Genomic DNA, 115,343 nt, shown 5'->3' on the forward strand with positions numbered 1-115,343 from the left:
ATCTACTCATGTTTTTTATCCTCTATTACTTCGCTAAAAGTTAGAGTTCAATTAACATGAGTAGATATTCAGGCAAAGCCTAATTGATGATAACCACCTACTGAAGTAGGTGGTTTAGGGCTGAAAATAAAAAAGCCCATCAGAGATGGGCTTTCAAATAGCTTTTACGCTAACAATTAACCTAGCACAGCAATCAGCACACCAGCGGCGACAGCCGAACCAAGTACGCCCGCCACATTGGGTCCCATAGCGTGCATTAACAAGAAGTTATGTTGGTTAGACTCTAGCCCAACTTTATTAACCACCCTTGCGGCCATGGGCACAGCAGAGACACCTGCAGCACCTATTAGTGGGTTTATCTTACCTCCTGATAGCTTACACATCAGCTTAGCCATCAGTACACCAGTCGCAGTACCAATAGCAAATGCAACCGCGCCAAGAAGCAAGATCCCTAAGGTCTCAATCTGCAAAAACTTATCCGCCGACAACTTTGAGCCCACCGCTAAACCTAGGAAGATGGTAACGATATTGATCAACTCATTTTGAGCCGTATTCGATAATCTATCCACCACACCGGATTCACGCATCAGATTTCCAAGACAGAACATCCCCACTAGAGGCGTCGCTGCAGGCAGAAACAGAATAGTCAAGCCCAGTACCATAAGCGGAAAGATAATCTTCTCCTTCTTGCTCACTTCCCTTAGCTGCTCCATCTTTATCTGACGCTCAGCCTCAGTAGTAAAGAGTTTCATAATTGGAGGCTGAATAAGAGGAACCAGCGCCATATAGGAGTACGCAGCCACTGCAATAGCTCCAAGCAGATCTGGGGCAAGCTTGGAAGCAAGGAAGATAGCTGTAGGTCCATCTGCACCACCTATGATGGCGATAGCACCCGCATCTTTCATACTAAAATCAAAACCCGGCACAAAATTTAGCGCCACTGCACCGATTAAGGTTGCAAAGATACCAAATTGAGCTGCCGCCCCTAAGAGTAACATTTTAGGGTTAGCTATCAGGGCTCCAAAGTCGGTCAAAGCACCAACCCCCATAAAGATCAACAGGGGAAATATGCCCGTTTCGATACCCACATGATAGGCAAAATAGAGTAAGCCGCCCTCATCGGTAAAACCACCGTTTGGAATATTCGCTAAGATAGCACCAAAACCGATAGGCAAAAGTAACAGAGGCTCGAAACGCTTTACTATTGCTAAGTAAAGCAGTAGTGCGCCAACCCCCATCATAAATAACTGACCACCAGTAAAATTAGCAATACCGGACTCAGACCAAAATGCAATTAACCCGTCCATCTAAACTCCTATGCTAGACCTAGCAGTTGATGGCCTACGGCGACAGAGTCACCCTCTTTAACCCAAATTTTACTGATCACACCGTCAATCTCAGCACGCACTTCGGTCTCCATCTTCATCGCTTCTAAGATGATAACCACATCGCCTTGGCGAACGGTATCACCCGGGGAAACATTCACTTTAAAGATATTGCCTGAAAGTGGCGCGTTCATCTCAAGCTTGATTTCACCACTTTGTTCTGGTGCTGTCGCTGCAGGCGTAAAGGGGACCACATTCTCAGCCGAGCTGATTTGACTAATTTCGCCCCCCTGCGACACCTCAACAACAAAGCTTTGCCCTTGAACATTCACCGTATAAGTTTCAGGTTCTCGCTCCTGTTTGGCTACTTGCTGAGTGCCTGCGACTTGTGCGGCCAACTTAGCAGCCAGCTCAGGTTTAGGCTCAAAGGCATCTGGATTATTTCTGTTTTTAATGAACTTCAAACCAATTTGTGGAAACAGAGCGTAGGTCAACACATCATCGATAAGCTCGCTCGCCAACGCCAAACTCTCTTCGGCTGCTTTTGACTTAAGCTCATCTGTTAACCTTTCCAGTTCAGGTGATAGCAGATCGGCAGGGCGACAAGTGATCGCTTCAGCGCCATTAAGTACCTTAGCTTGCAGTGCTTCATCAACAGGTGCTGGTGTCGCGCCATACTCACCTTTGAGTACCCCTTCGGTCTCTTTAGTCATCGACTTGTAACGCTCACCAGTCAATACATTGATGACAGCTTGCGTTCCAACTATCTGAGATGTTGGCGTCACTAAGGGAAGGAAACCAAGATCTTCACGTACTCTAGGGATCTCCTCTAACACTTTATCTAGCTTGTCAGCAGCGCCCTGCTCTTTTAACTGGCTCTCCATATTGGTCAGCATACCGCCTGGCACCTGAGCACGAAGAATGCGGGAATCAATGCCCTTGAGCTCCCCCTCAAATTGAGCGTACTTCTTGCGCACATCTCTAAAGTAGGCAGAGATCTCTTCGAGCAGAGCCATATCATAACCGGTTGCTCTATCAGTCCCTTCAACCATAGCAACGAGTGTCTCTGTTGCGCTGTGACCATAGGTTTGGCTCATGGAGGAGATGGCGGTATCTAGCACATCAATTCCGGCCTCTATCGCCTTCTGGTAGGTTGCAGTACTCAACCCTGTGGTGGCATGACAATGCATAGAGACCACAAGGTCAGTTTGAGATTTGATCTGACTGATCATGTCAAAAGCATCAAAAGGCTTAAGAAGACCCGCCATATCCTTAATACATAAAGAGTTACAGCCCATATCTTCAAGGCGCTTGGCCATATCGACCCAGGTATCCAGATTATGTACAGGGCTTGTTGTGTAGGAGATGGTTCCCTGAGCATGACCGCCCACTTCAACCACAGACTTAACAGCAGTCTCAAGGTTGCGAACATCATTCATCGCATCGAAAACACGAAATACATCAACACCATTAGTATGAGCACGCTCAACAAACTTATGAACAAGATCATCAGCATAGTGACGGTAGCCTAACAGGTTCTGTCCACGTAAAAGCATCTGCTGAGGAGTATTAGGCATCACCTTTTTCAACTCACGGATCCGCTCCCATGGATCTTCGCCTAAGTAACGAATACAGGAATCGAATGTGGCTCCTCCCCATGACTCCAAAGACCAGAAACCAACTTTATCCAGTAGTGGTGCGATAGGCAGCATATCTTCAGTGCGAAGACGCGTGGCCAGTATTGATTGGTGTGCATCTCTTAGGACGACATCGGTTAACGCAAGTGGCTTACTCATAGAAAATCCCTACTGCTTTATTATGCTTTAGCGCGATATTGCTCAATGGCGGCGGTGATAACAGCAACCATTTTGGGATCAACTCCCTGATTTTGTGTCGCTGATCCGTTTTCAACTGGTGCTTTAGGCGTAATAGGCAGAGGAGCAAATCTCCACGCCACCAACTTAACGCCTAAAATAAGTACCGTTAAAAAAACAAACACTAACCCCATACCCAATAGCATGATGCCAAACGATTCAACAATTTGTTCTGATATCGAGTTCATACCATCCTCTTTATTAGCCCAGAGCATAGGAGAGATAGAAAGCATCCCCACAGACTCCAGTACTCTATCAACTAGGGCTCACAGCCTAGAAAATAACTTTTTATTCATTTTTGATAATATAACCAGTCATCCTGACAGTCTTGTTTGTTAGCATCAGAGCCGAACATAAGCTCTCTCTGACTGAAAACAATAACTAATCTATAACAAAATAGCGAATGCGTTGTAAATTGGTCATACCAAAATAGTCAAAAGTATCGCTAGATGAATAAGGAATTAATAAAATATAGCCCAATAAATTAAGAAAACACCAATCCCCTAACGCAATATGATAATTCCTATGCAGAAAGTCGTAGCTAAAGATATGTGAAAATCAAAAATGGAAGCTATGATAATAGTGAAGTGAAATTTTATGCAGTTTATAGAGAGGACGTTCAACCTTTTATTCGATCTAAGCAAAAGAAACGCCCAGATAAAATAGAATCAAGTCCACTCAGAGGCCAGATCCAACTCAGTACCTTGTACCGAGCTTGAATATAAGTGTTCCAGACACAAAAAAGCCCACTGATTTCTCAATGGGCTTGATTGATGGCGGAGAGGGAGGGATTCGAACCCTCGATGGGATTTAAAGCCCATACTCCCTTAGCAGGGGAGCGCCTTCGGCCACTCGGCCACCTCTCCTAATCTTATTCATAAAATGAATAATGGTGCGCGTGGGAGGATTCGAACCTCCGACCGCCTGGTTCGTAGCCAGGTACTCTATCCAGCTGAGCTACACGCGCAAATCTATCTTCTGCTTACCGATAAAGATAAACCTATTTCGAGTTAACGATAAACACGAAACAAAATATGGTGCGGATGGGAGGATTCGAACCTCCGACCGCCTGGTTCGTAGCCAGGTACTCTATCCAGCTGAGCTACATCCGCACAAGTCTACAACCTTTTTAGTAAGTATGGTGCGCGTGGGAGGATTCGAACCTCCGACCGCCTGGTTCGTAGCCAGGTACTCTATCCAGCTGAGCTACACGCGCAAATCTCTTACTTGACTGAAGCTAACACTAGAAACGATCCAGTGTATAACTCTTGTCATCTCTATTTTTAGTATGGTGCGGATGGGAGGATTCGAACCTCCGACCGCCTGGTTCGTAGCCAGGTACTCTATCCAGCTGAGCTACATCCGCATCGAAAACTAAAAATATCTCGCCCAAATCACATTATAAAACGATTTAGCTTTATAACCTAGGGCGACAAAAAAACCCGCTGATGATATCAACGGGCTTGATTGATGGCGGAGAGGGAGGGATTCGAACCCTCGATGGGATTTAAAGCCCATACTCCCTTAGCAGGGGAGCGCCTTCGGCCACTCGGCCACCTCTCCTAATCTCGTCTTATTCAATAAAGAATAATGGTGCGCGTGGGAGGATTCGAACCTCCGACCGCCTGGTTCGTAGCCAGGTACTCTATCCAGCTGAGCTACACGCGCAATTTACTTTTACTTATCAGTAAAGATAAGTAAGCTCCGAGTTAACACTCAACTCGAAACAAAAATCATGGTGCGGATGGGAGGATTCGAACCTCCGACCGCCTGGTTCGTAGCCAGGTACTCTATCCAGCTGAGCTACATCCGCACATATAAAACATCACATGAACATTAATATTGAATGGTGCGGATGGGAGGATTCGAACCTCCGACCGCCTGGTTCGTAGCCAGGTACTCTATCCAGCTGAGCTACATCCGCAACGCGTTTCAATATATCCGTTCTCTTACAAAATGGTGCGGATGGGAGGATTCGAACCTCCGACCGCCTGGTTCGTAGCCAGGTACTCTATCCAGCTGAGCTACATCCGCATCGTATTTGTAAGTAAGAAATGGCGGAGAGGGAGGGATTCGAACCCTCGATGGGATTTAAAGCCCATACTCCCTTAGCAGGGGAGCGCCTTCGGCCACTCGGCCACCTCTCCGTTTCTTGGCGCACATATTACTGTTTGAAGAAAATAAGTCAAACCATTTCTTATAAAGGATTTCTGTTTGGAGTGTTTTTAGTCAGATCAAACAAATAATGCACGTCTTCAATATATAAGGGCTAATCTTTATCCATAATAGATGGAGGATAAAGCCAAATTCTCTTATAGCAAAAAACAAAAAAGCCAGTTAATAACTGGCTTCTCTATAAATTCATGTTTAAAGGCTGCAATAAACTAAAAATTGCCACCTTCTGAAGAGTTCCCAGCTTTCTCAGACTGAATACGTTGATAAATCTCTTCACGATGTACCGAAACTTCTTTAGGTGCATTAACACCTATACGCACTTGATTACCCTTGACGCCTAATACGGTGACAGTTACTTCATCACCAATCATCAGTGTTTCACCAACACGACGAGTCAATATCAGCATTAGTTTACTCCTTTAGTTCTAAACTCTGCTTTATACGGCACTAATCCGTTATATGCTTATTATAAGGTTAGCTTAGTACAAATTAATAGTACTCAAGCTCAAAACCACCATTTAAATACAGCTTATTTAACTATAAACCGCAATATGAGCTTACTACACTAGCCTTACACTCAAAATGAGTTGGAATCAGTAGATGATACTACAATCTACAACAGCCTTAACCTAGCACTAAAAATGAAAATCCCCAAGGACAAAGCATTAACCGCGGCAGATTAAGACAAAAAACAGACAAACCACAACAATAAAACTCCAAAATGAAACGCAAAAAACACATGAGTAACCAGATATGATACGACTATCAGTGTATCTGTCCGAACTATCTACAATTAAGCGTTTGTGATTTGAAGCACAAAAAAAGCGCTTTAGTTAAAGCGCTTTTTAGAGACAGTGCATTTAGCCTAAGCTAAACGCTCCTCAAGCCAAGGTAAAACTTGCTCTAAGGCACCATCTAACTTTTCTGGCTCTGTTCCGCCAGCCTGAGCCATATCTGGACGTCCGCCACCTTTACCACCCACTTGAGCAGCAATTGAAGCGACTAGTTCACCCGCTTTTACTTTAGCGGTAAGATCTTTAGTCACACCAACAATAAGGTTTACTTTGGCTTCACCAGCAATAGCAAGCACAACGATACCTGAGCCTAACTTCTGCTTAAGTTCATCTTGCAACCCTCGAAGAGCACCAGCATCAACGCCTTCAAGCTTCTTAATCAGAACCTTAGCACCATTAATCTGCTTAGCTTCACCAGCTAGATCAGCACTAGTGGCTGCCGCAAGCTTATCTTTGAGTTGAGACAACTCTTTTTCAAGTAACTTAGTGCGATCTAATTGAGCCTTTAGCTTAGTCACAACTGAGCTGCTATCTGCTTTAAGCAAGGCTGCCGCCTTATCTAACTCAGCTTTCTGAGCTGCCACATAAGCCATAGCTGCCGCTCCAGTGACCGCCTCAATACGACGAACACCTGCAGCAATACCACCTTCTGAGGTGATCTTAAACAAGCCTATGTCACCAGTTCGGCCAACATGAGTACCACCACACAGCTCGATTGAGAAATCACCCATGGTGACCACGCGAACTTCATCTGTGTACTTCTCACCAAACAGTGCCATTGCACCGCGCTCTTTGGCTTGCTCCATATCCATCACTTCAGCGGATAGTTTATGGTTGCGACGAATTTGAGTATTGACAAGATCTTCAACCGCTTTCAGCTCTTCAGGTTTTACACCTTCAAAATGAGAAAAGTCAAAACGTAACCTTTCTGCATCAACCAAAGAGCCTTTCTGAGTCACATGCGTACCTAAGAGTTGGCGCAATGCAGCATGCAACAAGTGAGTCACTGAGTGGTTTAACTCAGTGCGGTGACGAAGCTTCTTATCAACAATCGCCTCGAGTGTATCACCCACGCAGATGCTGCCTGAATTAACCGTTCCCTGATGTCCAACGGCTTGACCATACTTTTGTGTGTCTTTAACGTCAAACTCAACGCCTTTAGCTGTCAGTAGGCCTTTATCACCACACTGTCCGCCTGACTCACCATAAAATGGTGTGCTATCGAGAACGATAACCGCCTCTTCACCAGCATTTAAGCTATCTGTTGACTCGCCAGCTTTATAGATAGCGGTAACTTTGCCCTGTGCAGTGAGTTCGGTATAACCAGAAAAGTGAGTCTCTTCATCAATTTTAAGAGAATCATTGTAATCAGTGTCGAACTGGCCTGCCGCTTGAGCACGGCTTCTCTGCTCGGCCATAGCAACTTCAAAACCTGCCTCATCAACAGTGATCTCGCGCTCACGGCAAACATCAGCAGTTAAATCAACAGGGAAACCATACGTATCATAAAGTTTAAATGCTGTCTCACCGTCAAGTACATCACCTTCAAGCTCATTAAGCGCGCCATCAAGAATGCCTAAACCACGCTCAAGTGTACGAGCAAACTGCTCCTCTTCCGCTTTCAATGATTTCTCAACAATAGCTTGTGTCTCAACCAGTCCCTTAGCTGCATCTCCCATCACCTCAATCAGTGTTGGTACCAGCTTATAGAAGAAGGAGCTTGTTGCGCCTAACTTGTTACCATGACGGACTGCACGGCGAATGATGCGACGAAGCACATAGCCTCGACCTTCATTTGATGGCATAACACCATCTGCAATTAAAAACGCACATGAGCGGATATGATCAGAGATAACCCGCAAGGATTTGTTTTCTAAATCGGTAACCCCTAAGATCTCAGCCGTTTTCTTGATCAACGCCTGGAAGATATCTATTTCATAGTTAGAGTGAACTCCCTGCATAATCGCGGCAATACGCTCAATCCCCATACCGGTATCAACAGAGGGCTTTGGCAGCGGTAACATCTCGCCACTAGCTTGGCGGTTGTACTGCATAAATACGATATTCCAGATCTCAATAAAACGATCGCCATCCTCTTCAGGCGTACCAGGACGACCGCCCCAGATATGGTCGCCATGATCATAGAAGATCTCAGAACAGGGACCACAAGGACCTGTATCACCCATCTGCCAGAAGTTATCAGAGGCATATGGAGCCCCTTTATTATCGCCGATACGGATCAAACTCTCAGCTGGGACTCCAATCTCTTTAGTCCAGATATCAAAAGCTTCATCATCAGTTTCATAGATGGTGACACACAGACGCTCTTTAGGAAGCTTTAACTCTTGGGTCAGAAAGTTCCATGCAAAGCTGATTGCTTCACGCTTAAAGTAATCACCGAAGCTAAAATTACCTAACATTTCGAAAAAGGTATGGTGACGAGCGGTATAACCCACATTATCCAGATCATTGTGCTTACCACCAGCGCGCACACAACGCTGAGAAGAGGTAGCTCGTGTATAACTACGTTTATCTTCCCCTAGAAACACATCTTTAAACTGGTTCATACCTGCGTTAGTAAACAGCAAGGTTGGATCATTTACAGGTACCAGTGAACTACTGTCCACAACCTGATGACCGTTAGTGCGGAAATACTCCAAGAAAGCACTTCTTAGCGCTGCAGTGGTTTGATACATGAAATCATCCTGAATTAATTAAGCTAACAGTGAATATAACATTCACCGACATACTATTTAGCCGGACATTATAATCAGTCTAAAGGATAACAACCAGAGATTTAGCAGCGGAAAAGTCGGAAAGAGCCGAAATTTAGAGGAAGCGCTAAGCTAGCAGAGGGAAACTGAGTCACAGCCGATAAAACAGTTTAGAGATTATGCCAATCGGTATAATAATCGCGGTGGCAAGATACCACCGCGAGATAGTGAGTCGCAAATGCACTTCTGAGCAATGATGGAAACTGTTAAGCTCAGTTCTTAGTTATAAGTGTTTAGAATATTTCGCCTGTTTCAAGATCAACATTCTCATCACCCACTTCAGACTCAACTGCAGGCTCAACAGAGGCAAGCAACATGCCACGTAGTGCTGTATCAATCTCCTCTGCAATCGCTGGGTTATCAAGCAGGAACTTACCCGCATTTGCACGACCTTGGCCTATCTTATCGCCTTTATAGCTGTACCAAGCACCGGCTTTTTCGACCAGCTTATGAGCTACGCCTAAGTCAACCAACTCACCTGTACGATTAATACCTTGACCATATAGGATCTGGAATTCAGCCTGCTTAAATGGTGCAGCAATCTTATTCTTGACCACTTTCACGCGGGTCTCGTTACCAACAACCTCATCACGCTCTTTGATGGCACCAGTACGGCGGATATCAAGACGAACAGAAGCATAAAACTTCAGTGCGTTACCACCTGTAGTGGTTTCAGGGTTACCAAACATAACACCAATCTTCATACGGATCTGGTTAATAAAGATAAGCATGGTATTGGTTTGTTTTAGGTTACCAGCAAGCTTTCGCATCGCTTGACTCATCATACGAGCCGCTAGACCCATGTGAGAATCACCAATCTCGCCTTCAATTTCCGCTTTTGGTGTTAAGGCAGCAACCGAATCGACAACGATAACATCAACAGCACCAGAGCGAGTTAACGCATCACAGATCTCTAACGCTTGCTCACCTGTATCAGGCTGTGAACAAAGTAGGTTATCGATATCCACACCTAACTTTTTAGCATAGATAGGGTCTAGTGCATGCTCTGCATCGATAAAAGCACACACCTTACCTTCACGTTGAGCGGCAGCAATAAGCTCAAGAGTTAGGGTAGTTTTACCTGAAGATTCTGGGCCATAGATCTCAACGATACGTCCCATTGGAAGACCGCCAGCGCCTAAGGCAACATCTAAAGAGAGTGAACCAGTAGAGATAGTTTCAACATCCATTGAGCGGTTTTCGCCCAGCTTCATAATAGAGCCTTTACCGAACTGCTTTTCGATCTGGCCTAAAACGGCGTTAAGTGCTTTCTCTTTGTTCGCGTCTATCTTCATTCCTGTATCCTCAGAGTCACAGCGGTTGCGCTGATTAAAATCTTGTGATGACTCCAGCGTCTATCAAAAAGTGCGTAAAAGGAGTCTCAATATGCAAACTAGTATACTGTATAGTCATACAGTATCAAGTACTGTGGAAGAATATTTTTCTTCACTCCAGATCACTGGATAATAAGTACTTATTTCCACAGATATTATTCATTCTGATTTTTTATCACGATTAAAAGCTTAATAATGAGAAAAATATTGTTAATATTGCCGCCAACCAGTAAAGGTCGATTTAGATAAATGCGGCCAGTTTAATACGTCATAAAAGAGACGAGCAGTAGATGAAAGCGATCGACAGCCAAGATTTAGAAAAACATACTCCTATGATGCGTCAGTATTTGACGTTAAAAGCCGAAAATCCAGATGTACTTCTTTTCTACCGTATGGGCGATTTCTATGAGCTTTTTTACGATGATGCCAAGAAGGCATCTGAGCTATTAGGGATCTCGCTTACAGCAAGGGGCAAGAGTGGTGGCGACCCTATTCCCATGGCTGGTCTTCCCTACCATGCCGTAGAAGGCTACTTGGCAAAGCTGGTTCAACTGCGCGTTTCGGTTGCTATCTGTGAACAAGTTGGCGATCCTGCCACATCTAAAGGTCCAGTTGAGCGCAAGGTGGTTCGACTCGTCACACCAGGTACACTCACCGATGAAGCGCTACTGCAGGAGAGACAAGATAATCTACTTGCAGCCGTTTATCATGGTAAAAAAGGCTTCGGCTATGCCACATTAGATATCAGTTCAGGGCGATTTGTCATTGCTGAGCTTGAGTCCTGTGAAGCACTAGAAGCAGAGCTTCAACGTACCAGTCCAGCAGAACTTCTCTACAGTGAAGACTTCTCTGAGATGAGCCTTATTTCAGCATTTGAAGGCACCCGCCGCCGCCCTGAGTGGGAGTTTGATTTCGACACCAGTCAAAAGCTTCTGCTTGATCAATTTGGCACCAAAGATCTTCAAGGTTTTGGGCTAGATGGTGCTCGGTTATCTCTTCAAGCTGCGGGTTGTCTCATGCAGTACGTAAAAGACACTCAACGCACGGCGCTCCCTCATATCAACTCAATAGTCAGGTTTAATCAAGGTGATAGCATCATCCTAGATGCCGCAACCAGACGTAACCTAGAGCTAACGATGAACCTTCAAGGAGGTCACTCCAATACGCTTGCCACTGTGCTCGATAACACAACGACTCCGATGGGAAGTCGTATGTTACAAAGATGGATCCACGAGCCACTACGTGATCGCCAGCGTATCGAAGCGCGTCAAAGCGCCCTCGAAGAGATATTGGAAAATGGTCTCTATGATGAGTTACACCCTCTATTAAAGTCACTGGGTGATGTTGAGCGGATAACCGCGAGGCTTGCATTAAGAAATGCACGTCCCAGAGACTTCTCTCGCCTTAAGCATGCCTTAGCGATACTGCCTGAGATCCAACAAATACTGGCCAGATGCCAATCGGCTCACCTTCAATCTTTAGCTAGAATTATCAGCGAGTTCCCAGAGGAGTTAGCATTACTTGATAGTGCCATCGTCGATAATCCTCCTATGCTTATCCGTGATGGTGGGGTGTTAAAGCCTGGCTACAATGCTGAATTGGATCAATGGCGCGACCTAAGCCAAGGCGCAACAGACTACTTAGCTGAGCTTGAGGCAAGAGAGAAAGAGGCCACTGGTATCTCGACGCTAAAAGTCGGTTACAATCGTGTACACGGTTACTATATTGAGGTCAGTCGGAGAGAATCTGATCTTGTACCTTTGAGTTACCAGCGCAGACAGACACTGAAAAATACTGAGCGTTATATTGTCGCAGAGCTAAAAGAGCACGAAGAGAAAGTACTCTCCAGCCAAGGCAAAGCCCTAGCCCTTGAGAAGCAACTATGGGAACAACTGTTCGATCTTATCTTGCCCCAGCTCCATGAATTGCAACTTTTCGCCCAAGGTGCAGCAGAGCTGGATGTACTTGCAAATTTTGCAGAGCGAGCCGACACGCTCAACTATCAAAGACCCGTGCTAACCGATATCCCAGGTATTCAGATAGAGTCTGGCCGACACCCAGTGATTGAGCAGGTGAGTCAAACTCCATTCATTGCCAATCCAGTGACCTTAAGTCCTGCGAGAAAGATGTTGATAGTGACAGGTCCGAATATGGGCGGTAAATCGACCTATATGAGACAAGTGGCTTTAATCACCTTGATGGCACATATAGGCTGTTATGTTCCAGCTCAAAGCGCGACTATCGGCCCAGTTGATCGCATATTCACTCGTATAGGCGCCGCAGATGATCTCGCCTCCGGTCGCTCAACCTTTATGGTCGAGATGACTGAAACCGCCAATATACTTCACAATGCGACCCCAAAGAGTCTAGTACTGATGGATGAGATCGGTCGAGGCACATCGACTTACGACGGTCTCTCTCTAGCCTGGTCTGCAGCGGAATATTTAGCGCAGAAAATTGAAGCCATGACACTGTTCGCCACACACTATTTTGAACTGACTCAACTGCCAGAACTAATATCAAATGTGGCGAATGTACACTTAGATGCAATTGAACACGGTGACACAATCGTCTTTATGCATGCAGTGCAAGATGGCGCGGCTAGCAAGAGTTACGGACTTCAAGTTGCGGCACTTGCAGGAGTGCCTAACCCAGTCATTTTGGCGGCAAAACACAAGCTACACCATCTGGAGAGCCGTGATAGTCACAATACACAGCAGACTGACTCAAGTGGTGTACAGCAAAGTATGGTATTTCCAGATCCCATTAGATCACCTCTTGAGGAGGCGATGGAATCAATCCGGCCAGATGAGCTTAGCCCTAAACAGGCTTTGGATATCTTGTATAGATTAAAGGATTTAAGTTAAATCTCATCATTCATCTAAATATCAGGCATTAAAAAGCGCACATAACGTGCGCTTTTTATCTCTTATTTGGCGTTGTAAGAATAGATGTCACCACATTTGTTTAGTCGATGAACATTGCCAATTAAAGCAAAGCTTTAATTAACGCCAAATAATCATACCTACCTCTAAGGAAAGAGACTCTCAAATGCGTGAGGTAGACGTAATAAGCTATTAAATTTTAAAAATAGCCTCTACAGATAAGCCCTGAGCACTAAGCAGATCTTTAAGTCTTTTCAAAGCTTCTACTTGAATTTGACGTACTCGCTCTCTGGTTAATCCAATCTCTTTACCTACATTTTCCAGTGTAGAAGGCTCATACCCCAACAAACCAAAACGGCGCGCTAACACCTCTCTTTGCTTGGTGTTGAGCTCATCTAGCCATTTAACCACTGATTTGGACATATCCTCATCCTGAACCTTATAATCAGGACCGACATTATCATCATCAGCTAACACATCGAGAAGTGCCTTGTCGTTATCACCGCCAAGAGGTGTATCCACAGAGGTGATCCTCTCATTGAGCTTCAGCATACGACTAACATCTGCACTAGGAAGATCTAGCTTTTCAGCGATCTCTTCAGCTGTGGGCTCATGATCTAGTTTATGTGCCAACTCTCTTGCCGTACGAAGATATACATTCAGCTCTTTCACTACATGTATAGGAAGTCGAATGGTACGAGTTTGATTCATGATGGCACGTTCTATGGTCTGGCGGATCCACCAAGTGGCATAGGTAGAAAATCTAAATCCTCTTTCAGGATCAAATTTCTCAACGGCTCTAATAAGACCTAGATTTCCCTCTTCAATCAAATCAAGCAGAGCAAGACCACGATTGTTATAACGACGGGCAATTTTAACGACAAGTCTTAGGTTACTTTCGATCATGCGGTTTCGGGATTTATCACAACCTTTTAAAGCTTTACGTGAAAAATACACCTCCTCCTCCGCACTGAGTAGGGGGGAAAAACCAATTTCGCTCAGATAGAGCTGAGTTGCATCTAAGTTTTTTTGTAAATCATCCTGAACCTGATTTTCAAGTTCGGCGCTTTCTGTTTTCGCTGTTGTTGATTCGATATCGGACTCATTCTTAGCTAAGTCCACTAACGGCTCCGCTACTGCGGTATTTGCTTTACGACCCATAAAATGATCTCCCAAATTTTGCTCAATTTGATTACTGCACGTTAATATCCTCCAATTGCCAAAACGGCCCTAAACCATCATTGTTTAGGTAAGTATTTCAGTGGGTTAACAGATTTACCATGGTGACGAATCTCAAAATGTAACATGATCCGATCTGTACCTGTATTACCCATTTTCGCTAATGTTTGCCCTATTGTGACAAACTGTTTCTCTTTGACTAAGATGCTGTCGGCATGGGCATAGGCACTAAGGTAGTCGTCGCTATGTTTAACTATGACTAAATTACCATACCCTCGAAGTGCACTTCCCGCGTATACAACTCGCCCATCGGCTGCGGCTTTTATTATGTCACCTCGGTTTCCAGCTATCTTTATTCCTTTATTTCCCTGCTCTTTGGCAGAGAAAGTACCAATTAACTTCCCTTTTACCGGCCATAACCATCGAGTCACTTTTGTTGGCAACTCTGATTTCGGCCTGTGGACAACACTGTTAACATCATGTTGACCAGTTGTTACAGGATACGCAGACTTTTGTTGCTGATCAAGTGGTTTTTTTGGCGGTGGAGCTTTAGTGTTTTTAGCTACAACAACAGGCTTAACCTCTTGTTTAACTTTAGGTTTAGTAGATTCAGGTACAACTTTATGACTATTTTTTGACGGGGTTTTAGTCAAACTTGTATTTGTAACATTTGATGTCACATTTAGATTTAACTTCTGTCCAGGAAAGATGGTATAGGGCTTCTTCAGCTTGTTTTTATTAGCTAAATCCAAAAAATCGTTATCTGAAGCCCAAGCAATTGAGTAGAGTGTGTCACCTTGCTTTACGTAATAAAAATCTAATTTTAATGCACCTTTATTATAAGCTGTCTTCACTGGTGTAGTTACACTGGCGACAGGAGCAGGCCTTTCGGACTGAAAACTACAGCCAACATTGAAAAAACAAACCATACAGATAATTCGAGCATGCCAGCTCATAGTCATTTCAGCAAACAAAGAAATCTCCTAATTCAATCACTCATTAAGACAAGTCTCAATGCCAAGAACTCAAAATTAGTTCAGCTATCTTATTGAAGCTCTGAAACGAGCATCATGAGATAGCTTGGGTATATAACTTAAGCAAGCTCACCATTAACTAAAGGTACAAAACGAACAATCTCAACAACTTCAGAACTGAACTGTTCACCCTGGCGTACCACTTTCAATAACTGTTGTGAGGTATCCCCAACAGGGATAATTAGAACACCGTTATCAACAAGCTGACCTAGCAGCGCTTCAGGTACCGTTGCCGCAGCAGCTGTAACCATGATGGCATCAAAGGGACCTTTATTAGGCCAGCCTTTCCAACCATCGCCATACTTAAATGAAATATTGTGAAGATCTAAACGCTTTAACCTCTGTCTCGCCTGGATCTGCAAAGACTTAATTCGCTCAACAGTGCATAGCTCAGGAGAAAGCTGCGCCAAAATTGCCGCTTGATAACCAGAGCCCGTTCCAATCTCAAGTACTTTTTTAGGCTTATGCTCCAGCAACAACTCCGTCATTCTGGCGACAATATAGGGCTGTGAGATAGTTTGACCCATTCCAATAGGTAAAGCTGTATTCTCATAAGCCTTATGCCCCAGAGCTGCATCGAGAAAGAGCTCTCTAGGGGTATTAGCAACCGCCTGTAAAACGGATTCATCCCTGATCCCTGCGTCACGCAAGCTTTTTGCTAAATTCAGTGCTGCAGTTGTCGCGACCCTGCTCATAGTTTATCTATCCACTCTTTCATTGATGTTATTTGATTGAAAGCCGTGAGATCCACAGTCAGTGGAGTCACGGAAACGTAACCATTAGTGACAGCATGGAAATCCGTGCCCTCGCTCGCATCTTGCTCTTCACCCGGAGGGCCTAACCAAAATATATCTCGCCCGGCTGGATCTTGTGTTTTAAGCATACCAGCCGCTTTATGCCTAGCCCCAAGGCGCGTAACTTTAATACCTTTTATCTGCTCTATGGGTAAGTCAGGCACATTAATATTCAAAATTTGATCTTGAGCGATAGGACTCACTAGCAAACCTTTAATTATCTTGCTGGTAAAATAAGCTGCACTGTCATAATGCTTAAGCTTAGAGCCAACAAGAGAGACTGCGATTGCCGGCAACCCCAAAAAGCGCCCCTCCATTGCCGCAGCAACAGTACCTGAATAAAGGGTATCATCCCCCATATTAGCGCCAGCATTAATACCAGACACCACCATATCAGGTTCATCCGTATACAACTCACGAATCGCTAAATGAACACAATCAGTTGGGGTGCCACTTACAGACACATAGCCATTACTCAAGGTATTAATTCGCAAGGGGTTAGTCAAGGTTAAAGAGTTGCTTGCCCCTGAGCAGTTACGATCGGGTCCCACTGTCATAACATCATAGGAACTTGCTAACGCATTGGTTAGTGCCACTATTCCAGGTGCGGTGACCCCATCGTCGTTACTTACGAGAATTTTTATCATCGACTTGCCAATCTCTATTTTACTTTACTTGATAAATCTAGTTTAGGACTCAGCAGGCGCTTTCCTTGCCTGCTGACGCTCCCGAAACTCCCTCTCTTTGACATCTTCATAGTCAAAAAGCTCCCTAAGCACAGAGGTGGCATAGCAACCTGCTGGAAGAGCAAACTTAATCAATAAAGTATCATCACCCTCTTGCTCATAGCTCAAATGTTGTGGCTCAGATAGCAAAGTACGTCGCTCTTGGGTTAACCCAGCATGTTCAAGACCATCTCTATCGGTTTCAAACTCGGCTAATGCTTTTGCTTCAAATTCAGCTGCATCACCTTGAGATAATGCAGCACCTCTTCCCCACAAAGGAGCCGATAGCTGAATATCTTTCTCATCGAGACGCTTTATCGTCGCATCATCCCACTGCTCAGCAGTAAAGTAGCTTTTAGTTCCAGCAAGCATGACACAATCGCCAGCGAGTTTACTCAGGCCATGTTCGGCTAATCTTGCTGACACAGAAATATTGAACAGGTAAGATCGAACAGCCGACAGGTAGATGCTGCGTTTCTTTCTGTCTTTCACTTTTCTTCCGGTCAGCATCTGGCGACCGAAAACAAGATTTTTACCGTCATGACCGAAACGCTGCTCACCAAAATAGTTAGGCACACCTGTCTGTTTAATCAACTCAAGCCGTGCAATAACCTCATTCATTTTGGTCACATTACGAAGCGTTAGGGTAAACCGATTTCCCGCCAGAGCCCCTATTCGCAGTTTTTTACTGTGGCGACTACTAGAGAGAACCGTTAATTGGTCACTATTAAGACTTGCCCAGTCTGGCGTCTCCTTACCAGGGATCCGCACACCAAACCACTGCTCCGTGATGGCGTTTTTATCCTTCTGCCCAGCATAGGTCACCTCTTTAGGATGAACATGTGCAAAGCCTGATAGAAGAGTCGCAACATCATTGGTATTGAGCCCCTCTTTACGGATATGAAGCAGATGATGCTCCCCTTCACCCGTGGGTACAAAAGGCAATATCTCCTGAACCTGAAAATCGCTATTGTGAGTACGAAGATCTGCTTTAGAGGTAGGCTTACCGTGTAAATAATGAAGTTCAATCATGATGACTCTGTTCTCTCAATCGGCCTTACCGATCTAAATATATGTATGACTCATCTCAAAGAGTATGAGTAAAACCTGTTATGCCTTTGTCAGTAAGATAACCGCTTCCACAGCGATCCCCTCTTTACGACCAGTAAAGCCAAGCTTTTCGGTCGTCGTCGCTTTAACATTGATATTATCCAAAGCAGTCTCAAAATCACGACTCAACACTTCGCGTATGGCTTGAATATGGGGTGCCATCTTAGGTGCTTGTGCAATAATGGTTACGTCTAGGTTTCCAATCACAAACCCTTTATCTTTTGCCAGTTGGTAACAGTGACGCAGTAAATGACGACTGTCAGCGCCCTTGAAATCGTCATCGGTATCTGGAAAGTGCTTGCCAATATCACCCAAGGCTACCGCGCCTAATACGGCATCAGAGATTGCATGCAGTACAACATCACCGTCTGAATGCGCGATTAATCCTGTTTCATATGGCACATTTACACCACCTAACAATAGTGGTGAATCCCCACCAAACTTATGCACATCAAACCCATGACCAATACGTATATTCATGTTAAATCCTGTTACCGAGAGTAAAAAGCCGTTAGCTGAAATCGATTATAAACATTGAGAGACAAGACCCCTTTTTAAAGCTCCTCAGCCAAAAATAGCTTAGCCAGTTTAAGATCATCAGGATGGGTGATCTTAATATTCTTTACATTACCTAATACTAACCCTGGAGCAGTTCCTGCCCACTCCATAGCCGAAGCTTCATCTGTAACTGTCGCCCCCAGCCTAAGTGCCGATGCCAAGTTATCTCGCAGCGCAGAGCCTAAAAAAAGTTGAGGCGTCAAAGCGTGCCATAGCAGCTCCCTACATACGGTTTGCACTATAGTGCCACCTGTGTTGCTGCGTTTCATGGTATCTCTAACTGGCGCAGCTAGAATTGCGCCTTGGGGAAACTGTACGCGAGAAGCAAGCAGTTTATCGATATCCTCATGGCTCAAACATGGACGTGCAGCATCATGCACTAAAGCCCAGACATTATCTTCGATTTCACTTAGACAAGCTAACACTGAATCCGCTCGCTCACCGCCACCAACCACTGTGCGCAACTTAGGATGAGATGACTGGGGCAAGGTATGAAACAGCGTATCTTCTGGGTGCAGTGCCACTATCACAGTGTCTATCTTAGGGTGAGTCAAAAGTACTGTTAATGTGATATCTAAAATAGGTACGCCGTTAATCTCCAGATACTGCTTTGGGATCTCAGAGCCCATACGGCTGCCGATACCAGCCGCCGGCACAAGAGCAACGACCTTATCTTGGGGATCATTCATAATTGAGAGCTCATACTTAATAAAAGGTAAAATTAATGATTTGAGAGCTGGCTAGTACGCTTATCGCCGACAACACGGAAAAAGGTCTCGCCTTTCTTAACCATACCAAGCTCATTTCGAGCTCGCTCCTCTAACGCCTCTGTGCCACTACGAAGATCGATTATCTCCTCTCTTAAAACTTGATTTCTAGCGATCAACTTTGCATTGCTCGCCTCTTGAAGAGAGATCTGCTCTCGCAGCTGAAACGATTCCGGCAGGCTGTTTACTCCTAACCAAAGCTGGTATTGAAGCATGCCTAGCAGTGACACTAAGAGGAGCAGGATACGTCGCATTGTAATTAAAAAACCCGTCAGTGAAAATTCGACAATATTTTAGCGATAGTAACAAAAAAGGCCACCAAATGGTGACCTTTTCAAGCTTAGCAGTAATTTTATCCCTTTTAACCTACTACCTAACTAAACAGATAAGCAGGTCAACAAAAAATTATTATGCTTGGCCTTTAATTTCACTACGACCACGGTACGGCGCTTTCTCACCTAGCTGCTCTTCGATACGAAGCAGTTGATTGTACTTAGCAACGCGATCAGAGCGGCACAGTGAACCCGTCTTAATTTGACCAGCAGAGGTAGCAACAGCAAGATCAGCAATCGTCGCATCTTCAGTCTCACCACTACGATGAGAGATAACTACGGTATAACCCGCTTCTTTAGCCATGCGAATCGCTGCAAGCGTCTCAGTCAAAGAACCGATTTGGTTAAACTTGATCAAGATTGAGTTAGCGATATTGTTGTCGATACCGCGCTTTAAGATCTTAGTGTTAGTCACGAATAGATCGTCACCAACAAGTTGGATCTTGTCACCCATAATTTGAGTCTGGTAAGCCCAACCTTCCCAATCTGACTCATCCAAACCATCTTCGATTGAAGCGATTGGATACTCTTCAGTCAATGACTTAAGAAAATCTGAGAAGCCGTTTGCAGAGAAGACTTTGCCTTCACCTGTTAGGTCATACTGACCATCTTTGTAGAACTCAGAAGCCGCACAGTCAAGAGCAAGAGTCACATCTTCACCTAGCTTGTAACCCGCTTTCTCTACAGCAACCTTGATCATGGCAAGTGCATCAGCGTTTGACGCTAGATTAGGTGCAAAACCACCTTCGTCACCCACAGATGTGCTCAAACCTTTCTCTTGAAGTACTTTCTTCAGGCTGTGGAAGATCTCTGCGCCAACGCGTAGAGCTTCACGGAACGTCTTAGCACCAACAGGTTGTACCATAAACTCTTGGATATCAACGTTGTTATCAGCGTGCTCGCCACCATTTAGGATATTCATCATAGGAACAGGCATAGAGAACTGACCAGGAGTTCCATTTAGCTCTGCGATATGTGCATATAAAGGCATACCTTTAAATGCAGCAGCTGCTTTAGCCGCAGCAAGAGAAACGGCAAGGATCGCGTTAGCGCCTAGCTTATCTTTGTTCTCTGTACCATCAAGGTCAATCATCAACTGATCAAGCTCAGCTTGAGCCGTTGCATCTTTACCCATTAAAGCATCACGGATTGGACCATTGATGTTAGCAACAGCAGTCAACACACCTTTACCCATGTAGCGAGCTTTATCGCCATCACGCAGCTCTAGTGCTTCACGGCTACCAGTAGATGCACCAGACGGTGCAGCAGCCATACCGTTAAATCCACCTTCTAAGTGAACTTCAGCTTCTACAGTTGGGTTACCACGTGAATCCATGATCTCACGACCAATGACATTAATAATTTTAGCCATAATTCCCTCGGTTTAAGTTTAAAAATGAAAAATAAAATTTGTTCACCAAAATCGACATAACCAAAGCAACTCCTAAAGCTTCACTTTCTTGAAAGAGAGCGATCTCACTGCGTAGCAACACAGCTGACAATATGACTTTAGGATATCTACTCCATAGACAAAAAAGCCGCTCCCTAAAATAGGAAGCGGCTGAGTATTTGGTATTAGCCTAAATCGCGTTTCTGATACGCGGCGGCTGCAGCAACAAACCCGACAAACAGTGGCTGTCCATCACGGGGAGTTGATGTAAATTCTGGGTGGAATTGACCTGCAACAAACCAAGGGTGGTTCGGCAGCTCAATCATCTCGACAAGTTGACGGTCTGAAGACAGACCACTAAATACTAGGCCAGCTTTCTCAAGACGATCTTTATAATTGTTGTTAACTTCATAACGGTGACGATGACGCTCAACACAGGTGTTAGCTTGGTAAGCTGCTGCGGCTTTAGTGCCCTCTTCAAGATGACATAGCTGTGCGCCTAGACGCATAGTGCCACCAAGATCTGAGCTTTCATGACGCTGCTCAACATTACCATCTTCATTTAGCCATTCGGTAATCAGACCGACGACTGGATGCGGCGTCTCTTTTTGGAACTCAGTTGAGTGAGCCCCTTCAAGGCCTGCAACATGACGAGCAAACTCAATCAATGCCACCTGCATACCTAAACAGATGCCGAAATAGGGAAGATTGTTTTCACGGGCATACTTAGCCGCAAAGATTTTACCTTCAACACCACGCTCACCGAAACCACCAGGTACCAAGATACCATCTAGGCCTTGAAGCACCTCTTCACCCTTAGCTTCAACAGTTTGGGAATCGATATACTTGATATTAACCGAAACGCGGTTAAATAAGCCGGCGTGCTTAAGCGCTTCATTGACAGACTTGTACGCATCAGGCAGTTCAATGTATTTACCAACCATACCGATAGTCACATCACCAGTTGGGTTAGCTTCTTGGTAGATAACCTGCTCCCACTCATGAAGATCGGCTTCTTTACATTCAATACCAAAACGCTTAGTCACTAGCTCATCTAAGCCTTGAGCTTTAAGCAGTGCTGGGATCTTGTAGATGCTATCAACATCTTTAAGTGAGATAACCGCGCGCTCTTCTACATTACAGAAGAGTGAAATTTTAGCTTTTTCATTTGCAGGGATAGCACGATCACCACGACAAACCAGTACATCAGGTGCGATACCGATGGAGCGAAGCTCTTTGACTGAGTGTTGTGTCGGTTTCGTTTTCACTTCACCTGCAGCGCCAAGGAATGGCACTAGAGTCAGATGCATAAACAGAGTGCGCTCGCGGCCCAGCTCAACACCTAGTTGACGAATTGATTCCAAAAATGGCAGAGACTCAATATCACCAACGGTTCCGCCAATCTCAACGATTGCCACATCATGCCCTTCACCGCCATCAAGCACTTTCTCTTTAATCGCATTGGTAATGTGTGGGATCACCTGAATAGTGGCACCTAAGTAGTCACCACGACGCTCTTTGCGAAGTACTTCAGAGTAGATACGACCAGTCGTAAAGTTATTACGACGGTTCATCTTGGTACGAATAAAACGCTCATAGTGACCTAAATCAAGATCGGTTTCTGCGCCATCCTCTGTCACAAACACTTCACCGTGTTGTGTCGGGCTCATCGTTCCCGGATCCAAGTTAATATATGGATCCAGCTTCATAATGGTTACATTTAGGCCACGGGCCTCTAAAATTGCTGCTAACGATGCTGCTGCAATGCCTTTACCTAGTGATGAAACCACGCCACCAGTAACGAAGATATACCTTGTAGTCATTATGAACCTGAGAAAATGAGTTGGAAATATGTGCTTGCAATTAAGCACTAGGACGGGGCGATATTATACCAAAGCCCTAGCGATTCGACAAACAAGATTATTATAAAATTTTTTACTGAAGTGGCTATTCTCGTAATTTTACTTCATCCCAGTATTGATCTAGCTCATCTAAAGTGTGTTCTTCCATCGGCTTTTCAGCTTTATTTGCCATCGACTCAACCCCTCTAAAGCGGCGCTCAAATTTTCTGTTTGCCCCCCGTAATGCCTGCTCAGGCTCAACACCCAGATGTCGTGCAAGGTTTACCACCGCAAACAGCAGATCTCCCATCTCATCCTGAACCTTATCAGGATTCACTTTTTCTTGCTCAACCTCATGTATTACTTCATCTATCTCTTCATGGATCTTATCCACTACAGGTCCAAGTTCAGCCCAATCAAAGCCAACACGAGCGACCCGTTTTTGAATTTTTATCGAGCGAGATAACGCGGGTAGCCCCACAGGAATATTATCTAAAATAGAGTGCAGATCCCTCTCGCTACGTTCTTTAGCCTTAATCTGCTCCCAGTTCTCTTTGACCTCGTCGCTACTCACACCTTTAAGCGTTCCAAAGACATGGGGGTGACGTGAAGTAAGTTTATTACAGATTTTCTCTACCACATCGGCAAAATCAAACAGCCCCTGCTCTTTACCTAATTGGCAATAAAAGACCACCTGAAACAGCAGATCTCCCAGCTCATCGGGAAGCTCATCAATAGCCATTCTCTCAATGGTATCAGCCACTTCATAGGCTTCCTCAAGGGTAAATGGCACTATTGTTTCAAAGCGTTGCGCTATATCCCACGGACATCCAGTTTGAGGATCTCTCAACTTAGCCATAATATCGAGCAGAGGTTGAATATCATTGTTGTGCATAGCGACACCTTCAAATTTCTTTCAAAACATAAAAATGACGACCTGAGTCGCCATTTTCTCTCTATCTATAATCAGTCATAACAAGGTGCAATTAAAGCCTTCTGGCTTCACTCACCCCTTCCACTTGGGTAATTTTAGATATTACTCGTGAAAGTCCATCTAAATTATACAGCTCAAGTTCCAGCTCAATCGCCGCGGTCTGAGTCTTAACATCCGATGAGGAACTCATCGCCATCACATGTGACTTTTCAGCCGCCAGTACTGAAGTGAGATCTCTAAGAAGCCCTGAACGGTCATTGGCGATAACTCGTAAACGTATCTTATAGCCACCTGAGTAATGCTCCCCCCAGACCACATCGACCGTCCGCTCTGGGTGAACTCGCATCAACTCTTTAACTTGCTCACAATCGGCGCGATGCACAGAGATCCCTCGACCTTTAGTGATAAAACCAAAGATCTCATCACCAGGCACAGGCTGACAACAACGCGCAATATGGCTCATCAAATTACCGACGCCATTGACCTCAACCTGACCTTTACCCTCTTTTTTGGCTTTAATGCCACTCTTCTTAACCAGATCTTCAACAGCGGCTTCATCGTCAACCTGATTAATGCGCATCTGGCTCTGAACATGATTAACCACTTGGTTAAGGCGTACATCACCACCGCCAATACTGGCAAGCAGATCATCCATACTCACAAGGTTAAAGCGTTCAACTGCGCTTTGAGCATCTTTTAGCTTAAGTCCAGCTCTTGCCAGTTCAGACTCCAACATCTCTTTACCGGCAACAATATTTTTATCTCTATCTTGCTGTTTAAACCAGTGCTGTATTTTAGAGCGAGCGCGAGAGGTGCGGATATAGCCTAAATTAGGATTTAGCCAATCACGCTTGGGATTAGGATGCTTTGAGGTGATGATCTCAACGCGTTCACCAGTTTCCACTTGGTAGGTAAAAGGCACAATACGGCCATCAACCTTAGCACCGATACACTTATGTCCCACATGGGAGTGAATATAGTAGGCAAAATCGAGCACGCTAGACCCAGATGGCAGATCGACCACTTCACCACTTGGCGTAAAGACATACACTCTGTCTTCAAATACCTGACTGCGCACCTCTTCAACTAAGTTGCCACTTTCAGCCACATCTTCCTGCCACTGAAGGATCTTGCGTAGCCAGTTTATCTTCTCTTCGTAGCCACTTTGTTTACCACCACCTGCGCCCTCTTTATATTTCCAGTGGGCGGCGACACCTAACTCAGCATCTTCATGCATCTGCTCGGTTCGGATCTGGATCTCGACGGTCTTCCCTTCGGGTCCAACAACTATGGTATGGATAGATTGGTAGCCATTTGGTTTAGGATTTGCGACGTAATCATCAAACTCACGTGGGATATGATGCCAAAGGGTGTGAACCACCCCAAGGGCACCATAGCAGTCCTGCAACCTATCGGTCACGATCCGCACAGCGCGAACATCAAATAACTCATCGAACTTAAGATCTTTGCCCTTCATCTTCTTCCAGATGCTGTAGATATGCTTAGGGCGGCCATAGACCTTGGCCCTTATCTGATCTTTATCTAATCTGGCCTGAAGCTGCGCAACAAAATCATCAATAAAGGTTTCGCGATCCAAACGCTTACCATCTAGCTGCTTGGCTATCTCTTTATAGGTCTCCGGGTGTAGGTAGCGAAAAGAGATATCCTCAAGCTCCCATTTAAGTTGACCTATACCTAACCGGTTAGCGAGAGGCGCGTAGATATCAGCAATCTCACGGGCTAGCAGTACCCGCGTCTCCTCATCGGCATTTTTCACTTCACGTAGCAGACAGATCCGCTCGGCAAGTTTGATGACCACGGCGCGCACATCTTCCACCATCGCCAGCAACATACGCCTGATATTATCTATTTTCACATCACTGGTGCGAGAGTCATTATCCACCTTAAGAGCGCCGATGGCATTCATGGTTTCAACACTCATGACCAAGCGGCTTAACTCAGTGCCAAATCGCTCTTCAAGGTCCTCTTGAGAGATGATGCCAGCTTCAAACACCACAAACAGAACCGATGCCTGCAGGGTTTCGATATCCATATTCAGTGGCGCCAAGATCTCTATCATCTCTCTGGCACGTTGGAGCTGCATACTATTATCCTGCTGGCTCCCACTCACCATGGTATCGATTCGACAGAGCAGTTCGAGCAGAGTTTGAGCCTCATCAGTATCACTAATGTAGCGGTTAACCCACTCCTCTAGTTGAAAATTAGGATCACTAAAGTGCGCTTCTCGAACTGATACCATCTCAATTTCGTCCTTAACTTTGAATCAAAATATGTGCTACAAAAATCCTGCAGCACAAATCAATAATATAGCTATCTTCAGCATTGAGCTGTCATTGTCAATTAACAAAGGCTGAATATCACTTGTTTAGCTAAATTTTCATCATATTAGCTTAATTGAAGCTGAAATTAACTCAACTCAAACAGTGCCATAGCTTCAATGTGATGTGTTTGAGGAAACATATCGACTAAGCCTAGTTTTTTTAGCTTATAACCATGCTTTAGCAAAGGTTCACTGTCTCTGGCTAGGCTCGAGGGATCGCAAGAAACATAAACGATTGATTTAGGTTTCATCTTCTTTAACCATTGCAAACTCTCAAACGCCCCTGCCCTTGCAGGATCGAGCAGTAACTTATCCACTTTACCTAGCCAAGGCTCTTTAGAGAGATCAGCACTTAAGTCGGTATGAAAGAAGGTCACATCAGACAAATCGCTCTGCTTAGCATTGATTCTCGCCTGCGCCACCATCTCAGGGACACCTTCAACACCGATCACTTCAGCGCCCGATTTGGCAAGAGGTAAACTGAAATTTCCAACACCACAGAAAAGATCTAGCACTCGCTCATCGGCTTTTACATCCAGCCATTGAACCGCCTGCTCAACCATAGCTTTGTTTATCTCACCATTGACTTGAACAAAGTTCCCCGGTGTAAAGCTCAGTTTAATCTCATGGTTTAATGTGTAAAAAGGTAACTCTTTTGGCCCTTTAATGACCGAAAGCTCCCCTTCATTGCCCTGAACAATCAGGTTGACCTTATGCTCCTGTGCAAAAGAGAGCAGCTTCTCTTTGTCCTTATCCGAGAGCTCTTTAGTCACTCTCACCACCACAAACTGACCATTATCCACATCAATAAGCTCTACATGCCCCAATGCTCTTTTTCCGGCCAGTTGATTTAATAACTTAGACAAAGGTGAAATTAACTCAGACAGAGATTTGGCTAACACTGTGCAAGAGGAGATATCAATCACCTCTTTACTCGACTGAGCTCTAAAGCCTAATGTGGTTCTCTTTGTTTCTTGATGGTAAAAAGTGGCTAAACGAGCACGGCGACGATAATGCCATTGTTCGCCTATAATAGCCGGAACCAAAGCCTCAGCTTCAGTGTGACTTAATTTTGCCATTAAACTGACTAATGCAGACTCTTTATGAAGCCGTTGCTTCTCAAGGGCAAGATGCTGAAGATCGCAGCCACCGCATTGATGATAATGGGCACATTTGGGCTCAACACGGTCGATAGAGTGAGTCTCAAGATTCAATAACTTCGCTCTGGAGTGCCGTTTTTTCTGCTCAGTCAGCTGAACCATGGCTTTTTCCCCAGGTAATACACCGGGAATAAACACAACTTTGCCATTATGTTGAGCAATGCCTGCCCCCAAATGATCCAACCGGGTGACTTGGAGTGATACTTTTGCCGAAAGTTGCTTTGAACTGTTTGGTTTTGCTTTAAAAAACTGTGCCATTTAGGCCTCTAAATCAATAATAATACTGGCCAAGACTGCCTGACTTCTGGCAGTCTAGTGTTAACTGTGTCAAGAACCGAGTAGATCAGCGAACCTAATGAATAAAGCCGACAACATGACCAAATATAGCCTGAGATCATGGGTGCTTGTATTGGCGTTAGCTCCAACTATCCTCGTTGGGATCTTATTAGGCAGCTATTTTACCATAAATCGTTTCTATGAACTCGAAGAAACACTCATTGAGCAGGGTGGAAATATCATCGAGCCACTCGCTATTGCCGCCGAGATAGGTCTCGAGAAGCAAGATTTTGAAACAACGAAAAAATTGATCACCGCAGCCCAACTCAATAAATCCTCTCTGGTTCAGTTTATTGCCATTTTCGACACTGAAAATCGCGTTATCGTCACCTCTCATCACTATAAAGATCATGAGCTTATGCGCTATGATCAACCATTAAGTAGTCTAATGAGGACTGAGCTTGAACAGGTGGGTGACAGCTTGATTCTGCGTAGCCCTATCTTCTCATCAGATCATGAACTTAAACTGACAAACTTCGATGACAGAGACTCCCAGCAACTCTCAGCCGCTAAGCTGGGTTATATTGCGATACTGGTCAATAAAGAGAATTCACTTCTTGAACAACATAGAGCTGCCGTTGCGGCCTTTATAATTGTCCTAATTGGGGTGCAACTTAATTTACTCTTTACCTTTCGTCTGGTTAAAAATGTGACCCAACCTATTACGGAGATGGTAAGGGTCGTAGCAAAAATTCGTGAAGGTAAACTGGACACTCGAGTCGATGGAAATCTTATTGGTGAGCTTGATCTGCTTAAACGCGGTATTAATGCCATGGCAAGCTCGCTCTCTGAATACCATGATGAGATGCAACAAAATATCGACCAAGCAACCTCAGATCTGAGGGAGACACTGGAACAGATCGAGATCCAAAACGTCGAGCTGGATTTAGCGAAAAAACGAGCCCTTGAGGCCAGCCGGATAAAATCTGAGTTTTTAGCCAACATGTCCCACGAGCTTAGAACGCCACTTAATGGTGTCATCGGATTCGCCAAGCAGCTACTGAAAACGCCCTTGCATACGAGTCAACAGGACTACATCAACACCATAGAGAAGAGTGCAACTAACCTTCTTGAGATAATTAATGACATCTTAGATTTCTCTAAATTAGAGGCGGGAAAGCTGGTATTAGAGAACTTGCCTTTCGCCCTACGCGAACTGGTTGGTGACACAGTAACTATACTGTCAAACAGTGCCCGAGAGAAAGATATTGAGCTCGTTATCGACATAGATCAATCTATCCCCGAAGCCCTGTGCGGCGATCCTATGCGAATAGGTCAGATCCTAACAAACTTAATAGGTAATGCTATCAAGTTCACCGATAGCGGTAGTGTTCACTTAAGTCTAAAACTCACAGATGGCACCAAAGATAAGGTAAACATCAGGTGTGAAATAACAGATACAGGGATTGGTATAGCCCCTCAACAGCAGGAGATACTTTTTCAAGCCTTTGGCCAAGCCGACTCCTCGATTTCACGTCGCTTTGGCGGTACTGGACTGGGTTTAATTATCACTAAGCGTCTGGTTAACCGTATGGGGGGCCAGATTGGGTGTAACTCTAAAGCCAATGAAGGTTCAACATTCTGGTTTACCCTTCCATTAGAAACCAGCCAATACCCAGTAGGTCACTTCCTCACACCTGAGAAACTACTCAACAGATCAATATTACTGGTAGAGCCAAGAGAGTTGTCCAACAAGGCACTACTCAAACAGTTTCAGCACTGGGGGATGAAAACAACCAATATTGGCTCAATGGGCCAACTTGCAGAGTGCTCGCTATCTGGTTCAAAAAAATATGACTATGCCGTCGTGAGCTGCAAGGCGCTTAACCCTGATGAGGACTCTACTGAACAGTTAAAGTCGATTAAAGAGTTATCTCAATTTGTCCTCTACCTTGTGTGTACGAATGAGCAAGACACTCACGCCATATTTGATACCGTGGATAAAATATTACTGGCTCCAGTCAATGAAAAAGTTTTAGCTGAAACACTTATCGATCCGAAACCCGATACAAGCAGTCCCCATCAATTAGAGGAGCATACCCAAGTTGAGCCTATAGCCAGAGAAAACCTCAACGTATTAGCGGTCGATGATAACCCTGCAAACCTCAAGTTAATCGATACCCTGTTAAAAGAGCTAGTGAGTCAAGTCACTGTGATAGACAATGGTCAGGGAGCGGTGAATATCGCCCAGGAGCGCAGTTTCGATCTCATCTTCATGGATATTCAGATGCCAGGCACAGATGGAATTAGCGCCACTAAACAGATTAGGCAGCACTCGCTTAACCGTAACACACCGATTATTGCAGTAACCGCGCATGCGATTGCAGAAGAGCGAGAGATGATCCAACAAAGCGGCATGGATGGTTATCTGCCTAAACCTATCGATGAAGCGGCGTTAAAGAGCGTGATCAATCGCTGGAAGACGCGCCCTAAGTTTACTCATTTCGATCCATTTACCCTTAACTGGGAACTGTGCCTCACACAAGCCAATCAGAAGCCAGATCTGGCACTGGATATGCTCAAGATGTTAGTGGCATCGCTGCCTGAAACCACAGATCAAATAAAACAGGCATTGGAGGAGTTTAATCAAGAATCTATGCTCGCTTCAGTGCATAAACTCCATGGCGCATGCTGTTATTGTGGCGTACCTACCACACAAAAGCTTTGTCAGGAGATAGAATCAAGTTTGAAACGCGGCTCGGCCGTTGCCGATGTCGAACCAGAAATACTAGAGTTACTTGACGAGCTAACTAAGGTAGAATCAGCCGCAAATCAAGTGATATCACAGTTATCAACGGATGTAATAGATGACAACCAAACTAGGCTTCTTTAAGCGTGTAAAAGCATTAGATTTCCAACAGAAAAAAGTATTTGCAATAGCCCTATGTCAGCGCATGTTGCCCAACTACCAACTTTTCTCTGAGGTCTGCGAATTTGGTGATCCTCAGGTATTAGACACAGTGCTAAATCTGTTGTGGCAATCCAGTTATGATTCAAAATTAAAACTCAATATCGATATCTACTTAGAAAGGTTGGAGCTAAACACCCCTGACCCGGCTAATTTTGATGTATATGGTGTCTACCCTGCGATGGATGCAACCACCGCATTAATCGCCCTTTTAAGTGCACTTCAAAGCAAAATTGAGGAAGATATTGTCAACATCAGTAAACTGTCATCGAGTACAGTGGCAAACTATATTGAAGCCATCTCAGATGTTGAGCTCGACGAAGAAGCGTTCGACGATTTTATCTTCAATCATGAAGTGATGCTCGACGAGAAGGCGCTGCAAGAGAACCTGCTAACCCTTATTGAAGACAACCCTAAACTCAATGCTGAGTTTATAAAATCCCTGCGCAAAGAGATTGTCGATGCAGGCGTATCTAACATAGGTGTAGGAATGCAGGAAGGCTAACCTTTCTGTTTAATTATGCGTAAGTTAATTTATCAAGGTTTTATTTTAACGAACAACAGGGGATTAACTGATAGCTGGTCACTATCAATTGGTGGACAAACTCGAACAGGTTCACTGTTTGAGCTAAGAAGGCAGATCAATTTCTATTGTGAATTGGGTGTGTTACCGCCTAACAGAAATACGATTCAGACTAAGGTTAATGCTACGCCGCTAAAGCAGCGCACCTCATCTCGTCGTAATACAACGAAATAACTCTAGGCTGAGCCAACTCCTGCTCAGCCTAATTTCTTATGGCCATTGATATAAATAATAAGTAGGTCATAGTTCCTGCTCCCTCAGTTATGGTATTTTAACTGAGTATCACGCCAATCTGGAATTGCTTTTAATGTCACCAATCTTAACTCCCCTGTTCGCAGTACTCGCCATGATGTTATTAGGCTCCTTGGTACAAAAACTCAAGATCCTACCAATTGACACGGATCTGGTGCTAAACCAGTACGTCTACTACGTGGCATTTCCGGCCATCATGTTGATCGCACTGGCAGAGACCCCAATCCACGAGATACTACAGTGGGGCTTTATCGCTGGATACAGCTTAGCAATGCTACTAACCTATCTATTGGTGGTTTTGGTTTCACACATCACCAATAAGGGACGAGCAGATCTGGCGGCTCTTAGGGCATTAAATACCACATTCGGTAATACAGCATTTATCGGGATCCCTCTCCTATCTATGCTTTTTCCTGAGCAACAAAGCGCGCTTACCGCAGCAGCCATTGCCAGTTTGCTCTCCGTTATCGTTTTTGCTTTGGTGCTAGTCTCAATTGAGCTTTACCAGGAAAAAGGCGACAAAAAGAGAGAGAAAAAACAGTCACCCTTGCTGATTATCTCGCTCTCCTTAGTACAGAATCCAGTAGTCATTGGCAGTGCTATTGGTGTATTTCTATCCGCCATAGAGCTTAAACTGTTCGAGCCTCTCTCCATCATGCTAAGAGATATAGGTATGACATCCAGTCCCTGCGCGCTCTTTGCTATCGGTATGGTGCTTGTAAAAGCGAGCGGCAACCATGAAATCAGCCACCAGAAGCCAAAATGGCTCGACTTAATTGCCGAGTTGAGCTGGATAAACCTAGCGAAATTGTTCATTCAGCCTGCGCTGGCCTATATTTTATTATCAGCGTTTGGAATTGAGGGTGACTACTTCGTTATGGGAGTCCTGCTAGCAGCCCTTCCGACCGCAGCTAGCGTCTACCTACTTGCCGAACGATATCAAATTAAGGTGATGGTGAGTGCCCAAGCCATTATGTTAGGAACACTGTTAAGCATTATAACCTTGCCCTTAATACAAAGTTTTTTGCATTAGAACTCGCTGAACAATTACTTGATAATCAAAGTGTTTAAAGCGTATGCTCCGTTAGTATAAGGTTAATTTTCACACAAGGCTTTACTGTATATAAAATCAGTATATACTGTTCATAAACACAGTGCCCAAAGTGAAGGGGTCTCATCATGCTTTGCCAACTCAGCATTAATAATTTTGCCATTGTTCGATTTCTCGAATTGGATTTTAAACCTGGAATGACCAGCATTACAGGTGAAACAGGTGCAGGTAAATCTATTGCAATTGACGCCTTGGGGCTCTGTCTTGGCAATCGTGCCGATGCCAGTACTGTTCGCCCCGGTGCATCGAAAGCTGAAGTCAGTGCAAGGTTTTCATTAGGTGATGTCCCCTTAGCAAAGCGTTGGCTTGAAGATAATGATCTCGAGTTAGATCAAGAGTGTATTTTAAGGCGAACCATCAACAGTGATGGGCGCTCAAGGGCTTACATAAACGGTAACCCTGTCCCGCTTATTCAACTTAAAAGCTTAGGACAGCTATTAATTGGCATCCATGGTCAGCATGCTCATCACGCTATGCTGAAGAGTGAGCACCAGCTAACTCTATTAGACAGTTATGCTAATCACAGATTACTACTCGAAGCCGTCTCTTCTGGCTACCAACGCTGCAGATTAATTGAGAAAGAGCTTAAGGCACTACAGCAAACTCAGCATGAACGTATCGCACGTAAGCAGTTACTCCAATATCAAGTTGAGGAGCTCAATGAGTTTGCCCTCAATGAGGGTGAATTTGAGGAGATTGAAGCTGAGCACAAGAAACTTGCCAATGGTACGGCCCTTATTCAGGCCTGTAAAAGTGAACTCTACATACTGCAAGAGAATGAACAGGGCAGCGTTGAATCACTGATAAATGCTGGTATCACTCAAGCTCAAGAGCTCGAAAGCTACGATCCTGCTCTTAAAAACATAGTCAGTATGCTTAATGATGCACTTATCCAAATTCAGGAAAGCAGCAGTGAAATAGAACGTTATTTAGATAAATTAGAGCTAGATCCTGAGTATTTTGAGCAGCTTGAACAGAGACTCTCTAAATTGATGCAGCTTTCGCGTAAACATCAGGTACTTCCTTGTGCCCTCTATGAGCATCACCAGGAGTTATTAGCAGAGCTTAACTCACTAGATTCAGATGAGGACGCACTCACTCAGTTGGAGGAGCAAGTCAATGCCAGCAGAGAGAGCTACCTTGCGCACGCTAAAAAGCTTAGCCAAAGCCGAAGTCGATACGCCAAAGAGTTAGATAAAAAGGTCACTCAATCGATTCATGAACTCAGTATGCCAAAGGGCAAGTTCTGTATCGCTGTCACCTTCAATGAGGAGCAGATATCACCTAATGGTTGCGACAGCATAGAGTTTCAGGTCTCAACAAACCCAGGCCAACCGATGCAAGCCATCTCTAAGGTTGCATCTGGTGGTGAGCTCTCACGTATCGGACTTGGCATTCAGGTTATTACGGCGAAAAAAGTATCAACACCGACACTGATTTTTGACGAAGTTGATGTGGGGATTTCAGGTCCAACCGCCGCAGTTGTAGGCCGTATGCTTCGCTCCCTTGGAGACTCGACTCAAGTATTTTGTGTGACTCACCTACCCCAGGTTGCGGGTAACGGTCACCAACATATGTTCGTTAACAAGCACAGTAAAGCGGGTAAAACGGAAACCTCTATGGTCTCTTTAGATAAGCTCCAGCGTATCGAAGAGTTAGCAAGATTACTTGGCGGCGATGTGATCACCAGCAATACCCTAGCCAACGCCAAAGAGTTACTTCAGGGCTAACCTCAATATTATACCGTTCGGTATTAATCACATCTTAGTGGGCATCATCGATGCCTGCTTTTATCTGCTATTCAACTAACTTTTCCTTTATGCCCCAACCTTAAGTAAATATTCGAAATAGAGTGATCTATGCTCTATATTTTAGCCATATGCTAATACAACAGTAAAAAGGCAAAGGATATGAATTATTTACTGAAAAGCCTACTCGCGCTTCTATTATTCGGTCTATTTCCCAGCCAAAGCCATGGAGAGGTCAGCTATTTCGGCTATATCGCAGCCACCACAGATCATAGAGCCTATGGTGTATCACTGACACAAAGCGATCCTGCCATGCAGTTACATGCAGGACTAGCGACGGAAAATGGTTTCTATGTCGGCACCTTTATCTCAACATTTAATTTTATCGATGACGCTAGCCCCTATGAAGCGGGAGAGAACCTTGAAACAGATCTCTACGCTGGCTACCGCTTTGGGTTAAACGAGGAGCTTGTCCTATCTGTTACCCTCTATCAATATCTTATTCAGGGTACTGACAGAGGGATAAGTCTAGACTTTACCGAGCTCATGATTGACCTACACAGCCCCTATGGTCAATTCTCCTTTAGCCATACGCTAAACGATATATTAGGAGATCTAAGCCAAGACAGCGCTTATCGAGTTGAATATAACAAGTCCCTTGCTTTATGGGACACAGCTCTCTCTCTGGACATTCAACTGGGCCATTGGAATACAAAAGATGCCTTAGGTGAAGCCTATCTCTATTATAACCTCGGCATCAGTGCCCCAATCGGACCAGTCATGGCATGTATTGCCTACAATGGCACCGATAGCTCGGGAGAGACTCTGTTTGGCGATATCGCAGAAGGAACCTATTACGCCAAATTAACCTGGGCATTCTAATCACTGTATAGATTTCAATCGCCAGCTTTAATCGTTATCTTATGTAAACTCTCACTGGGCAACAGAGCGGTACTCTTTTGCTTGGCATAATCATCAAAACCACTACGATAATAATCAGATAAAGGATGGCCCGATTGCCCTCCAGGAACCATCATCACAGCCTGCTCCTCTAAACCTGGCTGAACAATAAAACGTTGAGATGCACCAAATGATCCTCGTTGAACCGCAGGCATAAAGGAGTCGCCATAACCAGCTATTTTGGGCATATCTAAAAAGCGGCTTAGTAGAGGAGTTTGCCGGCTAAAAGGGTGCTTTATCTCCAATTGATTAATCTTTCCCCATTGCAGATCTGCAAATTCACCCTCTTCACTATGCTTAGCGAGCAAACCTGTAACCGATGCTTGGTAGCTAGAGATGATAAACTCATCCCAACTACTGTATTGAGCAGGAAGCCAACTCTCTGGCTGCTCAGTGATAATTTGCCAAATTGCAGGCTCTAAATAACGCTTCACAACAGATAAACTTAACTCTATCTCATTCAACTCAGTTTCAAGTGGGGCAAAAACCGAATCTATTAGCTGAGCTCTAAACCCTCTCACCAATGTATACCCTACAGAATCGGCACAAGCACACTTCTGCCAGTCTCTTAGCAGCTGAATATCTTTAGCAAAACGCTTAGGTTGAGTAGCCAGTAGTGTGATCAGGTATTGGTGCCATGAACTTAAAAAACGTGCTTCATTATCCAGTTGAAGCTTTAAGAACGACGCCTCTGTGAAACTTGTCGATTCAAACAGCCTATCTCTTATCTGCTGAGCCCTAGCCCCCAACGCATAACCACCATCACCAAATCGCTTAGCCGCTTTTGACGACATAACTCTGGAGTTTGCAGACCATAACCGTTGAGATTCTGGATTATAAACTTGAGGCAAAACAGCTTCATCTTCCATCCAAGCGTTAATTTGAAACCTGTTGGCCTTTTGAGCGGTATTACTGGGGTTAGTGCGCGAAGGAACAGCGCCGGCAGGCGTCCAGCCAGCGTTACCATCACTGTCCACCAACATGATATTTTGCACCGGAATACCAAAACGAGTGGCCAAGGTTAGCCCCTGCTTAACACTATCAGCTGTTTCCAACTCCATAAGCTCCATATCCACCGCGTAATCGCGATGAGCAACCCAAGAGAGGCCATAAGCCTGCTTGTTAACCCGCTTAACGGGCCCAAACCTTGAAAGCTCGATAGTGTACTCAATACTGCTGTCTGGTAATGCGATTGTCTCAACCTCTGTTGAGATCTTATCCGCTGGCGTTAACTCTACCCAATCTGCGGTATCGATATAAGCGTTAGTAAATCCCCATGCAAGCAGACCGTTTGTCCCCACAACAATAGCTGGCGCGCCAGGCAGAGAAACACCTGTCACTTGCACCTTCTCTCCCTTGTTAGCTGCGGTGTTTATGTAATTCAGTTGCGCTCTATACCAGATAATGGGCGCAGCCAGTGATAGGTGCATATCATCAGATAACATCCCCTTGCCACTTTGAGTTAACTCCCCTGTCACAGCCCAGTTATTACTGCCTATATCCAGAGGCTCCTTAATATCTGTCATCTTTGCCGCAAGCAGGCTTGAAGGTGATAATCTTGGTACTGCGACTGACTCAGTAGGAAGTAAGCTGCCATCAAGCGCTGCCTGATAGGGGCTATTTTGTATGATGAAAGCCAACATCTCTTGACCATGTAGCTTCTCTATCTGAGTTAACACCATATCTCTTGTTGGTGTCCTCCCTTGGAGATCCAGATACATACTATAGATAACCAGCAGGCTATCAGCAGGAACCCATGGCTTAGGTTTTGTCCCTGTAGCAAGATACTCAAATGAAGCGAGATGTTGCTCAGCAAGGGCATCGTTAACCCCATTTGCATAGGTCTGTAGCATCATCTTTTCGGTTATCGGTAGATTAGCCACTATTCTCTCAGCGCGTTTTCTGAACTGATGGAAGCGGCGCTTTTTATCCAAAGGAAGTGCTTTCTCTCCAAAAATCTCAGACAGCTCACCTGCCGCATTACGCCTTAACAAGTCCATCTGAAAAAACCTGTCCTGTCCATGAGCAAAACCTAAACCATAAGTCACATCTTTACGGCTCTGACCTGAGATAACAGCCGTGCCTAAACGGTCGCGCTCCAGTGTTATATCTTTAGAGATGTGAGCACTAAACAACTCGCCAGAAAGTCGAGGTAAACTCAAATTCATGGCGAAGTAGATGCCACAAGAGAGGATGAAAACCAGTGATAATGTACCGATAAGGAATATTTTTATTATTTTATACATTAACTAACACCATGATTTATGAGCTTTTACATCATGATATATCAAGTTAGTGAAATGTTATATTTCTAACCAAAATATTCCTATATGTGGTTTATATAATAGGTGGGAAATAATTTTACATGCATTGAGCCAATGCGCCTTTCTTGGTTGCCGCCATCACGCAACCACGTTCACTATCTGATGCAGCCTTGCAATCAGCCATCATGGTTTTACCATCAGGAGCCATACTACCAAGCACTTTTTGTGCGTGCTTGACCACCTCTGAACATTTTTCAACAGGCACAGGATCATAGTTGCTGCATCCGCTAAGTGACAGTAATGATACTGCCATTAATATTAATGCCACTCTACCCGCACCATTTCGGTTATCAGAACTAGACATATTTCATCCTCAAGCTTCTTCTCATTGATACTAAAAGACTAGATGAGATCTATAACTTCTGCCTTTTCTAGCAAAGCCTAATACCAATTTATGGCCTCCCAACCTTCAGTCAGCCTAATCTTGACTTAAAGATGATTAAACGTAAGCTAAATACAACTTATTCAATTCAATTAGAACGATGGCTAAACCCAATAAGAAAGGCCCTACACGAACTGTCGATATCTTCTGCGTTAAGTGTAAAACTCAACTATTTAAATATCGTAAAGGGGGAAAAGGCGCACTAGTAAAATGTTTCAAGGAGCGGATAGTAGAAGATCACACACAAACACCCTGTATCTGCCCAGGCTGTGGACAAGAGTTTGCCCGAGATACACTAGTAAGAGGAACCCCTTCACTAAAGATGATTGGCGGTAAAGTCAGCTTTAGATAACAAGAGGTTTAAACAATTCCTCACTCAAGCTTAATTTAAGCTAGTTCATCAACACCTTGCCACTATCCTTACCTTTAAAACATCAAACAATCTCACTTGAGCTAACGGCTATGAATAAGGTCTGTTTTACAGAGCAAATGAATATTTCTCGTTGAAACAGTTAAAAATGAAAATTCCGCTTGCGATAAATGGCTTCATGGAGAATACTTTTACAGGGGACCAGACCAATGAAATCTGATTTAAAATAGTGCATTAGGTTAGAAGTTTGTACTTCCATCTCGCCATGCACAGCAGAAGGATCACTATGCGATATATTATTCTGTTAGCTAGCACTTTAGCTATGGTCTCTCCTATCTCACATGCAACAGAGATCCTGCGAATATTTACCTGGGATGGCTACATCACCCCCCAAGATCTCACCGCAATTAATCAGCAACTCAAAGCTCACGACTACAATATTGAAGCTCAAGTCATTAGCCCGCTTGCATCCGGTCCTGAGCAGATGTTTGATGTTATCCGCTCCGGCAAATGTGATATCTCATTTCTGACTCTTAATTACATCAAGATGCAGGAGGAGAAAACCGCCAAGCTTCTTCAGGTAATTGACACCCAGTCTCCCAGAATGCCTAACTACAAGAACCTAAAAGCTGAGCTAACTACGCTTCCCATGGGAATTGTTAAGCAAGGTAGTGTCTATATCCCCTTTGGAGGTGGAGCCTATGGTATATGGGCTAATATGAATAAGTTAACGATAGATGAGTTACCAGTATCGGTAAAAGATCTCTGGGATGATAAATGGAAAGGTAAACTCTCTCTGGCCAAAGGACAGATCCAGCCAAATATCGCACTAGTCATGCTCGCTATGGACAAGCCCCCTTTCTATATTAACGACCTCATCAACTCAGGTAATAGACGACAAGCGATGCAGTTTGTTGCAGATGAAGCGCAGCTGCAAACTAACCTTTTATATCAACAGGTTCACTCATTTTGGGATGGGACTCCTAGCTATGATCAGGAGCTACTATTAACCTCAAGCTATGGTGTTGAGATTGCGAATAAAAATGCTGAGGGTGGTCAATGGCAATATGTTCAATTCGAAGAGGGTAGCACTGTTTGGCTAGATACCATCAACTTCGCTAAACATCTAAGTGGAGCAAAGCTCGAAGCTGCCGAAATCGTCGCTAACTACTTTATCGGAAGGTCCGTTCAAAATCGGCTCGTCAATGAATTAGGCATGGTATCGGTTAGTAATCTTGTCGAAAACAACCCATTACTCGATAACAATCCAGACTTTTTTTCCAAGCAGATGTTCTGGCAACCTTATGACAAAACCGCCGACAACATCATGGACCTCATGTCAGATGCTGCGATGACACAAGTTATTCCATAACGCTTAAAAACCTACAGATCACATTCAAAACTGAGCCAAAAACTTTGACAGTAGGATAAAAACAGAACAAAATTCTCGGTTTGACATTAGTAGGTTTAATTATGTGCCAGATATTTTCACAGCAGCCCATAGAGCACTACCAATACATAACTCGAGCAATCCGTATTGATGGGCATGCCACCAGTGTCAAACTCGAACTCAGCTTCTGGGAGATACTGGAACAGATAGCAAACAATCAAGAGATGTCTGTGCCAAAATTTATCAGCAATATCTATAAAGAATCGATGGTACACAATGGTGGCGTCACCAACCTAGCCTCAATACTTCGCTGTTCATGTCTTATCTACCTAAAACAATCAACAGCCGTGTAGCGACAAAAATTCACTATTCATCTCCTGTCGTACTCCAGTACTACCAAGCAATAGGGCGACAGGAATATGCTAGCTCCTTTTTAAAGAGGAGCTCAAGTGAATATCCATACAAGCAAACTGATCCATACCATGATCCGAGTCAGAGATCTGGAGACCTCCATCGCCTTTTACCAAGCAGCACTTGGACTTGAGATAAAGGAACAGTTTATTTTCGACGAATTCACCTTAACTTACCTAGGTAACCAGACAACTGATTTCGAACTCGAACTCACCTATAACCATGACACTGACAATGACTATAGCCATGGCAGCGGCTATGGACATATAGCCGTGAGTGTCGAAGATATTGAGGAGAGCTTCCACGGGCTCACCTTATTAGATATGAAACCCACCAATATTAAACATCTCAATCATAAAAACACCCATCTCGCGAGTTTCTTTTTTATCCAAGATCCCGATGGATACAAAATCGAATTTCTTCAACGCAGCAAAAGATACCGTTAATCTAAACAGGAGCCGTAATGATAAATCTAATTGCCACATTCCAAGCAAAAACAGGAAAAGAGACCGAGTTAAAACGCTTACTGTTAGCCATGCTAGCCCCAAGCCGTAATGAGCCAGGCTCAGTGAGCTACAAGCTATTTAATGTTCAGGATGACTCAGCCACATTTATCTTCCAGGAGTCATTTACCAATCAAGCTGCCTTCGAGGAACATTGTCAACAGCCATATTTCACTCAACTATTAACACAACTTGATGGGCTACTCGAACATGAACCAGAGATAAAGTTTTTAGAACTGTTAGACATTTAGTGGCTATAAATTAACTTTTATTGGCCTTCAAAAAACAAGCCGAAATCCCCTTGTTAAATTAATGGAACATAAGTATTAAAAATAAATACATCATAAATAAATCTAATATAACCAAGGTGTTGATTTAAGTGAATTTGATACAACATCAAAAATGGTAAAACTGAATATTAAATAAATTAGAGATTAAACTTAATCAACAAAGCTTGAATGGATAAACCAAAAGGATAAAATACATTGTCCAAACGATGTTATACGTTTAAAAATGTGGCATTAAAATCCCCACTAATATTAACCAATTTGAAAGGAGTTAGTATGAAATATCCATTTTCATTACTTACATTGATATTCATGGCGATATTAACAGGGTGTACATCAACGGCCGAAAATGCACCCGTTGATAATTACATCACTCATGATGGCAACCTTGCCATCATCTGGAAAGATCCCAATCAGTATACAGATATAGAATCAACCATCTGGCTACAATCTAAATTTACCCCCTACCTGTTTACAGAGCTGACAGAGGAGTTAGGCAAACAGGTTAACCCTGTACTAGGAAAAGATCAGAAACTAGACATTATGGTCACCAATCTTGATTTGGCTGGCGATGTTCAACCCACCTTTGGTGCCTCAGCAGATGATATCAGGGTTGTATCCGAGCTCTACCCACCAAAAATCAATTTCGATTACAGCTTAAGTCAAAATGGGAAAGTGATTAAATCTGGCTCAGAGAAACTGCAAAACATGAGTTTCTTATTTGGTATTCAACCAATTACGAGTCAACCTTTTGCATATGAATCAGATCTATTAAAGAAATGGTTTAAAAAAGAGATAAAGCCCGACTTGATTAAAAGATAAAGTAATATCGAGGTGGCTAAAATAGCACCTCGAAACATTAAGTAAAAATAAAAACGGTATCTATAATAACTTTATTAACTATTCTTTTCCCCTAATCCAATACCCACCTCTTTCATATAATTAAGCAATGAAATAGCATCTGTGTTGCTTTGATTTGCTAAGCCGTTTACCACGCCGAGTTGATCTGCTGGTTTTCTGTGTTGACCTAACTTTTGCTTTCCCTGCATCTGAGTGATATTGATTTTAAAGCCTATCACTCCCTTCGCTAACCTATCTCGATGCTCATCAGTAAGAGTCTCACCAGTGAGCAGCAGCTCAGGCTCATAAGCCATCACCGTTTCATCTAATATCTTAATGGTGTCATCAGCAGGTAACAGCTCCATCTCTCCATGGATATGCACTGCGCCATAGTTCCAAGTTGGTACCGCTGGCGATGAGGCATACCAGCTCGGTGATATGTAACTGTGAGGCCCTTGAAGAATAACCATCACAGTGCAGCCATCTTGTGTAGCCAAATGTAGGTTAGTTCTAGAGAAATGCCCATATAGCGTACCAAGCTCCCCTTCGGATCTTTTCAGCAAAAATGGTAGGTGATTAGCCTCAAGTTGTTCAGAGATAATGGCCCCAAAACTAAAAGTCTCAATAAACTGATGAATAAGCTCGTGGCTTCCCATCTTCATTGTTTTAGGTATGTGCATTAATTGACCCTACTGTTTGCTCCATTTTCCCCTGTAGAGCTGATTTCACCTGCGGCCAATCTTGCTCAATAATGCTGTAAAGGGCGGTGTTTCTATAGCTGCCACCGGGCAAAATTCTACTATTACGTAATATCCCCTCGAACTCGGCCCCGATACGTAGAATGGCGCTGCGAGACTGTTGGTTTTTTTCATGGGTTCTAATCTCTACTCTGATGGCATCCAATACTTCAAACGCATGTTGCAAGAGTAAATATTTTGCTTGAGTATTCACATGACTACGCTGAAATTCTGGTGTGATAAAGGTATGGCCTATCTCTATATTCCTATCATCGCGCCTAATTGAGCAATACCGAGTACTGCCTATCACCTTTTGGCTTTGCTTATCGATGATCACAAAGGGAACTTGGTTACCTAACTCCTGCTCTACCAGCACTTTTTCAATCCAAGCAGCTGTCATCTCAAGGCTTGTACAAGGGTTAGGCACTACCCATTGCCACAGTTTTTCATGATTGCCAGCAAGCTGAAAAGCCTCTACATCTTCTCTAGTTAATGGTCTTAGTTGGATATCCTTAGATTCCAATGTTATGGGCTTAGGAGTAAAACGGGTTGATGTGTGCAAGTGAGCTCTCCGATTCAAATTGATATGGTGATTCTTGCAGCATCTGGTATAAATAATAGGCCCAGATATTAAAATCTAACTATACCAGAGATGAAAACACTGACCCTGACGTTAACCCAACCAGCTAAACCAAAGTTTTTGCAGATCGCCAGAGCCATAAGCTTCGCTATAAAGCAGGGACAAGTTAACGCTAAAGAGCCACTTCCTTCTGCTCGTCAACTTGCTGCTGAACTGCAAACCAATCGCCATACCATCATGGCAGCTTACCAAGAGTTGATCGCCCAAGGCTGGGTGCAATCAATAGAGCGCCAAGGCTATAGGGTTGTTGAATCAATTCCAGTGGAATCCAGTCGTCATGCTAAAGAGAGCTTAAAGTGCGAACAAAATAAATTTATATGGCAGACAAACCTTGCAACTTTTGAACTCGATAACAGCAAGCCAGCTCATGAGTATGCTTACAACTTTGCAGGAGGGAATCCTGATATCTCCGCTTTTCCTTTCCATGAGCTTAAGCCTTATATGAGCGATAGCCTCACTCGCCCACGTCTTAATCACCTGTCATACGGTAATAATCGAGGAGATGACCAGTTTATCTCTCAACTTGCTACCTACTTAAGACGAGCCCGCTCAATCACAAATAAGGAGATCATTACCGTTAACGGATCACAGGAGGCGCTGTATTTGCTTTCTCAGGTGCTATTAAAACCCGGTTCTAAAGTTGCTGTGGAGTCTCTAGGCTACCAGCCTGCATGGAATGCTTTTACTACTGCCGGAGCAGAGTTAATAGCCATCAAACAGCACCCAAAAGGGATAGATATTGAGCACTTAACCCTATTAGTTAAGCAGCAAAAAATCTCACTTATCTATCTAACCCCACTACATCAATACCCCACCACTGTGACTCTGCCAATCCATGAAAGGGTGAAAATTTATCAGCTCGCCGCGAAATACCAGATAGCCATCGTTGAAGATGATTATGATCATGAGTTTCACTACTCAAGTCAGCCCTTAGCACCTTTAGCTGCAGACGATCCACAAGGGCTAGTTATCTACCTGTCAACATTCTCAAAAATTATGTTTCCCGGCTGCCGTATTGGCTATATGGCGGTCGATAAATCATTAGCACCAGCACTTATCAACTATCGAAGTGTGATGAATCATAAGCCCAATGTGTTAATGCAAGATGCCATCGGACGTTGGATGAAGGAGGGATCCTTTGAAAGACATTTGCGGCGCACCACTAAACTATACCAACAAAGACGCAATAACTTAGTCTCCCAGTTAGAAAAGTACCAAGCACAAGGGCTAGATATTAGCTTCACCATCCCCGCAGGCGGCATGGCCATCTGGTTAGATGTGAAAAAAAATGCCAAAGAGCTTGAGAGGTTTGCTTTAGCCCATGATATCTACCTAGTCTCTGAGTCGGGTTTTCATTTAGATAAAGAGAATGATGAAAATCGCTATATTCGTCTTGGCTTTGCAGGGATGAAACCGGAAAAGATGAACCGGGGATTGGCCATACTGTTCAATTATTTTAACCAGTGATATCTACTGCTTATCAAAGCCTGCAGTACCCCTTTTAAATTAAGAGGTACTGACTTACCTACTTTGCGTTAACTCACTTCCCATTAAATAGGTCTATGGCACTGCGTGTCATCGCTCGTACACCAGTGCTAATGGCAAGAGGATAATCTGGCGCAAATTGGCTGGAATGCAATGAAGGCAAGCTAACTCCGCTATCAAGGCTAGCGTCATATTTAGCAGGCTCTACCGTACCTAACCAAAACAGGGTAATAGGTACCGCCTCAGTAGTACGGCCATAAAGACCAAAATCTTCACCCGCCATCACAGGATCTGCATTAACAACATTTACTTTGCCAACCTCTAACTCAATACTCGCCTTCACCTTGGCCGCCAGCTCAGGGTTATTGTAGGTTGACGGAACGGTCTCATCATTATGAACCTGCACAAGGGGCATAAGTTCATCTGGCAAACCAGCACTCACAGCGATCCCCTTAGTTAATCGCTCAATTGCCGCAATCTGTTGCAAGCGAACTTCTGGATTGTAAGAGCGCAGAGTCAGCTGTAACTTCACCTCATTAGAGATAATATTATGTTTCGAGCCACCATGAATAGAACCAACGGTCACGACATTAGGCTCAAGTGGGGAGATCTCTCGACTTGGAATTGTTTGCAGCGCCAGCACGGTGCGAGCAGCAAGCACAACAGGATCAACTGTTAAGTGAGGATAAGCACCGTGCCCCCCCTTCCCTTTAATGGTGATATCTACCGAGTCGACATTGGCCAGAGCATAACCTGATACAACCGCAACCTTACCTGCAGGAATAGAGGCGCTGACATGCAGCCCTAGCACCTTTTCAGGTGTGGGAAACTGTTTAAACAATCCCTGTTTGAGCATCGCCTTGGCCCCACCACCAACCTCTTCTGCTGGTTGAGCCACCATCATCAAGGTGCCCTTCCAGCTCTCTTTTTGTTTAACTAACTGCTCTGCTGCACCAATCATGCTGGTCATATGGATATCATGACCACAACCATGCATCACGCCAACAGTTTTACCCGCTGCATCTGTTGTGGTCACGGTCGATGCGTAAGACTTACCCGTCTCCTCAATAATGGGCAATCCATCAGTATCGGCGCGGATCATCACCACAGGGCCCTCACCGTTTTTTAAAATCCCAACTACACCATAGCCACCATAATTATCAGTCACCTCAAAACCCAGCTTAGATAGCTCCTTAGCCATACGCTGACCAGTGGCCTTTTCTTGATAGGAGAGCTCAGGATTTTGATGCAGATGTAGATAAAGCTTCTCAAGCTTAGGCATGGCTTGCGCTACTGAATCGCTCAGCTCCAGAGCTTGCACAGAAAAGATGCTCGACAAGCTAGTAGTAACGCCAAGAGTCAATGCTAGTGCAATGGTATTTTTAGTTAGTCTCATCGGGTATCTTCTTATTTTAAATGGTGGTTTTATCGATTAAGACTAACCTAGCACAGCAGCAATAGTTTGTTTATTTTTAAATCACGAAAAATATCTCCGCACTTAAAGAGAGCATAAAAAAACGCAGCACGATGGCTGCGTTTATCTATATGCTCTCCAATATGAGAGCTAACAAGATTGTCACTTATAACTGATAACTGAAGGTCAGCTTGGCATTACGCTCTTCACCTGGCATGCCACCGAGAAACATCGCTTTATTGTAATAACTTTCATTGAGCAAGTTATTGACGTTAAGCTGCAGCTTCCAGCTATCGGCCTGATAACTTACCGCCGTATCCATCACTGTATAACTAGGCACATAACCATCAGGAATACCGAATGAACTTGAGTTCGTACTGCGCTCATCGACATATTTGGCCCCTAAGCTAATGTTTAAAGGGCTTGCCAACGAAAACCACTCTGCACCATAGGTTACCCAGGCACTGGCAGTCACATAGGGAACACCTTTTTGACGAGTATCAAAGCTGCTTCTAGTTGGATCTTTTTTATCTCTGGCATCTTGATACACACCATTTAGATTCACAGACCATTGATCATTAAGGTGAGCATTCATATCCAACTCAACACCCGATGTCTCCTCACTGCCATCATTGAAATACTGTGACACGCTTGGCCCAGAGACCCCATCCTCATAATCTGGATTTGTATACCTCAAATTGGTTCGTGAACTTTTAAAGAACACCAAGGAGGTCAACATCTGATCATCAAAAGCCTTATAACGCACGCCCAGATCATCACTCACCGACTCAGAATCTGGCCTATCACTATCACCTCCCGTTACACTGCCTAAAATACTGTAAGCCGTGCGGCCTTTTGAGTGATTAACAAAAAAGGAGAGATTATCGGTCGGCATATAGGTCACACCTAAGTTATAGGTGATGCCATTATCGGTGGTATCTTGCTCAGGAGTAGGCTCAGCTGCGCTAGCGCGATAACGAGCATCTACACCTAAATGCTCATAACTTTGTTTAATTTCATTAAATGCCACACCAACACGAGTGGTGAAGCCATATCCAAAGTAGCCCACATGTTGCAAGCCGACACCCCAAGCATTAACCGTCTTGTTGTAATTACTGGTAAGCAGAGGATCGTAATCTTCAAAGCTGCCAGTTCCCCAATTAGGGTTACGAATATCGTAGATGTAGGGGTGGATACCTTGGTAGATAACATCACCCGCTTTGTTCTTAATCACCTTATCGGCATCATAGATAGAGTGTTGCTTAAAGCGAATACTGCGGTCTTCAAAGTTCGCATTGACCAACAACTCATTTTCAATTCCACCAAGCTCAAAATCATATCTTAGGTCGGCGAAATACTGCCAAGAGGTCTCATCGGCTTCAACTTTACGGTACTCCTGACGACGCGCAGCAAAGGGATGGAGCACCCCATTTTCAACCAGTGGCGCACGTGGGTCTGCATTAATGCTTCCTCTTCGATTCCAATACACATAGTTGTAAGCACCTGTCTGGCGGGCAAACCCAGAGGTGTAATCCCGAAACTGGAGCTGCTGATTTAGGAAAAGATTATCGTTAAAGTAGATATTATGAGTCAGCTTAAACCTAAGTTCCTCACCCTCATTATCTTTTGCGATAGGAGAGATAATGCCCGCCTTACCAAACGCGTAAGGAGTTAAACCATCACCAGCGGCGAGGGAGTTTGCTAACTCTTGACGTTGCGCCTCTGTCAGCACAATCCCCTTACCATTAGGGTCGTTTATTAAATCCTCCCAGCCAACTTGGTCTGCGGATTTACCATCTACCGAGGCGGAATTATAGATACGTATCGGATGACCGATGGAATCCACTGCGATAGCATCTTTAATATAGGAGGCCGACAACATCAGATCCTGAGAGTCATCAATCACATACTTAAGTGAGGTATAGACCTCATCCCTGTCTGTGCCTATATCTCGATATCCATCGCTGCGGGCAGTTTTAGCGACAACTCGGTAAGCCAAGTTATCGGTTAAGCCGCCAGTACTGTCAATTGACAGAGCGTAGGTATCCCACTGGCCTAGCTCAACACCAATCTCATTTTGAGATTCAAATTCTGGCTTCTTCTCGATAAGGTTAATGACACCTCCGGCGCTTCCCATACCGTATAACCCCGTTGCAGGCCCCTTTAGCACCTCAATAGACTCAACATTAGTTAACGAACGAGTAGGATTAAAGGTGTTACCTAAACCTGCACCGCCATACATGCCATCAAACGTGTAGTTAGCCCCCAAACCACGGATAACTAAGTTATCGCCAATGCCATAGTTATTACCAGCTTGAGTAACCCCACTGATATTGCGCACCAGATCCTGCAGGCTATCAGCGCCTTGTGCCTTAATGAGCTCCTCATCGACGATAACCACCGCTGCAGGAGTCTCCATTAAAGACATATCTGATTTAGTCGCTAGGCCTGAATTCATAACCACTTGATTCTGTCTTCCATAGACAGTGATATGTTCTACATCCTTGTTTTTCAGCTCTTTAGCTTGAGATCCAGAAGGTTCAGAGTACTTGTTTTCAACCATATCAGCAGCAAAAAGACTCCCTGATAAAAAGCTGGATGCGCATGCGACAGCAAGTAGTGAAAAACGAAATTGTTGCATTAGTTAATATCCCCCATAAGTATTACGGCGAGATGATAACGATTATCATTAACATTGCAATAGCTGTTTCACTGACTGATACAAAGTTGAGCAATTTGTATTATTTTTTATGATGTTATAAAAAAACTTACAAAGTAAATATTTAGTAAAGAGTATCAGACACAAAAAAGGCGTATAAACGCCTTTTTATACCAATCAGTATTAGAGGAATGAGATATAATTAGAATTGGTAATTAATACCCAGATAGAGATTAGCAAGTTCTGAATCAATAATGTCATCGGACGTATCATGCTCAAGATCGGTTAATATCATCTCATAGCCAAGACGTATATTCACATTGTCGGTTATCGCCATATTAAAGCCAGCCCCCCACATCCAACCAGTCGCAGAGTAATCATCGATACCTGCCGACACATCAGTGCTTGCAACCCCTATTTTAATAAACATGGAATAAGTTGGACTAAAAAAGTGGTTCAGTTTTGCAGCCAGTGTGACAGATCTCGCCTTAACATCTCCCTCATCGGCTAAGTTGGCCGTTGTAAAGAAGGTGCTCTCAATGGCCAGATCTTTGCCAAAGCTATAACCAGCATAGCCGCCGTAACTGGCAGCAGACTCATTAAACTCATTGGCTTCGAGCTCACCATAACCACCCATTGCGCCAATATAGTAACCTTGAATGTCTGGAGCCGCTGTTACTGGTGTCGCTAGAAATAGCATCAATAGCGCACTTCCCGTCATAAGTACTTTTTTCATCTCCCCCTCCCTGAAACTCTTCCTATATCTTATTATTACTATTGAATTATCTACTAAAACTTAGCCTACCAGAAAAGAGGACGATAACAACTACGTAACAAGCATATATTTTATTGGGCAGTTTAGGATATGGCTAGCGTGGCAGGAGTGACGGGTATTGTCGGCAAAAACTAACCAAATTTTCGGTTAAACGAGCATAAAGATCTTCCTCAATGTAAGGCAGCTCTTCATTATAAACTCTACTGTCTAACTCTGTCGGCAGGATAAAATTCCCAAGACGGTGCAGGTCGCTCTCTATCTGGCTCTTGGTTTTCTCATCAAAGAAGGCCGACATGGGTGAGGTATCACCTAGATAGCTCTCTTTTAAATAGGCTAAAATATCATCGAAGCTCTTATCCCAGTTTAAATTCGAATTATTTTGCGCTTCCCAGGCTAGCAACTCGATACAGCGCATCACCTCTCCCTGCGCACTAGCAGCCCTGCCACTTTTAGGTACTAAATTCTCCCAGATCCACAACGCCGTATCTTGAGTATTACCAATAATTCTAACTTGCTCTACTTCACGCATATTGTCGACAGTCATAATCAAAAAGGTCATTAACTAAAATCGTTAAGTATATTACCTTCAAATAAGCATAAACCAAAGCCGACAGAGGTCGGCTTTGGAAGATAGGCTTAGACTAATATCATTAGGGCTAATGCTTAGTCGATAAGCCTCTTAATCTAGCTAACAGAGCTAAGCCAACTAGTACCATAAAAGAGAGCGAGCCACCACCATGGCCTTCACTACTGCTATTGCCATTATCAATATAATCTCTATCGCTACTCTCAAGTGGCAATGCATAAAGGCTGTCAAAATTATCAGAGCTGACCGTCGCAACTATGTCTGTATAACCCACTTCATAGAGATCGATTAACACATCATAATAATCAGCTGAATAACCTGAATTAAGAGTTGTTAACACTTCAAAATCATCCTCAGTCGAATCCCCCACAATGGTGAAAATATCTGTGGTGTAATAGTGCTCCCAAGGCCCGCCGTTGCGGCTCAAATACATCTCGGCGTAAACCTCTGCATGCTCATTCTGATAAGCACCATATACATCGGCATCGAAGGTGACACTAAAGGTTTGGTAGAAACCATCATAATCATTATCTTCAAACAAACGGCTGCTGGCATCATAGATGGCAAACTCGTTATAGATAGGATTAGCAAATGCCGCTGGTACATTAGCTTGGGAGTCTCCTTTTACCTTTTTTGGCTGGTATTTTACTGGAATTAACCCTTTTTTATGGGCGCTTATCATCTCTTGTCGAGTTTTAGGTTTCACTCCAGTTGACTGATTATTTTCAGCATTTAAACGCAACTGGTTTAACTGAGTTTGATCAAGCTCCGCCAGTGAACCGATACGTCCCGAATCCACAGTGGTTACCTCAGCACTGCTTAACTCTCGGCCAATAGAGCTGTTTACCTTATCGACAGTAAATCCATCAACATCAAGCTCTGTGGCACTCACCTGTCCTGCCGCCATGGTTAACCCCACCACTAGGCTCAAGGATTGCAGTGTCTTACCCATCTGTGTTGTCAAAATTGCTTGTGTTTCCTGTTTCATATCCTAAGCCTCATCTAATCTTGGTTGTTGAGGTCATTAGAGACGATTTAATGTGAACAGAAGCTGAACGTTGAAAATTAAGCAATTTATCCAACTTGCCTCACTAAGCACATTCAGCCTATGTTCATCTCAACCAGATAAGCTTAGAGAGGTCATGCTTGTACTACATTTAATAAACAAGTACTTAGAAACAAATTAGAGAGTTTCTTAATAGTGTGGGATCTTTTACACTAAGACATCGACTAGTTGTATTGGCTAGTACAAGTTAACTCTCCTATAGGCGGGCACACTGAATGAAGTTAGGCTCTATTTTGATACTCACAGCAACATTAACCACAGCTTCTCTGGTTCCACAAGCCGGGCAGGCGAAGAGTGCGTATCAAATCATGACGACAAGCGCCATGACCATGGCGGGTCAATCGTCTAGACAGGCTAAGAGCCAACTCAGAGTAAAAAGCAAAGATCAAGCTATCCAATTGGTGAAACGTCAATACCGAGGCAAGGTACTTAAGGCTCAATCAAGTCGAGTCAATGGTAATCCGGGCTATCGGATAAAGATGTTATCAAACCAAGGGGTGGTTTTTTATGTTTCTGTGGATGCCAAAACTGGCAGTGTTCGTCGAAATTAATATTCATAGTAATTAACTTAGGGAGGAGACATAGATGAGAATACTCTTAGTCGAAGATGATATTGAGCTACAAACTAACCTGAAGCAACACCTCCTTGACGCTAACTATACCGTCGATGTGGCCTGTGACGGTGAAATAGGCCTCTTCCAAGGTTGTGAATATCGCTATGACGCTGGGATCATTGATGTGGGCCTGCCAAAGATGGATGGTATCGCACTTATCACCACACTCAGAGAGAAAGAGATAGATTTCCCCATTCTTATCTTAACTGCTCGTGACAGTTGGCAAGATAAAGTAGAGGGACTCGATGCGGGCGCCGATGATTACCTGACTAAACCATTTCATCCCGAGGAGTTAGTCGCCAGACTCAAGGCGCTGATCCGCCGCTCTGCAGGCAAAGCAAGCCCCTTGATACACAACGGCCCTTTTAGCATCAACACTAGCAGTTTAGAGGTAAAAAGGGGCGAACAGCTTATCACTTTAAGTGGTTCAGAATATAAGTTATTTGAGTACTTTATGCTCCATCCTGGTGAAGTAAAATCCAAGACGGTACTCACCGAACATATCTATGATCAGGACTTTGACCTCGACTCCAATGTCATTGAGGTCTTTATCAGGCGGTTACGTAAAAAGCTCGATCCTGATAATCAATATGGGCTTATTGAAACGCTACGTGGTCAAGGCTACCGCCTAGCTACACTGACCACTGACAAAGCCTCAAAATAACGAGTTAATATGAAAAGCCAGCTGGCAATGACTCCAAGCAAACCTTCCCCCCTTAACTCGCTTAAGGCTAGGCTTATCGTCAGCGCCCTCTTGCTGATCCTCATTCTGATGCCCTTAATAGGCTTCACTCTCAACGATGCCTTTAAACAGCAGGTAAAAACAGCAGCCAAGAGTGAACTAAGCGCCTATATCTACTCAGTTTTAGCGGTTACTGAGGTTGAAAACAACCAACTGCAGATGCCAGAACTTTTATTAGAAAATCAATTTAATGTGATTCAGTCTGGCCTCTACGCCTTAATCTCTACTCCTAAGGGGGACAAAACCAGCAGCAATAAAGTCACTAAAGAGTGGAAACAAGTTTGGCACTCAGACTCCTTCTTAGGAATAGATGAGCCAACAAACCTCCCTCAACCGGCGATAGGTCAAAGTGAGTTTGCCCAGATAACCCTAGCGGGGAGACCTCATATTATCTACAGCCTCAGTGTCAGCTTCGAGCAGGAGGGGGGGAGCTTTCCTATCACGCTGCATATCATTAAAGATCAAGCCGATTTTCAACTTCAGATAGATAAATTTAACCAGACACTATGGAGCTGGCTACTTCTTCTCATGGCACTGCTGGCAGTAGCACAGCTCACTTGGCTCCTATGGACATTAAAGCCTTTAGCCAAATTTAAGCAGGAGCTACAAGATGTCGAAAATGGTAAAACCATGCAGCTCAGCACAGATTACCCTAATGAGTTACAAGCGGTGGCCTATCAGCTCAATACCTTGCTCATTACCGAGCAAAATCAGCGCAAGCGTTATCGCAACGCCCTATCGGATCTTGCCCACAGCTTGAAAACTCCCCTAGCGGTTATTCAGAGTCAAAAAGGGCTGGACAGTACATCTGTCGAGCAGGTCTCAAATATTAATCGCATTATAGGCCACCAGCTCAAACGCGCTCAATCTGCCGCAGGCTCATCCTGGCATTTAGGCGTCAAACTTGCGCCCATCTCCGATAAACTCATCCGCATATTGGGTAAGATCTATCGCGAGCCTGAGCTAAAACTCAGCAGCAATGTCGACAAGGACGCCATCTTCAGAGGCGATGAAGCCGACCTCACAGAGATATTAGGTAACCTGCTAGATAACGCCTGCAAAGCAGCAAAAGAGCAGGTCATGTTAGATATCTCCCTCTCACAACAGGAGTTAAGCATCAGCGTAGAGGATGACGGCCCAGGCGTGAGTGCTGAGCAGCAGAGTAAAATCTTTGAAAGAGGAACTCGCGCAGACTCCTACGAACAGGGACACGGGATCGGCTTAGCTATCGTTCGAGATCTCCTCGACAGCTATAACGGCAAGCTTGTTATTTCCCGCTCTGAAACGTTAGGGGGAGCCAGATTCTGCATCACCTTTAACCAAAAAAGCTAACTTTCAATCCTATTTTACCCTTCAGCTTATGTTCATCTTCAGCTCTTTATAATGACTTTAACGTCACAAATGGAACTGGAGAGCCTATGAATACGCTCAAATCAAGACTACAGAGTTCAAGATTTACCACGTTTATCAGCTACCTGATTTTACTCATTGCCAGTTCAATCCCAGTAGCCAATGCGCAAGCAGTTGAGGAGCAAGTACAGTTCAGTGAAGCTGAACTGGAGCAGATGTTAGCCCCTATTGCCCTCTACCCAGACAGCTTGTTGACCCATATTTTAATTGCAGCGACCTACCCATTAGAGCTAGTTCAGGCTAATCGGCTGGTGAATAAAAACAAACTCCTGCCCACAGCGCAATTGATGGAGAAAGCCCAGAAAAAAGATTGGGATCCCAGTGTCACCGCCCTGCTGGCCTTTCCCAATGTGTTAGAGAAACTAAGTAGTGACTTGAGCTGGACACAAGATCTTGGCGACGCCTTCTTACAAGATGAAACCCAGATGCTTGCCAGCATTCAATCATTGAGGGCCCAAGCTGACGAAGCCAATAGCTTGGCGGATATGGAGAATATGTCAGTCACTCGAGTCAATAAGCAGATAGTGATTGAGCCTGTACAGAAAGAGTTTGTCTATGTGCCCTATTATGATCCGCGTACCGTCTATGGACATTGGCGCTGGTATAACTACCCTCCTGTATATTGGGCTCCCTATCCCTATTATGTAGGTCGTCCCCATGGTCATTTTTACTGGAATAGCGGCGTACATATCAGCTTTAATTTCTTTTTCAGTGCATTCCATTGGAGTAATCACAGAGTCGTGGTGATCGATCACCGTCATTCACACCACTACAGACACAGAGGTCGTATTGTCACCAGTCATGGCTCGCAAAAGTGGCACCACAAACCACACCACAGACGGGGGGTCGCTTATCGCAGTACCCATGTAAAACAGCGCTATAACAGCCATAGACCCAGCATAGCTCACAGCAAGCAGTTACGTCATGCGGAACGTAACTCACTGGCATATAATAGAAAACATAACAGTCGTCACGACAAGACACTTAAGCAATACAACAAACAGGTCAAGCAACACAGAGAGCAGAGATTTGCTAGTAAGCTACATAATAGCCATAAGCCAGTTAAGGGCCATAGGCCAATTAAGAGCCATCAGCCGGTTAAGAGTCCTCAACGAGTTAATAATCCTCAACGAGTTAAGAGCCACCAACCAGTTAGAAACCATAAGCCTAGTCATTACGACAGAAAAGAGAGGTATAACACAGCCAGTACACATAACAGGGTAAGATCTCAGTTAAAATCAAGGGAGAATACGCAAAGAGAGGTGAAGAAAAGCCAAACTCAAAGGAGTATTCATCAGCCTAGAAATCAGCAAGCTCAACGCAGTATGGACAAACAACAAAGACAGAGCTCGCAGCGGATGAGGGCTCAACAACCTAAGCAGGCTAGACAGTCAACACAGAGGGCTCAGAAGAGTACTCAACAAAGAGTCCACCGAAATACTCAGCAAAGATCACAACATAAAGGACAAGGACAGAGACAAAATAGAAGTAGGGATTAACGCATCCCTATTCGTTAACTGGGAGGCTTAATAACAAACCCTTTCTCAATACCACTTTTAAAGCCCACTGATCCATATAAAGAGTGGGCTTTTTTTAAGTGCTCACCAGAGAGTAACATCACTTTACAGCAGTTTTCCTCCCAAGCCATGGATATTGCAAACTCTAATACTTGTCGGCTTAACCCCTGTCTGCGAAATTTTTCTGAGGTAATAACATGCTCGATAATTGCAAATGGCCTTGCCCCATTTGCAATACTAAGATTGAGGTTTAATGAACAAGTTGACGCAAGCTCACCATCAATATCGGCGACAATAATAAAGGTAAGTGGATCGTCAATAATCTCCGACCACTTCTCTTTGGCAAAATTAACCTCTAAATCTGGGTCTAACGGCCTAAGCTCCCTGTAGAGTTTAAGCACACTAGCTAGATCATTAGACCTTGCAACTCTAATCATACTCACTCTCTAACAAAATGATTTTTGATTCATCCTCAATAAGGCGATCAAAGATAACAAAAGGCTTATCTTCACCACCAATTTGAGTGACCACACTGCCTTTAGGTAATTGAGCATATAAAGAGACCTCAGAAGAGCTCAGCTCATATCGCATAACTCTTGGCCCCTCATCTGCAAAAACAACATAATAGAGCCACTGCTCTGTAAGCATTAAGCCTCGAGGAATTGATGCAACATTAAGAGACAAGAGATCGACAATTCGCTTAGTTTCAGACAAAGCATTTGTCCGCATCAACAGTCCATTAGACATATCAACGTAAATAAGCCCATTGCCATCAGTGGGTTCTTTGACAAACCCACCTGCATTGACAACAAGCTTAGTTAATTTCCCATCGGATAAATCAATCACTGCAAGCGTGTACTGCTTTTGTTCTAACACACTAACATAGATGGCTCCAGTACGATTAGACCACTCGAGCAGATGAGTGTTCACTGGCACTTGATAGCTCATAAGAGGTTGCTGAGACTCGATATCCAAGATAGTTAACTCACTAAAAGCATCTCTCTTATTTAAAAACGCTAATTGCGTATTATCTTGCGACAATAGCGGCTGGCCTAAACTATTGGCCTTTAACCTTGTCATCTGCTGAGATTCATTGGCTTTATGCTGCCAAATTTCAAATGAACCAGAGCGATTAGATACTGAGAAAAATGACTTTGTCTCTGGGGAGTAGATGGCATTAATATCAATAGCATCGCTATTTAACATTTGCGGATAATCAGTCAACCCATACTGGTCTACATTAATGTTACGATGCCAATTCTTATAAACTAAATTAAATGTACCGTCATTGGCAGATGAGAGTTGAGATTGATACTCACTGGAGTGGTTATCAATAACCTGTTCTAACTCCTTACTATCGAGAGCCATTGACCATATCGCAAACCTCCCATCTCGTTTGCCTGAGATCCAAAGCTGATTAGTGCTCACAGGTTCAACACTCAGTATCGAATGAAACTCACTATTAAGTTGCTCTACCACTCCATCAGCCAAATGATACTGATTCAAAACCGTGTAACCATTTGATGTTGAAGTAACAAAAAAAACACTGCGACCATCTAAACTGTATTTTGGCATTCTGTGCATGCCATCAGACAGCTCCATATACAAAGGCTCTGGTTTATCGAAATAAAGTAAAGCTAACCTCTGACTTTTCCCCTCAGTGACATTTAAGACAATATCTTGCTCTAAGGGTGAGATATCAAATGAAGTGATCTCCACACCTCTAGAAAACAAAACCTGTTTTTCCCTACTCTCTATATTGTCCTGAATAAGCTGACAATCTCGCTTGATACACTTTATATAGTAAATATACTTGCCACTCGCCCCCCATAGAGGAAAACGGTAAATAGCATCTTGTTCAGTTAACGCAACTTTTTTATTGGTCTGCAGATCCATCAAAAAAATCTGATTAAACCTATTCTCTGGAAAGGACTGAACAAATAAAACATTCTTTTGGGAAGGACTTAAAGCAGGCATTTCCACTTGGCTATCTGAATGACTTAATAAGGTTGACCGAAACCTATGAACCTGACTATCAGAGTCATATCTTGTTAGGAAAAAGCTCACTACAACTACAGTCAAGATTACTGCGACTGAGAGCGTCACAAATAGAGACCATTTAAAAAATGGCTTAGATTCAGAACTCTCAACCAAGCACTCAACATTTCCCTCATCAACTGACTTTTGTTCAAGAGGATAGATAAAGCAATAGCCTTTGCGGGCAATGGTTTCGATGAACTGGGGGGACTGAGCCGAATCATTGAGAATTTTTCGCAACTCAAAGATAGCTCGGGTGATCACATCGAGTCCAACCACAGTGTCAGGCCACAGAGATTGGGCAATAAATTCGCGACTCACAACTTGACCTTGATGTCGCAGAAGAAAACATAAAACTTGCATAATTTTGGGCTCTATTTTTATCGATTGCCCATCTATTTCAAGCTTATTGTGCGCAGGAAATACTAAACAGTTTGCAAATTGAAATGTCATAGCGCGAGCCAAGCCTTATATAATACTATGTTTTTATTAAACAAATTAAACCATCATCTCCCCATAATTGTTAAATCATTGTACGTTAACTGGATTTAACTTACAAAACTCTCTACACACCACACCTTGCAAATGGAATCTTTATGGGAATCGATAAAATACTACTAACCACCTCAGTTGTCACTTTAGCTACCCTGTTTGTGCCTCAAGCTAAAGCCGACATTATTACCCTAAACATTGAGGGCGAAGGAAGTGTTAATGCAACAGAAGCCAACATTACCTGTAACGAGAACTGTGTCATTGAAAACGACCTAGCAGAGAATACACTAGTCGCCAGTCCTTCGGAAAACTGGGAGTTCACGGGATGGACTGGGCAACAGTGTGATGCAGGTAATGAGGTATTCATTAATAAGCAATCATCCAGACTAAGTGCTGTATCAGGAGGCGCTAAAACATTAAGAAGCGCAGATATCAATGGTGATGGCAAAGAGGATCTCGCTGCCATTAGTCTATTTAACGGTAAAGTCATTACATTAACAAACGATGGCTCAGGAACATTTACGGAAAAAACTGTCGAAGGAGGCTTAAGTTACCCATCCTCACTGGATTTTTATGATTGGGACTATGATGGTGATCAAGATCTGATTGTTTCGGTATATGGTCAATCCAAGCTTAAACTGTATAGCAATGATGGCAATGGCGATTTCAGCTTTAACCGTGATATCTTAATTGAAGATACTAAGCCCTACGCAATTACTATCACTGACATCAATGATGACCAACAAGCAGATTTAATTGTGTCATCATTTTCAGCCGATATCTCAGGCGATCTATTTCAGTTAGTGACAAGTATTAAATCCCCTAAAACATCGCTATTTACACTCCAAGATGGGGAGTTTGTACTTGAAAAAACACTTTCAGATAATGCTGCTATCACCTTAGATATCAGCAAAAGTGTCGATTCAAATGAGTTCTTAGTTATCGCAGCAGAGATTGTGACAGGAGAAACTGTTCTGTATAAAACAGATGAATCCTCCACGACCAGAACCGTGGTCGATACCCGCCCCGCAAGTTATGGCGCAGCTTTTGGTGATATTGATAACAACGGTACAGTTGACATATTGGCAGCCTACTACCGCCCTTCAGTGCTTGGGCTCTACTATAACAAGGGGGATAATACCTTTACAGATATGCAAGCTATAACAAAGCCAAGTGAAGGGGTTACCGCGGCAGTGATTGCAGACTTAAACAGTGATGGCTATCAAGATGTCGCAACAGGTGAGTTTAATAATCAAAGGTTTTATTACTTTGCAACTAACAGCTACAAAGACTGCATAGTAAAACAGGGAGGCGATATCTCTCTTACTGCTCAATTTGCTCAAATCTCAAATCCAACACCACCAAGTACACCAGCCCCCGAGGAGGATAGCTCTTCAGGTGGCGGAGCTTTATCTTGGTATTCACTGCTGTGTGCACTCATCATCGCATTAGGTTTAGCCAACTCTAGACAAGCAAGAGTACAAAATAAGATCTAAAACTTTAAAGGACTAACAGAGCCTATTAACCACTCAGCCCCAGTCTACTTAGTTTTTAGCAAACAGGGGCTGAGCTTCTACTTAGTTTTTAGCTGACCATTAGTACTAGCTTACTTGCTTAAAGTTTTCATCAGAAAATAGCGCCCAGGGCTGCCAGAGAATTCAGGGATCTCTCCTGCGATCTTAAAACCTAACTTCTGATAGAAGAGTGGCGCTTGAATTGACAAAGTATCCACTTGGGAGACTCTGCACCCTCGCCCTATGGCTTGGACTTCGGCTGATTCCATCAGCTTCCGGCCAAGCCCAGTACCTCGATACCTCTTATCAACCCACACCACCTCAATTAAAAAATTACCGTAAATGGTGCGCCCTGATACGCCGCCGATTAACTCGCCATTATCATAAGCAGCGACAGATAGTGGTTGAGTGGCTTCACCCCCTATCTGATCATGGAGATGTTGCCGTACTCCCTCGACCAGCACATTCACCAAATCAGGAGCCTCTTCATTAATCACTTGAAACTTCATTTACGCTCCTTGGCTTACGCAACTCAATTGACCTGGCTTTAATTGAGTAGAGATGAATTGACTAGGCCAGACATCAGCCAGAGGCTCAAAACCCTCAGGGGGCGTTGCAGAAGCACGCCAATAAGTGCGCCCATCATCGGTGCGTTTAAGCAGTTTATGATTACAAAGCTCACGACGAATTAAAGAAAAATCTTTAAAGTCGAGATAATCGACTAAAATTTCATTCACTTGCCGCTCACTATAGCTCTGTTGGTACTGAAATCGGCACCAGAAAAACCACAAACTCAGCTGCTGAATTGCGTATTTTGCAGGCCACCCCTGCATTACGTAATCAGCACTCATAAAGGGTTTTAATTTCTTAGGGATAGGAACCGATAATTGAGGTTGCGAAGAGGATAGCAGCTCTTCATGCTGCTGACGCAACTGCTGGAAGTTTTGCAGGCCCGAGGCCTTAGCTAAGATGTTTAGCATCTCGACATGGCTAGGAAACGACTCATGTTGCTGCAACTGTTTACGCAAAGATTTAGCCAACGCCGAGATATCGTCGCAGCTAAAGGGGATCAGATTTTTTGACATAAGATTTACCCGTTTTATGGGTGCCAAGCAGATGAACACAAACGTGTTCATGGGTCAGTGATCGCCATTCCAAACAAGGCACACAAAAAATTAGGTAGCCTGATACCTTAAATTTGATATCTATATAGGGATTCTCAGCAGGTTTAGCGCTGCACTAAAAAGAGCAGTGGCGATGCCTAGGTGGTCTGCCGACCTTAGGTATTATCTTAACGGGGTTAAGATAAATTGCAACAATCAGTTAAGAGACTTGCCTGATAGCAAGTTTCAAATATCTTTTAGATTGGGTTCATTAGGCTGCATTGGTATTTGGTTCGTTTCCTAAATACCATAACTAAGCTAATGTTTACTGCCTGCAGCAAGCTTTAGTGTAAACACTTCAGTGACACGCTATGAATATGTCCCTTTACGCTCTGCGACATCATCCTTGATGTCGAAGGTCACAGCCGCGTTCACACCTGATTGTTTATCTCTTCGATTGAACTTACTGGTTGTAGCGCATTTTTGGACTGGAATTAGTTAGTGCTTAGGCTCTGAATTATTCGATTCACATTATCATTACTAATGATTATCTTAAGAAAGCGGGTTTATGTTCACTAAGAGATGGATCACTGTTCACTCTCGAAACAAGAAGCTACCCAGAGATTTTATCTAAATGAACCGCCCTGTGCGGAGCCGCATGCAGAGTGGTGCGGGAGCTGGAGCTGGAGGTTAGATACCTCCGGCTACCCGATTACATATTTTACTTGATAGTTATGTACTCTAGTCGACAGTATTCACCATGTGGAAATTTAACTGAATCGTCAATAGTAACCAATACCTCTTTACCTGACATTTTCGCAGCTAGAATTATTGAGATAGCAGTTTCGTTACCTTTGGGTACAGAGATAGCAAGCTGACCTCCATACTTGTGACAGCTAGGAATTTTATCTGGGCTTACCAAACCAAACCAAACCAAAGGTGTCCCCTCCATGAAGCAGCTAAAGTACTTGAGGACTCATGATACCGAATCTGCCCTATTGTTGCTGATATATCAAACCTTGCTGAATTAACAGCTCCAGAAATAGTAAGCATAAATAATAAAAGTGTAATTTTGAATTTCATATTCTATCCGATTGGTGGTATGTAACGAGCCTGTAGAATTCTCGTTCTTGATTGATTTTTAATACCATACAAGGACAGTATCGAAGTTTCTATGGCTATTCAATTTTTCACTTAGCAGTATTCTTTGATGGGCTTTTAGCGGAGATTTCAGTTTAAGTTAACCTAAGTGCTTTTATGGGGCTCTTATAGGTTTTTAGCCGCTGATTTGGATGGCGAAAAGGCTATCAGCCTTAATGCATCCTACTTTGTAGCTTCTCTATATTACGGACTAAGCTGCACATCTACCATTGTGCATTCACCTTAGTTTGACCTCATCAAAAGATAGGACTGGCATAACTTATAGACTATTCAAAACCCTCTCATATTAGCTTTTATATAGCCAAAGCTTTACGTGTTAGCGATTTACTCAGATAAGTCAAAATCGAAGAGAAAAATTAGTCAGTGCTGATGCGGCTGTGACGTGTCACAGAAGTAACTGCACATAAGCACGTTGCAAGCGATAGATCACAATGAAAGGCAGATCTTCAAAAAACTCACCAATATCAAAAATATAAATGAACCAAACCAGAAGATGTAATCAGACTTCATTCGAAGACTAGCTAACTTTGGGGCAAAAACTAGTCACGAAACCCTACCAAGTAAAGCCAAATCGAAGAGATACTCTTGCTTAAAATCAGCAAGTGTAGGTGCGGCTGTGGCCGTTGACAGCATGGACGCTGTCGTCGAGCTCTGAGGACCCCCCCTGATGATTATTAGACAAATTAAATGAATAGGGTGAACTTACACCTTGAGTATGAGCTGATGAAGGTGCGAACAAACTTCAAACCTAGGAACCCAAGGTGCAAGTGCTATCTATCCTACATCAATCTCTCTATGAACACTGTCCAGAAATTCATCTAAAACGTCTCAACTCCCTCATGCTTGCTTGCCAAGCACTCGTAGACTCAGATGAGCTGACTTTGACTTCATTAGGTCGGCATATCAATAACAGTGCGACACACACTAAACACTCCATTAAGCGTATGGATAGGTTGCTTGGTAACCATCATCTGCACAAGGAAAGAGTTGCTGTCTATCAGTGGCATGCCAAATGGTTGATTTGCAATAACACCATGCCCACAGTATTAGTTGATTGGTCTGATATGAAAGAGGGACGAGAGCTTATCGCACTTAGAGCATCCATAGCGTTAAAAGGCCGCTCAATCACACTCTATGAACGAACATTTCCACTCGCTCTCCAAGGAACACAGCAGGCTCATAACCAGTTTTTGCATGAATTAAGCACAGTGCTCCCCAAGTCTGTTACCCCACTCATTGTGACCGATGCTGGATATAGAAATCCTTGGTTTAGAGAGGTTGAAAAACTCGGCTGGTATTGGCTAGGGCGTGCTAGAGGGCTAAGTGTTTATCGGCCTCATCCTAATGGCCGCCAAATATCGTTAAAAGAGTTATACCCTTCAGCTTCAAGCCGAGCCAAATATGTAGGACAGGTTGCGCTATCGGTTAAAAAGCCGTTGCTATGCGAGCTGGTACTTTTTAAAGAGCGCGCGAAAGGGCGAAAAGGGCAAAGAAGTACGACAACCGACTGTCATCATACGGCTCAATGGACCTATGAACGAACAGCCAAAGAACCCTGGGCATTGGTTACCAACCTGACGATGGAAGCAATGGCGCCTAATAAATTGGTCAATATCTATCGTAAACGTATGCAGATAGAGGAGACATTTCGGGATTTAAAAAGCCCTGCTTACGGGTTTAGCCTACGCCACAGCCGTACAAGAAGTGCGGCTAGAATGGATATCTTGCTACTCATTGCTTTGCTTGTTCAGCTCGCATTTTGGTGAGTAGGACTGTTTGGGCTGACAAATAAATTACAAAGCCAATTTCAAGCTAACACAGTAAAAAATCGTAGTGTGCTATCCGTAGTAAGAATGGGAAAAGAGTTACTAAGGCGAAGGAGGTATTACAAAATGTCCGATAAAGACCTCCTGGAATCGATGAGGCAATTATCAGACTTATCAAGGTCTCACGGATGCTGGGGAGCAGAATTATGAGGGGATCCTACAGGGCTCTGCGACATAATCCTTGATGTCGAAGGTCACAGCCGTGTTTACACTTGAGTGTTTATCTCTTCAAATTAGGTTTTATATTTATGACTCACTTCTGGACAGAAATTGCTTAGAGCACTCAGTCTAAGTTGACTAGTCTTGATTAGAAAAAATGTCTAAACCTCCCAAATTCACTCCGACCCCTTTATCTCCTTGTCTCTGCTACCATAAGCCCATAAAATTTATCGGAGTTCATTCTCGACCGACAAGCTTTCTGAACCAAAGTGCATAGCAACCTAACGCCACGGATTAAACGGCAAGAGAGTAATATTTTGAAATTTTAGAACTCTAGAAGTGAAACGTAGGAGGTGATTAATATATTGAAACTATAGGTTTATTTTCTTGACCGTCGGTGCTAAGGGCTTCCTACTACTAGCAAAAAGTGTAAATTAAGCTCCCCAACTTAAATCAGCGTGAACTCTCGCGCTGCTATTTACTATATAAAGGTATCACTCGGGATAAGGACGCGGCTTCGAGCGGCCTATCCTTATACGTTATATTTTTAATTTGCAATCCACACATCTCTAATCTCAGGAAAGGAAACACTACCACCCCAAAAATAATTAGTTGAACAACCGCTCGACCAAAAACCAACTTTTTTCCCTTGAGCATGAGCAGACATAATTAGACCGAGCATATCTTTATATTGGGGCATAGTGCTTTTTATATAAACTTTATTTTTAGCCGAACAATTATCAGGGTTTGATGGGTGATTATCTTTCATCCACACTACCAAACCAGCATTTCCAAGAATCTGATACTTCTCTATTTCACCGCCAGAACCTAATGAGTGTATATACCCTGATGAAAACACATTGAATGATACAAAACTAGATAATAGTAATAACCTTTTTAAAAGCATTAAACTCTCCTTGAAAAATATAACGAGCCTGTAGAATTACTCGTTCTTGATTGATTCTTAATACCATACAAGGACAATATCGAAGTTTCTATCGCTATTCAATTTTTCACTTGGCTTTATTCTTTGATGGGCTTTTAGCGGAGGTTTCAGTTTAAGTTAGCCTAAGTGGCTTTTATCACTAACAAAGGGGTCGTAGCGAATTAGCTAATAGCTAATGGTTCAATCGAAGAGATAACCTTCTTGTAAATCAGCAAGTGTAGGTGCGGTTGCGAGCTTCCAAAACAAGGATGTTTTGGTAGAGCCCACATGGATGTGCTTGCGGCGTCTCACAGAAGTAGCTGCACATAAGCCTGCGGCAAGCAATAAACAGCAATGAAGGTGAGACCTTCAAATACATCTCACAATACCTATTCTGCCAGAAGCTAAAATAGAAAATGTAATCAGTCTTCATTCGAAGACAAATCAACACCTTTTAAGCAAGCTAAACCCATAATAGCGGTAATACCCAAGCAGATTACTAGCGATAAATATAAGCTCCATCAGCACAGCGGTGGGCGAACCGGCGAGGTAGTTGTGCAGTAACCAAAGTGATGTTCCCACTATCATCAGTTGTCGCAACCGTTGATCACTTTGGCAAAATGCCGCTGTGGTCTGAAAAACGGTGCCACTGAAACTGAGCAGGCTCAGCAAGCCAGAGAAGGTCGCTGCAGTTATCATCAGTGCATAAAACAGAAACATCGACATAAGTCGTTTAGAGGTACTAAAAATACTGGAGAAGTAGCGAATACAGGCTAGCATCATCAAGCCTGCTGCCGTCCACTGCTCGAGCAAGATAAAGTGCGCGCTAATTAAGAGTCCCGATACTGATAAACAGGCAACAATCTTCTGCCTCTGTTTAAACTGAAATGATGCAATATCAAAAACGATAGCGATGGCAATTAGCACCTGAGACCAGATAAATAGTGACACTTAACTCCCCTTCTTAGCAGCAATAATGCAGAAACAGGATTATGCCCACAAGTTAGATTGAAGGAATTAACTTAAGTTAAGAGGGGAAAACTAAAGTGAGAGTCTCGCTTTCAATCTAGAAAGACTCACAGGGCTAATACCGATATAACTGGCAAGTTGAATGTTATTAAGTTTTTCGACCCATAAGGGCCAAGCTTCCAGCAGATGAAGGTACCTCTGCTCAGGTGTTTTCAGCAGTAAAAATGCCTCTTTTTGCTCTTTAAACAGTAACTGTTGTTTCAACAAATTGAGCTGAGCTGGGATCCATTGTGGCAGTGACAGCAAGCTTAGGGGAATTTGCACCACTCGCGCCTTATCTAGCGCTTCTATCTGATATTGAGAGGGCGCTCGTGTTAACCAACTTGTGTAGAGAAAACAGAGCTCACCGGGAAAATAGAACTCCTTACAACGTTCACTGCCCTGCTCACCATAGTGACACGCCCGTAATATTCCAGACAGAATAAAGTAGCCATACTCTTGCTGACTACTCTGCGCCAGTAAAACATCAGCGCCACTCAAGGAGAGAGGTTTAATGTGTGAATAACTCGCCTCTATGGTCTTACTCTCTAGCCCTAATTGAGCTAAAAAGTGAGATAGAAAAGTCATCTCCTCTTGGGTCATACGGGCCATCAATTACCGCCATTTATATACATTTTGCTCGATTTAATAATAGATTTCATAGGGTGTAGAGCATAAGCATTTACTCACACAGATAAACCACACAGCATCAATTAAGCGACCACACTTTACGTCATTAACAAAGTCGATTTCAAGCTCTTGAGCTTAGTTGAGAGTCCAGTCAAAACTCAGTCGAAAACACTACTTCTGTTTAAAAAAGCCACACAAAATATAGGCTTAATAGATTTTTATGATTCATTCAATCGATAAAGACCATTTCTTTTAATCTCTATTTCCGTTCTACACTGTTTACAGGCAGAGAGAGCGTGTGTAGTAAATTAAGAGAATCCAATGGATATAACAAAAAAGAGCTGTTTAGTATTATCGATGAGCCTGGCATTCAGTGTCCAAGCAGAAACATTAACCCGTGACAATGGCGCCCCAGTTGGTGACAACCAAAATTCAATCACTGCTGGCAGTAATGGCAGCGTACTGCTACAAGATGTCCAGTTAATCCAAAAACTACAACGTTTCGCTCGTGAGCGTATTCCTGAGCGTGTGGTTCACGCCAGAGGAACCGGTGTCCATGGTGAGTTTGTAGCCAGCACTGATTTAAGTCGTCTAACTCAAGCGGCGCCGTTTGCCGAAAAGGGCAAGGTCACTCCTGTGTTTGTTCGTTTCTCAACGGTTATTCACTCTAAAGGTTCACCAGAAACCCTGCGCGACCCTCGTGGATTCGCAACTCGTTTCTATTCAGATCAAGGGAATTGGGATCTAGTGGGTAACAACCTGCCGGTATTCTTTATCCGTGACGCGATCAAGTTCCCAGATATGGTGCACTCACTTAAACCATCACCTGTGACCAATCTCCAGGATCCAAACCGTTTCTTCGATTTTTTCAGCCACGAAGGCACAGCAACCAACATGCTGACCTGGGTTTACACTAACTTAGGCACTCCATCGAGCTACCGTAAGATGGATGGCTTTGGTGTGCATGCCTACAAGTTTGTTAACGATGAAAACCAAGTGAAATACGTTAAGTTTCACTGGAAAAGCCAGCAAGGTGTCGAGGGGTTAAGACCTAACGAGGTCACTAAGATTCAGGGGCAAAACTTTAATCACCTAACCGATGACCTTTACAGTGAGATTAACAAGGGCAACTACCCTAAATGGGATCTTAAGGTCAAAGTCTTGAGCCCAAGCGATCTGAATAAGTTCGACTACAACCCGCTTGATGCAACCAAGATGTGGCAAGATGTGCCGGAGACGACCGTGGGCACTATGACCCTAAACCGTGTTCCAGGTAACTTCTTCCAAGAGACCGAGCAAGCAGCGTTTGCACCATCTAACTTAATTCCGGGTATCGAGCCTTCAGAAGATAAGTTACTCCAAGGACGCATCTTCTCCTATGCCGACACTCAGCTTTATCGTTTAGGAGCAAATCTGTCTCACCTGCCGATCAACCAAGCTAAAGTCACGGTGGCAAATCACAACCAAGAGGGGGCAGGTAATTATGGCCACACCAGCTCAGATGTGAACTATCAGCCAAGCACTAAACTGGCACTGACTGATGACTCTCGCTACCGCGCCGTAAACACTAAGCTTTCAGGTACAGTGCAGCAGGCCGTTATCGCAAAGCAAGATAACTTCACCCAAGCTGGCGTTTTATACCGCAGCCTAAGCAAGCAAGATAAGAGCGATCTTATCACTAACCTATCTGGCGACTTAGGCAAGGTAGAGGACAGCAATGTTAAACATCAGATGCTGAGCTACTTCTACCGAGCAGATAAAGAGTTCGGCCAACGTTTAACCAAAGCCGTTAATGGCGACCTCAAAGAGGTGAAAAAAAGAGCCAAAAGTTAAACGCATTGGCATAACCAACTAACGCTAAAGGGCAGGCGTTCACGAGTACTTAATATCGAGTACCAAGTAAGCCCCGCAAGACGTAATTTTGCTCTTTTCTGCCCTGTTTAGAGTGCGTCTTGCGGGCAACCTAAAGAATACCAATCAGTATAAAAAGCTAATGCAACCCAGTCGTAGTGACTCCCCTTATCGAGGTTAAACTTATGTCCAGCTCTCTCTCATTGAAATCTATCTTTATACTGCTCAGTGTAAACTTAGGTGTGAGTGTTCTTGTCTCTCTTTTGTATGTCTCCTACTCCTTGGCAAGTCCTCTCGAACTCAATAAAAAAGACAACCTAGCCCAGAGCCATTTAAGCCCAAAAAAAGGTGAAAACAGGGACGCACAACTCTTAATGGATTACTTCTTTGCCGCCGCCAGAACTGGCGATGTGGAGGTCTTAACTCACTTTATCGAAGCCGGTTTTCCCATCGACCAGCGTAACAATCAGAGCTACACCGCCCTGATGGTATCAGCTTATAACGGGCAGGAACTCGCTACCCAAGCTCTGCTTGACCGTGGCGCCAATGCCTGCCTTCAGGATAAGCGGGGAAACACCGCAATCATGGGCGCAGTGATAAAAGCAGAATTTTCAATTATTAAGCAGCTCTACAGCCAAGAGTGTGACGCTAAACTCACCAATAAGTCAGGCATGACACTGGAAGATTTTGCTCAGTACTGGGGTCAAAGTGACACACTAAGGGATGCTAGCTTGGCTGCTAAGCAATAAAGCTTACATCCCTTCATGCCACCTTTACCGTTTAAGGGCAGGAAGCTGCGTAAATATCCCCGACCCAACTGCTGTTATCGATAAATGGATTGCGGTTATTTTGCCACTCAAAGATACGGTTGTTGCGGCGACGCTCCCAATCACTGACAGGGTCTTGTTGGTGCCAGCTAAGCAAGGTACACAGATCCCCAAGCAGCGCCTGCCCAGTTGTGGTTGTTCCGCTTACAATGCTTAAGTCTGGTGTACCACTGCTATCACTGCCCTCATAACGCACATCCATATAGAAGATCATACGTGCGACATCGCCCTTCACTTCATCTTTGGGCTCGAAACTATCAGAATCCGTTCGATTACCTGGCGCTTCAGATATCTCGCTGCCTCCCATGGCAAAGTCTTTATTGCCTCGACTACTGTTCACTGTCACATCAGATGGACGCAGGTGATGCATATCGGTATAGCCGTGCTGGCCACTGCTAGGGAAGCCGTGGCTTTTTGCCCAAACATGTTCACGATTCCACGCATCGGGTGAGTTACTCATACCTGCACGGTTAGTTTTTGGCTCAGAGCGACCAGTGTAGAGCAAGATAACATTATTACTGTTGGTAGGATCTTCATCGGCATAGCCCAATCCATCCCATACTTGGCTGTAACTAAAACGTGTGTGCCCCTTAATTTTGCCATTAAGGCTGGCTTTTAATGCGCTACCTGTTTTACCAATGGCATCGGCATAGTAGGTTGTATAAACATAGTCACCATTATCGCCACCTGAGCCATCTCCTCCACCATCTCCACCGCCCGTTCCTGCGGTGTAGTTCAGCACTAGAGTGACACCACTAAAGGCGCTATAAGCTTGAAGATTAATATAGTAGCGTCCGGTAACAGGATTAGTCACACTGCACTGCTCATTATTACCTGACAGATATGGCGCGCAATCATACACACTTAATGTTGGCTCACTGCCTTGACGAAGATAGAGATCGGCATCCCCTGTACCACCACTCATGGTCACACTAACTCCAGAGGCACCAGCGGGAAGATCGGCTACAAATTTAAGCGTCCCACCTTGAGCCGCACTTAAGTCAGTCTTGGCTTGACCATTGCCCAGTTGATTATCACTACCACCGCCATCGCCTCCACCATCACAGTCAGCAGTTAAGCTCCCCATGCCTGGGTTGCCAGCATTATCACTGGCCGCCCAATCGGCGGCAGATTTAGTGTTAATCACAGTCGTTCTGTGCAGAGACACATTGCGAACATTGAGAGACCATCCCGTGATTCCGCCTTCCCAGGCAACAAGGTCAACCTCCTCAGCCCCTTTTTTCAATCGTACAAAGTCACCCGAATTCCCTAGAGCTAACGACATTGGCGATAGATCTGGAGTCTGGTTAAACAGGCTATTAAACCCAGCAGAGTTGGCTGCAACGGTGAAATACTCCCCCGAAGCTACAGTGCCCTGCAGCTGATAACTGCTGCCATTATCACTTAATTGATACTCGCTCAGATTAAGGCTACTACAGCCTGCGTTAAACAACTCAACGTACTCCTCAACGCTGTCATTATTCGGCGCGTCATATAAGACTTCACTGATTAATAGATTTGCATTAGCACTAAATGCCAATGTAGAAAGTAGCGCGACCACAGATAATTTTGATATTTCCATCATAAACATCACTTTTTGTTTTTTATTATCTTATTCAGCACATAAATGAACTGACCCCGCACTTCTCATCCATATTAATGAATGTATACCAATTGATATTGAAGTGCTGGCGGCATAATAACCAAGCTTTGTTACAATAAGAAACATTTAAACTATTAACTTGATAACTATTATTTAAAATCAATAAATAGTACGAGCTAATACCAATTGGTATGAAATATTTCTAAAAAATTGATACCCATTTAGCCTTTAAGCAGAGAGTTATGCTATCTCAGCACTCAACTCTTGATGCATTAAGGGGAGATCTCTTGCCTGCTCCCTCAAGTAATCCATCCCAGAGAGGAAGCCCATAAACATCTTAAGGGCGATAAACTGCCCCTGCTCTGTGGTCACATACTGACCACCATCTTTTTTTATCGCTCCTGCACCAATCAAGTAACTCATCTCTAAGGGAAAAGCTTGCCATAAAGTTTTGCCTGTATGTTGGTAAAAAACCGAGTTATCAAGGCGGCCATGGCCCATCATAATCATCAAATGATGCTGCAGTAGCGCACTAGTCTCTATCTGCTTAGTGTAGCAAGTGCCACTTTGTTGCTGTTTTATCAGCTGAATATAATCTTGAATATCGAAGCTTGAGATCCTAAATTGCTCACCAAATCGACCAAAAGCCCCCGAGCCAACACCGAAGCAATCCTCCCCATCGAGTACATATTTGTTTTCAACAGCTTGGCCGAAGTTACGACTAAAGGTCCAGGGAAACTCCATCAAATAGCGTCCACTTAACGCCTTTTTCACAGCTAAAAATTGTGCCCATAAAGCGTGTGGGTCTCCAGCAAGGGAGCCCGCTTTCTTACGGTTTTTACCTATCCCTATGGTCAATGGATAGGTGGTAATTTGATCTGGTTTCAATCTTAAGGTTTGCTTCAGATCCCAGAGCACAGACTCAGGGGTTTGTGTGTTAAATCCATACATCATATCCAAATTTACCGTAGGGATAAGCGTAATCGCCCGAGCGACATAATCAGCCTGCTCCAGACCCGAACCAAACTTCTCAAAACGCCCACTTGCTTTTAAAATCTTATCATCGAAGCTCTGCACTCCAATGGACATACGATCGACCAAGCCGCTAAGAAGTTGAGGGTTTCCCTCCTTAAAGTAGATAGGATCGCTTTCACAAGAGACCTCTCGGATGGAAGTCAGCCCCTTGATCATCTCTATGGTCTTAATCAGCTCATCTTCCAGTATTGTGGTGGTGCCACCACCAATATAGACGCGATTAAACCGGTAACCCTTGGCTATCACCTCACGGATCTCCTGCCTAAGCGCAGTAAAATACTCTCTGGCTAATGGCTCACTGAATTTAACCTTATGGAAAGAGCAGAATCGACATAGGGTATGGCAAAAGGGGATATGTATATACAAGGTCTCTATCGGCTTAGATGGGATAGCGTTTTCATCACTTTCCACACTCAGTGGCGTCGTATTGCTCAAAGAAAGCGACTGCTTTATTGTGCGGTTCATCACCCAATCTAAACTGTCTGTAGCAAGCAATAAGCGTGTATTTAAGCGTGAGTCTTTCATAACGTATTCCATTACTGTTACTGCATTACCTCTATTTAAAGATAATACCAAGTAAGAAAAGTAGTAAGTTCAGACTAGCCAAATCATAAATTTTAAAATGATGCACAGACGATATATTGAATATTATTTATTGATTTTTATTAAATTTGCCTATCAGAGCACATTGTTTCAATTAAGTTAATCAATACTAATCAGTATAATTAATATACTGAACAATCCTCCCCTTAATTAACTTAATTTAATATGCTAGATTAGCTGCTCGCCTTAAAATGGATAAACTCAATAGTAGGGAGGACAAGGTTTGATTATTGCTGAAACTGAACGACTCATACTGCGCCGCTTCACTGCGGAGGATAAGCAGGCAGTTTTTCTTTTAAATAGCATACCCGAGATATTAACCTATATCCCAGGAGAGCCAATGTCATCGGTTACTCAGGCCGAGCAGATCTTAAATGAGCTAGTATTCCCAGGTTACGAGAAGTTTGGCTTTGGACGATGGGCGGTTGAACATAAAGCCGATAATAAGGTTATTGGTTTTTGCGGACCTACCTTTGTTCAAGAGTATAACGAGGTCGAGCTGGGTTATCGTTATCTACCTGATTACTGGGGCACTGGAATAGGGTTCGAAGCCGCTCAAGCTGCCTTAACCAAGATCCCAAGTTTTGATATAGACCATGTGATTGCACTCATTCTTCTGGGCAACAGAGGCTCTGAAGCCCTTGCTAGAAAAGTCGGCATGACGGAGCGAGAGCGCAACACATTTATGGGGCACAAGGTTAACGTTTTTCATAAGTCACTTTAAGTCGCCTTAAAGCCGACTCTAAATCCGCCCCAATGTTTACCTTTTACAAAGATAGGCACAGAGAGATCGTGCATCACCTCACCAGTGTCCCGCTTATAGGTTTGTAACAACACAGCTTGGGTGTGTTGGCCGCAGCGTATGCCTGTGGGATCATCAAAAAGCCGTTTCGTTCGGTTACTGAGTATATCTACCTCGGCTTTGCCTGTTAGCTTTTTACTGAAACAGAGGTTATGGGTTGGAAAGTAGCCCCTCATATCCACACAACCGGCATACACTATCTCCCTGTGACTCCCCAGTATAGGCTCCTGAACTGCCGGGAAGCAACTATCTGTGTAGCCATCAAATTCGGTGCTGTATTTAACGGGATCAGTATTGGCAATAGGTCGATATTGTGGAGAGAAGAGGTCATGCTCTCTAAACTTGCCACTCGCTAAGCCCGCCTCCAACAAGGCTCCACACTGTTTCGCCCCCTCTTGGGCTTGCTTAAGCACGCTTTGATCTAAAGTTTGTGTATCGAAATCTGCCAATTCAGTAAATATCCCCTCGGTGGTTTTAGATAGCCCAAAGGCTTGCTCAGACACGCTATTACTTTGCTCTGCAGTACTCTCCAATGAGTCATGGATCTGAGCCACTGAGCCTGAGATCTCATGGGTGGTGCTGGTTGACTCTTTCAGTGCCTCCTCCATCTGACTCAAAGACTCAGCAGATTGAGCTATCGACAAAGAGATCTGATTGAAACTCACATCAAGCTTGGCCATCACCTCAACCGTACCTGAGGTTTTGCACACCACCTGCTCCATTAAAGCTGATGTCCTATCGGCCTCTGAGCTAACCTCCAAAAGCATCTTAGCGATGTCGCTGGTCGCTTGTGCAGTCTTGCCAGCTAAATTACGTACCTCGTCGGCTACGACAGCAAAACCCCGTCCCTGATCACCGGCTCGCGCCGCTTCAATAGCGGCATTTAGTGCCAGCAAGTTTGTCTGCTCAGCAACCGAATTAATTAACTCTGTAATATTTTGAATGCTCTGAGCTTTCTCCTTTAACGCATGGACCTGCTGAGCTGCAGTATTAATGTCTACGCTCAGTGACTCTATAGTATCAACGCCCACTTCCGCCTGAGCACGTCCCTCAACACTAAAGCGTTCGGCATCTTGAGCCTGAAGGAGAATATGGGCTGCGTTATCGCTCAACTGACCTGTGGTGACACTCAGCTCCTCCGCCGCCACAGAGATCTGACTGGCACTCTCGCCGTTTTTTTCAATGGAGAGATTGAGGGTATCGATAAAGTGGGAGACCTCAGCAGCGCCAATAGCAATCTTGCTGGTATGAAGGCTTATCTGTTTAGTCGCTTTATTAATATGGCTAGACTCTACTGTTTGAGTCTCATTACTTACTCTTCGATCAGCTCTTATAACGAGCCAGCGCCCTCCTAGAAACATCAACAAGGTGCTAAGCAGGGCTAACAGAAAACTGGTCACAAACATATTAAGCTGCCAAGGCAAACTCGCCAAAAGCAGGCTGCAGAGAAAGACCACGAAAAAAGCAGAGAGTGTTCGAGCTAAGGTTTGTTCAGCCATGCATCACCAAAGTATTGATAACCCATTAGCGCTGAGTAATACCAATCAGTATCGAATTCAGAGCTAAATTATTTTTATTCCTTATAGTGAGTAAATTTTCAACACTTGGGGATTAGACTTTAGTCGGCTCTCGTTTGTCTAAAGTAGGAGGGGAATAGAGTAAAGAATCCACCTACTGAAGTAGGTGCTTTAGGGCTGAAAACAAAAACGCAGCCCTATGGCTGCGCTTTCTCTATTTAATAACTAATTTTTTGACTAGTCACCAAAGTCATCTAATAGGATATTCTCCTCTTCAACACCTAAGCTTTCTAGCATGCTGATGACTGAAGAGTTCATAATTGGAGGGCCACACATGTAGAACTCGCAATCTTCCGGCGCTTTATGGTTTTTGAGATAGTTCTCATACAGGACATTATGGATAAAGCCAGTATAGCCGTCCCAGTTATCCTCAGGCAGAGGATCTGAGAGGGCAACATGCCAAACAAAGTTGTCATTTTCAGCCGCCAACTTATCGAAATCTTCTTGATAGAAAACTTCACGCGTTGAGCGTGCACCGTACCAGAAACTCATCTTACGCTGGGTTTTCTCACCTTTAAGCTGGTTAAAGATATGAGAGCGCATCGGCGCCATACCAGCACCACCACCGATAAAGACCATCTCAGCATCGGTATCTTTAACGAAGAACTCACCAAACGGTCCTGAGATAGTGACCTTATCACCCGCTTTTAGGTTAAAGATATAAGATGACATCTTGCCAGGTGGCAACCCTTCAGAGGGAGGCGTTGCGATACGCACATTAAGCATAATGCGGCCTTTCTCATCTGGGTAGTTCGCCATTGAGTATGCACGCAGTACATCTTCATCAACTTTTGATACCAGATTAAACAGCTCATACTTCTCCCAGTCACCACGATACTCCTCAGGAATATCGAAATCACTGTAGTTCACCTGATGGGCTGGCGCCTCAATCTGAATGTAACCACCGGCCTTAAACTTAACATCTTCCCCTTCCGGTAGCTTAAGCAGTAGCTCTTTAATAAAGGTCGCCTTGTTATCGTTAGAGATAACTTCACATTGCCACTTCTTCACGCCGAAGATCTCATCTTCAACCTCAAGCTCCATGTCGGTTTTAACCGCAACCTGACACGCAAGGCGGCAACCCTCTTTGGCCTCTTTCTTAGTGATATGATCGCGCTCTGTTGGCAAAATATCACCGCCACCAGATTTCACTACCACACGACATTGACCACATGTACCGCCGCCACCACAGGCCGATGGGATAAAGATATCCTTGTTTGCCAAAGCCCCTAATAACTTGTCACCTGCTGAGGTGGTGATGCTTTTCTCATCATCATCATTGATGCGAATAGAGACATCTCCCGTGGAGACCAGTTTACTTTTGGCGATTAAAATCACCATAACCAACACACTCACAACGAAGGTGAACATGCCGATACCAATTGCCATTTCCATCGAATCTACCTTTTCATTATCCGTTTTCTTTAAGCTTCTTGTTTACAAACACAGAGACTTAAATAGAAATACCAGAGAAAGCCATAAAACCGAGAGCCATCAAGCCAGTAGTGATAAAGACAATGCCTATCCCCTGTAAGCCTTCAGGAATAGCATGAAACTTCATCCGTTCACGTAATCCTGCCAGCATCACAATCGCCATCGCCCAGCCCACACCAGATCCCATCGCAAATACAGCCGATTCACCTAAGCTGTAATCGCGGTTCGCCATAAAGATAACGCCAGCAAAGATGGCGCAGTTAACGGTTAACAGTGGCAGGAATATTCCTAAAGAGTCATACAGGCTCGGGATATACTTATCTAAGAACATCTCTAAAATCTGCACCAAAGCTGCAATCACACCGATGAAGGTGATCAGTTGCAGGTAGCTCAGATTTAACTCAGGGTAACCGGCCCAAGCCAGTGCTCCCGGAGCCAAGACATTGGCGTAGATCACTTGGTTGATGGGGACCGCAATAGTCATCACCACGATAACCGCAATACCGAGTCCAAATGAGGTCGACACCTTCTTAGACACCGCAAGGAAGGTACACATGCCCATAAAGAATGACAGCGCCATGTTGTCAATAAAGGCCGCTTGAATAAAAAGATTAATGTAATGTTCCATATCTCTTCCTTAACCTCGTTTACGCTGGATAACGTTAATGGACCAGATCATTAATCCGATGAGGAAAAACGCACTAGGGGGGAGTTTGAACATCTCATTTGCTAGGTACCAGCCACCATTTTCAACGGTTTGCAGTACCTCATGACCAAACAGAGTGCCGCTGCCAAGCAGCTCACGCACAAAGGCAACACCGAGCAAAATCACGCCATAACCTATGGCATTACCAAAGGCATCAACCACAGCTAAGTGTGGTGGGTTCTTCATGGCAAAAGCTTCAGCGCGGCCCATAATGATGCAGTTCGTAATAATGAGACCTACAAACACTGACAGCTGACGAGATAACTCATAAGCCACATCCTGCAACACCATATCGACAATGATCACCAAGGAGGCAATCACAGTCATCTGAGCAATAATACGCACACTGTTTGGGATCAAACGACGTATAGAGGAGATGATCAGGTTAGAGAACACCAACACGAAGGTCACAGCTAATGTCATCACCAAGGCTGTTTGCAACGAGTTACTGACCGCCAAGGCAGAGCAGACACCTAGCACTTGCATCGCAACCGGGTTATTGGTGAAAACCGGGTTAGTCAATATATCGCGAGTCGATAATGTATGAGTACTCACCTTAGACCTCCGAAGCTTTTAACTTGTTAAAGAAGGTTTCAAAGCCCTCATTGCCAAACCAGAACTGGATCGAGCGTTGTACACCACGACCTGTCATGGTGGCGCCACTTATCGCATCGATACCATGAACATCACCCTCTTTCGCGCCGCCTTTCACGACTTTAATAGCAACTTTGCCTTTATCATCAAAGAGCTGTTTGCCGCGAAACTTATCGGTCCACTCAGGATCGTTGAGGAAGTCACCGATACCCGGTGTCTCACCGTGCTCATAAAACACCACGTTTTCTATGGTGTTCAGATCAGACTTCACAGCAACAAAACCGTAGATCATCGACCATAGCCCCTTGCCATAAACAGGCATCACCATGCTTAACAGCTCACCTTTGTCATCGACGACCTTAAAGGCTCGTACTTGATTTGCGCGGCTTTTGATTCTGGCGGTATCTTTCTTAGGCTTGATTGAGGTTTCTGGATTGATGGCTGCCATGCGTTCATCAAAGTCCATTAGGTTACCGTCAGTAGTCACCTTGCCGGTATCAAGCTCCACCAACATAGGGGTCACAGACTTGGCAAAAATCTCACGGAAATCTCTGTCGCCGCTCATGTCGATATCGGCAGCCATCAGCACATAGCGTTGAAGTTCATCTCGCTTCTTGGCCAATTTACGCTCTTTGAGCAGTTCAGCCGTTCCTGTGATCATAAATGAGCACAACAAGCAAAGTATGAAGGTAAAGACCATGGTCCCTACTACGGTATCTTTCTTAAAGGCCATCTCTACTTAACCCCTGCTTTATCTTTACTCGACTCATCTGAAGGGCCAAATAAAAGGTAATCAAATATCCCTGTCCAGATGTTGGCGAATTGAATCGCCAACATGCCTGCGCCGGGCGCACTCTTAACGTTAAAGGGCATTGCGTTTCACCCTCCGCTTGATATTCGCTTTCGCAACTAGGTAGTCAAAGATAGGTGCCCACAAGTTAGCGAATAGGATGGCTAGCATGATCCCCTCAGGCATCTTTGGGTTGACCACGCGGATAAGCACAGTCATAAAGCCGATAAGAAAACCGTAAGCAATTTTGCCCCTACGTGTGTATGAGGTCGTCACGGGATCTGTGGCCATAAACATCATACCCAGCGCAAAACCGCCAGTGACCAGATGCCAGGTCCACGGCATCGCAAAGAGCTCATTTTTCGCAGAGCCAATCAAGTTAAACATGATGGCAGTCAAGATCATGCCCAGCATCACGCCAGCCACGATACGCCAGTCGGCTAAGCGACTTAATAGCAGCAATCCACCACCAATCAAGAGCGCTAAGGTACTGGTTTCACCAATTGCACCAGGTATAAATCCTAAGAAAGCATTCCACCAGTTAGGATCGCTAAAGGCATCAAACCAAGCGTACTCGGCAAAACTCAATTTTCCTGCTGCGGTTTGAGCCAGTGCAGTTGCACCAGAGAAACCATCGACAGCCACCAACTGGCCAACACTCGCCACTTCACTCGGGTAGGCGAAGAAGATAAATGAGAGACCAGCAAGCGCAGGGTTGAGGAAGTTATATCCCATGCCACCAAACAGCTCCTTGGCTATCACCACACCAAAGGTGATGCCCATAGCAACAATCCAAAGTGGCGTCGAGACAGGCAAGATTAAGGTGAACAGTAGTGCGGTCACAAAGAAGCCTTCATGGAGTTCCTGACCACGCACTTTAGCAAATACCACCTCCCAGAAAAGACTCACCAGTAGCGCAGTCAGATAGATGGGAAAGTAGAAACTCAAGCCGTAAAGGAACAGACCAATTAACCCTGTCTGCTCAGTTAACCCGCCAGAGATAAGGTTAAATAGGCCCAGTTGCCATACATCCGGTGTTGATAAACCAGAAGCGATCGCAATCTGCGCCTGTAGCCCTAAGTTATACAAACCAAACAGAATCGCTGGCAGTAAACATAAACCAACCATGGTCATGGTACGTTTCACATCGATAGCATCACGAACATGAACCTTACCTTTAGTGCTGCGACCATGAGCAATAACTAGGGATCTTAGGTAACCCTTCATCGCCTGACCTGGAGCGTAATAGTCTTCCTGTAGATCTGGCTTATTATCTTTTGAATTCATCACCCTTCCCTCTCAATAATATCTAGGCAAGCACGTAGCTCTTTACCAAAGTCATATTTACCTGGACAAACAAAAGTACAGAGTGCTAAATCCTCCTCATCGAGCTCTAACGCACCTAACTCCTGAGCTTCATCAGTGTCACGAACCACTAGGTCGCGTACTAATAGCGTCGGTAGGATATCCAGAGGCATGACGCGATCTAGCTGACCAAAGGCCATCATGGCACGTGCAGAACCACCAGTATGGGTTGTCATCTGAAACAGTTTCTTTGCGCCTTTAAAGCGGGAGGTCACCGCGCGGGTAATGGAGAACTTTTCAGAGCCACCACGAACCCAAGAGAGGAGTTCATGTTGCGAATCTTCGGTCAATGCAGAGATCTGATTATGGAATCGTCCTAGGTAATCATGTACCCCAGCGGCCGTGTGACCAGATAGGACTGAGCCAGATACGACACGCGAAAACCCAGGCTTAAGCTGATCTTTCACGATTTCACTTAACTCGGCACCAAGCTGAGTACGCACGAGTCTAGGATTGAGTACATCAGGTCCCGCCAGAGACACCACGCGATCGGTATATAGCTCACCAGTCTGGAAAAGCTTACCGAAGGCGATCACATCTTGATAGCCGATATGCCATACCTGACGCTCAAGGCTAACAGGTAGGGTAAAGTGGATATGAGTGCCAACAAGTCCCGCAGGGTGAACACCAGCAAAGCGCTTAGTTTCAACCTGCTCTAACTCATGGCCAGGCAAAGATTCACCGACATCTTGACACAAATAGACCTTACCTTGAGTCAAACGCGTTAACGCTGCCATGCCTGTTGCAAAAGCTTCTGACTGCTCAGCAATGATGATGCGTGGTTCTGGCGCTAATGGGTTAGTATCCGTGGCGGTCACAAAGATGGCAGCCGGTACCGTATCTAGCTGAGGTAGGCGTGAAAATGGGCGAGTTCGTAAGGCTGTCCACAAACCACTTTTAACTAAATTGGCCTGCACCGCTTCACGGCTTAAACGGGAAGGGTCTTCACTTGCTTCAAATACTAAGGCGTCGTCGCCTTGACATCGGATCACCACCGACTGCAATACTCGGCGCTCACCACGATTGATGGCGATGATCTCACCACTGGCAGGTGCGGTAAATAACACACCAGGGGTCTTCTTATCTTCGAATAGTGGTTGGCCCTTTTTGACCGTATCACCAACCTCGACCATCATTGTTGGTTTTAGTCCAACATATTCTTCACCGAGAAGCGCAACATGAGAAGAGGTAAACCTCTCCTCTATCAGCTGCTTAGGCTCACCGGCAATGGGCACATCCAGCCCTTTTGTTACTGTTTTTATCTGGTCTTTGAACTCAGCCATCACAAACATCAACCGTTAAAAAATTGGATGCTTAATTCTAAATCTTTGTTAAACTCAAATCCGATAAAGAGGTCACATTCCATCCCCTACTCGTAACTAAAAAACAGAATTTCAGTCAGTTTTGTGACAATGATCGGCTGATATCGTCGGAAAATGATCAATATGTTGTTTTATGACAAAAAATAGCAGTTGTAGCGGCTACTAAATTAGCCTTAACCTAAGCTTAAAAATGAGGCAGTATCTGGCTGTTTTTATACCCGTTAACAAAAAAGGGAATGAGCTATGCTCAATCCCTCCGCTTTAGTTTTCCAACCTTTCAACTCGTCAGTATTAGTAGATACGTTTGCCATTAATCCAGGTCTGATTCACTTGAGTTTGCCATAACTCAGATGCAGGAATAGCAAAGATATCTTGGTCGACCAGAATAAAGTCCGCCTTCATACCTGGTTTTAATTGGCCTATAAGGGACTCTTGATGGGCAGCATATGCCGCTCCTTGGGTGAAGGAGTTAAGGGCTTGGGTTAATGTCATACTCTGGTCGCCATACCAGCCATTTTCAGGCCTATTTTGCTGATCTTGTCGAGTGACAGAGGCGTGTAAACCAAAAAAGGGATTTGCCGATTCAATAGGAAAATCAGAGCCTGCGGCGATCACCGCGCCACTTTCAAGCAGCTTTCGCCAGGCATAAGCGCCTTTAATACGCTCACTGCCGAGACGGTCGAGTGCCATGTTCTTATCGCTTGTGGCATGGGTCGCTTGCATAGAGGCGATAACATTGAGCTTGGCAAAGCGAGGAATATCTTCCAACCTAAGCACTTGAGCATGTTCAATCCTATGCCTTAACGCGCCAGTATTGGTCTCCTTAATCAACTCTTGGTAGTTATCCAGTACGAGTTTATTAGCCTGATCGCCAATGGCGTGGGTATTAACTTGAAAACCAGACTCCATGGCCAGCTTCATCACCTTAGCCATCTCCCCTTCAGGGTATAGGAGTAAGCCACTATTTCCTTTTTGATCACTGTAATCTTCAATAAGCGCCGCACCTCGGCTGCCTAAAGCTCCGTCGGCCGAGAGTTTTACACTGGCGATATCTAGCTTATGTTCAGGTAAGCGTATTGGCCCTTGCTTCATCAACTCACTAAAGTGACGATCATCGGCATCGAGCATGCCGTAGATCCTAATAGGCATCTCATCCGCTTTAGCCAAACTGAGGTAAGCCTCTAAAGTATCATTACCCACTCCCGCATCATGAACACTGGTCAACCCAAGCTTTGATAGCTCCTTCATGGAGAGTTTCAACACGGCTCTTTGTTCTGTTTGGGTTAAACTTGGAATATTTTGGGAGATTAGAGCCATGGCTTTATCGATAAAAACACCTGTCGGCTCACCACTTGCATCACGAATAATCTCCCCTCCCTCAGGTGACTGAGTTTGGGCGTTGATATTTGACAGGGTCATGGCTGCACTGTTCGCCCAACCAGCATGACCATCAATGCGGATTAACCATACTGGTGTATCGGGGAAAATTTTATCCAAACTCTTGGCACTAGGAAATGACTTACTTGGCCATAACACTTGATTCCAGCCCCTTCCCTGCACCCAATTAAGCTCAGGTTGTGCATCCCTAAAATGCTTAACCCGCTTAACCGCCTCATTCTCGGACTCAGCTCCCCTGAGCTGTGCTCGCATCAAGCTCAAACCGTAACTCAGCACATGACCATGAGCATCGATAAGACCTGGGAGCATGGTTTGCCCCTCACCATCGATATAAACCATGGCCTCCTTTTTAGGTAAAGCTTCATCTTTACCATAAAGTTTCAACACCTTGTCACCTTCAAATGCAATAGCACTAAACGGCTTGAGCACACCATCATTGACGCTGTAACCTGAGACATTTGAGATTAAACTGGTTTGAGCATAGGAGGTAAAGCTGAGAAGTAACCCGCTAGTGATAAGAGCTTTCACTACTTTATTGATGATCATCCAATCATTGCCTGCTTCCATTCATTGTTTTTTATCTTATCACGGGTTAACTTTTACGCAAATGAGCACAAACAGCTAGTAAATTAGTCTTAATTTTCCAGCTTATGCAGCGATAAAGCAGATAGGATAGGTCGATGGCCAAATACCGTTTAACGGCAACCCCTTGGGGCTATATGGGAGAATTTTCCGCTATGGCCAGCCCCTGCGAGCTACTGATTGAGACTGATGATAAACAGATAGCAGATGCCATGATGGAACTGGCCTGCACCGAAACCCTAAGAATTGAGCACAAATACAGTCGCTTTATTAAGGGCAATACACTTTGGCAACTCAACCACAGTCACCCAAGGGCCATAGAGTTAGATCAAGAAACCACAAACTTACTGCAGTTTGCCAAGCACTGCTTTGAGTTAAGCCAAGGTAAATTTGATATCACATCTGGCCCCTTAACCGCTCTGTGGCGATTCGATAAACAGGGAAAACTCCCCAAAGAGAGTGAGCTTAATCAGGCTCGCCAGTTTGTTGGATTTTCTCGATTAACCCTCAATCACTCTCAGCTTACTATGCCTGAAGGTATGATGTTAGATCTTGGCGGAATAGGTAAAGAGTACGCCGCAGACCGTGTCGCCCATCTGCTTGCTCACCACTGGGGGGATATTGCTGTTTTAGTCAATTTCGGTGGGGATATCGCTTGCCCAATTGCAAAGCGTTTCGGCGAGCCAGAGTGGCAGGTGGGTATTGAAAACCCTGAAGCATTGGACAGTGCTGCTGAAATAGTCTCAATCCATCAAGGTGGCCTTGCCACCAGCGGGGATACACGGCGATTTATTGAGGTTAACAACAAACGGTTTGGTCATATTATCAACCCTAAAAGCGGTTATCCTATCGAAGGTGCCCCGCGCTCAGTCACTGTTATGGCTGATAACTGCACCACGGCTGGTATGCTAGCCACCATGGCGATGCTAGAGGGAGACGATGCTGAAAACTTTTTAGCCGAGCAAGAGGTAGGCTTTAAGGTATTTCGCTAACAGCAGCAAAGTGAGAGGAACATGACTTCCAATTAACTGTCAGCTATTAACATCGCCTATGCAATATTGTAGGGTTAACAAAACAACTACAATAAATTAACCCCGCTATGTCAAGATCTGCCCCTAAAATTGGACCGGGCGCCTTTATCGCCGCCGCCTTTATTGGTCCTGGTACCGTCACCTTATGCACCATAGCTGGCGTCAAATTTGGCTATGGCTTACTCTGGGTAATGCTGCTCTCAATTGTCGCTACATACACCCTACAGGAGATGTCAGCAAGACTTGGCCTTATCACACAAAAAGGGTTGGCTGCCGTAATTAAGGAGCAGATAGACTCCAGCATATTGCGTAATATCACGCTACTGTTGATCTTCTCCGCCATCGTTGTGGGTAACATCGCCTATGAAGCGGGGAACATTACCGGGGCCTCATTGGGTCTCTCGGCTATTTTTGGTGAAAGCAGCCTGCCTTTTCTTCCTCTGCTTATTGGTTCCGTGTCGGCAATACTGCTGTTTATCGGCAGTTATAAACTACTTGAACGAGTACTTATCGGTCTTGTAATAGCAATGAGTCTCTCCTTTTTTATTACCGCCATACTCACTAAACCAGATTTAGGCGCTGTTTTATCTGGTTTATTCACTCCACAGGTCTCATCACAGAACATTTTAATGGTCATAGGCTTAATCGGCACGACTGTGGTGCCCTACAACCTTTTTCTTCATGCCTCCTTAGTTAAGGAGGTGTGGCAGCATCCAAATGAGCTTAAGTTTGTCAAACAAGACACCCTTATCTCAATCGGTTTTGGTGGCATCATCTCTATTGCAATCATCATCTGTGCAGCCTCAATACAGGGTGACAGTGTCGAGAATCTACTCGATTTGGCCAAGGGACTAAACCCGCTGTTCGGTACTTTCTCATCACTCTTCCTAGGGATAGGTTTGTTTGCTGCGGGGATAACTTCAGCCATTACAGCGCCACTGGCTGCAGCCTTTGTGGGGCAACACTGCTTCGGCTGGAAAGCGAATTTAAAAGACTGGCGTTTCAGAACAATCTGGCTAACTGTCATCATAGTCGGAGTGATCAGCTCATCACTTCAACTCAAACCGATAGAGATCATCAAATTTGCTCAAATAGCCAACGGCTTACTGCTTCCCCTACTTGCATGCCTGCTGCTTTGGATAGTAAATAAGACCCAAGTATTGGGCCAGTACAAGAATAGTCTTCGTCAGAACTTGATAGGCGTAGTCGTGATTGCTATCACGCTTGTGTTGAGTATCAAGACGCTCTATAACCTCTTTTAACTGGGTGGGGAGGCTTGACTCAGCAGCGCTTCGAACTGGGCTAAAATTGATAGACTTCTCTCCCCTTCGACCTGCTGATATTCACTAAAAGCCTGCATCACTTCAGTTGAGTGATAAGGTGAAAAATGGGTGCTTAAAGGGTTAGATAACCCAGCATAGATAGGCTCGTTTATATCATCAAACTGATCAGCGGTAATATCATAACTAAAGCCACTCACCTCCAGCCAATAGTGATTTTCCTCTTTTAATCTATGACGACCATGGATCAACTCAATATAGACGGTTGGAAACTGCCTGTTAATTAGCACCCCTAAATAGAGAGAAGCCAGCTGACAGCTATTTTTAGGGAAATGAGAAAAATGAGGCAACTCAATCTTTGATGCTTGCCTCTCATAAACTCTTCTAAGGCGTTTACTAAGCCGAGTTATCTCTGTATGCATCTCTGCTCCTTTTCCAGATCACAGCGCCAGTAAAATGTGCTCTCAATCAAATAATGAGTCATTCATAAACTACCTACTTAGAAATACACAGCTCAACTATTGTCTCCTGCCAAGTATTAACGCTAGTATCCGAATGTGGAAATTACCACTGTTTTTTTATTCTCATTCTCGTTGTTTCACAAAGGATTAAAGCACAATATGGATTATAAACAACCGCTAGCCATGACCCTATTAACTCTGGCTGTTAGTAGCAGTTGCTTTGCAGCAAATTATCAAAACGTCAAGGATATCCCATTTAAGGACAGCAATTTTAAAGCCTGTGTACTAGCACAAAGAACTGAAGATCCTGCCGCCATCACTAAGCTTATCTGCCGTCAGATGAAGATTGATCAAGTGGATGAACTGGGCCACTTTCCAGGGCTCGAAAAACTGTGGATATCGGGGCCACAACTGAAAAAAGTTGATCTCAGTGGCAATCCAAAACTCACTGAACTGTCCATCACCAAAGGGAAGTTGACTCAATTGGATCTGAGTAAAAACTCCCAACTGCAGGAGCTCAATATCAGCTTTAACCAAGTCTCCAACTTAGATCTAACTCACAACCCTAAGCTGACTGATATCAGTGTTGTAGCCAATAGATTAACAGAGTTAGACTTGAGTCATAACCCTGCGCTTAAGTATCTATGGGCCAAAGAGAATCAGTTTACCTCTCTCGATTTTAGTCATAATCCAGCACTGGTGCAGATAGGTCTAACTAGCAACCAAATATCTACAATAGATGTGAGTAAAAACAGCGAGCTAAACCGTTTAGGCTTGATGTATAACCAGTTAACTAAGCTTGATGTTAGTCATAATACTAAACTGACAAAGCTCTACCTTACTGACAACAAGTTGACCCATATTGATATCAGTCAAAATCCTAAACTCAGAGATCTCTGGGCCACAGGAAACCCTCTAGAACAACTGGATATCAGCAAAAACCCAAAGCTTGATGATTATGAGGTTGACGAAGGGATTAAAGTTAGCGAATAAACAAATTGATAAACAGAAGTTATCGAGGCGATTAAGTTCGCCTCTTAATCATAACCCACTAATCTCGGAGTTGATCTTGGAACTTGTCTTGGGACTTGTCTTAGAATTAGTATTGAGGAATCGAGTCTATCTCTTCACGAGTTAAGTAGCGCCACTGGCCAACAGGCATATCAAGTTTTATCTTCCCCACCTGCTCTCGATGCAAGGCGTTAACTCGATTACCGACACGCGCAAACATACGTTTTACCTGATGATACCGCCCCTCAGTGATAGTCAGTAGCACCTCTTTAGGGGAAACAAACTCAAGCCTTGCAGGTAGAGTTAGCGCTTGCTCTCCCTGTAGATCTAACCCCAGCTCAAAACGAGCTTTAAGCTCAGCATCAATCTCTCCAGCGATCTCTCCCTCAATAGAGTCTCGCAGAGAAACGCGGTACACCTTTTCGCAACGGTATTTGGGGTTAAACACGTTAAATGACCAACGACCATCATCGGTTATCAGCAGTAACCCAGTGGTATCTGCGTCTAACCTACCTGCAATATGCAGCTCACTGGTATGCTCTAAATTGATAAAATTAAACACACTGGGATGATCGCCATCAAGATTCGAACTTAAGGTACCGGCGGGTTTATGCAACATGATATAGCGAGATGCTCGGGCAGCAAGCCGCTGGCCATCCTCTAAGCGAATATGATTGTTTTCATGAACCTGAGCGGAAGGACTAACGACAGATTCACCATTGACCAAGACCTTGCCTGCCAGAATCAGTTCTGTAGCTTCATGGCGTGTCAGCTGTGTGCTCTTACATAGAAATTTATCGAGACGCATAATAAAACTCTAATAATACTGAAAGCGAAAAAGGCCCCTAAGGGCCTTTCTTAACAAAATACTCTCCTAAAGGAGACTAGTTCGCCTGCTCATTGATACTAAGGGCCATCGCTTCGGCCACCTTAATACCATCAATTGCCGATGACATAATGCCACCAGCATAACCTGCGCCCTCACCCGATGGGTAGAAGCCTTTAGTATTGATACTCTGATAATCGCCACCACGCTTAATACTGATAGGCGATGATGTTCGAGTCTCAACACCTGTAAGGGTCGCATCTTCCATGGCAAAGCCACGGATCTTCTTATTAAACGCTGGGATCGCTTCACGTATCGCATCGACACAGTACTGAGGTAGCAAGCTGGTCATATCCGTCAGTCTGATCCCTGGCTTATAAGATGGGTCTACACCACCAAGTTGAGCCGAAGAGGTGCCATTCATAAAGTCACCCACCAGCTGAGCCGGTGCATCATAGTTTTCACCACCAAGCAGATAGGCTGCTTTCTCAAGTTGACGCTGCAGATCGATACCCGCTAATGGATGCCCAGGATAATCACTAGGATCGATCCCCACCACAATTGCGCTGTTAGCATTACGCTCATTACGTGAGTACTGACTCATGCCATTGGTCACCACAGCGTGCTCTTCTGAAGTTGCAGCCACCACAGTACCACCTGGACACATACAGAAGCTGTAAACAGAGCGACCTGATTTACAGTGGTGAACCAGCTTGTAATCCGCAGCACCAAGAATTGGATGACCAGCAAATTGGCCAAACAGCGCCTTGTCTATCACAGACTGGTTATGCTCGATTCGAAATCCGATAGAGAAAGGTTTTGCTTCAACATAGACCCCTTTGTCGTGGATCATCTGGAAAGTATCGCGGGCACTATGGCCTATCGCCATGGCGATATGCTTAGATTTTATTTCAGAACCATCCGCCAAGGTTAAGCCTAACAGTTGGCCATCTTCGATATGCAGATCATCGACTCGTGCACTGAAGCGAATCTCACCGCCCAGTTCGATAATCTTAGCGCGCATCTTCTCCACCATACTCACTAGCTTAAAAGTACCAATATGGGGCTTGCTGACGTATAAGATCTCTTCCGGTGCGCCCGCTTCAACAAACTCGTTAAGCACCTTACGGCCATAATGCTTCTTATCTTTAATCTGGGTCCAGAGCTTGCCATCAGAGAAGGTACCTGCACCGCCCTCACCAAACTGCACATTTGACTCTGTATTAAGCTTTTTACTGCGCCAAAAACCGAAGGTATCTTTAGTACGTTCACGCACCTCTTTACCGCGCTCAAGAATAATTGGCTTGTAACCCATCTGAGCTAATACTAGACCTGCAAAAATACCACAAGGGCCGAAACCGACAACCACGGGGCGCTCACCAAGATCTTCAGGGGCCTTAGCCACAAACTTATAGCTCATATCCGGCGTGGGTTTCACCGATTGGTTATCACTAAACTGCTCAAGCAAAAGGGCATCTTTCGATGTAGTAACATCGAGTGTATAGAGCAAAAAGATACGGTTTTTAGTACGGGCATCGATACCACGACGAAATACCACAGTTTCAACCAGCTCATCAGCAGAGATGTTCAACATGGTTAAAATGGCTTGAGTCAACTCTTCTGGAGAGTGATCGAGGTCGAGTTTAATATTAGAGAGGCGTATCATGGTTTTTCCAGATTTATGTTACTTGGTTATAGTAAAAATAAACGTCAAAGTGGTGCGGTATACTGAGCAGACGAGTCATCCATGTTTATCACATCAATTTGTCATACTTGATAAATCAAAAAACATTGAAATTCGTGATTGGATCCGTATGATCCCGGCACTGCGAGTTAGACTTTCGGGCGAGAGTTTAACAGAAATCAAATCAAAGTTGCGAAGAATAATATGGCTTTCGTTGTCACAGATAACTGCATTAGATGTAAATACACAGACTGCGTCGCGGTATGTCCCGTCGATGCATTCCATGAAGGGCCAAATTTTTTAGCCATCAACCCTGATGTGTGTATCGATTGCGAGCTGTGTGTACCTGAGTGTGCTGCAGCGGCCATCTTTCAAGAAGACGCCCTACCCGAAGGGATGGAGCAGTACCTTGAGCTCAATGCTGAACTTGCTCAGATCTGGCCAGTGATCACACAAGTTATTGATGCACCTATTGATGCTGAGCAGTGGGATGGTGTGAAAGATAAAAGAGAACATCTCATCATTTAGCGGCAGTAAAAAAATAAGCCAAAGGGGGCAAACCTTTGGCTTAAAGCCAGCACACAGCTTAATGAAACCTCTATTAAGCAGTTAATTAAACCGCTCTGTATTTCACACTCATCACAAACTCTCTCATCAGATTCAATTCATCCAGCGGCGTCTTTAGGCTCACCCTAGGATCAAACTTCTCCCCTTGATGTTCGATATAACGCTTTGAAAACAATTTAATCTCCGCCTGTGTTACCTGTTTACTGTTGGCAAACTTGCGTGACAACAGGTGCGCTAGGTACTCCTCAGAGTTCAATGAAGCGGTATCAGCGCCACCCGACAACAGTGCAGAGCTTGCACTCACGCTCGTTGATGACAAGACAATTCCTGCAGCCGTGACATTGCCCATCAGTTTTATCGCCTTTCTGCGACTCATGGTATTTTCTGACATTTTCTCTCTCCCTTATTAGTTCCAAGGACTTACTGTCATTGTTGAAGGATATCTAAGATCATAGGCCCAACGTCTATTACTATTCTTCTCTCTCAAGCCGTCATCAATCTCTTTGATTTTGTTTTCAAACTCATGCAGATGGGTATAAACACGTGGATCATGCATAAAGTTACCTTGTGGGTACTTACCCAATGAGCGATGCCAAGGAGTCGGCAGATCAACAAACAGGCGGGTAAACTCAAACAACGCCATGCCAACATTTAAGCGTGGACACGCACCTAGCCAGTCATGTTTACTGCGACTTTGGTTAGGATCCAGTGGCAGTGATGAGTAGTAACCCAATGCGCCTAAAGGCTGGAATGCAGAGAAGTTACCCAAGGCATGGTTAACACTCATCCAGTAGATAAGGTGAGTCACGGTATTGATAAGCTCACGTCTTGTTGATACTGAGTGAGGGAAACCATTCACTCCAGCACCAGCAACATCGGTTAAAAACGCCTGCAGTTCATAATCATCTCTGACATCGGCGTTGTCTTTATAGTAGAGGCGAATATACCCCTTCACCCACCGGCGGATAGCCCCCCAAGTCTCGGTATTATCATCATGCTGAGGAAAATCTCCAATAGCATTAAAATCAGGATGCTCAGCGCGGTCCAGTGGCTGGCCATGCTCAACAAAATGGTAATGTTGCGAGCGTCTAACTGTGCTGTCTAAGAAAGATTTACTGCTAAAGCCGGAGATCAAATTAACCGCTCCAGTCAATAAGCCATTGAGGGGATCACCATAAATCAAATCACCATTTTCATCCTCGAGGCGGGTACCCACTTCAAAGAAGATCCCGGTAAAGTTGTTAAAAGCCAGTGAGGTCAGGTGAGGCAAGATTAATGCTGACAACGGGTGCATCTCTGGAATATTGCGGTAAAAGCCTGTGGCTACCGGATAGAGAAACACGTGAGTTGAGAGATGATCCACCACATTGGACATGGAGTACATGGTGGTAAATGTATTTTTGGCCATCTTCCATGTCCACTCATTATCGGCTGGCGTAATTATTTTCGAGGCTGGATTCGCGTTATTGCCGATACCAAAGGTGTACCACCAGAACCACTCAAAATCATGCTCAGGTGGTCGTTGAGTCGGTTGAATTGCAATAATTTTCAGCTTATCACTCCCCAAAGGCACTGCGAACAGCGCAATTGAAGCATAAAGACGTCCACCGGAAGCGGGCACATCTAAATGGGAACGACCGGGTTGAAACTGAGCCAACACTTCATCATTAAACTCATGAAAATCAGTGATAAATAATCGGCCTTCGCTCATGGCATCATCAAGGTCGTCATTCTCAAACCCCGCAATACGCCTGAACATACCGTTGGTGATAGGGAAGTTATCCTGATATTGGGTGAAGGGTTTAAAGTAATTAAACACAGGTGTTTGGGCCGCAAGTTGCAAGTCTGCAATCACATCATCACTCTCCCACTCCTCATGCCATGTGGGTTTAGGATACTGTGGGTCATCGATGCGTTGGCCATTTGAGTCAATATCATAGGGATAAAAAAGCAGATCTTGTGCATCATGGACTCGCACAGGGGGCACAGCCGAGGTGATAGGTTCGATGATCTCAAACTTAGCATCACCTCCTGTTAAGATAAGCTCAATTAACTTAGAGAGCAGGAATATCAAACCCGACACCAATGCAGGCCCACCAATTAACACTAAGCGGGCTAAGTTGGCGTTTACATATCGAAAACTGGCATCGAATAACTGCCAATCATCTTCACGCTGTAAGCAAGCATCATCAACACCAAAACTTCCCTCTTGCGCCCTATCGGCACGGGATGCTGCCGTTCCTCGAATTGTCCAAGGCGTGTTGTTACTCACCTCATCAGAGTTGATGTTGCCGTGCACTGGCGTGCCGTCTAAGCGGTCAAAATCATGCCAGTTATTTTCAGATGCAAGTTGCACCAACTGCTTACGCAAAATCTCAGTGGTAGTATCTGAATCCTGCGGCAGAACAGGAAAGGGAAACTCAGGAAGTTCATGCATGCCAGCACCAGTAACGGCGCCAGGTTGATAGTTAGGATTATCAGGATCAACGGGGCAAAGCCTTTGGTAATCATTGGCCGCTGCACGCTCCATACTCCCATCAGAGAAAGCACTTCTTGTGAGCGCACTACTTTCTGGAACGCCATTTTTACGTAAGTCTTCATACAGGGCTAACTGCTCTTGGAGCTTAAGATACTCAGGCGAATCCAAAAACGCTTGATTGTCATTCTTATTAGTCATAACTAAGCCTATCTCAATCTAAAACGTGATCAGTAACAACTCAGCACTCTTTTCAGTACTCTCTATGAGTTTTTTAAACTGACCACAATCCAAAATTTAACAAGGAGCTCAAATCGAGTCTCACTTGTTCCTCTGTCCCTTTAGGGAGCGAATGTGGTCACAGGCGTTTATAGGTAAAATGACCTCAAGTCTATTAAGCGCATCTATCAATAGACAAACAGTGAAAGCACCACATCATTATTTAACCTACACAATTTCAGGCAGGTTTCGTTGTCAATGCATGCCAGTCTCTTATCCTGAGAAGTAAGAAAGAAAAAATATTCAACTAAACAGCATGTTATGAATACTTAAAAATATGAAGGAGAGATAAAAAAGAGAGTCTCGGAGCTATTTTCTTAATTAAACGTCCTCGAAATATGTTTAATCCCCCATGATTTCCAGTGACTAGACAATGAATACGTATGCAAAAACTTGCTTATATTTTCCGCTATGAAAGAGTGTCAAATTACAAATTCATATCAAAAAATATCAAATTTACAACAGAATCATCCATACCCTGAAAAGCCGTTCTTCGCTCCCTAGATGTTAAACATGAGCCAGAACAGAATAACAACAGAGGATAGACTCAATGACACGCTTAAACTCTGCCTTACGAAAACCTCATCTACTGCCACTGCTTGCCACCCTGATTGCCACTCAAAGCTTAGCTAGCGACACCGATGTGAGTAATACGGTGAACTACTCAACCGATGTGATATATCAGATAGTCACCGATCGTTTTCTAGACGGGGATAGCGGTAATAATCCGCCACCAGCCATGTTGGATAGCAGTTGCAGCAATCTTAAGAAATATTGTGGTGGTGATTGGCAGGGGATCATAGATAAACTCAACGATGGGTATTTTAGCGACATGGGGATCACCGCGCTGTGGATCTCTCAGCCCGTCGAAAATATTCACGGCGTGCTCAATGACGCCCAAGGAAGCACCTCCTACCATGCCTACTGGGCCAGAGACTTTAAGCGAACCAACCCCTACTTTGGCACTTTCAACAAGTTCGATACCTTAATCCAAACCGCACATAACTTAGGGATTAAGATCATTATCGATTTTGCCCCCAACCACAGCTCACCCGCTTCCAGTGATGACAGCAGTTATGCCGAAAATGGTCGACTCTATAATGATGGCGTCTTAATGGGCGGCTATAGTAATGATTCTGCCAACCTGTTTCACCATAATGGCGGCACCGACTTTTCAACCATTGAAGATGGCATCTATCGCAATCTATTCGACTTAGCTGACTTCAACCATGAAAACCAACAGATGGATCAGTATCTACAGGAGGCTATTGCCCTGTGGTTAGATAAGGGCGTCGATGGGATCCGCGTCGATGCAGTCAAGCATATGCCCTTGGGCTGGCAGAAGAAGTGGATGAGCGCCATCTACAAACATAAACCCGTATTTAGTTTCGGGGAGTGGTTTTTGGGCAGCAATGAAGTTGATCCCGCTAACCATGATTTTGCCAACAATAGCGGCATGAGTCTGCTGGACTTTCAGTTTGCACAAACCACCCGTAAAGTGTTCCGCGATCAAACTGCCGATATGCGTGCACTGGATCAGATGATACAGGCAACATCCTCTAGCTATCAGGAGGTTATCGATCAAGTCACCTTTATCGACAATCACGATATGGACAGATTCCAGCAAACAGGCGTCAATCAACGCCGCGTCGAGCAGGCTCTTGCCTTCACGCTAACTTCACGGGGCGTGCCCGGTATCTACTACGGCACAGAGCAATACTTAACGGGCAACGGGGATCCTAATAATCGCGCAATGATGCCAAACTTTAATCAAACCACCACAGCCTACAAGGTGATAAAAGCCCTAGCGCCTCTGCGCAAGTCTAATCCAGCACTGGCTTATGGCGATACTCAAGAGCGCTGGTCAAACTCAGATGTCTATGTTTATGAACGTCAATTTGGCAGTAGTGTGGTTCTGGTTGCCATCAATCGCAGCAGTAGCCAATCCTATAATTTAACAGGCCTCTTCACCGCATTACCTCAAGGGAACTACTCAGATATCCTCACAGGTAAACTCAATGGTAACAGTATCGACGTCTCAGCCAATGGCGCCGTTACTCCATTCAACTTAAGCAGTGGAGAGGTGGGAGTCTGGCAGTATACCGCCAGTGAAACTCAACCAAAACTTGGCCATGTAGGCCCAATGATGGCAGCGCCAGGAGATACCCTCACCTTAGATGGACGAGGATTTGGCAACACAGGAGCGGTTCAAGTTGGAGCCACAAATGCACAGGTTCTTAGCTGGTCCGATACACAAGTAAAAATCCAGATCCCGACTATCTCTGCAGGCACTTACTCAGTAAAGCTCACCACATCAAACGGACAGAGCAGTTATCCAGATCTAGATGTGCTTACTGGACCGCAAAAGTCGGTGCGTTTTATTCTGGAAAATGGTTACACCCAATGGGGGGAAGCTATCTACCTTGTAGGTAATATCCCAGAGCTTGGTAGCTGGGATCCCGACAAAGCTATCGGCCCCTTCTATAATCAAGTTGTTGAGCAGTATCCGAACTGGTATCAAGATGTCAGCGTTCCCACAAACACCCAACTGCAGTTTAAATTTATTAAGAAAAATGGCAATCAGGTGATTTGGGAGAGCGGCAGTAACCATCAGCTCAACGCGGGGTCTACCGACTCCAGTATTAGCGTTAATTGGCAGTAATACTCGATAGATTAACCTGAACTAAGAGAGCTATTTATAAACAACTTAGGGTGCACTTTATCCTCTGCCGATAAAGTGTACATAACGACCTAAAGAGATATAGGGCTCTCGCTGGGAATAGATAAGCTCCATCTCCAATAACTTAGCGTAATCGAAACCTTGCGGCTGACAATGCTTAAGGTAATCATGGATAACTCTCACCCCAGACTGAGATACTAGCTCCATGTTCCAGTCATCGAACCAACCTCTTACATCATCAATAAACAGTGGATGAGTCGGCGTTAATCCTACTTTTTTCTTGATCTTAAACTCAGCTGCCACATAGTCGAAATTGCCCGAGACTAAACTATGAAAACGCATCGCTTCTTTGTTATAGAACATCAAAGAAAATAAACCACTAGGCTTAAGCAACTCTATTAATTGGCTTAATGTCGTTCTAGCATCGGTTAACCACTCAGCCACCGCATGACATAAAATCAGATCGAATTGACCATACTCTGCTAGCGTTAACGCCTGAATAGGGCTGTGAACTAAGCGAATATTTAAGTCTCTCTCGGCTGAGTCTATCTGAGCTTGTGCCAGAGACAACATCTCTGCAGAGATATCACACAAGATAACTTCATGACCAAGCGCCGCTAACTTTTGACTGAAAAAGCCAAAGCCGCCACCAGCATCTAATACTCTTAAGGGCTTGTCACCCAGCTCAGTGAGAGCCAGTTGCAGATCTCGCCAAACAACTGCGGCTCGAATATCACCTTTGGGTGTCCCATAAATATTTTTGGCAAATTTATGCGCGAGTGTATCGAAGTTCTTGTCTTGCACTGGATTAAAGGTCTGATTTTAAGGGGGCGGTATTTTGTCACAAAGAGCAGGAGTTACCATCATTTGCCAAGATTAAACACTGAAGTGTGATTCAGCTTTAATTTCTCCGAACTAAGCAGTACAAAAAACAGACTACTTATCCACCTAAACTTGTGCAAAGATACACAACAGGCACTCACCTATGGGCTCGTCATGAAGATAAATAAGGACAGGTTATCGGCTTTTTATCAGGTCGCCATATCAAAAAACTTCCACACAGCCGCCGATGTCCTGTGCATCACTCAACCTGCACTCTCACAGAGAGTACTCAAGCTAGAGCAGGAGATAGAGACCACACTGTTTATCAGAGGCAATGACGGTGTCACTCTCACTCAATCTGGCCTACTTCTCTTAGAGTATGTACGTAACATCTCAAGTATGGAGCTGGAGGTATTAGCCAAAATATCGGGCCACAGTAACGGTGGTAGATGTGGAACCCTAAGAGTGGCAGCATATAGCTCAATACTGCGCTCTGTCATTATGCCCGCCCTCAAGCCTATTTTAGACAGCTCAGAGGATATTCATGTAGAGTTCTTCAGCCGTGAGATGAGAGACCTCCCCTCCATGCTAAAAACCGGTGAGGCCGACTTTATTGTATTGGATCACTTCAACGACCTCATCAACTTCAATAAGGTAAAAATAGGTGAGGAGGAGATAGTTCATGCCCGCCACATAGAGCACACAGATGAAAATCAGGTCTTTTTAGATCATGACATTCAGGATATGACCACCTTCAGCTTTTTTAAAAGTCAGGGGTTAGGCGATGTCAGTCTTAAGCGCTGCTATTACGACGATATCTATGGGGTGATCGATGGAGTCAAACTGGGATTTGGTCAAGCTATCGTCTCCCGTCATTTAATCTCTGACTTAAACGACATTGAGATCATCCCCTACCCACACGTCGTCAGTAATCCTCTCGTTCTCTATTACCATAGTAATCAGTATTTAACCACTCTCTATCAAGAGGTAATTGATACCCTTAAAAATCGCGCAGCCCTATTTTTACAGCCTTAACTTAGTTCTTTATTCGCTCCAATTAATCCCTTTACTTTATATACTCCCACTCAATATAGCCCTGTCAGTGAACAATAACTGAAAAATCGAGCAATCAAAGTAGCCGATTAATTTAACTAATCACACAATAGAAAATGACGATTTCACAGGCCACTTCAAACCTCATACGGTGTTTGCTATCCAACCAATACTGCGTAAGTAAGCGAACAGATTGATTGGATAAGTTTCCTCGATGGGAGGATTAAGGATAGTGCACCTAAAAAGGATATTTATCATGGCAAAGAAAAGAGATGGCGTAGTAGATGGTTGGATTTTATTTAGAGGCTGGTGTGAGCGTAATGGAGGCACACCTATTCGAGGTGGCGGTAGTGCTGAACATGTATGTTTTATAGGACCTTTACCAGATGACACTATAGACCCAGGTGATGACGGGACAGTTGATATAGCAATTCCTGGTAGCGGTTTAATACCTAAATTTGGTGAGCAGATGGTAGCTATAGAACTTCAATCTTCAAAGCTACGTCTAGATAAAGCTCAACTCGAACTTGAGATAGCAAAAGATCGATTTCGTGGTTATGAATCTAAATCAAAGAGCAAATAAATAAGTAGAAGTAGCCCCGTAAAAAGGGGCTATCTATCTAAGGTAGCTCACTAAAAAATCATACCTCCAGAGCTAGATCAATATCCCCCCAGTTCAAACCGCCCATATGTCAAAAACCAATCTTAACCATCAGCAATTTGCCCGACTCTCAAATAGCCGATTAATTTAACTAATCACTCAATAGAAAATGACGATTTCACAGTCGGCTTACAGGCTTATATGGTGTTAATTACCGAATAAACACCGAGAGTAAGAAAATGAACGGACTCATGATATCGACGGTTTATAACCTCAAAGCTCAACGACATCGTCTCTTATACTTGCTTAGTGCCATGATGTTATCCATCTCTAACGCCAGTGCCCAAACCTTGCCTCAAGAGAGTCAATTAGGACAAATATGCTACGGCGATGGTGATGAGCAAAAAATCTCTGCCGACACGGCTCTCTGGCTCGCCAGAATGATAGATGGAGAGACCTATGGTCACCCCACTGAAGTTGAGGCTAATACCATGCTATGGGCTATCGCCCAACTTTCAGCTGTTCGCAAAACCAAGCGCAACTTAACCTGGAAGCTCGACAAGCTAGCCCAACTCTATTCACAACCTATCAACCATAAATGGACCCGTTCAGGACGTAAGTGCAAACGCTATTACGCCAAAGATTTTGACGGAAAAATCCCAAGGAACTGCAGTAAGAAGAAAGTCAAAAGACGTGAAAACAATAGAAGCAAACCTTGGAATAAGTTGGCACCTATCGCACGGCAAACCGTACTTAAATTTGCCAAAGGAGACTCAATAAACCCAGCTATCGGCGTTCAAGGCTGGTATGCCTCCGGCCTTTGGTATCGACGAGACAAGAAAAATATTAATACTCGAGAACATAAACTGTTTCACTCAAAGATTGATAACAACGTGTTTTATACCCGAACTAAGAGTCCAGCAACCAATAACTGGGATGGCTTCGAAGTCACAATCGTTGCCGCTGATTCATTTTGCCCCATGATTATTGATCTGCCGTCGAAGAAAGGTTCTGACTGACTCATTACTATCAAAAGGTCTGATAAAAAGACCCAAAACAGAGTTAAAAATGGAAATTAACTTTTAAATCAAAGGAGCTTCACCATGAAAACCATCACATTCATTTGGCTTATTGCTCTGCCCCTATTAGGGCTAGCTAACGCTTATGCAGAAAATAGATCCCCAACTCAAAAAGCAGCCATGATAAAGATGCAACATCAGACCAAAAGCAGTACTCAGACAGTGGATCATGCCTTGGCATTTAGCATTCCTAAAAGTATGAATAAAAAGCTCAATGTTATTCAATGGACCATGAATGCTGGCACTGTGGGCCGTCCAATTCTCAGTGGTAACCGATACCAACTCGTTAATTTAGCGAGTAACTGTGGCTTAAAACATCAAAAGAGGACCTTCGCCGCCAATCTGGGGTGCCGCAAACCTTCATCAAAGAAGATGAACTTATTGGTTAAGAGAAAAAAAGGAGGTGGGCAACTTAGATACGGCGATGTCGTCGCCCTAAATTTAAATCCCTATGGCTGGCTAAAATATAAAAGACAGAAAAAAGGTATTAATATCAGTGATGATAACCACAACCCTCACTTTATTTGGAAAATAGGCGGGGGTAAAAATGGCACTAAACTCTTATCTGGCATGCCTTTCTCTCTCTACAACACTAAACCTAATAAAAACTATGTCATCTATTGCAAACGCACCTGGGGTATCGATTTCGGCTATTTCAAAACCACAAAATGTGGTGGCTGGTCAGCGAATCTATCAGGCAAGGTTTTTGGCGCTAATGGCGCTTTATCGGGAGATGGAATGGCGGGAAAGCTAGCCAAAAATTGGCGAGATAAATTATGTAAAGCCGCGGTCGGCTCTGCTTCTGCTTACATCACAGCCCAATCAGGTGGTACCACAGGTGTTGCTGTCACCGCTGCAGCACCAAAAGCGATTAAAAAATGCAATAAGTGGTAACAGGGATACACAGCTAACAAAACGGACCAGAGTTAAGGCGGAAAGGATGAAAGAGTTAAATACAGAAAAATTAGATGAATTGGTCGGCAAGGTGGTGGGAAATACCAGTGCCGCCTTTAATATTTTATTGGCATATATCGCCGATCAAACTGGGGTTTATCGTGCCATGGCTGATGGAAAATTAAGAGGAGCAGATGAAATAGCTAAGCTAGCCAATGTTGATGCTAGGTATCTGCAGGAACTCCTGTGCGCCAACGCAGCCAGTGAATACGTCAGCTATGACAATGATACGGAAAGCTTTTATCTCACTCCAGAGCAAACTGCAGTGCTTGCAGTTGAGAAAAGTCCAGCCAATATGCATGGCCTATTTCAGGTTATTGTGGCTCAATATGCCGAGTATCAAATGGCTCTAGAGGTGTTTCGCTCTGGTAAAGGGCGATCATGGGGTGAACAACATACCTGCCAGTTTTGCGGAACAGACCGCTTCTTCAGACCGGGTTATGAGATCAATTTAATCGACAACTGGATCCCAGCAATGGATGGCGTATTGAACAAATTGGAAGATGGGGGCACCATTGCTGATATTGGCTGTGGTCACGGGTCATCCTCGGTGCTGATGGCTAAAAGCTTTCCTAAATCTAAGATCTTCGGTTACGACTTTCATAAAGGATCAATCGAAAGTGCCAAAGCTCAGGCTATGGCGGCAGGTGTTAATAATATTGAGTTTAGTACCTCAGATGCCAGCCATATACCAGCTAAAGATGGCTATGATTTTGTCTGTATATTTGATGCACTCCACGACATGGGCGATCCCGTTGGCGTAGCTAAACATATACTTAGCACACTAAAACCCGATGGCACTTTAATGATCGTAGAGCCCATGGCTGGTGATAAAACCGAGGACAACCTTCATCCTTTAGGTGGCGTCTTTTATGCAGCTTCAACATTGATCTGTTTACCTAATTCACGCTCGCAAGATGTCGGCTTATGTTTAGGCGCTCAAGCAGGCCCAAAGCGACTTATAGAGATATTACAGGAGGCAGGGTTTAGCTCAGTTGCTATTGCGACAACCTCTGCCACAAATCTTGTGATCCAAGCTAAAGCGTAAAACAGCTTAATCACAGTACTAATAGCAATCAATATAAAAGTGGAACAACAAGGTGGTCATCACACTAGCGTATTATGCTAGTTAGATGCTTTAGCGCTCAATAGTGAATACTCGTAATTAGCACCATTGGCCACCTTTCCAGAGCTGCTGGTACCCAGATGGAGTTTCTGCTTAGGAGGGATTGTATATGACTCGGTTTTTTCCCAGCCTGGCTGCTGATTATATCGGGTCATAACATTATTGAGTGTCACCTCAACCGCCACATCTAACATGTTAATAAGGTAAACAAATTGCCCAAAGAAACCTGAAGTTCCCTCCAGCTTTATTCTGGCAAACTTTGATAAGATCTGTTCATCATCAAGGGGCTCTTTGCTCTGCAGGTAAGTATCATTTTCAGCGAGCTCAGATTGAGACAACTCACTGTAAAACAACGCCTCCTCTGCATCTGCTTCACCTGACACTTGCTTATTCATCGCAATATCCCTATTTTCTAATTTCATATATACATCCTTGTATTTCAAGCTGTTAATGATTAGAGCCAGTTTACCTTTTTTGATAATACCAAAGTATTACACGAGATTACAAATGAGTACATTAGCAGAAGGTCTATCTTGAAAATTTCTCTATTACAGCACAGTTAGCTAGCATATTTGCTCAAGATACCAGTTGCATTGAGTATCTGACCATTCAGCGGGAGTTCAAAGCGCTGTAGGCAAGGCTGGGGCTTGAAGCTAATAGTTATTCTATATCTAGAGCCCCAAACGCAGCATAAAGTGCTTTGAAGCCCGCACTATGTGAGCGACTCAGGATGTCCACTTCTGCTTTGCATTGACTTAAAAGGGAATAACATTTCCTCATCAATGCGCCTTGAATTGAAAACCCTGAGGCACTCTGAATTGATTACATACTGAATGCAATTGGTATAACCCGCAAGTATTAGACAAACAAACTTTCAATATTTTTCCCGCATGGGCAGCACTAGGTCAAGTGGGCTAGTTTGAGTAAAAAATTCCCCTATATTCGACAATGCGGACTTTTGTCCTTAAACCTTTCATCACCTCGCCTTACCATCGGATAAATTTAACCGCTCTTGTACATCAATATAAAAGGTGACAAGGCGAATTTTAAGAAAGCGAGTTATCTATGACTGCACACATTAATGCCCAAGCTGGCGACTTTGCCGAAACCATCATCATGCCAGGCGATCCACTGCGCGCTAAATATATTGCCGAAACTTATCTTACCGATGCTGTTGAAGTGACCAATGTAAGAAATATGCTAGGTTACACAGGCTTCTATAAAGGGGCACTTATTTCGGTCATGGGACACGGTATGGGGATCCCCTCTATGGTGCTTTATGCCCATGAACTAATTAATGATTTTGGTGTGAAACGTATCATACGTGTGGGCAGCCTAGGGGCGACACAAAAAGATGTCAAACTACACGATGTCATTTTAGCTCAAGCTGCTGGCACAGACTCTCCAACCAATGCTAAACGCAGCAGTGGCTATCAGATGGCGACTTCAGCCACATTCTCCCTACTCCATAAGGCCTATACTGCCGCACAAGATAAACAGATCAGTGTCAAGGTTGGCAATATCTTCAGTGGTGACATGTATTACGATCCCGATGAAGATATGATCCCAGCCCTAGAGCGCTTTGGCGTATTGGGAGTGGATATGGAAGTGGCGGGACTGTATGGTTTAGCGCACCAGCAACACATAGAGTCTTTAGCCATTTTAACGGTTTCAGATCACTGCATCACAGGCGAGGAAACCTCGGCCGAAGAGCGTCAGCTTTCATTTAATCAGATGATTGAGCTAGCGCTAGAAACTGCTTGTTGTTAGTACCAACCTTTTGCCTGAAACCAGACTAAATACACTCGCAGCACAAAGGTGTTTTCATTTAGCCATGCAACACTCTGTGCAGGTAAAAATAAAGCCCCGAAACACATAAAAATAATCAATATCCGTGCTGCGAGATTTAAAAGACTAAGGAATCTATGATGAGAAATAAAATCTCTTTAACCCTGTTAAGCTTCCTCGCTAACTTTATTATGGCGGGATTTGCAACGCAGTTTGGCATGTTGATTGAACCCATTGCAGAGAAGTTTTCCGCCAATATTAATGAGGTGGCCTCCATCTTCTCTCTACTCAACGGTGGCGCACTAGCTGGCACCATCGCCGCCTTCTTCTTGATAGAAAAAATAGGAGTTAAGCGTATTACTCTTATCAGCTATATGCTGATTGCCATCAGTGCGGCAAGCCTACATTTCACCTCCTCCTTAAGTGTCGTTATGATCGCCATGACATTAATTGGCCTATGTGGTGGCGTGGGCCTTTGTATTGCGGGAACCATTGTGGTCTCAGTGTGGAAAGATAAAATACAGAGCACCATGTTGGTGGTTCAAGATGCGACTTTTAATGTTGCAGGTGTGGTTTTCCCACTTATCACGACATACGCCCTGAGTCATGCGCTTAACTGGAGTTATAGTTACCTAGCCGTTGGATTGGTTGCACTTATCACCGCAAACGTTGCACTGCTTACAAATTTCGATCTGTGTGAGCCTAAGAGTGATGCTAGCGGGAGTCACATCGGTGAAAAATCTGAGTGGAACTTCTCAATCATCAGCGCAGGAATCGGCTTATTTCTCGGCATGTTAGCTCTATATACTTTCCTTACATGGGCACCTATGTTCGTTAAAGAGAAGTTTGATATCCCATTTGAGGAAGCAGGTAATATCATCACTCAATACTGGTCAGCGGCGCTTGTCGGTGCCTTAGTCTCGACACTTATCGTTTCCAGAGTCAAAATTCAGCATTTTCTTATGGGTATGATGACCTTAGCGCTAGTGATCACTAGCATCATTGTCACCACAGACAAGCTTGAGTGGATGGGGTATCTAACCTATGGTTACGGCTTCGCCTGTGCTGCACTTTACAATGCCTTTATCGCCTATGGTGTCTCATTTGTGAAACAAGCCAGCAGTAAAAATGTCTCCTACATCTTAATCAGCGGCAGTGCTGGCGCCATGTTTAGCCCCGCCATCAGTGCGATGTTCGAAACCGTTATCGGCCTACAAAGTGTGATGTATGCCATACCAGTGATATACGCCATTATTTTAACCATGTTAGTGGTTTCACGTCGCCAAGCGACTGAAAACAGTTTAGCCATGGCTTAATTTTGAAAGCAAAAGATCGTATAATCGAGCCGATACCAATCGGTATAACTTTAACTTCTAGAATGACAGAGATAAGCGAACTGCCATGCGAAAACCGAGAACGATTAGAGTTAAAACGAGAATGCGAAAAATCAAGATGAGGCGAGCTAAGCGGCTCAGTTTGTTGATGATGAAGGCCAGTCAACAACAGGAGAAGCAAAGAAGTTTGTCACTCTCTAAGGTAGCGTAAGTTACCCTAAAACTAGCCTCGCAAACTTGTCGTTCGCGGGGCTTTTTTAATTAACTCTCCTCGATATAAGCGATCAAACCATCGAGATCATTAATCACTATCCCCTCCTCCTTGTCCCTTAAGATCAATCCCAGCTCCTCTAACCTCTTCACCGCACGACGATATACCCTATCTGTGGTGGCAAAACGTTCCGCCTCTAGATAGCACTTAGTAAAGCCATCTACAGGTTGATCATTGAGATATTGATGATAGAGATCGTAAGCGATGTTATAGGCGATAGGATAGAGCATACGGCGGGTCAGAATATCCACCGTATCTTGATAATCAATGGCTATTGCACTGGCAAAGAAAAGGGCGAACATCGGCTTTTGAGTGAGTGCTCGTTGTAGCTTATCGCCACAAATAATCTGAATCTCCAACTCCTCTTCGGCGATGATATCGAGCTGACACAGATAATCGCTAAAAAACTCCATCTCACCAAAGATCTGAGAGTCGCACTCCATAGTCCCTAACTGAAAGCTACGCGCATTTCTCGCGGTATACCCCATGGAGATCCGGCCCCGCTTAACGAGAATAAGCGAACTCACCTTTTGCCCCTGCTCCATCAATTTATGATGAGCGGGCACCAAACGAGTATCACTGATACAGTCTGCCATGATCTCTTCGATATCATGGTGTTCCTGCTGCCAGAGCGAATGAAATCGCCCTTTAGAGAGAGGTTTTAGCTGCATATGAGTTAAGCGAGTTAAGAGAGAGGTGGATATTATAACCCTCTCACGTATGAATGATAGATGCTCACTTTGCTAACCTAAGTGAGCCACAAATATCACGCTAGTGGTAGATTTGGCCATTATGCTTAAGCCAGCCGCCAACATGCTTTCCTTGGGGGTCATCATGGGTCCAATGGACAACGCCTCCCTTACTGTTGAACTCATATTGACCGTTAAATTCGACGATATCACCTAGAGCAATAGTTTCAATACGAGGAGCCAGATCGATATTATGAGCCACCAGCAAGGTTTGCTCATTGGACAAACGTAGGATAAACCTCTGATGGCGACTGCCCTCATTGTCATCATCGAGTAACTTAATAACCGTACCGAAAGCACTAACCTGCACGCCATTTTGCCTATTTTGATAAGCCTTAGCTACGACATTGACCCCAGCATTTAATAAAGAAGAAGCTGCATTGTCTGCAACAATGGTACTGCTCTGTGACAGCTCAAATGAGTCATTCGATGCTCCCGACGAGCCCACAACCCTGTTATAAGCGAAGCTAGCACCAGCCAATACCAACATCATGATCCCGATCCGATAGAGAATACCTCTCGTCTGACTCTGGGACTGATTCGCTCTTTTTTCGCTGTTAATGGTATCTCTTTGCTGACTTCTCAGACCTTTTTTCGCCTTAGAGTTAGTATCCTCTTCACTCTTACGTTCAACACCCTCAATATACGCTTCAACAGCATTGAATTTGCCATCTGATTTGCGCTCAAGTTGAAAATAGATAATATCTCCCTCTTTAGGACGCCGGCTCATATGGCTTAGGGTTGAGGCATGAATAAAGACATCTCTATCTAATTCCGGCTCAGCTTGGATAAAACCGAAACCTTTATCATCTTTCCAACGAACTAAGGTGCCTTTGATAATATTCTGCTGCATAAACTCCATTTAACCTACTAATACCAATCGGCATAAAGATGTGATCGCTCAGCGAGAGTTTAGCGCTTCTGAGGCAAGGCAACGAGTGAGGAACATAGTTATTCTACGTTTAAGCTCGTTAACACAGCATCGGATGAGCTAAAACTCGCCTGTAAGGAGTGTTTTTGGCTGCCTACTTCTGCGTTGAATGAACTCACAAGGGAATAACCATTCTGTCATTCATTCGCCTTGAATTAGCTTGCCAAAAAACTCTGAGTAGATCACTTTCTTATACCGATTGGTATATGACAACCTATCTAATAATATAAAATGTAACTCTAAAAGGCGGTTTTACATAGAGAAATTTATACATTTCTCACACAAGGATAAAGGAGAAGGCCAACCTAACTCACATCGCAAACAAGCCCCTTATAAATAATGATCACTCTAGAAAAAAGTCGATGAAGTACATCCCTCTTCTTCGTAAACGGCTAGCCAACTCCTCTTTGCTTTCCAGCTCCCTTTGATGAGTGATGTAACGGGACCTACTTTCCATCTGAGAGATAAACCTCTCTCCAGCCCTCTGCCTGTCGCTTTGATTTGGAAATAGTTCTCGAAGCTTTTCAAGTTCAGCATAATCAAACCATATACCGCCACACCCAGGACACTCATCGATTTCAACCAGGTGCTCTGGACTATAAAAGTGCCTAGCCATCACCACATCAGTACATTTAGGACAGAAGATACGCTCACTTAAATTCAGTTGTGGAGGCACAAACTGACTAAGGTGCTCAACAAGTACTTGCCCTCTCCTTTCATGTTTTTCATCAAAGTGCTCAAGCTCGTTATTATCAAAAAATACACCTCCGCAAGCTTCTGAGATATCGACAGTGATCCCACCCACTTTCACGGGAGTTAAATCTATATTGGTTCTAGCGCACTTCATCTTAAATCCTTTAAAAAATATCCATTTTCCATCTTACGAACCCTCGAATAACAAATCAAACATCCAAGTGACCTCACTACTTAACAAATTAGACTTCTAGATGGCCATTTGATATGTTCAACTTTCATTCAAATGGATTGGGATAGATAAGATGAAACTCGAGTCACTGGCACTGCACCACGGATACGAATCGGAAGCCACCACTAAAGCTGCTGCGGTTCCTATCTACCAAACCACTTCTTACACTTTCGATGACACTCAGCATGGCGCCGATCTATTTGATCTTAAAGTTCCAGGAAATATCTACACACGCATCATGAATCCCACCACAGATGTGTTGGAGCAAAGGTTGGCGGCTATCGAAGGGGGGATAGGCGCATTAGCTGTGGCTTCTGGCATGGCGGCCATCACCTATGCAATTCAGGCATTGACCCAAGTGGGCGATAATATTGTCAGCACCAGCCAACTCTATGGTGGCACCTATAACCTATTTGCTCATACTCTCCCTCGCCAAGGCGTCGATGTGCGTATGGCGGCCTTCGATGATTTCGATGGTTTAGAGGCCTTGATTGACGATAATACCAAAGCACTCTTTTGTGAATCCATAGGTAATCCGGCAGGCAATATTGTCGATATTGAACGCTTAGCCAATATCGCCCATAAGCATGGTATCCCTTTAATGGTTGACAATACGGTTGCCACGCCAGTGCTCTGCAAGCCTTTTGAGTATGGCGCCGATATCGTGATCCACTCGTTGACAAAATACATTGGCGGCCACGGCACGACCATAGGTGGCGTGATTATCGACTCAGGTAAATTTGATTGGGCTGCGCAGCCTAAGCGTTTTGCCCTACTCAACGAGCCCGACTCCTCCTATCACGGCGTTGTTTATACCCAAGCTTTTGGCCCCGCAGCCTTTATTGGCCGCTGCCGTGTTGTGCCCCTACGTAATACCGGCGCCGCCCTTGCCCCGCAAAGTGCATTTCTGCTACTTCAAGGCCTAGAAACATTGGCGCTTCGTATGGAACGTCACTGCAGTAACGCACTGGCTCTTGCTGAATATTTAGAGAAGCATCCTAAGGTGAGCTGGGTCAATTATGCAGCCCTTCCAAACAGCCCATTTCAAGATAATTGCCATAAGATCGCAGGTGGTAAGGCATCGGGGATCATCAGTTTTGGCATCAAATCAACCCTCTCAGGCGGTGGTAAAGAGGCAGGTGGTCACTTTATCGACGGCTTAAAGATGATCTTACGTTTAGTCAATATTGGTGATGCAAAATCACTGGCCTGTCACCCAGCTTCAACCACCCACAGACAACTCGATGCAGAGGAACTAGCGAAAGCTGGCGTGAGTGAGGACTTAGTTAGGATCTCGGTGGGTATTGAACATATCGATGACATTATTTTTGATGTTGAGCAAGCACTTGAACAGGTAAAATAAACCACGATTAATTGCCCGAGTAGAGTAGATAAAAGCTCTATTCGGGTAAAACTCCCCGTAAAACAGGACCACTATTTCAACCTAATAATTGTACCTAGTCATTCAACCTAAAGACCATATTTTTTGCATGGATAAACTATACTTAAATAAAGGAATCAATCCTTAGCAAGCGAGCCTCTAATGTTACGTCACTCTTTAATTTTAGATAATGAGCCCTCTGCTCTACGTAAGCTAAAACATATCCACCTTTCAACTAAGGTCATCTACCCGGCAATAACTCGAATTGCAGTGGCACTTTATGACTCTGATACTGATATGGTGCGAACCTTTATCTATAGTGGTGATGACACCCCATTAAACCATTACTACGCACTTTTAAAAGATTGTTACTCGCTAAACCAGATTGCCGAAACACAGCAATCTAGGCTAGAGCAAGACTTATCAGTATTTGAAAACAGTAAACATCTACATGCACAGAAAATATTCGAAGCGGGTTTTCGAAGTAGCTACAGCCTACCTATTATCATAGATGACAGCTTAGTCGGATTTATATTCTTCAATGCAGAAAAAACTCAAGCATTTGAACCTGCCTGTTTAGATCACCTCGAGTTGGTCGGTAACTTAATTTCGCTGGTGATATCCAGCGAACTGGCTAGCATAAGAACATTGGCATCGACCATGCGAACCGCCATTGACGTTACTCATTTTCGCGATCCGGAAACTGGCGAGCACCTGCAACGTATGGCCCATTACTCCCGCTTGATCGTCAGTAAAATTGCAGATGAATTTGATCTTGATGATAACTTCGCTGAGCACCTTTTCCTGTTTGCTCCGCTACACGACATCGGCAAGATCACCATTCCTGATGAGATCTTACTCAAAAATGGCAAATTACTGCCAAAGGAGCGAGCCTTGATGGAGACCCACAGTGTAGAGGGCTATAAATTAGTCGATCGCCTTTTAGAAAATTATCACCTCAACAGCTTAAGCCACACTCATATGCTGAGAAATATTGTTCTCTACCACCATGAAAGCTTAGATGGAAAGGGCTATCCCGAAGGGCTAGTCGGCGATGAGATACCTATCGAAGCCAGAGTCGTAGCTGTAGCAGATATCTTTGATGCATTAACCAGTGAGCGCCCCTATAAACAGGCATGGAGTAACCAACAAGCATTTGAGGAGTTAACTAAACTCGCTGGCGTGAAACTCGATGCCAGCTGTGTGAATGCACTACTCACCTCAATGGATGAAGTTAAACTCATTCAACATACCTACAGTGAAAGCACTTTGGTTTAACAAGAATGGCTTAACAAGAACGGCTTAACAAAAGCAGCTTAACAAAAGCAGCTTAACAAGAGTTGCTAAATATAAGTATTGATAACAACTTATATAAGCCACTTAGCATAAAGCCAGTTTAATTTAGTCATCAAACTGGCTTTATTAGGTTAGCGGTAAAAACAGTTAACGTTACTGATACCCTTCGACTTTAATATCATCGATGGCGATATCACCTTTCCAACCACCAACGGCTTCAGCACGGAACCTGATGATTATATCCCCCTCAAAAGAGGACAGATCTACCTCTTGGTATTGGTAAGCGTCACTACTACTGCCTTGCTGCTGACCACTTACCTGAAACAGTCCTAGTTGCCACTGGCCTTGATTAAGTACATCCACTGCCAATGTGCCAATTTCAGCACCATACATGTGATAGTAAAAACTCAATGTTCGTGCTGTTCCGCTCACAATGCTACTATCGAGATAGGCTGTGTCTCCCGCGTTATAAGCGTAGTTCTTTGACGTTTCAATATAGGCGTAGGTGCTGGTAGTTAAAGCGCCAGAAGTAGGGCCAGTAGAGTTAGATGGCGTTGTTCCCGCTTCAGTTTCCCACACATGACTCGCATCAGTACTATTACTCCAACCGCCGTTAATGCCTGATTCAAAATCCAGTGAAGTAAGTTCAGAATATGTTGCCTCCACAACAGTCAATTCAACTTGTGCCTCAGCCGATGCACCTTGAGGATCAGAAACCCTAACAGTTAAGGTGTTTAACCCTAAATCAGTATCTTGTGGTGTACCAGATATCAAACCTGCTGCCGTAAGGTTCACCCAAGCCGGAGAGGAGATTAAACTAAAGCTCAATTCATCCCCATCAGGATCCATTGCTGAGCTTGAGATATCGCTGCTGTAGGCGGAGCCAACTGAAGCATCGGCGATAACCGTTGGGTTTAACTCAAATTGTGGCGCTTGATTTTCTGCTACAACCTCAGTGCCAAACAGCTGAAGGTTATCGATGGCAATATCTCCCTTCCAACCTCCCGCTGCTACGGCTCGCACTCGAACTCGCACACTTCCAGAGTAAGCCGATAGATCCACATTAGCCTGTCTAAAACTCTCAGTACCTGCCCCTTGCTGTTGACCTGACAGTTGCCAAATATCATTAATCCAGCTGCCATCTATGAACAGATCCACCGCTAAAGTGCCAATATCTGCGCCATACATATGGTAATCAAAACTCAAACGGCCAGTACTAATGGTAAACTCAGGGCTTTCGAGCAGTGCCTGCTCACCAGCTGTATACGCTCCTTTATTATTGGAGGTTTCAAGATAGAGATAGAAACCTTGACCACCGGCTCCTGAGTTCGGTCCCGTCGAGCTTGATGCCGTACTACCAGAGAGTCGACTCCAATCCCAATCGTGGCTACTGCTGTTACTCCACTCCCCTAGCCCAGATTCAAAATCAGCTGATGAGAGTAACGCCTCATTCGTCACCTCGATTAGTACTCTATGACTGGCAGTTGAGCCCTCATTATCCGTCACTACCAACTCAACCCAATAGCTACCCGCTGTTTGATAGATATGCTTAGGGGCTTGCTCACTGGATTGAGTGTTATCACCAAAATCCCATGCCCACGATACCAGTTGTCCATCGCTATCTTGGCTTTGGTCAATAAAGTTAATGGTTAATCCTTGAGCGTTATAGATAAAGTTAGCATCGGGTGCTTGATTTACCGCACCAGATGAAACCGTTACAGTTTGACTACTGCTATTGCTTGCACCAAGCTCGTCGGTCACGCTCAAGGAGACCAGATAGCTGCCACTGTTTTGATAGACATGAGTAGGTGACAGTGCGCTTGAAGTTGCACCATCACCAAAGTCCCAAATCGTGGAGATAATTTGGTTATCTGGGTCGTGACTGGTATCGGAAAAATCGACATTTAGATCATTGCTGCTAAAAGTAAAACTTGATACTGGCGGTAGATTACCATCACCACCGGTTCTAAAACCCGCCACTATTGCGGCCGTCAAATTAAGTACTCTGGCATTATCGTGAGTATCAGTGGTTCCTCTGACAATATTTTGAAAGCTGCGGGTGGGATCTGACCAAAAATTCTGTCGGGTACAACAGCTATTGCTGTTATAGGACATAATTGAACGCCAACCACCTTGGGTATAGAGAAACCCATGACCAAAAGCATAGGGCGTTGTATTGCTGTCTTTCTCCGGGTTATGGCGGGCCGACATCAAGTGGCCTAGCTCATGGCCAAACGAGTAGTAACCCGTTGCACAGCTATCTTTGACCACCATAAAGGCGGTATCTTCCGAAGCGCCTATCTCCCTTGCTCGGCCGCAGGCGCTGGCATCACCAATTAAGATGGCTGCAACATCGGCGCTGTACTGATCTCTTATCTGATAGACATCATCCATATAGCCATCATTGGGCAGATGAAACCTATCGAGATCTAAACCATGATCTCCCGACTCAGCGTAGTTAAGCTCATAACTATGGGCCAACTCCACCTGAGCATTAACCCCCGAATCTGTAAATCCTTGATTGGTTTCGGCCACAGCCAGATCAATGAGCGCCTGCATACCAGGGTTTTGATTTAATGCTTCACTGGTATAACCCACTAATACTCGGATCACAGAGCTGGACGAAGTGGATTGAACCACAGAAAGTGAAGAGGGCGACAGAAGATTCATGCTGCCTAACGGGCTACTCTTTCCCACAGGCACATTTTTTCCTACTGGCATAGTACCGCTATGCTCATCGGGCAACAAAGCCTGATCAATCTCATTTAATTCAATTTGGTTGTTTAGTGAAGGTTTGATCTTAAACAGACGGCCATTGAACTTAACTGTTGCCGATAAGAAATCACCGGACTTCACTAAAATTATCTGGTTATCACCAGGCGATTTGGGTTTATGTTGATTAACTATCTTCCCCTGCCATACCAAAGAACCTGAACCAGTCACATAGGAAAGTGACTTTTTAGCGATCAAGACACTTGAATCTGGCAGCTCAAACTTAAGTGAACCAGTTTCTTGGGTAAAAGCCTCCAACTGCATGGTATAGCGGGTGACACTTTTCACCTCTCTATCTCTGACAATATCCGGCATTGCAACAGACTTTAACTGAGGGACTCTCTTAACTATTTCAATATAAGTCTCAATATCAGTTTCGATTGCCGAAACGGGCGATATAAACAGACCAGCTAATACCAGAGCTGATAAGTTAAACCTAGTGCGATTAATATTATTGGGGTTACTTGGGGTTCTCATATCTATATTCCTGTATGTGTAACACACAGCGAACAGCCATCAATACTACGATACCTATCGGTATAATTTGTCAGCAAGATCACTAAAGTTTCTAAAAACAGAGCCACGACCAGCTCCAAAATCAGACTGCTAAGCTATAACCGAATAAAAGGTAGAAACACATAAATTTAACATCGTTTTTTTATCTATTTTTAAAGAGATAAAATAGAGAATTTATACGATATAGGCTTAACGAATACAAAGGGAAAGGATAAGAGAAATTAAACAGTGGAATACACAAACGATGTAAAAAGCGGTAAGTATAATAACTCACCGCTCTTATGCGCATCACTTGTAACTTAAACTGCTGTTAGCAAGCAGATGAATAAGCTTTAAACATTCGACTAAAAGCGACCTACAACTCCAACGCCCATACCAACACCGTCAACATCAGAATCTAATACTTTAGACAGGTTAAAGTTGGCAGAAAAGTTATCAGAGATACGTAGCCAATAAGCAGTTTGGAGACTAAAGAGATCGTCGACGTCATTGTTATGATAGCCTGCACCTACTGACCATGAGTTATTTACATACCAGTCAGCACCTAAGTTAAATGCATCATCAAAATCCGTATGCGTCCAGTTAGCCGTCAAATCCACACCAGCTGTGGACTCTAGGGTAACAAAGCTACGTAGATTTAAGCCATAAACCTCTACCGCATTGTTATCGCCATCTGCATAAAATGCAGATATTGAGGAAGATTCATTAAAGTAGTAACCCACTTCACCACGATAAGCATCATAATCTGTATTAGAAGCATCAAAACCTGTAATAGTTGTTTCAGCTCGATAATAGCTAGCGGAAACAAACCACTTTGACGCAAATACATAAGTACCATCCACACTGTAAGCATCGAAGTCATAAATTCCAACATCAAGTTTGCTGTAGCTCGCACCTAGATTTGTGGTTTGTGCAAGGAAACCATTTAACGCATAGGGGCTATTGCTTTGATCTACTGGAGCAATGTAATAACGGTAATTAGCATTCCAAGAGCCATCACTCACCTCTTCAGAGTTTGTTTGGTAATCTAGGCTTGCTTGATGTTGAAAAGCATTATCTTGTGCAGCAACGGCACTCATGCTTGTTAAACCCAGTAAAATTGCCAGTGATATTGTAGAATTTTTCATCAATTTATTCCCTTATATTTATGAAGCTAGGAGAATAAAAATAGGCAGAGGTTTATTAGATTTGAAAATGGGGCTGTTCAATCCGTTGTACTCTTAGGTATTTAATTCATTTAAACACCTTGCTCTCCTAGCGGCGCAAACAATAATTCATGTTCACCCAAAAGTGAAACAAAAATAGATAAAAAATGAAACAAATAATTAAAGCCATAGAAAAACCCCAAAACAAAACAAACCCACAACATAAACATAACAACCGAACAACTAACAAGCTCAATGCTAGTTAAAAATAAAAAACCGCAGACTAATATCTGCGGTTTCAATTTTTACTTGTTCTTCTACATTAACAAAGCTTAAATCTAAGACGCTTAATTAAAAGCATCTTATCGCTGTTAATTAAAAGACAACAGTTTGCTCAGCGGTACAAGTTGTAGTGCCCTCGTCACACGCCTTGTAAGTGAAAGTTCCGCCACCTTTTCCTGAAATAGTATCAGTATAAGTAGAGCTTGCTGATGTAGTCGCAATCTTGTTGCCATCGCGATACAGGTCAACATTGCTGCCAGCAGCGCCATTAACGGTCAGATCAACTTTCTTAACACCTTTGCTCTTATAACCATCGGCCGTTAGCGCGAAATCACCACCTGGCTCTCCACCGCCGTCACCAGCACAACCATTAGCAGTTAAATAAGCATCAGCTGCTGCCGCTTTAACGATACCGTAACCGAAGTAAACATCATTACCCGCTGCACCACTGTCCATTGCCGTTGCTTTAAGTGCTTCACGAATTTCACTACCTGTACATTGGTTATGGTTAGACCAAACCAGTGCTGCCACACCCGATACCGCAGGTGTCGCCATAGAGGTACCACTCATGAAACCATAATCCGACGTACCAATATCGATACTGATATTAGATGCAGCAACAATTGCCGCTCTGTCTTCAAATGCTGCACCAACTGCAGGGATAGTCGTTGTATTTGTATCACCTAGAGTACCGAACAACATGCCCGCTTCGTTATTGATAATAACAGCGCCAACACCACCAGAGCTTTCACAGTTTGCCACTTTATCGTGGAAAGAGATCACGCCGCGGTCGATAACACAGATATTGCCGTTTGCACCACTATCGGTAGCTTCGGCTGTCCCCATATAGTAAGTACCACCAGCAATCGCACCTGAATTTTCCATTGCAGAGCTTGCATATGCAGCGCCATCAGCAGTCATATTTGATGCTGTAGCCATACCCGCTGGGTACGTTGATAAGGTGTCAACACCACCCGCCGTCACCTCAACACAGATAGTCTCATCTGTGGTTACTCGCTTACCGCGACCTGAAGTACATGAAGGGAATTGCGAGAAGTCAGCAATGTTATTATCTGCATCGTTCGCACCAATCATCATAACTGATGGATAACCTGCTGGGTATGAACGTACGTTATTACCGTCATTACCAGCGGCAGCAACCACTAGGCCACCAGCATCAACAAAAGATTGAAAAGCATTGGATTCTGTAGAGTTAGAACCGCCGCCACCTAGACTCATGCTGATGATATTTGCGCCAGCTGCACTACATAGGTCTGCAGCATGAGCAAGATCTGAAGAGTAA

The 115,343-nt window shown here is 44.1% G+C and carries 95 protein-coding genes, 11 tRNA genes and 1 pseudogene (1 of these 107 running past the window's edge); 37 read left to right on the plus strand and 70 right to left on the minus strand.

From position 1 onward, the window contains the following. Positions 1 to 176: 176 nt before the first annotated feature. The 17 genes from K0625_RS17910 to recA form a co-directional block, all read right to left on the minus strand. Positions 177 to 1,307, minus strand: a complete 1,131-nt coding sequence (locus K0625_RS17910; protein ID WP_220110947.1) for a sodium ion-translocating decarboxylase subunit beta — start codon at positions 1,305 to 1,307, stop codon at positions 177 to 179. An 8-nt stretch (positions 1,308 to 1,315) separates the two neighbouring features. After that, entirely contained in the window at positions 1,316 to 3,121 is a 1,806-nt protein-coding gene (gene oadA / locus K0625_RS17915) for a sodium-extruding oxaloacetate decarboxylase subunit alpha (protein WP_220110948.1), read from the minus strand. 20 nt (positions 3,122 to 3,141) lie between these two features. Beyond that, positions 3,142 to 3,387 (minus strand): OadG family protein, encoded by a 246-nt coding sequence (locus K0625_RS17920; RefSeq protein WP_220110949.1) that lies wholly within the window; start codon positions 3,385 to 3,387, stop codon positions 3,142 to 3,144. A 586-nt stretch (positions 3,388 to 3,973) separates the two neighbouring features. Beyond that, positions 3,974 to 4,065: transfer RNA gene (locus K0625_RS17925), tRNA-Ser, on the minus strand. Between the two features lie 24 nt (positions 4,066 to 4,089). Beyond that, positions 4,090 to 4,166, minus strand: a tRNA-Arg gene (locus K0625_RS17930). 68 nt (positions 4,167 to 4,234) lie between these two features. After that, positions 4,235 to 4,311 (minus strand) — tRNA-Arg (locus tag K0625_RS17935). 27 nt (positions 4,312 to 4,338) lie between these two features. Next, positions 4,339 to 4,415: transfer RNA gene (locus tag K0625_RS17940), tRNA-Arg, on the minus strand. A gap of 73 nt (positions 4,416 to 4,488) precedes the next feature. After that, positions 4,489 to 4,565, minus strand: a tRNA-Arg gene (locus tag K0625_RS17945). Positions 4,566 to 4,670: 105 nt separating this feature from the next. Further along, positions 4,671 to 4,762: transfer RNA gene (locus K0625_RS17950), tRNA-Ser, on the minus strand. 28 nt (positions 4,763 to 4,790) lie between these two features. Then, positions 4,791 to 4,867 (minus strand) — tRNA-Arg (locus K0625_RS17955). A 68-nt stretch (positions 4,868 to 4,935) separates the two neighbouring features. Then, positions 4,936 to 5,012, minus strand: a tRNA-Arg gene (locus K0625_RS17960). A gap of 34 nt (positions 5,013 to 5,046) precedes the next feature. After that, positions 5,047 to 5,123: transfer RNA gene (locus K0625_RS17965), tRNA-Arg, on the minus strand. 33 nt (positions 5,124 to 5,156) lie between these two features. Continuing rightward, positions 5,157 to 5,233 (minus strand) — tRNA-Arg (locus tag K0625_RS17970). A gap of 21 nt (positions 5,234 to 5,254) precedes the next feature. Next, positions 5,255 to 5,346 (minus strand) — tRNA-Ser (locus K0625_RS17975). 237 nt (positions 5,347 to 5,583) lie between these two features. Further along, positions 5,584 to 5,781, minus strand: a complete 198-nt coding sequence (gene csrA / locus K0625_RS17980) for a carbon storage regulator CsrA (RefSeq protein WP_012325942.1) — start codon at positions 5,779 to 5,781, stop codon at positions 5,584 to 5,586. 458 nt (positions 5,782 to 6,239) lie between these two features. Continuing rightward, positions 6,240 to 8,864, minus strand: coding sequence for an alanine--tRNA ligase (gene alaS, locus K0625_RS17985; RefSeq protein WP_220110950.1), 2,625 nt, complete (start codon positions 8,862 to 8,864; stop codon positions 6,240 to 6,242). A 311-nt stretch (positions 8,865 to 9,175) separates the two neighbouring features. After that, complete coding sequence (recA, locus tag K0625_RS17990) at positions 9,176 to 10,237, minus strand: recombinase RecA (RefSeq protein WP_012325944.1); 1,062 nt, start codon at positions 10,235 to 10,237, stop codon at positions 9,176 to 9,178. Positions 10,238 to 10,566: 329 nt separating this feature from the next. On the opposite strand from recA, the gene mutS reads away from it, so the two are divergent. Beyond that, positions 10,567 to 13,143, plus strand: coding sequence for a DNA mismatch repair protein MutS (mutS, locus tag K0625_RS17995; RefSeq protein ID WP_220110951.1), 2,577 nt, complete (start codon positions 10,567 to 10,569; stop codon positions 13,141 to 13,143). 210 nt (positions 13,144 to 13,353) lie between these two features. Here the strand turns inward: mutS and rpoS are convergent, their stop codons facing one another. The 13 genes from rpoS to rlmD form a co-directional block, all read right to left on the minus strand. Further along, positions 13,354 to 14,322: an RNA polymerase sigma factor RpoS gene (gene rpoS / locus K0625_RS18000; RefSeq protein WP_065187941.1), complete on the minus strand. Its 969-nt coding sequence runs from the start codon at positions 14,320 to 14,322 to the stop codon at positions 13,354 to 13,356. A gap of 77 nt (positions 14,323 to 14,399) precedes the next feature. Continuing rightward, positions 14,400 to 15,296 (minus strand): peptidoglycan DD-metalloendopeptidase family protein, encoded by an 897-nt coding sequence (locus tag K0625_RS18005; protein ID WP_220111048.1) that lies wholly within the window; start codon positions 15,294 to 15,296, stop codon positions 14,400 to 14,402. 137 nt (positions 15,297 to 15,433) lie between these two features. Continuing rightward, positions 15,434 to 16,069, minus strand: a complete 636-nt coding sequence (locus K0625_RS18010) for a protein-L-isoaspartate(D-aspartate) O-methyltransferase (RefSeq protein ID WP_220110952.1) — start codon at positions 16,067 to 16,069, stop codon at positions 15,434 to 15,436. After that, on the minus strand, positions 16,066 to 16,815 hold the full coding sequence (gene surE / locus K0625_RS18015; protein WP_220110953.1) for a 5'/3'-nucleotidase SurE: 750 nt from the start codon (positions 16,813 to 16,815) through the stop codon (positions 16,066 to 16,068). The genes K0625_RS18010 and surE overlap by 4 nt, the downstream gene beginning before the upstream one ends. Positions 16,816 to 16,857: 42 nt before the next feature. Further along, positions 16,858 to 17,925 (minus strand): tRNA pseudouridine(13) synthase TruD, encoded by a 1,068-nt coding sequence (gene truD / locus K0625_RS18020; protein ID WP_220110954.1) that lies wholly within the window; start codon positions 17,923 to 17,925, stop codon positions 16,858 to 16,860. A gap of 78 nt (positions 17,926 to 18,003) precedes the next feature. Then, the gene (gene ispF, locus K0625_RS18025; RefSeq protein WP_220110955.1) at positions 18,004 to 18,483 is read right to left on the minus strand and encodes a 2-C-methyl-D-erythritol 2,4-cyclodiphosphate synthase; all 480 of its coding nucleotides are present in this window, start codon (positions 18,481 to 18,483) and stop codon (positions 18,004 to 18,006) included. A 74-nt stretch (positions 18,484 to 18,557) separates the two neighbouring features. Beyond that, positions 18,558 to 19,250 (minus strand): 2-C-methyl-D-erythritol 4-phosphate cytidylyltransferase, encoded by a 693-nt coding sequence (gene ispD / locus K0625_RS18030; protein WP_220110956.1) that lies wholly within the window; start codon positions 19,248 to 19,250, stop codon positions 18,558 to 18,560. A 32-nt stretch (positions 19,251 to 19,282) separates the two neighbouring features. Beyond that, entirely contained in the window at positions 19,283 to 19,582 is a 300-nt protein-coding gene (gene ftsB, locus K0625_RS18035; protein ID WP_012325953.1) for a cell division protein FtsB, read from the minus strand. 154 nt (positions 19,583 to 19,736) lie between these two features. After that, the gene (gene eno / locus K0625_RS18040; protein WP_220110957.1) at positions 19,737 to 21,032 is read right to left on the minus strand and encodes a phosphopyruvate hydratase; all 1,296 of its coding nucleotides are present in this window, start codon (positions 21,030 to 21,032) and stop codon (positions 19,737 to 19,739) included. Positions 21,033 to 21,235: 203 nt separating this feature from the next. Next, complete coding sequence (gene pyrG / locus K0625_RS18045) at positions 21,236 to 22,873, minus strand: CTP synthase (protein ID WP_220110958.1); 1,638 nt, start codon at positions 22,871 to 22,873, stop codon at positions 21,236 to 21,238. Between the two features lie 124 nt (positions 22,874 to 22,997). Further along, positions 22,998 to 23,786 (minus strand): nucleoside triphosphate pyrophosphohydrolase, encoded by a 789-nt coding sequence (gene mazG / locus K0625_RS18050; protein WP_220110959.1) that lies wholly within the window; start codon positions 23,784 to 23,786, stop codon positions 22,998 to 23,000. A gap of 91 nt (positions 23,787 to 23,877) precedes the next feature. Continuing rightward, positions 23,878 to 26,085 carry a GTP diphosphokinase gene (relA, locus tag K0625_RS18055; protein WP_220110960.1) on the minus strand — a complete coding sequence of 736 codons (2,208 nt, stop codon included), beginning with the start codon at positions 26,083 to 26,085 and terminating at the stop codon, positions 23,878 to 23,880. 167 nt (positions 26,086 to 26,252) lie between these two features. Next, positions 26,253 to 27,584, minus strand: a complete 1,332-nt coding sequence (gene rlmD, locus K0625_RS18060) for a 23S rRNA (uracil(1939)-C(5))-methyltransferase RlmD (protein WP_220110961.1) — start codon at positions 27,582 to 27,584, stop codon at positions 26,253 to 26,255. Between the two features lie 97 nt (positions 27,585 to 27,681). Here rlmD and barA point away from each other — a divergent pair, with 97 nt between their 5' ends. The 6 genes from barA to K0625_RS18090 all read left to right on the plus strand — a co-directional run bounded on the left by barA (position 27,682) and on the right by K0625_RS18090 (position 35,146). Then, positions 27,682 to 30,495 carry a two-component sensor histidine kinase BarA gene (gene barA / locus K0625_RS18065; protein ID WP_220110962.1) on the plus strand — a complete coding sequence of 938 codons (2,814 nt, stop codon included), beginning with the start codon at positions 27,682 to 27,684 and terminating at the stop codon, positions 30,493 to 30,495. Continuing rightward, positions 30,470 to 31,075, plus strand: a complete 606-nt coding sequence (locus K0625_RS18070; protein ID WP_012325960.1) for a YjaG family protein — start codon at positions 30,470 to 30,472, stop codon at positions 31,073 to 31,075. The genes barA and K0625_RS18070 overlap by 26 nt, the downstream gene beginning before the upstream one ends. 15 nt (positions 31,076 to 31,090) lie before the next feature. After that, entirely contained in the window at positions 31,091 to 31,327 is a 237-nt protein-coding gene (locus K0625_RS18075; RefSeq protein WP_012325961.1) for a DUF3319 domain-containing protein, read from the plus strand. Between the two features lie 133 nt (positions 31,328 to 31,460). After that, positions 31,461 to 32,438 carry an AEC family transporter gene (locus K0625_RS18080; RefSeq protein WP_220110963.1) on the plus strand — a complete coding sequence of 326 codons (978 nt, stop codon included), beginning with the start codon at positions 31,461 to 31,463 and terminating at the stop codon, positions 32,436 to 32,438. A gap of 146 nt (positions 32,439 to 32,584) precedes the next feature. Continuing rightward, the gene (recN, locus tag K0625_RS18085) at positions 32,585 to 34,246 is read left to right on the plus strand and encodes a DNA repair protein RecN (protein ID WP_220110964.1); all 1,662 of its coding nucleotides are present in this window, start codon (positions 32,585 to 32,587) and stop codon (positions 34,244 to 34,246) included. A 180-nt stretch (positions 34,247 to 34,426) separates the two neighbouring features. Continuing rightward, positions 34,427 to 35,146: a TorF family putative porin gene (locus K0625_RS18090; RefSeq protein WP_220110965.1), complete on the plus strand. Its 720-nt coding sequence runs from the start codon at positions 34,427 to 34,429 to the stop codon at positions 35,144 to 35,146. A gap of 14 nt (positions 35,147 to 35,160) precedes the next feature. Here K0625_RS18090 and K0625_RS18095 read toward each other — a convergent pair whose 3' ends face one another. Both K0625_RS18095 and K0625_RS18100 read right to left on the minus strand, forming a co-directional pair. After that, on the minus strand, positions 35,161 to 37,470 hold the full coding sequence (locus K0625_RS18095) for a penicillin acylase family protein (RefSeq protein WP_220110966.1): 2,310 nt from the start codon (positions 37,468 to 37,470) through the stop codon (positions 35,161 to 35,163). Between the two features lie 115 nt (positions 37,471 to 37,585). Further along, complete coding sequence (locus K0625_RS18100) at positions 37,586 to 37,852, minus strand: hypothetical protein (RefSeq protein WP_220110967.1); 267 nt, start codon at positions 37,850 to 37,852, stop codon at positions 37,586 to 37,588. A gap of 178 nt (positions 37,853 to 38,030) precedes the next feature. On the opposite strand from K0625_RS18100, the gene K0625_RS18105 reads away from it, so the two are divergent. The 6 genes from K0625_RS18105 to K0625_RS18130 all read left to right on the plus strand — a co-directional run bounded on the left by K0625_RS18105 (position 38,031) and on the right by K0625_RS18130 (position 41,713). Next, entirely contained in the window at positions 38,031 to 38,282 is a 252-nt protein-coding gene (locus K0625_RS18105; RefSeq protein ID WP_220110968.1) for a hypothetical protein, read from the plus strand. Positions 38,283 to 38,586: 304 nt separating this feature from the next. After that, positions 38,587 to 39,672: an ABC transporter substrate-binding protein gene (locus tag K0625_RS18110; RefSeq protein ID WP_220110969.1), complete on the plus strand. Its 1,086-nt coding sequence runs from the start codon at positions 38,587 to 38,589 to the stop codon at positions 39,670 to 39,672. Between the two features lie 101 nt (positions 39,673 to 39,773). After that, positions 39,774 to 40,043, plus strand: coding sequence for a ribbon-helix-helix domain-containing protein (locus K0625_RS18115; protein WP_220110970.1), 270 nt, complete (start codon positions 39,774 to 39,776; stop codon positions 40,041 to 40,043). A 96-nt stretch (positions 40,044 to 40,139) separates the two neighbouring features. Further along, complete coding sequence (locus tag K0625_RS18120) at positions 40,140 to 40,547, plus strand: VOC family protein (protein WP_333473868.1); 408 nt, start codon at positions 40,140 to 40,142, stop codon at positions 40,545 to 40,547. 17 nt (positions 40,548 to 40,564) lie between these two features. Beyond that, positions 40,565 to 40,855, plus strand: coding sequence for a putative quinol monooxygenase (locus K0625_RS18125; protein ID WP_220110971.1), 291 nt, complete (start codon positions 40,565 to 40,567; stop codon positions 40,853 to 40,855). Positions 40,856 to 41,167: 312 nt separating this feature from the next. Next, positions 41,168 to 41,713: a DUF3016 domain-containing protein gene (locus tag K0625_RS18130; RefSeq protein ID WP_220110972.1), complete on the plus strand. Its 546-nt coding sequence runs from the start codon at positions 41,168 to 41,170 to the stop codon at positions 41,711 to 41,713. Positions 41,714 to 41,787: 74 nt separating this feature from the next. On the opposite strand, the gene K0625_RS18135 is transcribed toward K0625_RS18130, so the two are convergent. After that, a complete protein-coding gene (locus tag K0625_RS18135; RefSeq protein ID WP_220110973.1) occupies positions 41,788 to 42,411 on the minus strand; it encodes an FMN-binding negative transcriptional regulator in 624 nt (207 codons plus the stop codon). Next, positions 42,398 to 43,030, minus strand: coding sequence for a GNAT family N-acetyltransferase (locus tag K0625_RS18140; RefSeq protein WP_220110974.1), 633 nt, complete (start codon positions 43,028 to 43,030; stop codon positions 42,398 to 42,400). Before K0625_RS18140 ends, K0625_RS18135 begins: the two co-directional genes overlap by 14 nt. A 90-nt stretch (positions 43,031 to 43,120) precedes the next feature. Here K0625_RS18140 and pdxR point away from each other — a divergent pair, with 90 nt between their 5' ends. Then, on the plus strand, positions 43,121 to 44,575 hold the full coding sequence (gene pdxR, locus K0625_RS18145) for a MocR-like pyridoxine biosynthesis transcription factor PdxR (RefSeq protein ID WP_220110975.1): 1,455 nt from the start codon (positions 43,121 to 43,123) through the stop codon (positions 44,573 to 44,575). Positions 44,576 to 44,648: 73 nt separating this feature from the next. Here pdxR and K0625_RS18150 read toward each other — a convergent pair whose 3' ends face one another. From K0625_RS18150 to K0625_RS18170, 5 genes are all read right to left on the minus strand, one after another. Further along, positions 44,649 to 45,989, minus strand: a complete 1,341-nt coding sequence (locus K0625_RS18150; protein ID WP_220110976.1) for a M20 metallopeptidase family protein — start codon at positions 45,987 to 45,989, stop codon at positions 44,649 to 44,651. A gap of 184 nt (positions 45,990 to 46,173) precedes the next feature. Then, on the minus strand, positions 46,174 to 48,648 hold the full coding sequence (locus K0625_RS18155; RefSeq protein ID WP_220110977.1) for a TonB-dependent receptor: 2,475 nt from the start codon (positions 48,646 to 48,648) through the stop codon (positions 46,174 to 46,176). Positions 48,649 to 48,868: 220 nt separating this feature from the next. Continuing rightward, positions 48,869 to 49,402, minus strand: a complete 534-nt coding sequence (locus K0625_RS18160) for an outer membrane beta-barrel protein (RefSeq protein WP_220110978.1) — start codon at positions 49,400 to 49,402, stop codon at positions 48,869 to 48,871. A gap of 133 nt (positions 49,403 to 49,535) precedes the next feature. Then, on the minus strand, positions 49,536 to 50,000 hold the full coding sequence (locus K0625_RS18165) for a hypothetical protein (RefSeq protein ID WP_220110979.1): 465 nt from the start codon (positions 49,998 to 50,000) through the stop codon (positions 49,536 to 49,538). A 97-nt stretch (positions 50,001 to 50,097) separates the two neighbouring features. Further along, positions 50,098 to 51,015, minus strand: coding sequence for a choice-of-anchor H family protein (locus tag K0625_RS18170; protein WP_220110980.1), 918 nt, complete (start codon positions 51,013 to 51,015; stop codon positions 50,098 to 50,100). Between the two features lie 293 nt (positions 51,016 to 51,308). On the opposite strand from K0625_RS18170, the gene K0625_RS18175 reads away from it, so the two are divergent. The 4 genes from K0625_RS18175 (at position 51,309) to K0625_RS18190 (ending at position 55,358) form a co-directional block, all read left to right on the plus strand. Continuing rightward, positions 51,309 to 51,644: a PepSY domain-containing protein gene (locus K0625_RS18175; protein WP_220110981.1), complete on the plus strand. Its 336-nt coding sequence runs from the start codon at positions 51,309 to 51,311 to the stop codon at positions 51,642 to 51,644. 34 nt (positions 51,645 to 51,678) lie between these two features. Continuing rightward, on the plus strand, positions 51,679 to 52,371 hold the full coding sequence (locus K0625_RS18180) for a response regulator transcription factor (RefSeq protein ID WP_220110982.1): 693 nt from the start codon (positions 51,679 to 51,681) through the stop codon (positions 52,369 to 52,371). A gap of 9 nt (positions 52,372 to 52,380) precedes the next feature. Then, positions 52,381 to 53,781: an ATP-binding protein gene (locus tag K0625_RS18185; RefSeq protein WP_220110983.1), complete on the plus strand. Its 1,401-nt coding sequence runs from the start codon at positions 52,381 to 52,383 to the stop codon at positions 53,779 to 53,781. Positions 53,782 to 53,867: 86 nt separating this feature from the next. Next, positions 53,868 to 55,358 (plus strand): DUF3300 domain-containing protein, encoded by a 1,491-nt coding sequence (locus K0625_RS18190; protein WP_220110984.1) that lies wholly within the window; start codon positions 53,868 to 53,870, stop codon positions 55,356 to 55,358. A 14-nt stretch (positions 55,359 to 55,372) separates the two neighbouring features. On the opposite strand, the gene K0625_RS18195 is transcribed toward K0625_RS18190, so the two are convergent. Together K0625_RS18195 and K0625_RS18200 are read right to left on the minus strand one after the other, a co-directional pair. Beyond that, positions 55,373 to 55,813 (minus strand): GNAT family N-acetyltransferase, encoded by a 441-nt coding sequence (locus tag K0625_RS18195; RefSeq protein ID WP_220110985.1) that lies wholly within the window; start codon positions 55,811 to 55,813, stop codon positions 55,373 to 55,375. Further along, positions 55,806 to 57,866, minus strand: coding sequence for a winged helix-turn-helix domain-containing protein (locus K0625_RS18200; protein WP_220110986.1), 2,061 nt, complete (start codon positions 57,864 to 57,866; stop codon positions 55,806 to 55,808). Before K0625_RS18200 ends, K0625_RS18195 begins: the two co-directional genes overlap by 8 nt. Before the next feature lie 143 nt (positions 57,867 to 58,009). Here K0625_RS18200 and K0625_RS18205 point away from each other — a divergent pair, with 143 nt between their 5' ends. Continuing rightward, positions 58,010 to 59,401 carry an FG-GAP repeat domain-containing protein gene (locus K0625_RS18205; protein ID WP_220110987.1) on the plus strand — a complete coding sequence of 464 codons (1,392 nt, stop codon included), beginning with the start codon at positions 58,010 to 58,012 and terminating at the stop codon, positions 59,399 to 59,401. Positions 59,402 to 59,511: 110 nt separating this feature from the next. On the opposite strand, the gene K0625_RS18210 is transcribed toward K0625_RS18205, so the two are convergent. Together K0625_RS18210 and K0625_RS18215 are read right to left on the minus strand one after the other, a co-directional pair. Continuing rightward, positions 59,512 to 59,928, minus strand: coding sequence for a GNAT family N-acetyltransferase (locus K0625_RS18210; protein ID WP_220110988.1), 417 nt, complete (start codon positions 59,926 to 59,928; stop codon positions 59,512 to 59,514). Beyond that, positions 59,929 to 60,504 carry a DUF2087 domain-containing protein gene (locus K0625_RS18215; protein ID WP_220110989.1) on the minus strand — a complete coding sequence of 192 codons (576 nt, stop codon included), beginning with the start codon at positions 60,502 to 60,504 and terminating at the stop codon, positions 59,929 to 59,931. A gap of 1,940 nt (positions 60,505 to 62,444) precedes the next feature. On the opposite strand from K0625_RS18215, the pseudogene K0625_RS18220 reads away from it, so the two are divergent. Continuing rightward, positions 62,445 to 63,659: pseudogene (locus K0625_RS18220) on the plus strand (IS4 family transposase). A gap of 556 nt (positions 63,660 to 64,215) precedes the next feature. Here K0625_RS18220 and K0625_RS18225 read toward each other — a convergent pair. The 3 genes from K0625_RS18225 to K0625_RS18235 form a co-directional block, all read right to left on the minus strand. Next, on the minus strand, positions 64,216 to 64,575 hold the full coding sequence (locus tag K0625_RS18225; protein ID WP_220110990.1) for a hypothetical protein: 360 nt from the start codon (positions 64,573 to 64,575) through the stop codon (positions 64,216 to 64,218). 462 nt (positions 64,576 to 65,037) lie between these two features. Further along, a complete protein-coding gene (locus tag K0625_RS18230; RefSeq protein ID WP_220110991.1) occupies positions 65,038 to 65,544 on the minus strand; it encodes a YgjV family protein in 507 nt (168 codons plus the stop codon). Between the two features lie 90 nt (positions 65,545 to 65,634). Beyond that, positions 65,635 to 66,213, minus strand: coding sequence for a Crp/Fnr family transcriptional regulator (locus K0625_RS18235; protein ID WP_220110992.1), 579 nt, complete (start codon positions 66,211 to 66,213; stop codon positions 65,635 to 65,637). A gap of 339 nt (positions 66,214 to 66,552) precedes the next feature. Between K0625_RS18235 and katE1 the strand changes: the two genes are divergently transcribed. Continuing rightward, the gene (gene katE1 / locus K0625_RS18240; RefSeq protein WP_269902815.1) at positions 66,553 to 68,064 is read left to right on the plus strand and encodes a catalase KatE1; all 1,512 of its coding nucleotides are present in this window, start codon (positions 66,553 to 66,555) and stop codon (positions 68,062 to 68,064) included. A gap of 203 nt (positions 68,065 to 68,267) precedes the next feature. Continuing rightward, positions 68,268 to 68,831: an ankyrin repeat domain-containing protein gene (locus K0625_RS18245; RefSeq protein WP_220110993.1), complete on the plus strand. Its 564-nt coding sequence runs from the start codon at positions 68,268 to 68,270 to the stop codon at positions 68,829 to 68,831. Positions 68,832 to 68,862: 31 nt separating this feature from the next. Here the strand turns inward: K0625_RS18245 and K0625_RS18250 are convergent, their stop codons facing one another. Both K0625_RS18250 and K0625_RS18255 read right to left on the minus strand, forming a co-directional pair. Continuing rightward, positions 68,863 to 70,494 carry an endonuclease gene (locus tag K0625_RS18250; RefSeq protein ID WP_220110994.1) on the minus strand — a complete coding sequence of 544 codons (1,632 nt, stop codon included), beginning with the start codon at positions 70,492 to 70,494 and terminating at the stop codon, positions 68,863 to 68,865. A 258-nt stretch (positions 70,495 to 70,752) separates the two neighbouring features. Beyond that, positions 70,753 to 72,072, minus strand: a complete 1,320-nt coding sequence (locus K0625_RS18255) for a coproporphyrinogen III oxidase family protein (RefSeq protein WP_220110995.1) — start codon at positions 72,070 to 72,072, stop codon at positions 70,753 to 70,755. Between the two features lie 301 nt (positions 72,073 to 72,373). Between K0625_RS18255 and K0625_RS18260 the strand changes: the two genes are divergently transcribed. Next, positions 72,374 to 72,874, plus strand: a complete 501-nt coding sequence (locus K0625_RS18260; protein ID WP_012326001.1) for a GNAT family N-acetyltransferase — start codon at positions 72,374 to 72,376, stop codon at positions 72,872 to 72,874. Here the strand turns inward: K0625_RS18260 and K0625_RS18265 are convergent. The 9 genes from K0625_RS18265 to K0625_RS18305 all read right to left on the minus strand — a co-directional run bounded on the left by K0625_RS18265 (position 72,871) and on the right by K0625_RS18305 (position 82,705). After that, complete coding sequence (locus tag K0625_RS18265; RefSeq protein ID WP_220110996.1) at positions 72,871 to 74,451, minus strand: methyl-accepting chemotaxis protein; 1,581 nt, start codon at positions 74,449 to 74,451, stop codon at positions 72,871 to 72,873. The two genes, K0625_RS18260 and K0625_RS18265, sit on opposite strands and share 4 nt — an antisense overlap. Positions 74,452 to 74,706: 255 nt before the next feature. Then, on the minus strand, positions 74,707 to 75,924 hold the full coding sequence (nqrF, locus tag K0625_RS18270; RefSeq protein WP_012326003.1) for an NADH:ubiquinone reductase (Na(+)-transporting) subunit F: 1,218 nt from the start codon (positions 75,922 to 75,924) through the stop codon (positions 74,707 to 74,709). Positions 75,925 to 75,982: 58 nt separating this feature from the next. Then, positions 75,983 to 76,591: an NADH:ubiquinone reductase (Na(+)-transporting) subunit E gene (nqrE, locus tag K0625_RS18275; RefSeq protein WP_012326004.1), complete on the minus strand. Its 609-nt coding sequence runs from the start codon at positions 76,589 to 76,591 to the stop codon at positions 75,983 to 75,985. A 9-nt stretch (positions 76,592 to 76,600) separates the two neighbouring features. Further along, positions 76,601 to 77,224: an NADH:ubiquinone reductase (Na(+)-transporting) subunit D gene (locus K0625_RS18280; protein WP_012326005.1), complete on the minus strand. Its 624-nt coding sequence runs from the start codon at positions 77,222 to 77,224 to the stop codon at positions 76,601 to 76,603. Between the two features lies 1 nt (position 77,225). Next, positions 77,226 to 77,996, minus strand: coding sequence for a Na(+)-translocating NADH-quinone reductase subunit C (locus K0625_RS18285; protein ID WP_220110997.1), 771 nt, complete (start codon positions 77,994 to 77,996; stop codon positions 77,226 to 77,228). 2 nt (positions 77,997 to 77,998) lie between these two features. After that, positions 77,999 to 78,136, minus strand: coding sequence for a hypothetical protein (locus K0625_RS18290; RefSeq protein WP_220110998.1), 138 nt, complete (start codon positions 78,134 to 78,136; stop codon positions 77,999 to 78,001). Beyond that, positions 78,126 to 79,340, minus strand: coding sequence for an NADH:ubiquinone reductase (Na(+)-transporting) subunit B (locus tag K0625_RS18295; protein WP_220110999.1), 1,215 nt, complete (start codon positions 79,338 to 79,340; stop codon positions 78,126 to 78,128). Before K0625_RS18295 ends, K0625_RS18290 begins: the two co-directional genes overlap by 11 nt. Beyond that, positions 79,340 to 80,701 carry a Na(+)-translocating NADH-quinone reductase subunit A gene (locus tag K0625_RS18300; protein ID WP_220111000.1) on the minus strand — a complete coding sequence of 454 codons (1,362 nt, stop codon included), beginning with the start codon at positions 80,699 to 80,701 and terminating at the stop codon, positions 79,340 to 79,342. The genes K0625_RS18295 and K0625_RS18300 overlap by 1 nt, the downstream gene beginning before the upstream one ends. Before the next feature lie 330 nt (positions 80,702 to 81,031). Beyond that, positions 81,032 to 82,705, minus strand: coding sequence for an amidohydrolase (locus K0625_RS18305; RefSeq protein ID WP_438944512.1), 1,674 nt, complete (start codon positions 82,703 to 82,705; stop codon positions 81,032 to 81,034). A gap of 113 nt (positions 82,706 to 82,818) precedes the next feature. On the opposite strand from K0625_RS18305, the gene K0625_RS18310 reads away from it, so the two are divergent. Both K0625_RS18310 and K0625_RS18315 read left to right on the plus strand, forming a co-directional pair. Next, positions 82,819 to 83,712, plus strand: coding sequence for an FAD:protein FMN transferase (locus K0625_RS18310; protein ID WP_220111001.1), 894 nt, complete (start codon positions 82,819 to 82,821; stop codon positions 83,710 to 83,712). A gap of 107 nt (positions 83,713 to 83,819) precedes the next feature. Next, positions 83,820 to 85,013: an Nramp family divalent metal transporter gene (locus tag K0625_RS18315; RefSeq protein ID WP_220111002.1), complete on the plus strand. Its 1,194-nt coding sequence runs from the start codon at positions 83,820 to 83,822 to the stop codon at positions 85,011 to 85,013. On the opposite strand, the gene K0625_RS18320 is transcribed toward K0625_RS18315, so the two are convergent. Further along, positions 85,010 to 85,453: a hypothetical protein gene (locus K0625_RS18320; RefSeq protein ID WP_220111003.1), complete on the minus strand. Its 444-nt coding sequence runs from the start codon at positions 85,451 to 85,453 to the stop codon at positions 85,010 to 85,012. The two genes, K0625_RS18315 and K0625_RS18320, sit on opposite strands and share 4 nt — an antisense overlap. A 198-nt stretch (positions 85,454 to 85,651) precedes the next feature. Between K0625_RS18320 and K0625_RS18325 the strand changes: the two genes are divergently transcribed. After that, positions 85,652 to 86,485 (plus strand): leucine-rich repeat domain-containing protein, encoded by an 834-nt coding sequence (locus K0625_RS18325; protein ID WP_220111004.1) that lies wholly within the window; start codon positions 85,652 to 85,654, stop codon positions 86,483 to 86,485. A gap of 106 nt (positions 86,486 to 86,591) precedes the next feature. Here the strand turns inward: K0625_RS18325 and K0625_RS18330 are convergent, their stop codons facing one another. Next, complete coding sequence (locus K0625_RS18330; protein ID WP_220111005.1) at positions 86,592 to 87,311, minus strand: pseudouridine synthase; 720 nt, start codon at positions 87,309 to 87,311, stop codon at positions 86,592 to 86,594. Positions 87,312 to 87,387: 76 nt separating this feature from the next. Then, positions 87,388 to 88,995 (minus strand): NAD(P)/FAD-dependent oxidoreductase, encoded by a 1,608-nt coding sequence (locus tag K0625_RS18335; protein WP_220111006.1) that lies wholly within the window; start codon positions 88,993 to 88,995, stop codon positions 87,388 to 87,390. A gap of 222 nt (positions 88,996 to 89,217) precedes the next feature. On the opposite strand from K0625_RS18335, the gene fdxA reads away from it, so the two are divergent. Further along, complete coding sequence (gene fdxA, locus K0625_RS18340) at positions 89,218 to 89,541, plus strand: ferredoxin FdxA (RefSeq protein ID WP_220111007.1); 324 nt, start codon at positions 89,218 to 89,220, stop codon at positions 89,539 to 89,541. Positions 89,542 to 89,626: 85 nt separating this feature from the next. On the opposite strand, the gene K0625_RS18345 is transcribed toward fdxA, so the two are convergent. Both K0625_RS18345 and K0625_RS18350 read right to left on the minus strand, forming a co-directional pair. Beyond that, positions 89,627 to 89,971, minus strand: a complete 345-nt coding sequence (locus tag K0625_RS18345) for a hypothetical protein (protein ID WP_220111008.1) — start codon at positions 89,969 to 89,971, stop codon at positions 89,627 to 89,629. Positions 89,972 to 89,986: 15 nt separating this feature from the next. Next, on the minus strand, positions 89,987 to 92,257 hold the full coding sequence (locus K0625_RS18350; RefSeq protein ID WP_220111009.1) for a lipoxygenase family protein: 2,271 nt from the start codon (positions 92,255 to 92,257) through the stop codon (positions 89,987 to 89,989). Between the two features lie 628 nt (positions 92,258 to 92,885). Here K0625_RS18350 and K0625_RS18355 point away from each other — a divergent pair. Then, the gene (locus K0625_RS18355; protein ID WP_220111010.1) at positions 92,886 to 94,997 is read left to right on the plus strand and encodes an alpha-amylase family glycosyl hydrolase; all 2,112 of its coding nucleotides are present in this window, start codon (positions 92,886 to 92,888) and stop codon (positions 94,995 to 94,997) included. Positions 94,998 to 95,054: 57 nt separating this feature from the next. On the opposite strand, the gene K0625_RS18360 is transcribed toward K0625_RS18355, so the two are convergent. After that, a complete protein-coding gene (locus tag K0625_RS18360; protein WP_220111011.1) occupies positions 95,055 to 95,819 on the minus strand; it encodes a methyltransferase domain-containing protein in 765 nt (254 codons plus the stop codon). A 192-nt stretch (positions 95,820 to 96,011) separates the two neighbouring features. On the opposite strand from K0625_RS18360, the gene K0625_RS18365 reads away from it, so the two are divergent. The 5 genes from K0625_RS18365 (at position 96,012) to K0625_RS18385 (ending at position 100,572) form a co-directional block, all read left to right on the plus strand. After that, positions 96,012 to 96,872 carry a LysR family transcriptional regulator gene (locus K0625_RS18365; protein ID WP_220111012.1) on the plus strand — a complete coding sequence of 287 codons (861 nt, stop codon included), beginning with the start codon at positions 96,012 to 96,014 and terminating at the stop codon, positions 96,870 to 96,872. Positions 96,873 to 97,146: 274 nt separating this feature from the next. After that, the gene (locus K0625_RS18370; RefSeq protein ID WP_220111013.1) at positions 97,147 to 97,473 is read left to right on the plus strand and encodes a hypothetical protein; all 327 of its coding nucleotides are present in this window, start codon (positions 97,147 to 97,149) and stop codon (positions 97,471 to 97,473) included. A 257-nt stretch (positions 97,474 to 97,730) separates the two neighbouring features. Next, complete coding sequence (locus K0625_RS18375; protein ID WP_220111014.1) at positions 97,731 to 98,510, plus strand: hypothetical protein; 780 nt, start codon at positions 97,731 to 97,733, stop codon at positions 98,508 to 98,510. A gap of 84 nt (positions 98,511 to 98,594) precedes the next feature. Then, positions 98,595 to 99,464: a hypothetical protein gene (locus K0625_RS18380; RefSeq protein ID WP_220111015.1), complete on the plus strand. Its 870-nt coding sequence runs from the start codon at positions 98,595 to 98,597 to the stop codon at positions 99,462 to 99,464. A 46-nt stretch (positions 99,465 to 99,510) separates the two neighbouring features. Beyond that, positions 99,511 to 100,572: a class I SAM-dependent methyltransferase gene (locus tag K0625_RS18385; RefSeq protein WP_220111016.1), complete on the plus strand. Its 1,062-nt coding sequence runs from the start codon at positions 99,511 to 99,513 to the stop codon at positions 100,570 to 100,572. A gap of 77 nt (positions 100,573 to 100,649) precedes the next feature. Here K0625_RS18385 and K0625_RS18390 read toward each other — a convergent pair whose 3' ends face one another. After that, positions 100,650 to 101,072, minus strand: coding sequence for a hypothetical protein (locus K0625_RS18390; protein WP_220111017.1), 423 nt, complete (start codon positions 101,070 to 101,072; stop codon positions 100,650 to 100,652). A gap of 643 nt (positions 101,073 to 101,715) precedes the next feature. Here K0625_RS18390 and deoD point away from each other — a divergent pair. Both deoD and tsgA read left to right on the plus strand, forming a co-directional pair. Next, positions 101,716 to 102,420, plus strand: a complete 705-nt coding sequence (gene deoD, locus K0625_RS18395) for a purine-nucleoside phosphorylase (RefSeq protein WP_220111018.1) — start codon at positions 101,716 to 101,718, stop codon at positions 102,418 to 102,420. A 158-nt stretch (positions 102,421 to 102,578) separates the two neighbouring features. Further along, on the plus strand, positions 102,579 to 103,754 hold the full coding sequence (gene tsgA / locus K0625_RS18400; protein ID WP_220111052.1) for an MFS transporter TsgA: 1,176 nt from the start codon (positions 102,579 to 102,581) through the stop codon (positions 103,752 to 103,754). Positions 103,755 to 104,033: 279 nt separating this feature from the next. Here the strand turns inward: tsgA and K0625_RS18405 are convergent, their stop codons facing one another. The 3 genes from K0625_RS18405 to K0625_RS18415 form a co-directional block, all read right to left on the minus strand. After that, on the minus strand, positions 104,034 to 104,714 hold the full coding sequence (locus K0625_RS18405; RefSeq protein WP_220111019.1) for a Crp/Fnr family transcriptional regulator: 681 nt from the start codon (positions 104,712 to 104,714) through the stop codon (positions 104,034 to 104,036). 100 nt (positions 104,715 to 104,814) lie between these two features. Continuing rightward, positions 104,815 to 105,645 carry a DUF3465 domain-containing protein gene (locus K0625_RS18410; RefSeq protein ID WP_220111020.1) on the minus strand — a complete coding sequence of 277 codons (831 nt, stop codon included), beginning with the start codon at positions 105,643 to 105,645 and terminating at the stop codon, positions 104,815 to 104,817. A gap of 421 nt (positions 105,646 to 106,066) precedes the next feature. Continuing rightward, the gene (locus tag K0625_RS18415; protein ID WP_220111021.1) at positions 106,067 to 106,570 is read right to left on the minus strand and encodes a zf-TFIIB domain-containing protein; all 504 of its coding nucleotides are present in this window, start codon (positions 106,568 to 106,570) and stop codon (positions 106,067 to 106,069) included. A gap of 151 nt (positions 106,571 to 106,721) precedes the next feature. Here K0625_RS18415 and K0625_RS18420 point away from each other — a divergent pair, with 151 nt between their 5' ends. Together K0625_RS18420 and K0625_RS18425 are read left to right on the plus strand one after the other, a co-directional pair. After that, positions 106,722 to 108,011 carry an O-acetylhomoserine aminocarboxypropyltransferase/cysteine synthase family protein gene (locus K0625_RS18420; RefSeq protein ID WP_220111022.1) on the plus strand — a complete coding sequence of 430 codons (1,290 nt, stop codon included), beginning with the start codon at positions 106,722 to 106,724 and terminating at the stop codon, positions 108,009 to 108,011. A gap of 180 nt (positions 108,012 to 108,191) precedes the next feature. After that, on the plus strand, positions 108,192 to 109,307 hold the full coding sequence (locus tag K0625_RS18425) for an HD domain-containing phosphohydrolase (protein ID WP_220111023.1): 1,116 nt from the start codon (positions 108,192 to 108,194) through the stop codon (positions 109,305 to 109,307). A gap of 171 nt (positions 109,308 to 109,478) precedes the next feature. Here the strand turns inward: K0625_RS18425 and K0625_RS18430 are convergent, their stop codons facing one another. The 3 genes from K0625_RS18430 to K0625_RS18440 form a co-directional block, all read right to left on the minus strand. Then, positions 109,479 to 112,574, minus strand: a complete 3,096-nt coding sequence (locus K0625_RS18430; protein WP_220111024.1) for a PKD domain-containing protein — start codon at positions 112,572 to 112,574, stop codon at positions 109,479 to 109,481. 383 nt (positions 112,575 to 112,957) lie between these two features. Continuing rightward, the gene (locus tag K0625_RS18435) at positions 112,958 to 113,740 is read right to left on the minus strand and encodes a putative porin (RefSeq protein WP_220111025.1); all 783 of its coding nucleotides are present in this window, start codon (positions 113,738 to 113,740) and stop codon (positions 112,958 to 112,960) included. Between the two features lie 393 nt (positions 113,741 to 114,133). Continuing rightward, positions 114,134 to 115,343, minus strand: the 3' portion of a protein-coding gene (locus K0625_RS18440; protein ID WP_220111026.1) for a S8 family serine peptidase. The gene runs 614 nt beyond the window's last position; the window shows 1,210 of its 1,824 coding nt (coding positions 615-1,824); its start codon lies off the right edge, out of view; its stop codon occupies positions 114,134 to 114,136.

It is taken from the genome of Shewanella nanhaiensis, assembly GCF_019457885.1.
GTDB lineage: Bacteria > Pseudomonadota > Gammaproteobacteria > Enterobacterales > Shewanellaceae > Shewanella > Shewanella nanhaiensis.

Coding starts and splice junctions, on each gene's coding strand:
- K0625_RS17910 (WP_220110947.1), bottom strand. CDS start 1,307: ATGGACGGGTTAATTGCATTTTGGTCTGAGTCCGGTATTGCTAATTTT.
- oadA (WP_220110948.1), bottom strand. CDS start 3,121: ATGAGTAAGCCACTTGCGTTAACCGATGTCGTCCTAAGAGATGCACAC.
- K0625_RS17920 (WP_220110949.1), bottom strand. CDS start 3,387: ATGAACTCGATATCAGAACAAATTGTTGAATCGTTTGGCATCATGCTA.
- csrA (WP_012325942.1), bottom strand. CDS start 5,781: ATGCTGATATTGACTCGTCGTGTTGGTGAAACACTGATGATTGGTGAT.
- alaS (WP_220110950.1), bottom strand. CDS start 8,864: ATGTATCAAACCACTGCAGCGCTAAGAAGTGCTTTCTTGGAGTATTTC.
- recA (WP_012325944.1), bottom strand. CDS start 10,237: ATGAAGATAGACGCGAACAAAGAGAAAGCACTTAACGCCGTTTTAGGC.
- mutS (WP_220110951.1), top strand. CDS start 10,567: ATGAAAGCGATCGACAGCCAAGATTTAGAAAAACATACTCCTATGATG.
- rpoS (WP_065187941.1), bottom strand. CDS start 14,322: ATGGGTCGTAAAGCAAATACCGCAGTAGCGGAGCCGTTAGTGGACTTA.
- K0625_RS18005 (WP_220111048.1), bottom strand. CDS start 15,296: ATGAGCTGGCATGCTCGAATTATCTGTATGGTTTGTTTTTTCAATGTT.
- K0625_RS18010 (WP_220110952.1), bottom strand. CDS start 16,069: ATGAGCAGGGTCGCGACAACTGCAGCACTGAATTTAGCAAAAAGCTTG.
- surE (WP_220110953.1), bottom strand. CDS start 16,815: ATGATAAAAATTCTCGTAAGTAACGACGATGGGGTCACCGCACCTGGA.
- truD (WP_220110954.1), bottom strand. CDS start 17,925: ATGATTGAACTTCATTATTTACACGGTAAGCCTACCTCTAAAGCAGAT.
- ispF (WP_220110955.1), bottom strand. CDS start 18,483: ATGAATATACGTATTGGTCATGGGTTTGATGTGCATAAGTTTGGTGGG.
- ispD (WP_220110956.1), bottom strand. CDS start 19,250: ATGAATGATCCCCAAGATAAGGTCGTTGCTCTTGTGCCGGCGGCTGGT.
- ftsB (WP_012325953.1), bottom strand. CDS start 19,582: ATGCGACGTATCCTGCTCCTCTTAGTGTCACTGCTAGGCATGCTTCAA.
- eno (WP_220110957.1), bottom strand. CDS start 21,032: ATGGCTAAAATTATTAATGTCATTGGTCGTGAGATCATGGATTCACGT.
- pyrG (WP_220110958.1), bottom strand. CDS start 22,873: ATGACTACAAGGTATATCTTCGTTACTGGTGGCGTGGTTTCATCACTA.
- mazG (WP_220110959.1), bottom strand. CDS start 23,786: ATGCACAACAATGATATTCAACCTCTGCTCGATATTATGGCTAAGTTG.
- relA (WP_220110960.1), bottom strand. CDS start 26,085: ATGGTATCAGTTCGAGAAGCGCACTTTAGTGATCCTAATTTTCAACTA.
- rlmD (WP_220110961.1), bottom strand. CDS start 27,584: ATGGCACAGTTTTTTAAAGCAAAACCAAACAGTTCAAAGCAACTTTCG.
- barA (WP_220110962.1), top strand. CDS start 27,682: ATGAATAAAGCCGACAACATGACCAAATATAGCCTGAGATCATGGGTG.
- K0625_RS18070 (WP_012325960.1), top strand. CDS start 30,470: ATGACAACCAAACTAGGCTTCTTTAAGCGTGTAAAAGCATTAGATTTC.
- K0625_RS18075 (WP_012325961.1), top strand. CDS start 31,091: ATGCGTAAGTTAATTTATCAAGGTTTTATTTTAACGAACAACAGGGGA.
- K0625_RS18080 (WP_220110963.1), top strand. CDS start 31,461: ATGTCACCAATCTTAACTCCCCTGTTCGCAGTACTCGCCATGATGTTA.
- recN (WP_220110964.1), top strand. CDS start 32,585: ATGCTTTGCCAACTCAGCATTAATAATTTTGCCATTGTTCGATTTCTC.
- K0625_RS18090 (WP_220110965.1), top strand. CDS start 34,427: ATGAATTATTTACTGAAAAGCCTACTCGCGCTTCTATTATTCGGTCTA.
- K0625_RS18095 (WP_220110966.1), bottom strand. CDS start 37,470: ATGTATAAAATAATAAAAATATTCCTTATCGGTACATTATCACTGGTT.
- K0625_RS18100 (WP_220110967.1), bottom strand. CDS start 37,852: ATGTCTAGTTCTGATAACCGAAATGGTGCGGGTAGAGTGGCATTAATA.
- K0625_RS18105 (WP_220110968.1), top strand. CDS start 38,031: ATGGCTAAACCCAATAAGAAAGGCCCTACACGAACTGTCGATATCTTC.
- K0625_RS18110 (WP_220110969.1), top strand. CDS start 38,587: ATGCGATATATTATTCTGTTAGCTAGCACTTTAGCTATGGTCTCTCCT.
- K0625_RS18115 (WP_220110970.1), top strand. CDS start 39,774: ATGTGCCAGATATTTTCACAGCAGCCCATAGAGCACTACCAATACATA.
- K0625_RS18125 (WP_220110971.1), top strand. CDS start 40,565: ATGATAAATCTAATTGCCACATTCCAAGCAAAAACAGGAAAAGAGACC.
- K0625_RS18130 (WP_220110972.1), top strand. CDS start 41,168: ATGAAATATCCATTTTCATTACTTACATTGATATTCATGGCGATATTA.
- K0625_RS18135 (WP_220110973.1), bottom strand. CDS start 42,411: ATGCACATACCTAAAACAATGAAGATGGGAAGCCACGAGCTTATTCAT.
- pdxR (WP_220110975.1), top strand. CDS start 43,121: ATGAAAACACTGACCCTGACGTTAACCCAACCAGCTAAACCAAAGTTT.
- K0625_RS18150 (WP_220110976.1), bottom strand. CDS start 45,989: ATGAGACTAACTAAAAATACCATTGCACTAGCATTGACTCTTGGCGTT.
- K0625_RS18155 (WP_220110977.1), bottom strand. CDS start 48,648: ATGCAACAATTTCGTTTTTCACTACTTGCTGTCGCATGCGCATCCAGC.
- K0625_RS18160 (WP_220110978.1), bottom strand. CDS start 49,402: ATGAAAAAAGTACTTATGACGGGAAGTGCGCTATTGATGCTATTTCTA.
- K0625_RS18165 (WP_220110979.1), bottom strand. CDS start 50,000: ATGACCTTTTTGATTATGACTGTCGACAATATGCGTGAAGTAGAGCAA.
- K0625_RS18170 (WP_220110980.1), bottom strand. CDS start 51,015: ATGAAACAGGAAACACAAGCAATTTTGACAACACAGATGGGTAAGACA.
- K0625_RS18175 (WP_220110981.1), top strand. CDS start 51,309: ATGAAGTTAGGCTCTATTTTGATACTCACAGCAACATTAACCACAGCT.
- K0625_RS18180 (WP_220110982.1), top strand. CDS start 51,679: ATGAGAATACTCTTAGTCGAAGATGATATTGAGCTACAAACTAACCTG.
- K0625_RS18185 (WP_220110983.1), top strand. CDS start 52,381: ATGAAAAGCCAGCTGGCAATGACTCCAAGCAAACCTTCCCCCCTTAAC.
- K0625_RS18190 (WP_220110984.1), top strand. CDS start 53,868: ATGAATACGCTCAAATCAAGACTACAGAGTTCAAGATTTACCACGTTT.
- K0625_RS18195 (WP_220110985.1), bottom strand. CDS start 55,813: ATGATTAGAGTTGCAAGGTCTAATGATCTAGCTAGTGTGCTTAAACTC.
- K0625_RS18200 (WP_220110986.1), bottom strand. CDS start 57,866: ATGACATTTCAATTTGCAAACTGTTTAGTATTTCCTGCGCACAATAAG.
- K0625_RS18205 (WP_220110987.1), top strand. CDS start 58,010: ATGGGAATCGATAAAATACTACTAACCACCTCAGTTGTCACTTTAGCT.
- K0625_RS18210 (WP_220110988.1), bottom strand. CDS start 59,928: ATGAAGTTTCAAGTGATTAATGAAGAGGCTCCTGATTTGGTGAATGTG.
- K0625_RS18215 (WP_220110989.1), bottom strand. CDS start 60,504: ATGTCAAAAAATCTGATCCCCTTTAGCTGCGACGATATCTCGGCGTTG.
- K0625_RS18225 (WP_220110990.1), bottom strand. CDS start 64,575: ATGCTTTTAAAAAGGTTATTACTATTATCTAGTTTTGTATCATTCAAT.
- K0625_RS18235 (WP_220110992.1), bottom strand. CDS start 66,213: ATGGCCCGTATGACCCAAGAGGAGATGACTTTTCTATCTCACTTTTTA.
- katE1 (WP_269902815.1), top strand. CDS start 66,553: ATGGATATAACAAAAAAGAGCTGTTTAGTATTATCGATGAGCCTGGCA.
- K0625_RS18245 (WP_220110993.1), top strand. CDS start 68,268: ATGTCCAGCTCTCTCTCATTGAAATCTATCTTTATACTGCTCAGTGTA.
- K0625_RS18250 (WP_220110994.1), bottom strand. CDS start 70,494: ATGATGGAAATATCAAAATTATCTGTGGTCGCGCTACTTTCTACATTG.
- K0625_RS18255 (WP_220110995.1), bottom strand. CDS start 72,072: ATGAAAGACTCACGCTTAAATACACGCTTATTGCTTGCTACAGACAGT.
- K0625_RS18265 (WP_220110996.1), bottom strand. CDS start 74,451: ATGGCTGAACAAACCTTAGCTCGAACACTCTCTGCTTTTTTCGTGGTC.
- nqrF (WP_012326003.1), bottom strand. CDS start 75,924: ATGGAAATGGCAATTGGTATCGGCATGTTCACCTTCGTTGTGAGTGTG.
- nqrE (WP_012326004.1), bottom strand. CDS start 76,591: ATGGAACATTACATTAATCTTTTTATTCAAGCGGCCTTTATTGACAAC.
- K0625_RS18285 (WP_220110997.1), bottom strand. CDS start 77,996: ATGGCCTTTAAGAAAGATACCGTAGTAGGGACCATGGTCTTTACCTTC.
- K0625_RS18290 (WP_220110998.1), bottom strand. CDS start 78,136: ATGCCCTTTAACGTTAAGAGTGCGCCCGGCGCAGGCATGTTGGCGATT.
- K0625_RS18295 (WP_220110999.1), bottom strand. CDS start 79,340: ATGAATTCAAAAGATAATAAGCCAGATCTACAGGAAGACTATTACGCT.
- K0625_RS18300 (WP_220111000.1), bottom strand. CDS start 80,701: ATGGCTGAGTTCAAAGACCAGATAAAAACAGTAACAAAAGGGCTGGAT.
- K0625_RS18305 (WP_438944512.1), bottom strand. CDS start 82,705: ATGGAAGCAGGCAATGATTGGATGATCATCAATAAAGTAGTGAAAGCT.
- K0625_RS18310 (WP_220111001.1), top strand. CDS start 82,819: ATGGCCAAATACCGTTTAACGGCAACCCCTTGGGGCTATATGGGAGAA.
- K0625_RS18315 (WP_220111002.1), top strand. CDS start 83,820: ATGTCAAGATCTGCCCCTAAAATTGGACCGGGCGCCTTTATCGCCGCC.
- K0625_RS18320 (WP_220111003.1), bottom strand. CDS start 85,453: ATGCATACAGAGATAACTCGGCTTAGTAAACGCCTTAGAAGAGTTTAT.
- K0625_RS18325 (WP_220111004.1), top strand. CDS start 85,652: ATGGATTATAAACAACCGCTAGCCATGACCCTATTAACTCTGGCTGTT.
- K0625_RS18330 (WP_220111005.1), bottom strand. CDS start 87,311: ATGCGTCTCGATAAATTTCTATGTAAGAGCACACAGCTGACACGCCAT.
- K0625_RS18335 (WP_220111006.1), bottom strand. CDS start 88,995: ATGATACGCCTCTCTAATATTAAACTCGACCTCGATCACTCTCCAGAA.
- fdxA (WP_220111007.1), top strand. CDS start 89,218: ATGGCTTTCGTTGTCACAGATAACTGCATTAGATGTAAATACACAGAC.
- K0625_RS18345 (WP_220111008.1), bottom strand. CDS start 89,971: ATGTCAGAAAATACCATGAGTCGCAGAAAGGCGATAAAACTGATGGGC.
- K0625_RS18350 (WP_220111009.1), bottom strand. CDS start 92,257: ATGACTAATAAGAATGACAATCAAGCGTTTTTGGATTCGCCTGAGTAT.
- K0625_RS18355 (WP_220111010.1), top strand. CDS start 92,886: ATGACACGCTTAAACTCTGCCTTACGAAAACCTCATCTACTGCCACTG.
- K0625_RS18365 (WP_220111012.1), top strand. CDS start 96,012: ATGAAGATAAATAAGGACAGGTTATCGGCTTTTTATCAGGTCGCCATA.
- K0625_RS18370 (WP_220111013.1), top strand. CDS start 97,147: ATGGCAAAGAAAAGAGATGGCGTAGTAGATGGTTGGATTTTATTTAGA.
- K0625_RS18375 (WP_220111014.1), top strand. CDS start 97,731: ATGAACGGACTCATGATATCGACGGTTTATAACCTCAAAGCTCAACGA.
- K0625_RS18380 (WP_220111015.1), top strand. CDS start 98,595: ATGAAAACCATCACATTCATTTGGCTTATTGCTCTGCCCCTATTAGGG.
- K0625_RS18385 (WP_220111016.1), top strand. CDS start 99,511: ATGAAAGAGTTAAATACAGAAAAATTAGATGAATTGGTCGGCAAGGTG.
- K0625_RS18390 (WP_220111017.1), bottom strand. CDS start 101,072: ATGAAATTAGAAAATAGGGATATTGCGATGAATAAGCAAGTGTCAGGT.
- deoD (WP_220111018.1), top strand. CDS start 101,716: ATGACTGCACACATTAATGCCCAAGCTGGCGACTTTGCCGAAACCATC.
- tsgA (WP_220111052.1), top strand. CDS start 102,579: ATGAGAAATAAAATCTCTTTAACCCTGTTAAGCTTCCTCGCTAACTTT.
- K0625_RS18405 (WP_220111019.1), bottom strand. CDS start 104,714: ATGCAGCTAAAACCTCTCTCTAAAGGGCGATTTCATTCGCTCTGGCAG.
- K0625_RS18410 (WP_220111020.1), bottom strand. CDS start 105,645: ATGCAGCAGAATATTATCAAAGGCACCTTAGTTCGTTGGAAAGATGAT.
- K0625_RS18415 (WP_220111021.1), bottom strand. CDS start 106,570: ATGAAGTGCGCTAGAACCAATATAGATTTAACTCCCGTGAAAGTGGGT.
- K0625_RS18420 (WP_220111022.1), top strand. CDS start 106,722: ATGAAACTCGAGTCACTGGCACTGCACCACGGATACGAATCGGAAGCC.
- K0625_RS18425 (WP_220111023.1), top strand. CDS start 108,192: ATGTTACGTCACTCTTTAATTTTAGATAATGAGCCCTCTGCTCTACGT.
- K0625_RS18430 (WP_220111024.1), bottom strand. CDS start 112,574: ATGAGAACCCCAAGTAACCCCAATAATATTAATCGCACTAGGTTTAAC.
- K0625_RS18435 (WP_220111025.1), bottom strand. CDS start 113,740: ATGAAAAATTCTACAATATCACTGGCAATTTTACTGGGTTTAACAAGC.